The organism is Streptomyces sp. NBC_00631 (genome assembly GCF_045206895.1).
Taxonomy (GTDB): Bacteria; Actinomycetota; Actinomycetes; order Streptomycetales; family Streptomycetaceae; genus Streptomyces.
Genome location: NZ_CP107734.1, coordinates 8,440,312 through 8,555,139, shown reverse-complemented (window position 1 = coordinate 8,555,139; position 114,828 = coordinate 8,440,312). Strand labels below are relative to the sequence as shown.

Annotated in this window: 98 protein-coding genes and 4 pseudogenes (1 of these 102 only partly in view); 46 read left to right on the top strand and 56 right to left on the bottom strand. The window is 71.8% G+C overall.

Annotation, left to right across the window (positions count from 1 at the left end; all coding sequences use genetic code 11):
• Positions 1-68: the 5' portion of a DUF1152 domain-containing protein gene (locus tag OHB00_RS39110; RefSeq protein WP_406442146.1), read on the bottom strand. The gene continues 898 nt to the left of window position 1, outside the view; only the first 68 of its 966 coding nucleotides appear in the window; its start codon is at positions 66-68; its stop codon lies beyond the left edge, outside the window.
• A gap of 95 nt (positions 69-163) precedes the next feature.
• Here OHB00_RS39110 and OHB00_RS39105 point away from each other — a divergent pair, with 95 nt between their 5' ends.
• Positions 164-997 carry a hypothetical protein gene (locus OHB00_RS39105; RefSeq protein ID WP_406442144.1) on the top strand — a complete coding sequence of 278 codons (834 nt, stop codon included), beginning with the start codon at positions 164-166 and terminating at the stop codon, positions 995-997.
• 132 nt (positions 998-1,129) lie between these two features.
• Here the strand turns inward: OHB00_RS39105 and OHB00_RS39100 are convergent, their stop codons facing one another.
• From OHB00_RS39100 to OHB00_RS39090, 3 genes and pseudogenes are all read right to left on the bottom strand, one after another.
• Positions 1,130-2,053, bottom strand: coding sequence for an aminoglycoside phosphotransferase family protein (locus OHB00_RS39100; RefSeq protein ID WP_406442142.1), 924 nt, complete (start codon positions 2,051-2,053; stop codon positions 1,130-1,132).
• An 83-nt stretch (positions 2,054-2,136) separates the two neighbouring features.
• Positions 2,137-2,632, bottom strand: a pseudogene (locus OHB00_RS39095) (DUF5937 family protein); the annotation flags it as partial.
• 460 nt (positions 2,633-3,092) lie between these two features.
• Positions 3,093-3,608, bottom strand: a complete 516-nt coding sequence (locus OHB00_RS39090) for a hypothetical protein (protein ID WP_406442140.1) — start codon at positions 3,606-3,608, stop codon at positions 3,093-3,095.
• 1 nt (position 3,609) lies between these two features.
• Here OHB00_RS39090 and OHB00_RS39085 point away from each other — a divergent pair, with 1 nt between their 5' ends.
• The 5 genes from OHB00_RS39085 (at position 3,610) to OHB00_RS39065 (ending at position 7,081) form a co-directional block, all read left to right on the top strand.
• Positions 3,610-3,966 carry a CAP domain-containing protein gene (locus OHB00_RS39085; RefSeq protein WP_406442138.1) on the top strand — a complete coding sequence of 119 codons (357 nt, stop codon included), beginning with the start codon at positions 3,610-3,612 and terminating at the stop codon, positions 3,964-3,966.
• A gap of 150 nt (positions 3,967-4,116) precedes the next feature.
• Positions 4,117-4,782 (top strand): phosphate signaling complex protein PhoU, encoded by a 666-nt coding sequence (gene phoU, locus OHB00_RS39080; protein ID WP_406442136.1) that lies wholly within the window; start codon positions 4,117-4,119, stop codon positions 4,780-4,782.
• A 374-nt stretch (positions 4,783-5,156) separates the two neighbouring features.
• Positions 5,157-5,579, top strand: coding sequence for a cupin domain-containing protein (locus OHB00_RS39075; RefSeq protein WP_406442134.1), 423 nt, complete (start codon positions 5,157-5,159; stop codon positions 5,577-5,579).
• A gap of 174 nt (positions 5,580-5,753) precedes the next feature.
• On the top strand, positions 5,754-6,020 hold the full coding sequence (locus tag OHB00_RS39070) for a WhiB family transcriptional regulator (RefSeq protein WP_406442132.1): 267 nt from the start codon (positions 5,754-5,756) through the stop codon (positions 6,018-6,020).
• A gap of 503 nt (positions 6,021-6,523) precedes the next feature.
• A complete protein-coding gene (locus OHB00_RS39065) occupies positions 6,524-7,081 on the top strand; it encodes a hypothetical protein (RefSeq protein ID WP_406442130.1) in 558 nt (185 codons plus the stop codon).
• Between the two features lie 23 nt (positions 7,082-7,104).
• Here the strand turns inward: OHB00_RS39065 and OHB00_RS39060 are convergent, their stop codons facing one another.
• Positions 7,105-8,292 carry an acyltransferase family protein gene (locus OHB00_RS39060; protein ID WP_406442128.1) on the bottom strand — a complete coding sequence of 396 codons (1,188 nt, stop codon included), beginning with the start codon at positions 8,290-8,292 and terminating at the stop codon, positions 7,105-7,107.
• 180 nt (positions 8,293-8,472) lie between these two features.
• On the opposite strand from OHB00_RS39060, the gene OHB00_RS39055 reads away from it, so the two are divergent.
• The 4 genes from OHB00_RS39055 to OHB00_RS39040 all read left to right on the top strand — a co-directional run bounded on the left by OHB00_RS39055 (position 8,473) and on the right by OHB00_RS39040 (position 12,139).
• Positions 8,473-9,243: a maleylpyruvate isomerase N-terminal domain-containing protein gene (locus tag OHB00_RS39055; RefSeq protein ID WP_406442126.1), complete on the top strand. Its 771-nt coding sequence runs from the start codon at positions 8,473-8,475 to the stop codon at positions 9,241-9,243.
• Between the two features lie 112 nt (positions 9,244-9,355).
• Complete coding sequence (locus OHB00_RS39050) at positions 9,356-10,357, top strand: NAD-dependent epimerase/dehydratase family protein (RefSeq protein ID WP_406442124.1); 1,002 nt, start codon at positions 9,356-9,358, stop codon at positions 10,355-10,357.
• A 200-nt stretch (positions 10,358-10,557) separates the two neighbouring features.
• Complete coding sequence (locus OHB00_RS39045) at positions 10,558-11,283, top strand: glycosyltransferase family 2 protein (protein ID WP_406442123.1); 726 nt, start codon at positions 10,558-10,560, stop codon at positions 11,281-11,283.
• A gap of 229 nt (positions 11,284-11,512) precedes the next feature.
• Entirely contained in the window at positions 11,513-12,139 is a 627-nt protein-coding gene (locus OHB00_RS39040) for a DUF2064 domain-containing protein (RefSeq protein ID WP_406442122.1), read from the top strand.
• Positions 12,140-12,195: 56 nt separating this feature from the next.
• On the opposite strand, the pseudogene OHB00_RS39035 reads toward OHB00_RS39040, so the two are convergent.
• Positions 12,196-12,730, bottom strand: a pseudogene (locus OHB00_RS39035) (hypothetical protein); the annotation flags it as partial.
• 133 nt (positions 12,731-12,863) lie between these two features.
• Between OHB00_RS39035 and OHB00_RS39030 the strand changes: the two are divergent.
• Positions 12,864-14,219 carry a hypothetical protein gene (locus OHB00_RS39030; RefSeq protein ID WP_406442120.1) on the top strand — a complete coding sequence of 452 codons (1,356 nt, stop codon included), beginning with the start codon at positions 12,864-12,866 and terminating at the stop codon, positions 14,217-14,219.
• On the opposite strand, the gene OHB00_RS39025 is transcribed toward OHB00_RS39030, so the two are convergent.
• Positions 14,206-14,706: a MarR family winged helix-turn-helix transcriptional regulator gene (locus tag OHB00_RS39025; RefSeq protein ID WP_406442118.1), complete on the bottom strand. Its 501-nt coding sequence runs from the start codon at positions 14,704-14,706 to the stop codon at positions 14,206-14,208. The genes OHB00_RS39030 and OHB00_RS39025 overlap by 14 nt on opposite strands.
• Positions 14,707-14,817: 111 nt before the next feature.
• Here OHB00_RS39025 and OHB00_RS39020 point away from each other — a divergent pair, with 111 nt between their 5' ends.
• Together OHB00_RS39020 and OHB00_RS39015 are read left to right on the top strand one after the other, a co-directional pair.
• Complete coding sequence (locus tag OHB00_RS39020; RefSeq protein ID WP_406442117.1) at positions 14,818-15,891, top strand: substrate-binding domain-containing protein; 1,074 nt, start codon at positions 14,818-14,820, stop codon at positions 15,889-15,891.
• 136 nt (positions 15,892-16,027) lie between these two features.
• Positions 16,028-17,731, top strand: a complete 1,704-nt coding sequence (locus tag OHB00_RS39015; protein WP_406442115.1) for a hypothetical protein — start codon at positions 16,028-16,030, stop codon at positions 17,729-17,731.
• Positions 17,732-17,746: 15 nt separating this feature from the next.
• On the opposite strand, the gene OHB00_RS39010 is transcribed toward OHB00_RS39015, so the two are convergent.
• The 6 genes and pseudogenes from OHB00_RS39010 to OHB00_RS38985 form a co-directional block, all read right to left on the bottom strand.
• Positions 17,747-18,895 (bottom strand): NAD(+)/NADH kinase, encoded by a 1,149-nt coding sequence (locus OHB00_RS39010; RefSeq protein ID WP_406442113.1) that lies wholly within the window; start codon positions 18,893-18,895, stop codon positions 17,747-17,749.
• Between the two features lie 222 nt (positions 18,896-19,117).
• Positions 19,118-19,309 (bottom strand): annotated as a pseudogene (locus OHB00_RS39005) (serine/threonine protein kinase); the annotation flags it as partial.
• A 47-nt stretch (positions 19,310-19,356) separates the two neighbouring features.
• Positions 19,357-19,779 (bottom strand): TIGR03668 family PPOX class F420-dependent oxidoreductase, encoded by a 423-nt coding sequence (locus OHB00_RS39000; RefSeq protein ID WP_406442111.1) that lies wholly within the window; start codon positions 19,777-19,779, stop codon positions 19,357-19,359.
• 23 nt (positions 19,780-19,802) lie between these two features.
• Complete coding sequence (locus tag OHB00_RS38995) at positions 19,803-20,444, bottom strand: phosphoribosyltransferase (protein WP_406442109.1); 642 nt, start codon at positions 20,442-20,444, stop codon at positions 19,803-19,805.
• Between the two features lie 211 nt (positions 20,445-20,655).
• Entirely contained in the window at positions 20,656-21,852 is a 1,197-nt protein-coding gene (locus OHB00_RS38990; RefSeq protein ID WP_406442107.1) for a cytochrome P450, read from the bottom strand.
• 131 nt (positions 21,853-21,983) lie between these two features.
• On the bottom strand, positions 21,984-23,006 hold the full coding sequence (locus OHB00_RS38985) for a DUF2278 family protein (RefSeq protein ID WP_406446167.1): 1,023 nt from the start codon (positions 23,004-23,006) through the stop codon (positions 21,984-21,986).
• A 157-nt stretch (positions 23,007-23,163) separates the two neighbouring features.
• On the opposite strand from OHB00_RS38985, the gene OHB00_RS38980 reads away from it, so the two are divergent.
• Positions 23,164-23,604 carry an SRPBCC family protein gene (locus OHB00_RS38980; RefSeq protein ID WP_406442105.1) on the top strand — a complete coding sequence of 147 codons (441 nt, stop codon included), beginning with the start codon at positions 23,164-23,166 and terminating at the stop codon, positions 23,602-23,604.
• A gap of 38 nt (positions 23,605-23,642) precedes the next feature.
• Here the strand turns inward: OHB00_RS38980 and OHB00_RS38975 are convergent, their stop codons facing one another.
• The 5 genes from OHB00_RS38975 to OHB00_RS38955 all read right to left on the bottom strand — a co-directional run bounded on the left by OHB00_RS38975 (position 23,643) and on the right by OHB00_RS38955 (position 30,487).
• Positions 23,643-24,800 carry an XdhC family protein gene (locus OHB00_RS38975; RefSeq protein WP_406442103.1) on the bottom strand — a complete coding sequence of 386 codons (1,158 nt, stop codon included), beginning with the start codon at positions 24,798-24,800 and terminating at the stop codon, positions 23,643-23,645.
• 123 nt (positions 24,801-24,923) lie between these two features.
• A complete protein-coding gene (locus OHB00_RS38970; RefSeq protein ID WP_406442101.1) occupies positions 24,924-26,384 on the bottom strand; it encodes an NCS2 family permease in 1,461 nt (486 codons plus the stop codon).
• 223 nt (positions 26,385-26,607) lie between these two features.
• Positions 26,608-29,004 carry a xanthine dehydrogenase family protein molybdopterin-binding subunit gene (locus tag OHB00_RS38965; protein ID WP_406442099.1) on the bottom strand — a complete coding sequence of 799 codons (2,397 nt, stop codon included), beginning with the start codon at positions 29,002-29,004 and terminating at the stop codon, positions 26,608-26,610.
• A 5-nt stretch (positions 29,005-29,009) separates the two neighbouring features.
• Positions 29,010-29,597 (bottom strand): (2Fe-2S)-binding protein, encoded by a 588-nt coding sequence (locus OHB00_RS38960; RefSeq protein WP_406442097.1) that lies wholly within the window; start codon positions 29,595-29,597, stop codon positions 29,010-29,012.
• Entirely contained in the window at positions 29,597-30,487 is an 891-nt protein-coding gene (locus tag OHB00_RS38955; RefSeq protein ID WP_406442096.1) for an FAD binding domain-containing protein, read from the bottom strand. Before OHB00_RS38955 ends, OHB00_RS38960 begins: the two co-directional genes overlap by 1 nt.
• A gap of 375 nt (positions 30,488-30,862) precedes the next feature.
• Here OHB00_RS38955 and OHB00_RS38950 point away from each other — a divergent pair, with 375 nt between their 5' ends.
• Together OHB00_RS38950 and OHB00_RS38945 are read left to right on the top strand one after the other, a co-directional pair.
• Positions 30,863-32,533, top strand: a complete 1,671-nt coding sequence (locus OHB00_RS38950) for a PucR family transcriptional regulator (RefSeq protein WP_406442094.1) — start codon at positions 30,863-30,865, stop codon at positions 32,531-32,533.
• Between the two features lie 168 nt (positions 32,534-32,701).
• Positions 32,702-33,469, top strand: a complete 768-nt coding sequence (locus tag OHB00_RS38945) for a hypothetical protein (RefSeq protein ID WP_406442092.1) — start codon at positions 32,702-32,704, stop codon at positions 33,467-33,469.
• A gap of 206 nt (positions 33,470-33,675) precedes the next feature.
• Here OHB00_RS38945 and OHB00_RS38940 read toward each other — a convergent pair whose 3' ends face one another.
• Positions 33,676-34,443 (bottom strand): GntR family transcriptional regulator, encoded by a 768-nt coding sequence (locus OHB00_RS38940; protein WP_406442090.1) that lies wholly within the window; start codon positions 34,441-34,443, stop codon positions 33,676-33,678.
• Positions 34,444-34,611: 168 nt separating this feature from the next.
• On the opposite strand from OHB00_RS38940, the gene OHB00_RS38935 reads away from it, so the two are divergent.
• Together OHB00_RS38935 and OHB00_RS38930 are read left to right on the top strand one after the other, a co-directional pair.
• Positions 34,612-35,436 carry a (2Fe-2S)-binding protein gene (locus tag OHB00_RS38935; RefSeq protein ID WP_406442088.1) on the top strand — a complete coding sequence of 275 codons (825 nt, stop codon included), beginning with the start codon at positions 34,612-34,614 and terminating at the stop codon, positions 35,434-35,436.
• Between the two features lie 330 nt (positions 35,437-35,766).
• Positions 35,767-36,798, top strand: a complete 1,032-nt coding sequence (locus tag OHB00_RS38930; protein WP_406442087.1) for a DUF2637 domain-containing protein — start codon at positions 35,767-35,769, stop codon at positions 36,796-36,798.
• An 88-nt stretch (positions 36,799-36,886) separates the two neighbouring features.
• On the opposite strand, the gene OHB00_RS38925 is transcribed toward OHB00_RS38930, so the two are convergent.
• The 3 genes from OHB00_RS38925 to OHB00_RS38915 form a co-directional block, all read right to left on the bottom strand.
• Positions 36,887-37,336: an ATP-binding protein gene (locus OHB00_RS38925; protein WP_406442085.1), complete on the bottom strand. Its 450-nt coding sequence runs from the start codon at positions 37,334-37,336 to the stop codon at positions 36,887-36,889.
• Between the two features lie 307 nt (positions 37,337-37,643).
• On the bottom strand, positions 37,644-38,105 hold the full coding sequence (locus OHB00_RS38920) for a hypothetical protein (RefSeq protein WP_406442084.1): 462 nt from the start codon (positions 38,103-38,105) through the stop codon (positions 37,644-37,646).
• 112 nt (positions 38,106-38,217) lie between these two features.
• Positions 38,218-38,838: a hypothetical protein gene (locus tag OHB00_RS38915; RefSeq protein ID WP_406442082.1), complete on the bottom strand. Its 621-nt coding sequence runs from the start codon at positions 38,836-38,838 to the stop codon at positions 38,218-38,220.
• A 177-nt stretch (positions 38,839-39,015) separates the two neighbouring features.
• Here OHB00_RS38915 and OHB00_RS38910 point away from each other — a divergent pair, with 177 nt between their 5' ends.
• Positions 39,016-40,461: a helix-turn-helix domain-containing protein gene (locus OHB00_RS38910; RefSeq protein WP_406442081.1), complete on the top strand. Its 1,446-nt coding sequence runs from the start codon at positions 39,016-39,018 to the stop codon at positions 40,459-40,461.
• Positions 40,462-40,474: 13 nt separating this feature from the next.
• Here OHB00_RS38910 and OHB00_RS38905 read toward each other — a convergent pair whose 3' ends face one another.
• Complete coding sequence (locus tag OHB00_RS38905; protein ID WP_406442080.1) at positions 40,475-42,217, bottom strand: pyruvate dehydrogenase; 1,743 nt, start codon at positions 42,215-42,217, stop codon at positions 40,475-40,477.
• A gap of 80 nt (positions 42,218-42,297) precedes the next feature.
• Positions 42,298-43,734, bottom strand: a complete 1,437-nt coding sequence (locus OHB00_RS38900; protein ID WP_406442078.1) for a protein phosphatase 2C domain-containing protein — start codon at positions 43,732-43,734, stop codon at positions 42,298-42,300.
• Between the two features lie 401 nt (positions 43,735-44,135).
• Here OHB00_RS38900 and OHB00_RS38895 point away from each other — a divergent pair, with 401 nt between their 5' ends.
• Positions 44,136-44,294 carry a hypothetical protein gene (locus tag OHB00_RS38895; protein ID WP_406442076.1) on the top strand — a complete coding sequence of 53 codons (159 nt, stop codon included), beginning with the start codon at positions 44,136-44,138 and terminating at the stop codon, positions 44,292-44,294.
• 14 nt (positions 44,295-44,308) lie between these two features.
• Here OHB00_RS38895 and OHB00_RS38890 read toward each other — a convergent pair whose 3' ends face one another.
• The 6 genes from OHB00_RS38890 to OHB00_RS38865 all read right to left on the bottom strand — a co-directional run bounded on the left by OHB00_RS38890 (position 44,309) and on the right by OHB00_RS38865 (position 51,249).
• The gene (locus OHB00_RS38890; protein WP_406442074.1) at positions 44,309-45,490 is read right to left on the bottom strand and encodes an SGNH/GDSL hydrolase family protein; all 1,182 of its coding nucleotides are present in this window, start codon (positions 45,488-45,490) and stop codon (positions 44,309-44,311) included.
• 468 nt (positions 45,491-45,958) lie between these two features.
• A complete protein-coding gene (locus tag OHB00_RS38885) occupies positions 45,959-46,447 on the bottom strand; it encodes a methylated-DNA--[protein]-cysteine S-methyltransferase (protein ID WP_406442072.1) in 489 nt (162 codons plus the stop codon).
• Positions 46,447-47,859, bottom strand: coding sequence for a DNA-3-methyladenine glycosylase 2 family protein (locus OHB00_RS38880; RefSeq protein ID WP_406446165.1), 1,413 nt, complete (start codon positions 47,857-47,859; stop codon positions 46,447-46,449). Before OHB00_RS38880 ends, OHB00_RS38885 begins: the two co-directional genes overlap by 1 nt.
• 106 nt (positions 47,860-47,965) lie before the next feature.
• On the bottom strand, positions 47,966-49,126 hold the full coding sequence (rsgA, locus tag OHB00_RS38875) for a ribosome small subunit-dependent GTPase A (RefSeq protein WP_406442070.1): 1,161 nt from the start codon (positions 49,124-49,126) through the stop codon (positions 47,966-47,968).
• 772 nt (positions 49,127-49,898) lie between these two features.
• Positions 49,899-50,438, bottom strand: a complete 540-nt coding sequence (locus tag OHB00_RS38870; protein WP_406442068.1) for a SigE family RNA polymerase sigma factor — start codon at positions 50,436-50,438, stop codon at positions 49,899-49,901.
• Positions 50,439-51,006: 568 nt separating this feature from the next.
• Positions 51,007-51,249: a hypothetical protein gene (locus tag OHB00_RS38865; RefSeq protein WP_406442066.1), complete on the bottom strand. Its 243-nt coding sequence runs from the start codon at positions 51,247-51,249 to the stop codon at positions 51,007-51,009.
• 526 nt (positions 51,250-51,775) lie between these two features.
• On the opposite strand from OHB00_RS38865, the gene OHB00_RS38860 reads away from it, so the two are divergent.
• Positions 51,776-55,642, top strand: coding sequence for a hypothetical protein (locus OHB00_RS38860; protein ID WP_406442064.1), 3,867 nt, complete (start codon positions 51,776-51,778; stop codon positions 55,640-55,642).
• 293 nt (positions 55,643-55,935) lie between these two features.
• Here OHB00_RS38860 and rsgA (OHB00_RS38855) read toward each other — a convergent pair.
• Positions 55,936-56,283 (bottom strand): annotated as a pseudogene (rsgA, locus tag OHB00_RS38855) (GTPase RsgA); the annotation flags it as partial.
• A gap of 361 nt (positions 56,284-56,644) precedes the next feature.
• Between rsgA (OHB00_RS38855) and OHB00_RS38850 the strand changes: the two are divergent.
• The 3 genes from OHB00_RS38850 to OHB00_RS38840 all read left to right on the top strand — a co-directional run bounded on the left by OHB00_RS38850 (position 56,645) and on the right by OHB00_RS38840 (position 60,264).
• The gene (locus tag OHB00_RS38850; RefSeq protein ID WP_406442062.1) at positions 56,645-57,985 is read left to right on the top strand and encodes an acyltransferase; all 1,341 of its coding nucleotides are present in this window, start codon (positions 56,645-56,647) and stop codon (positions 57,983-57,985) included.
• A gap of 140 nt (positions 57,986-58,125) precedes the next feature.
• Entirely contained in the window at positions 58,126-58,329 is a 204-nt protein-coding gene (locus OHB00_RS38845) for a cold-shock protein (RefSeq protein ID WP_016578941.1), read from the top strand.
• A gap of 87 nt (positions 58,330-58,416) precedes the next feature.
• On the top strand, positions 58,417-60,264 hold the full coding sequence (locus OHB00_RS38840) for a DEAD/DEAH box helicase (protein WP_406442060.1): 1,848 nt from the start codon (positions 58,417-58,419) through the stop codon (positions 60,262-60,264).
• Positions 60,265-60,529: 265 nt separating this feature from the next.
• Here OHB00_RS38840 and OHB00_RS38835 read toward each other — a convergent pair whose 3' ends face one another.
• The gene (locus tag OHB00_RS38835; RefSeq protein WP_406442058.1) at positions 60,530-61,540 is read right to left on the bottom strand and encodes a LacI family DNA-binding transcriptional regulator; all 1,011 of its coding nucleotides are present in this window, start codon (positions 61,538-61,540) and stop codon (positions 60,530-60,532) included.
• A gap of 200 nt (positions 61,541-61,740) precedes the next feature.
• On the opposite strand from OHB00_RS38835, the gene OHB00_RS38830 reads away from it, so the two are divergent.
• The 3 genes from OHB00_RS38830 (at position 61,741) to OHB00_RS38820 (ending at position 64,651) form a co-directional block, all read left to right on the top strand.
• Entirely contained in the window at positions 61,741-62,535 is a 795-nt protein-coding gene (locus OHB00_RS38830) for an ATP-binding cassette domain-containing protein (RefSeq protein ID WP_406442056.1), read from the top strand.
• On the top strand, positions 62,532-63,566 hold the full coding sequence (locus OHB00_RS38825; RefSeq protein ID WP_406442054.1) for an ABC transporter permease: 1,035 nt from the start codon (positions 62,532-62,534) through the stop codon (positions 63,564-63,566). The genes OHB00_RS38830 and OHB00_RS38825 overlap by 4 nt, the downstream gene beginning before the upstream one ends.
• Before the next feature lie 80 nt (positions 63,567-63,646).
• Entirely contained in the window at positions 63,647-64,651 is a 1,005-nt protein-coding gene (locus tag OHB00_RS38820) for an ABC transporter substrate-binding protein (RefSeq protein WP_406442052.1), read from the top strand.
• Between the two features lie 97 nt (positions 64,652-64,748).
• Here the strand turns inward: OHB00_RS38820 and OHB00_RS38815 are convergent, their stop codons facing one another.
• The 6 genes from OHB00_RS38815 to OHB00_RS38790 form a co-directional block, all read right to left on the bottom strand.
• Positions 64,749-66,257 (bottom strand): cellulose-binding domain-containing protein, encoded by a 1,509-nt coding sequence (locus OHB00_RS38815; protein ID WP_406442050.1) that lies wholly within the window; start codon positions 66,255-66,257, stop codon positions 64,749-64,751.
• 180 nt (positions 66,258-66,437) lie between these two features.
• Positions 66,438-66,584, bottom strand: a complete 147-nt coding sequence (locus OHB00_RS38810) for a hypothetical protein (RefSeq protein WP_406442048.1) — start codon at positions 66,582-66,584, stop codon at positions 66,438-66,440.
• Between the two features lie 85 nt (positions 66,585-66,669).
• A complete protein-coding gene (locus OHB00_RS38805) occupies positions 66,670-67,989 on the bottom strand; it encodes a radical SAM protein (protein ID WP_406442046.1) in 1,320 nt (439 codons plus the stop codon).
• Between the two features lie 26 nt (positions 67,990-68,015).
• Positions 68,016-68,555 carry a DUF1877 family protein gene (locus OHB00_RS38800; RefSeq protein WP_406442044.1) on the bottom strand — a complete coding sequence of 180 codons (540 nt, stop codon included), beginning with the start codon at positions 68,553-68,555 and terminating at the stop codon, positions 68,016-68,018.
• A 160-nt stretch (positions 68,556-68,715) separates the two neighbouring features.
• Entirely contained in the window at positions 68,716-69,786 is a 1,071-nt protein-coding gene (locus tag OHB00_RS38795) for a LacI family DNA-binding transcriptional regulator (RefSeq protein WP_406442042.1), read from the bottom strand.
• Between the two features lie 71 nt (positions 69,787-69,857).
• Complete coding sequence (locus OHB00_RS38790) at positions 69,858-70,865, bottom strand: hydroxyacid dehydrogenase (protein ID WP_406442040.1); 1,008 nt, start codon at positions 70,863-70,865, stop codon at positions 69,858-69,860.
• A 120-nt stretch (positions 70,866-70,985) separates the two neighbouring features.
• Between OHB00_RS38790 and OHB00_RS38785 the strand changes: the two genes are divergently transcribed.
• From OHB00_RS38785 to OHB00_RS38765, 5 genes are all read left to right on the top strand, one after another.
• Positions 70,986-72,239 carry an FAD-binding protein gene (locus tag OHB00_RS38785; protein ID WP_406442038.1) on the top strand — a complete coding sequence of 418 codons (1,254 nt, stop codon included), beginning with the start codon at positions 70,986-70,988 and terminating at the stop codon, positions 72,237-72,239.
• 68 nt (positions 72,240-72,307) lie between these two features.
• On the top strand, positions 72,308-73,543 hold the full coding sequence (locus tag OHB00_RS38780; RefSeq protein WP_406442036.1) for an ROK family transcriptional regulator: 1,236 nt from the start codon (positions 72,308-72,310) through the stop codon (positions 73,541-73,543).
• Positions 73,544-73,745: 202 nt separating this feature from the next.
• Entirely contained in the window at positions 73,746-74,747 is a 1,002-nt protein-coding gene (locus OHB00_RS38775; RefSeq protein WP_406442034.1) for an ATP-binding cassette domain-containing protein, read from the top strand.
• Position 74,748: 1 nt separating this feature from the next.
• Entirely contained in the window at positions 74,749-75,552 is an 804-nt protein-coding gene (locus tag OHB00_RS38770) for an ABC transporter permease (RefSeq protein ID WP_406442032.1), read from the top strand.
• 5 nt (positions 75,553-75,557) lie between these two features.
• Positions 75,558-76,358, top strand: coding sequence for an ABC transporter permease (locus OHB00_RS38765; protein ID WP_406442030.1), 801 nt, complete (start codon positions 75,558-75,560; stop codon positions 76,356-76,358).
• A 15-nt stretch (positions 76,359-76,373) separates the two neighbouring features.
• Here the strand turns inward: OHB00_RS38765 and OHB00_RS38760 are convergent, their stop codons facing one another.
• On the bottom strand, positions 76,374-77,636 hold the full coding sequence (locus OHB00_RS38760; RefSeq protein WP_406442028.1) for an MFS transporter: 1,263 nt from the start codon (positions 77,634-77,636) through the stop codon (positions 76,374-76,376).
• Positions 77,637-77,751: 115 nt separating this feature from the next.
• Here OHB00_RS38760 and OHB00_RS38755 point away from each other — a divergent pair, with 115 nt between their 5' ends.
• From OHB00_RS38755 to OHB00_RS38745, 3 genes are all read left to right on the top strand, one after another.
• The gene (locus tag OHB00_RS38755) at positions 77,752-78,342 is read left to right on the top strand and encodes a TetR/AcrR family transcriptional regulator (RefSeq protein WP_406442026.1); all 591 of its coding nucleotides are present in this window, start codon (positions 77,752-77,754) and stop codon (positions 78,340-78,342) included.
• Complete coding sequence (locus tag OHB00_RS38750; protein WP_406442024.1) at positions 78,335-79,021, top strand: alpha/beta fold hydrolase; 687 nt, start codon at positions 78,335-78,337, stop codon at positions 79,019-79,021. The genes OHB00_RS38755 and OHB00_RS38750 overlap by 8 nt, the downstream gene beginning before the upstream one ends.
• A gap of 114 nt (positions 79,022-79,135) precedes the next feature.
• Positions 79,136-80,518 carry a hypothetical protein gene (locus OHB00_RS38745; RefSeq protein WP_406442022.1) on the top strand — a complete coding sequence of 461 codons (1,383 nt, stop codon included), beginning with the start codon at positions 79,136-79,138 and terminating at the stop codon, positions 80,516-80,518.
• A 32-nt stretch (positions 80,519-80,550) separates the two neighbouring features.
• Here the strand turns inward: OHB00_RS38745 and OHB00_RS38740 are convergent, their stop codons facing one another.
• Positions 80,551-82,248 (bottom strand): DUF2264 domain-containing protein, encoded by a 1,698-nt coding sequence (locus OHB00_RS38740; RefSeq protein WP_406442021.1) that lies wholly within the window; start codon positions 82,246-82,248, stop codon positions 80,551-80,553.
• Positions 82,249-82,341: 93 nt separating this feature from the next.
• The gene (locus OHB00_RS38735) at positions 82,342-83,397 is read right to left on the bottom strand and encodes a rhamnogalacturonan acetylesterase (RefSeq protein WP_406442019.1); all 1,056 of its coding nucleotides are present in this window, start codon (positions 83,395-83,397) and stop codon (positions 82,342-82,344) included.
• Positions 83,398-83,585: 188 nt separating this feature from the next.
• Between OHB00_RS38735 and OHB00_RS38730 the strand changes: the two genes are divergently transcribed.
• Complete coding sequence (locus OHB00_RS38730; protein ID WP_406442018.1) at positions 83,586-85,265, top strand: rhamnogalacturonan lyase B N-terminal domain-containing protein; 1,680 nt, start codon at positions 83,586-83,588, stop codon at positions 85,263-85,265.
• 12 nt (positions 85,266-85,277) lie between these two features.
• Here OHB00_RS38730 and OHB00_RS38725 read toward each other — a convergent pair whose 3' ends face one another.
• Complete coding sequence (locus tag OHB00_RS38725; protein ID WP_406442016.1) at positions 85,278-86,687, bottom strand: RICIN domain-containing protein; 1,410 nt, start codon at positions 86,685-86,687, stop codon at positions 85,278-85,280.
• A 186-nt stretch (positions 86,688-86,873) separates the two neighbouring features.
• Between OHB00_RS38725 and OHB00_RS38720 the strand changes: the two genes are divergently transcribed.
• Complete coding sequence (locus tag OHB00_RS38720) at positions 86,874-88,970, top strand: autotransporter-associated beta strand repeat-containing protein (RefSeq protein WP_406442014.1); 2,097 nt, start codon at positions 86,874-86,876, stop codon at positions 88,968-88,970.
• Positions 88,971-88,974: 4 nt separating this feature from the next.
• Here the strand turns inward: OHB00_RS38720 and OHB00_RS38715 are convergent, their stop codons facing one another.
• Positions 88,975-89,853, bottom strand: coding sequence for a PhzF family phenazine biosynthesis protein (locus tag OHB00_RS38715; RefSeq protein ID WP_406442012.1), 879 nt, complete (start codon positions 89,851-89,853; stop codon positions 88,975-88,977).
• 26 nt (positions 89,854-89,879) lie between these two features.
• The gene (locus tag OHB00_RS38710; protein WP_406442010.1) at positions 89,880-91,247 is read right to left on the bottom strand and encodes an amino acid permease; all 1,368 of its coding nucleotides are present in this window, start codon (positions 91,245-91,247) and stop codon (positions 89,880-89,882) included.
• A 152-nt stretch (positions 91,248-91,399) separates the two neighbouring features.
• Here OHB00_RS38710 and mmuM point away from each other — a divergent pair, with 152 nt between their 5' ends.
• Positions 91,400-92,317 carry a homocysteine S-methyltransferase gene (gene mmuM / locus OHB00_RS38705; protein WP_406442008.1) on the top strand — a complete coding sequence of 306 codons (918 nt, stop codon included), beginning with the start codon at positions 91,400-91,402 and terminating at the stop codon, positions 92,315-92,317.
• Positions 92,318-92,479: 162 nt separating this feature from the next.
• The gene (locus OHB00_RS38700) at positions 92,480-93,538 is read left to right on the top strand and encodes a LacI family DNA-binding transcriptional regulator (RefSeq protein WP_406442006.1); all 1,059 of its coding nucleotides are present in this window, start codon (positions 92,480-92,482) and stop codon (positions 93,536-93,538) included.
• Here the strand turns inward: OHB00_RS38700 and OHB00_RS38695 are convergent.
• From OHB00_RS38695 to OHB00_RS38665, 7 genes are all read right to left on the bottom strand, one after another.
• Entirely contained in the window at positions 93,512-95,071 is a 1,560-nt protein-coding gene (locus tag OHB00_RS38695; RefSeq protein WP_406442004.1) for a carboxylesterase/lipase family protein, read from the bottom strand. The genes OHB00_RS38700 and OHB00_RS38695 overlap by 27 nt on opposite strands.
• Positions 95,072-95,179: 108 nt before the next feature.
• Positions 95,180-96,418: an alginate lyase family protein gene (locus OHB00_RS38690; protein ID WP_406442002.1), complete on the bottom strand. Its 1,239-nt coding sequence runs from the start codon at positions 96,416-96,418 to the stop codon at positions 95,180-95,182.
• A gap of 29 nt (positions 96,419-96,447) precedes the next feature.
• Positions 96,448-99,561, bottom strand: a complete 3,114-nt coding sequence (locus OHB00_RS38685; protein WP_406442000.1) for an alginate lyase family protein — start codon at positions 99,559-99,561, stop codon at positions 96,448-96,450.
• Positions 99,558-101,084 carry a glycosyl hydrolase family 28 protein gene (locus OHB00_RS38680; RefSeq protein ID WP_406441998.1) on the bottom strand — a complete coding sequence of 509 codons (1,527 nt, stop codon included), beginning with the start codon at positions 101,082-101,084 and terminating at the stop codon, positions 99,558-99,560. The genes OHB00_RS38685 and OHB00_RS38680 overlap by 4 nt, the downstream gene beginning before the upstream one ends.
• A gap of 37 nt (positions 101,085-101,121) precedes the next feature.
• On the bottom strand, positions 101,122-101,985 hold the full coding sequence (locus OHB00_RS38675; protein ID WP_406441996.1) for a carbohydrate ABC transporter permease: 864 nt from the start codon (positions 101,983-101,985) through the stop codon (positions 101,122-101,124).
• A complete protein-coding gene (locus OHB00_RS38670; RefSeq protein ID WP_406441994.1) occupies positions 101,982-102,980 on the bottom strand; it encodes a carbohydrate ABC transporter permease in 999 nt (332 codons plus the stop codon). Before OHB00_RS38670 ends, OHB00_RS38675 begins: the two co-directional genes overlap by 4 nt.
• Complete coding sequence (locus OHB00_RS38665; RefSeq protein WP_406441992.1) at positions 102,977-104,326, bottom strand: extracellular solute-binding protein; 1,350 nt, start codon at positions 104,324-104,326, stop codon at positions 102,977-102,979. Before OHB00_RS38665 ends, OHB00_RS38670 begins: the two co-directional genes overlap by 4 nt.
• A gap of 330 nt (positions 104,327-104,656) precedes the next feature.
• Between OHB00_RS38665 and OHB00_RS38660 the strand changes: the two genes are divergently transcribed.
• From OHB00_RS38660 to OHB00_RS38635, 6 genes are all read left to right on the top strand, one after another.
• Positions 104,657-105,985: an ABC transporter substrate-binding protein gene (locus tag OHB00_RS38660; protein ID WP_406441990.1), complete on the top strand. Its 1,329-nt coding sequence runs from the start codon at positions 104,657-104,659 to the stop codon at positions 105,983-105,985.
• Between the two features lie 13 nt (positions 105,986-105,998).
• The gene (locus OHB00_RS38655) at positions 105,999-106,883 is read left to right on the top strand and encodes a carbohydrate ABC transporter permease (protein WP_406441988.1); all 885 of its coding nucleotides are present in this window, start codon (positions 105,999-106,001) and stop codon (positions 106,881-106,883) included.
• Positions 106,883-107,788: a carbohydrate ABC transporter permease gene (locus OHB00_RS38650; protein ID WP_406441986.1), complete on the top strand. Its 906-nt coding sequence runs from the start codon at positions 106,883-106,885 to the stop codon at positions 107,786-107,788. Before OHB00_RS38655 ends, OHB00_RS38650 begins: the two co-directional genes overlap by 1 nt.
• The gene (locus OHB00_RS38645) at positions 107,785-109,425 is read left to right on the top strand and encodes a glycoside hydrolase family 43 protein (protein WP_406441984.1); all 1,641 of its coding nucleotides are present in this window, start codon (positions 107,785-107,787) and stop codon (positions 109,423-109,425) included. The genes OHB00_RS38650 and OHB00_RS38645 overlap by 4 nt, the downstream gene beginning before the upstream one ends.
• Positions 109,426-109,626: 201 nt before the next feature.
• Positions 109,627-110,691, top strand: a complete 1,065-nt coding sequence (locus OHB00_RS38640; RefSeq protein ID WP_406441982.1) for a LacI family DNA-binding transcriptional regulator — start codon at positions 109,627-109,629, stop codon at positions 110,689-110,691.
• Positions 110,692-110,721: 30 nt separating this feature from the next.
• Positions 110,722-110,925, top strand: a complete 204-nt coding sequence (locus OHB00_RS38635) for a hypothetical protein (protein WP_406441980.1) — start codon at positions 110,722-110,724, stop codon at positions 110,923-110,925.
• Positions 110,926-110,997: 72 nt separating this feature from the next.
• Here OHB00_RS38635 and OHB00_RS38630 read toward each other — a convergent pair whose 3' ends face one another.
• The 4 genes from OHB00_RS38630 to OHB00_RS38615 form a co-directional block, all read right to left on the bottom strand.
• A complete protein-coding gene (locus OHB00_RS38630) occupies positions 110,998-111,240 on the bottom strand; it encodes a hypothetical protein (RefSeq protein ID WP_406441978.1) in 243 nt (80 codons plus the stop codon).
• Positions 111,237-112,109 (bottom strand): oxaloacetate decarboxylase, encoded by an 873-nt coding sequence (locus OHB00_RS38625; protein WP_406441976.1) that lies wholly within the window; start codon positions 112,107-112,109, stop codon positions 111,237-111,239. Before OHB00_RS38625 ends, OHB00_RS38630 begins: the two co-directional genes overlap by 4 nt.
• A 160-nt stretch (positions 112,110-112,269) precedes the next feature.
• Positions 112,270-112,920, bottom strand: coding sequence for a ThuA domain-containing protein (locus OHB00_RS38620; RefSeq protein ID WP_406441974.1), 651 nt, complete (start codon positions 112,918-112,920; stop codon positions 112,270-112,272).
• 31 nt (positions 112,921-112,951) lie between these two features.
• Entirely contained in the window at positions 112,952-113,509 is a 558-nt protein-coding gene (locus tag OHB00_RS38615) for a membrane lipoprotein (protein WP_406441972.1), read from the bottom strand.
• 145 nt (positions 113,510-113,654) lie between these two features.
• On the opposite strand from OHB00_RS38615, the gene OHB00_RS38610 reads away from it, so the two are divergent.
• Complete coding sequence (locus tag OHB00_RS38610) at positions 113,655-114,053, top strand: VOC family protein (protein WP_406441970.1); 399 nt, start codon at positions 113,655-113,657, stop codon at positions 114,051-114,053.
• Here the strand turns inward: OHB00_RS38610 and OHB00_RS38605 are convergent.
• Entirely contained in the window at positions 114,039-114,713 is a 675-nt protein-coding gene (locus tag OHB00_RS38605) for a helix-turn-helix domain-containing protein (RefSeq protein WP_406441968.1), read from the bottom strand. The genes OHB00_RS38610 and OHB00_RS38605 overlap by 15 nt on opposite strands.
• Positions 114,714-114,828 lie beyond the last annotated feature (115 nt).

Here is a 114,828-nt window from a genome sequence, read left to right as displayed (position 1 = left end):
CCGGCGATGAGCACCCGTCGCGCGTCGCGCAGGCGGGTGAAGAACGCGGGTTCCCCCAGAGAGATCACCGCAGGACGCTAACAGGACACTGTGTCGCCGGGCAGGACCGCTGGTGCCGAGGGCCACGGCCGACCGCTGCACGCCGCCCGCTAGCATCCCTCGCATGACGAGGCGGGGGTGGCGACTGGGTGTCGTGGCGGTGCTGGCCGCGATCTGCGTCTCCGGTCCCGAGCCTGCGGACATCATCCGCACGGCGTCCGACCTCGGCCCCCTGCCGGCCGACCGCTACGACTACACGCCGCAGGACTACCAGCGATCGCAGCGGGCGTCGGCGTTGCTGGTCCGGCAGTGCATGGCGGAGCGCGGCCACCGGGACTTCCCGCTCGACCCCCGCTACCCCAGCGATCCCATCGTCGCCACCGCGGTCAGCACCGACTACGGCGCCCTGGACCTCGCCACCGCCCGTCGCTGGGGCTACGGCTGGGACCCGGCCAAGTCCCCGACCCTTCGCCCGAAGGGCCGTCGGATGACCAACGCCGAGTATGCGGACTTCCCCTCCTGCAACGCCGAGGCGAGCCGGCGGCTGCTGCGCGGCATCGACCTCAAGCGGGACTGGCTCTACGCAGGTACACGGGCGGTCGAGGTCGACAAGGCGGTCAAGCGGGACCCGCGCCTCCGCGCGGCTTGGGACGTGTGGTCCCGCTGTGTGGCGGACCAAGGGTTCACGCGCTATCCCGACCCCGTCGCGGCGTACACGGACCCCGCCTGGCAGCGGGGCAGTGACGGCAACACCCGGCATACACGGCGGGAGCGGGCCACCGCCGTCGCCGACGTCACCTGCAAACGCCGCCACCGTACGGCCGAACTCTGGCACGCGGCACGGGCGCGGCAGCAGGCCGTGGACATCGCACGGCACCGCGACCGCTACGCCGCCGGGCTGCGGGCGCTGCGGACCTACCGGGCCACCATCGCCGAGGTGCTGCGGAAGCTCGGCTAGCGGGGCACCGACGCATCACCACGAGTCGCCGGTTTCCCGGATGTACGGCCTTGCGTCCTTCGCGTTCCTGAGAATCCGCATCCTCACACGGCCCTGAACTCGGTGCGCCTCGCGCCGAGGTGGCAGCGGGGTCTATGGGCGAGCGGGCCGGTTCAGGCTGGACGTGACACGGTCGAGCGCCGCCCGGCCCGCGGGTCCCCATGTCGGCTTGCCGCCAGGAAGACCTAGCTCCCCGTTCTGGCCCATGAGGATGAGGAAGAGGCTCTTCATGGCGGCCAGCCCTCGGGCGCGCCGGACCGTCGCCTCGTCCGCCTGCGCGTACGCCGCGAAGAACCGTGGGCCCGCGCCCGCGGGAAGGAGCACCCACGCGGCCGCGAGGTCCCACGCCGGGTCGCCGGCGAACATGGCGTCGAAATCAATCACGCCCGAGAGTGTCCCGTCCGAGACGACGACGTTCGCGGGATGGAGGTCGCCGTGCAGCCATACCGGCGGGCCCTCCCACTCGGGGGCCGCGACAGCGTCGTCCCAGACGGCCCGGACGGCCCGGAGCTCGACGGCGATGCCGCCGGGGGCGATGGCGTGCAAGAACCTCTCGAAGCCGTCGGTGCACTTCTTGGGGTGAGCGCCGCGGTCCGAACTGGCCGGCGCCTCAGCGGGCGCCTCCACATGGAGTGCCCTGAGGAAGTCCGCCAGAGTGTCGGCCGCGTGGTCGCCGCGACTGATCGAGGTGTGGTCCAGTGGCTCGCCGCGGACCCACGTCATGATGCTCCAGGGCTTCGGAAAGCGCACGGACGGTTCACCGATCCGCACCGGAGTCGGAACCGGGAGCGGAAGACGCGGGGCCAGGACAGGCAGCCACCGGCACTCCTTGCGCAGGAGGTCCGGGGCACCGTCCATGCGCGGCATGCGCACGGCCAACTCGTCCCCGAGACGCCACATCTGGTTGCCCCAGCCGCCCGCCACCTCCCGGACGGGCAGCCCCGCAAGGTCCGGATGCTGGTCCTTGAGAAGGTCGCGCACCAGCTCTGCGGTGATCTCGGTCTCGGAGTCGGTCATGCGAAGCCACAGTACGGGAGACAGGCAGAGCGGCCACTCACTCTCCGGAATGCCCGGAGTCGGTTGCCGCAGACCGGAGTTGCTCAGCGCAGCACGGCCGCCAGCAGGTCGGCCACCAGGGCCGTCAGGTCGGGCAGACTGACGGTGTAACGAACGTAGCGGCCCTGCCGCGGGGCCGTGAGCAGGCCCGCGCGGCACAGGACAGCCAGGGGCGGGAGACTTCCGGTGGCGAGAGTTCCCAGGCGTGGGCCGGCTCACCGGTGGTGCGCGGGCCGCGGGCCAGGGTGCGCACCAGCCGCGGCCGTACCGGATGGGCGAGTGCCTCCAGTCGTAGCCTGACCGTTTCCAGCGACACCGGCCCGATGGACTCGGCTCGGCGACGGGGTACTGCACCACCGGCTGCCCCCCGGGCGCGTGGACGGCCACCAGGTGCGGGCGGCCGAAGACGCTCGGGAGGAACGTGACCCCCGTGCCGTGGGCGGCGGTCGCATGGTCCTGCAGCTTGTCCACGAGGCTGCAGATGCCGTCCGGCGCCAGGGTGACGGCGCCGGAAATCGACGCGAGTGCCGCCCCGCTGCCAGGGCCGCCTCCTACCCGACGAGCTTCGCCCACTCCGCGCTCCGACCCGCGGCATCCACGTCGGACCAGAACCGGAACACATGGTTCCGTGACATCCGCCACAACGGATCCCTGACCTATGCGTGCCCGATAGTAGAAGCCGCTCTGGCGACATATGGGATTTGTCCGGCTTGGCGCGCGCGTGCGCCGCGGCCGGATTCACGGCTTTCCGCGCACGGGCCACCTTCGTCCGTTCCGCGCGCACACACGGATTCTGACGGGACGACAGAATTTCGCAGCAACCCCGGAGACAAGACCGGCGCTCCCCACTCCCGCGACCAGGGCCGCCCGAGCCTACGAAGCGCGTTAGTACCAAGGCCCTTTGCGCTCCTTGTGAAGGCGCCCTAAGAATGACGACCCGCAGGACGCCGCCGCAGCTCAGGAGCCGGTTACTCATGGGTCGACATCGTAAGAACGCGCATTACCGGCGGATAGTCATCGCTGCCGTCGCCGTGGGCACCGTGGGCATACCGTCCGCCGCCATGGCCTGTACCAGCTGGCCCGACAGCGGCGGACACCGCTCCGACAGCGCCAAGAACACCGCGGCGAAGGACTCGTGGAACACGAAGGACTGGTGGAACGACGCGAACTGGGCCCGCCCCTGGAACGCCGACCAGGCCGGCGAGCCCTCGGGAACGGCATCGGCGGCGCCGAGCGCCACGACGACTCCGAGCGCCTCCGCGCGTGCCAGGACGACTCCGCACGTCTCCGCGAGTGCCAGGCCGACTACGCACGTCTCCGCGAGTGCCAGGAAGACCATCAGGCCGAGGCCGAAGGCCACAGCGCCTTGGCACCCCGCACGGACCACCGCTCCCAAGCCCAGCGCCACCACCGCGTCCCCCAGCACCCGGAACACCACCGCCGCCGCTTCCACGGCCCCCAAGCCGTCGAGCAGCCCGACGGCCACCGCCACGGCGTCCGGAGTCGTCGCTCGCATCGTGGAACTCGTCAATGCCGAGCGCAGCAAGGTGGGCTGTTCGGCCCTGACCCTGAACACGACCCTGTCCAAGGTCGCACAGGCACACAGTGAGGACATGGCGCTCCACCAGAACATGTCGCACTCCGGGTCCGACGGCTCCTCCCCCGGAGACCGGCTCACCCGTGCCGGGTACACCTGGAGCGCGTACGGCGAGAACGTGGCCTACGGTTACGCCTCTCCCGAGCAGGTCATGGCGGCCTGGATGGCCAGCCCGGGCCACAAGGCCAACATCCTCAACTGCACGTTCAAGGAGATCGGCGTCGGTCTCGCACAGCCCAACAGCTACTGGACCCAGGACTTCGGCACCGCCCGTTGAGCGGGCGCGGCCTGCCGTCGCCGCATCGGGCGCGCCGCCGGACGGCCGCATGGCCCCCTTGCGCGGCGGACCACTGAAGTTCCTGCTCAGGACGGGTGTGGGATTCTGGCAGAGACGCGAACGGGGCATGCAAAGAGGAGTGGGGCTCGTATGCGCGAGGCGTACCACGATGAGCTGGCCTCGATCGGCGAGGCCCTGGTGGACATGGCGAACCGGGTCGGTTCGGCCCTGGGCCGGGCGACCAGCGCACTGCTGGATGCCGATCTCCAGCTGGCGGAAAGCGTGATCTCCGCCCACGCCAAGGTCGATGACCTGCAACGCGATCTGGATGACCGGGCGATCGCGGTGCTGGCGCGCCAGCAGCCGGTCGCCACCGATCTGCGGGTGGTGGTCACCTCGCTGCGCATGAGCGCGGACCTGGAACGCTGCTCGGTCCTGGCCCAGCATGTGGCCAAGCTGGCCCGGCTGCGCTACCCCGGGCAGGCCGTGCCGCAGGACCTGCGCCGCACCGTCCTGGAGATGAGCCAGCTCGCCCAGCGTCTGATGGCGCAGGCCGCCGACGTCCTCGTCACCCGCGAACTGGACGCCGCCCTCCAGATGGAGCAGGACGACGACCGGATCGACGAACTGCACCGCTCGATATTCCAGCACCTCATGGACGACCGCTGGCACCACGGGGTGGAGACCGCCGTCGACGTCACCCTGCTCGGCCGCTACTACGAACGGTTCGCCGACCACGCCGTCTCCGTCGCCCGCCGCGTGGTCTTCCTGGTCACCGGTGAACACGCTGACGGACTGGCGGCGACACATCCATGACCACACGCGCGTCTGCTTCCTGACCGCGCACGGCGACCGCATGAGCGGTGCTCCTGCCCCGTCTGCTGCGGCTTGGCGTCTGGCTGGCTCCCGCGGACAGGGTCCGGTGCGGCGGGCCGGTCGAGGTCGGTCGAGCCGCTCTTCACCCGCCACAGCGCGCATCCGGCCCGGCTGGGCGGCCAGTAGCAGACCTCGACCGCCTTCGGCGAGTGGCAGACGGTGAGTCGGCCTTCGTCCCCGTTCGGCTGCCGGTCCCCGTGTCACATATGCGGGGCATGCCCTGTCTCCCCTAGGAAGCGCGTTGCGTGCGTCTGGACATGATCGTGTGTTCCGGGCCTGGTTACGGAGGTGGGCACGTGTGGGAGAAGGACTCAGTGGACGGAGCCGACGGGCACGTGAGCCTGGACGGGGTGGGGCCCAGGACGCTGGCGCACTTCAAGCCGCCGTTCATCCCGGAGGGCTCTTCGGGGACGACCGTCGTGGTCGAATGGCCTCCCGGGCACCCCGGAACCCCGCCGCACCGGCGGTCGGGGCCGTGTTTCGGCTACGTGATCGAGGGTGCGGTGCGGTTCGAGCTCGAAGGCGAGCCGGAGCGTGTGATCAAGGCCGGTGAACCGTTGTACGAGCCCGGCGGCGACGTGATCCATTACCAGAACGGCAACGCGCTGTCGGACGGGCCGACCAGTTTCGTGGTGACCATCCTGTGCGCACCGGGCCGGCCGATGCTGACGCTGGTCGACGAGGAGGAGCTGGAGCAGCGGGCGCATCTGCGTGCCCCGCGGCCTTCGGCCGACTGAGCCACGAGCGGGACGGGGAGCGGGTCAGCCGAGCCGGGGCGTGGGTCCGGATGCGGGCCTCGTCCAGGTGCGCCGGGAGCGGACGACCGGCTCCGCCCGCGTTGCGGCCCGGACGTCGCCGCTCGGGCACCTCCCCGCCCCCCCTGCCGGATTCGCGAACGAGGTGACCATGCCATGGACTGGCGCGAGCGGGCGGAATGCCTGCGCGTAGATCCCGACCTGTTCTTCCCCATATCCGACAGCGGTTTGACGCTTCGGCAGATCGCCGAGGCCAAGGCCGTCTGCGGCCGTTGTCCTGTCATGAAGCAGTGCCTCGACTGGGCCGTGCGGGCGGGACAGGTGGAGGGGATCTGGGGCGGGACCACAGACGGTGAACGGCGGGCCGCACGAGAGCGCGCGGCACCGCGCTCCGGATGTGGTCACAACCGTCGGGGGCCCTAGCGTCCAGCTCCACCGGATCCGCCCCGGCACACGCCGTCGGCGCAAGGGTTCCCTCGCTGAGAGGACCGCCCGGCACAGCCCGCCTTCCGGCCCGCACTCACCAGTGCTCGACGAACTCGCGAGGGTCCCCCACCCAGGCAGATCACTTCCGGACCGGGCCGCGGAGGGCCGGAACCCAGCGGAGCCGGCCGGGGCGCGGGATTCGCGGCAGCGGGGGTGTGTCGGCGGGGAGGAGGGCCGTGGTGGTGCGCATGGGCACCTCGTCCACCGGGCCGGGCTCGGGCTCGGGTTCAACCCATGGAGACCGGTCCACAACCTGAGATTCCTGAAAGGCGCAGCGCGGCCGGGTCGCTGACGCCGGATCATGGCCTCGGGAATCCGCGCCGTCGGCCGGCACGGCGATGGTCAAGAGTGCGTCACATGGCCTCGGCGGCTGAGCGGGCGGGAGCCGGCCGACGTACTGAAGGGGCAGGTAGACGCGACTTCCGACGAAGGGCACCTCCTTGATTCCGCGACGCATCGGCCTGAGCCTCGCCGCAGGGCTCGCCTCCGCTTTCCTGCTGGGAGCCTGCGGCTCCTCGAACGGCACCGGATCCAGCGCCGCCGCCCCGGCCGCCCCCGCCACGTCGGCCACACCGGATCCGGCGACCTCCGCGCCTGCCGCCGTCAGCAGCAGTCCCGTGAGCGGGCAGCCGGCCACGACCGCCGTGGTGACGGCCAGGACGGCCCAGGGCCTGGGCAGCATCGTCACCGACGACAAGGGGCTGACCCTCTACCGCTACGACAAGGACCAGCCGAACCCCTCGAAGTGGACGTGCTCGGGCGCGTGCACGAAGACATGGCTGCCCGTGATCGTGCCGGAGTCCGTGCAGACCTCAGGGGTGGAGAAAAGCCTCCTCGGCACGGTCCACCGGAACGGCATGACACAGCTCACCCTCGCCGGCTGGCCGCTCTACCGGTACATAGGCGACACGGCGGCCGGACAGACGAACGGCCAGGGGAAGGACGGCGAGTGGTACGCCGTCACGCCCGCCGGCCAGAAGTCCCAGGTGACCGGCTGACAACCGGGGCCGCCTGCTTACCCTCACTTGCCCGAACGGGCCACGACAATTGATTTCCAGGACCTGTTCCGCTTGAACGGCATTTCGAAGATCTTGGAAAAAAGCCACGCCCCGAGTATCGAAACCGGCAGGCCAACAGCGAGCGTGAACCAGAACGTGGGCAGTCCGGGCGCCACGAAATGCGGAGCGACGCGGCGGATCACGGCCAGGACGATCGGAAGATGGATCAGGTACAGGCTGTAGGAGAATCCGCCGAGGCCGTGGATCGGGCGTGCCGTCAGGAGCCGTACCAGGACGGCGGGTTTTCCGGTGGCGACGGCGGCCAGCAGCATCGTCATGGCGGGAGCGATGGCGAGATCGATCCAGAAATAGTGGTTCACCGTCCAGACGGAGCCCCGGACGGCGCCAAGAGCCAGGACCGGCAGGGCGGCCAGGACGGCGAACCATCCCCAGGGCAGGCGCCGCACCCTGTCCGGCGCGGCGACGACTCCCGCGCCCAGCACGCCCGCGGCGAACACCGGGGCGAGGTGGGGAGCGAGCCAGTTGTCGCCCTCCACGGGGTTCGCGCCGGCCGCCGTCAGACCCCAGGCGATCACCGGGAGTGTCACGCACGCGGCCGACATCACGGCGCCCCAGCGCCGGCGGACGAACAGGAGCAGGGGGAAGAGGAGATAGAGCTCGGCCTCCACGCCTATCGACCAGAACGCGCCGTTCGGCGTCGGGGCGGTGACCACGTCCTGGGCGACCAGGCCGTACACCAGGACCGTCGCGCCGGTGGGCGGCCCGAAGTGCGAGGCCGGTACGACGAACCACGAGACCAACAGGCTCATGGCCAGTGCCGCCCAGTAGGGGGGAAGGATGCGCCAGGCGCGCCGCCGCAGGAACTCGCCGATGCCCGCCGGCCGCCAGCCGTGGCTGGCCGGGGAGATCGCCAGGGAGAACCCGGACAGCACCAGGAAGAAGACGACGGCCAGGCGCCCGAACATCAGCCCGCCCAGCCAGGAGGGCGCCGAACTGCGGGGATAGCCCGGGAAGGTGTACAACCAGCAGTGGAACAGGACCACATACAGAGCCGCCAGGCCACGGAGCCCGTCCAGGCCCTGCACCTGCCGGCGGCTCCCCGCTCCGGCGCCGTTCCCGCTCCCGCTCTCCTCCGGACGCACGGGGGCGGCCAGGTCGAGGGCGCTGCCGGCCGGGCGACTCGAATCCACTGAAATCGTTCAACCCTTTCTCCGGGCACCGACTGCCGTGCGTCATCGATGCCTTCGGGCGGCACGGCGCCGCCCCACAGCGACAGGTACGTGACCCCCGGGCGGGCCGTTCAACTGCAGCGGGCGGCGGTCGCCGCCACCGGGCGTTTGGGCGGCGACGGGGGCGGCTACCCATGGCGCATGATTCCCTCTCGGGTCGAGGAGACCCTGCCGGAGCTGGCCCCCTTCGTGCACGCCGTTCAGGGGCGGCGGCCCGACGACGGTACGTGGTGCGAGGCGTGGACCGTACGGGACGTCCTGGCCCACCAGACCGGCAACGCCGAGGAACTGGCCCGGGTGCTGCAGGCGTTCCTCGCCGGTGCGCCGGTGGCGACCAGGGGCTTCGAGCGGGAGGAGCCCTACCGGCGGATGTCCGACACCGAGCTGTGGTCGGCGTTCCTGAGCCGTTGCGAGAAGCTCACCGAGGTCGCCGCGGCCGCCGCCCGGGACCTGTCCCCGGACACGGAGGTGATGTGGACCGGCCGGACGGTGAAGGTGCCCTTCTTCGCGGAGCACATGCGGGAGGAGCTGATCCTGCACCGCTGGGACCTGACCGGCGACGACCGTACGGCGGTGCAGGCGCTCAACGAGCCGTGGATGACGGAGCACACCGTGACGTCCGTGGGCCGGCCGCTGCTGGAGCGCGGCCGCACCGGTCTCGACCTGGGGCCCGAGGGGCGGATCGAGGGCCGGCTGCGTACGCCCGGCATGGACGACGTCGTGGTGAGCGCCGACGCGGACGGTGCCGGCATCCGGCTCGCCGCGCCCGAGGGCCCCGCGACGATCGAGAGCGACGCGGCGGTACGCGTACTGCTGCTGTGGGGCCGCCGTCCCGCCGACCCGACCCGCTGGCACAGCGCCGCGGGCCCGGAGTCCCTGCGCAGGGTGCGCGCGCTGCTGAGCGGCTACTGAGTCGGGGCCGGGATCGGGTCAGGCCCACCAGGGGCGGCTTCGCGTCTTACGGAGTCGTGACGTGCGGGCGTGGGCGCGTGGTGCGGGGGCCGCGCGAGCCTAGCGTGGCCGCATGCGTGTACTGGTCACCGGCGGTGCCGGGTTCATCGGGTCCCATGTCGTCGAGGCGCTGGCGGCGCGCGGGCACGAGGCGGTCGTGTTCGACGTCCGCGACGATCCGGGCGCCGACGTGCGCAGCCCGGTGGCGGTCGAGCGGGCCCTGGCGGGTGTGGACGCGGTCTGCCACCAGGCCGCGATGGTCGGACTCGGCGTCGGGTTCGGTGACGCGGCGGAGTACGTCTCGCGCAACGACCTCGGTACGGCCGTGCTGCTCTCCGCGATGGCCGAGGCGGGGGTACGGCACCTCGTGCTGGCCGGGTCGATGGTCGTGTACGGGGAGGGACGGTACGAGTGCCCGCGCCACGGCGTCGTACGGCCCGGCCCGCGCGCGGTCGCCGATCTGGACGCCGGGCGGTTCGAACCGCACTGCCCGGTGTGCGGTGCCGAGCTGACGCCCGGGCTCGTCGGTGAGGACGCGCCGGTCGATCCGCGCAACGTGTACGCCACGACCAAACTGGCCCAGGAGCATCTGGCCGCCGCCTGGGCGCGGTCGACGGGCGCCTCGGCGGTGTCGCTGCGCTACCACAACGTGTACGGGCCCCGGATGCCCCGCGACACCCCCTACGCGGGGGTCGCCTCCTTCTTCCGTTCCGCGCTCGCCCGGGGTGAGGCGCCCCGGGTGTACGAGGACGGGCGGCAGCGCCGGGACTTCGTGCACGTCCGGGACGTGGCCGCCGCCAACGCGGTGGCGCTGGAGGCGGAGCCGGTCCCGGGTGTGCTGACCGCGTACAACACCGGAAGCGGCGAGCCGCACACCGTGGGCGAGATGGCCCACGCGCTGGCCGGGGCGCACGGCGGACCGCCGCCGGTGGTCACCGGGGAGTACCGGCTGGGCGACGTACGGCACATCACGGCCGACTCCTCGCGGCTCCGGGCCGAACTGGGCTGGAAGCCCGAGGTCGGGTTCGCGGACGGCATGGCGGAGTTCGCGCGGGCCGGCATGCGGGGCGCGTAGGCCCCGGACGGACCGGTGGTGCTGCCCACGATCAAGAAGCGGTGGTGGGCAGCATCACCCTCGGTGAGCTCGTACGGCTGCTGCATGCCTCCTCCCTCGCACCGGGCCGCCGCGGGCGTCGCGAGCGAGCGTGGCTCGGGGCGCGACGCCCGCGTTTCGTGAACAGTCGGGGCCCGATATGCCCGGTTCGCGTTCGTAGGGTGAGAGCCGTGACCACCTCACCCTCTTCCCCTCCCCCTTCCGCGGTGCCGGACGTGGACGTCGTCCTGCCCTGTCTGAACGAGGCGGCGGCCCTGCCCTGGGTGCTCGGCCGGATTCCGGCGGGCTGGCGCGCCCTCGTGGTGGACAACGGCTCCACCGACGGCTCGGCGGACATCGCCCTGGCGCACGGGGCGACCGTCGTCCACGAGGCGCGGCGCGGGTTCGGTGCGGCGTGCCATGCGGGGCTGACCGCCGCGACCGCAGGCATCGTCTGCTTCTGCGACTGCGACGCCTCGCTGGATCCGGGACTCCTGGTGCCGTTCGTGCGGGAAGTCCTCGACGGCGACGCCGACTTGGTGCTCGGCCGGCGACGTCCGCAGGGGCGGGGCGCGTGGCCCGCGCATGCCCGCGCGGGGAATCTGGCGCTGGCGCGGATACTGCGGCGCCGCACGGGGCTGCGCCTGCACGACCTCGGTCCGCTGCGCGCGGCCCGCCGCGAGGCGCTGCTCGGGCTGGACCTCGACGACCGGCGGAGCGGCTATCCCTTGCAGATGGTCGTCCGCGCCTCCGACGCGGGGTGGCGGATCACCGAGCACGATGTGGCGTACCTGCCGCGCGCCGGGACGTCCAAGGTGACGGGGACCTGGCGCGGCACGTGGCAGGCGGTGCGGGACATGAGCCGGGCGCTGCGGGAGCGACCCCGGGTGCAGGCCGGTGGGGGCTGAGCACGCCCAAGCGGCGGAGCCGCAAATCGATACCGCCCCGCGCCCCTGACGGGACGCCGCGCCCACCGCATCTCCACAGCCGCGGGCAGTCGTGCCTCCCCCAGTGCCTTGCCGCCCTGGGAGGTGCCCCCAGGGCGGCACGGGTGGCGCTGGGGCCCCCTGTGGGGGAGGCACCCGGCAAGCGTCCCACCCCTGGCCCCCACCGACCCGCACCATCCAAGGACCCCCCATGACCACCCTCCTCGTCATCGCCAAAGAACCCCGCCCCGGCAAGGTCAAGACCCGGCTCACCCCGCCCTTCTCCCCCGAGCAGGCCGCCGCTCTCGCCGAGGCCGCCCTCGCCGACACCCTGGACGCCGTCGCAGCGGCCCCGGCCGGCCGCCGCGTCCTGGTCCTCGACGGCGACCCCGGCCCCTGGCTGCCCCCCGGCTTCGACGTCGTGCCGCAGCGCCCCGGCGGCCTGGACGAGCGGCTCGCCGACGCCTTCGCGCACTGCTCCGGCCCCGCCCTCCTCATCGGCATGGACACCCCCCAGGTCACCCCGGCCCTCCTCACCGTGGACTTCGCGGAGTGCGACGCGTACTTCGGTCCCGCCGAGGACGGCGGGTTCTGGGCGCTGGGGCTGGCCGACCCGGACCCGGCGCTGCTGCGCGGGGTGCCGATGTCCACCCCGGAGACCGGCGCCGTGCAGCGGCAGCGCCTCCTCGCCGCCGGGCTGCGCGTCTGCGACCTGACCCGGCTGCGGGACGTGGACACCGCGGCCGACGCGACCGCCGTCGCCGCCCTCGTCCCGCACGGCCGTTTCGCCGCCCAGCTGGCCCGGTGCACGACGCACAGCGGAACGGGCCGCCGATGACCGCCTCGCCGGCCGTCCCCGGGACCGGCGCCGGCCCCTACGCCGCCGCTCCGCGCGCCGGACACGAACCACAGCGCCCCGCGCCGCGAGACGGTGGGCGCGTCCGGCCGGGGTGACGCCAACTCCGCTTCGTCCCGGCGCCGGCCCCGAACGGCCCGGAGCGCCGTCGGTGTCTTGAGCGCCGCATGTGCCAGGAACGCGGCGAAGAACACCCAGGCGCCGTAGAAGCGCAGGGGGTAGAAGGAACCGGGCGGGCGAGCGGGCCGGGGGCAGCGTGAACAGCTTCGGCACCACCGACCAGAGCTTGGCGGGCAGCACCGGGATCAGGGCGATGCCGAGGGTGACGTGCAGGCCCTGGGTGACCCGGTAGAGCCAGTGCGGGTTCGTCGGCCAGGCGAAGCGGTAGAAGCCGAGGAGGCCCTTGTCCGGGGTCTGGTCGTTCACCGGGGCCAGGTCCGGGTTGTACGCGGCGTACGACAGCAGTCCCGTCACGAACAGCACGGTGATGCCGGCGAGCAGCACCAGGCCGAGCACCGAGGTGAACCGGGTGCCGCGCAGCGGGCTGCGCCAGAAGCCGGGTGAGGTGGGCAGCCCTGGTCGTCGTGTCGCATGGTCCGACCGTAGGCCGGGGCACCCCCGGAAAGGGGTGCACGACCCATGACGAAAGTCTGATGTCAGCCGCCTGATCCACCTTTCGGCGCGACCGCCGACCTAGCGTTCCGGTGTGACCCGCGCTCCGCTCCGTGACCGGTACGCCGATCTGTCCGCCGATCTGATCGCCGTGCTCGCCGCCGCCCTGCTCGTGCTCGCCGCCGTACTGGTCGGTCGGCACCTCCAGGACACCTACCGCGTCCTGTTCGTGCACTGGCCGCCGCTGTTCGCCGACTGGGACCCGCACGTGGGCCCGGGCACCCCGGCCGCCGTGCTGGTCGCGGCCGCCGTGGCGGCGTACGGGCCGGGCCTCGCCGTCCGGCTGCCCTGGCGCGGGCTGCTGGGCGCGGCCTGGGCGGCCTGCATGGCCTGGACGTGGTCGCTGGCGCTGGTCGACGGCTGGCAGCGGGGCGTGGCGGGCCGGCTCACCAGCCCCAACGAGTACCTCACGGTCATCGGCCGCTTCCACGACATCCCGGCGGCCCTGCGCGACTTCACCCACCACATCGTCGGCGGCTCCCCGGCCCCCTGGCCTGCCCACATCGCCGGGCACCCTCCGGCGGCCACGCTCACCTTCGTCCTCCTGGACCGGGCCGGGCTGCACGGCGGCGGGTGGGCGGGCGCCTGGTGCGTCACGGTCGGCTCCTCGGCCTGTGTCGCCGTGCTGGTCGCGGTGCGGGCGCTGGCCGGCGAGCGGCTCGCCCGGCGGGCCGCGCCCTTCCTGGTCATGGCCCCGGCCGCGGTGTGGGTGGGCGCCTCGGCGGACGGGTACTTCGCGGCGGTCGCCGCCTGGGCGGTGGCCCTGCTGGCGCTCGCGGTCACCGGCCGGTCCGTGGCCTGGGCGGCGGGTGCCGGGCTGCTGTACGGGCTGACCTGCTATCTGTCGTACGGTCTGACGCTCTTCGCGCTGATCGGGGCGGCCGTGCTGGTGCTCGCCCGGCGCCGGGTGCGCGCCCGCCCGGTCGTCCTCGCCCTGCTGGTGGCGGGGGCGGCGGCCGTCCCGCTCGTGTTCACCCTTGCGGGGTTCGACTGGTGGCAGGGGTACCGGCTGCTGGTCACCCGCTACTACCAGGGCATCGGCGGGACCCGGCCGTACGGCTACTGGGTGTGGGCCAACCTGGCGTGCACGGTGGTCATCACGGGCCCGGCCACGGTGGCCGGGCTGCGCAGGGCGGGTGCCGTGCTGATCCACCGCCGTACCGCGCCCGCCGGGCAGAGGGCTCTCGCCTTCCTCGCGGGCGCCGCGCTCGTCGCCCTGCTGATCGCCGACCTGTCCGGGATGAGCAAGGCGGAGACGGAGCGCATCTGGCTGCCGTTCGCGATGTGGCTGCTGCCGGCCTGTGCGTTCCTGCCCCGGCCGCGCGCCTGGCTCGCGGCGCAGGCACTGCTTGCGCTGCTGCTGAACCATCTGCTGTTCACGGGCTGGTGACCCGGGTGGCGGCGGCCGGGTGCCGGGGGTCGTCGTCGCTCGCCGGGAGCGGGGCCCCGGCCGCCACCGAGGCCGCCGTCGTGAGGCGCAGCAGCAGGTGCGCCAGCGCTGCGCCGTCGCCGGTCTCGTCGAGCAGGCGGGTCTGGTCCGCGCGGACGCGGGGGGCGGTGCGCCGGTGGAGGTCCTCGCCGCGCGGGGTGAGGTGGAGCAGGACGCGGCGGCGGTCGTGGGGGTCGGGGCGGCGGTGGACCAGGTTGTCGGCGACCATGCGGTCGACGAGCTTGGTCAGGCTGGGCGCCGGCATCAGGGCGTGGTCGGCGATCTCGGACATCGGGTGCCCTCGGCCGTCCCCGACGAGCGACAGGACGCGCCACTCCTCGACCGTGCAGTCCTCCTCGGCCAGCACCGCGGCCAGCCGCCGCACGACCCGCCGCTCGGCATGGCTGAGGAGGTGGGCGAGGTCCGGTGAGGAGGGTACGGACGGCATTGCCGGTGTCCTTCCGGTAGGTCTACTGTGCGCGCAGAATACGAGTCTTGGCGACGGCGCCGGGGCCCGGGACCGGAATCCGCGTTCCCCATGCCCGCACGGAGGTGGCCGATGCGTCCGGCTCCGCCGAGCGATGCGCGCGGCACGCTGCTCCTCGCCCTGGTCGTGCCGTTGCAGGGGCCGGCGGGTGTCCTCGGGCCGTCGTGCGAGTCGGCCGCGCGGCTGGCCGTGGAGGAACTGAACGCCGCGGGCGGGGTGTTGGGCCGGGAGGTCCGGCTGGTCACGGTGGACGGCGGGGCGCCGCCGGCGCGGGTCGCGGCCGAGGTCGGGGCGCTGGTCTCGCTCGGCGCCGTGGACGGCGTGGTGGGCTGGCACACCTCGGCGGTACGGCAGGCGCTGCTGCCCCGGATCGCGGGGAGGGTGCCGTACGTGTACACCGCGCAGTACGAGGGCGGCGAGCGGACTCCCGGCGTCTTCCTGACCGGTGAGACCGATGTCGCCCAACTGCTGCCCGCGATGCGGCTGCTGGCGGAGACCGCCGGGGTGCGGCGCTGGTGCACGGTGGGCAACGACTACGTGTGGCCCCGGGTGACCGCCCGCACGGCACGGGCGTACGCGCGGGAGTGCGGCGGGCGGGTGCGGGACGAGGTGTTCGTGCCGCTGGGGTCGGAGGAGTTCGGGCCGGTGCTGCGCCGGATCGAGCGGTGCGAGGCGGACGCGGTGCTGATGCTGCTGGTGGGAGCGGACGCGGCCCGCTTCAACCGGGCGTTCGCCGCGTACGGGCTGCACCAGCGGTGCCTGCGGCTCAGCACGCACATGGACGAGAACATCCTGCTGGCCACCGGTGCGGACGGCACCGACGGGCTCTGGGCGGCGGCCGGTTTCTTCGAGACCCTCGCGACCGCGGAGAGCCTCGACTTCGGTGCCCGCTACACGGCCCGGTTCGGGACGCACGCCCCGGTGGTCGGGAGCCTCGGAGAGTCGTGCTTCGAGGGGGTACGGCTGCTGGCGGCCCTGGCCGAGCGGGCCAGGTCGCTGGAGGTGCGGGCGATGTGCGCGGTCGGGGACACGGTGTCGTACGAGGGTCCGCGGGGCGTCGTGCGGCTGCGCGGCAACCATCTCGCCCAACGGCTGTACCTGGCACGGGCGGACGCGTTCGACTTCCACGTCGTCACCCAGCTCTGAGCTCAACCCACGCACAAAGGCCGATACTTCCCATGGAAAGTATCAAGCTTTGTCTTTTAAAGCAGGTGAAACGTTCGGGAAACAGCGCGCCGCGACTCTTCCGTGCAAACGACCGGGGACGAGAGAGGGCAGAGTCGTGACGGAGATCGTCGGGAAAGAGGCGCCGCCGGCCGTGGCGGACGGCGCGCGGGCGGACGGCAAACGGACGTACAACGACTGGGCGCAGAACGACACGCTGGAGGACTACTCGCTGCGGTACGCGCCGAAGTCCTTCCGCCGCTGGACCCCCTACGTGGTCGCCACCACCGCGCTGGGCGGCATCGCCTATCTCGCGGACTTCGCCATCGGCGGTTCGATCGCCATCTCCAACGGCTTCTCCAGCGCGATGGTGGCGATCCTGACCGCGGCCGTGGTCATCTTCCTCACCGGCATCCCGATCTCGTACTACTCGGCCAAGTACTCCATCGACATGGACCTGTTGACCCGGGGCGCGGGCTTCGGCTACCTCGGCTCGACGCTCACGTCGGTCATCTACGCGAGCTTCACCTTCATCTTCTTCGCCCTCGAAGGCTCGATCATGGCGCAGGCCCTGGAGTTGGGCCTGCACATCCCGCTGGCCGTCGGGTACCTGATCTGCTCCCTCATCATCCTGCCGCTGGTGATCTACGGAATGACCGCGCTGTCGAAGATGCAGGTGTGGACGCAGCCGGTCTGGCTGGTGCTGATGGTCGCCCCGTTCGTGTCCATAGCGATCCAGGAGCCCGGCAAGTTCTCGGAGTTCACGCACTTCGCGGGCAACTCGCCGACCGGGTCGAGCATCAGCATGCTCGGGGTGGGCGCGGGCGCCGGTGTGGCGCTGTCGCTGATCGCGCAGATCGGTGAGCAGGTCGACTATCTGCGGTTCATGCCGGACAAGACGCCCGAGAACAGCAGGAAGTGGTGGGGTGCGGTGCTCTCCGCCGGTCCGGGATGGGTGGTGCTCGGAGCCGCCAAGCAGATCGGCGGCGCCTTCCTCGCCTTCTACATCGCCGGCAGCGTGGGGCTGGCCAAGGCCAACGAGCCGATCCAGCAGTACGTGTCCGGGTTCAAGACCTTCGCGGCGCCCGTCGCGCTCGGCCTGGCCACGTTCTTCGTGATCCTCTCCCAGATAAAGATCAACTCGACGAACGCGTACTCCGGCTCGCTGTCCTGGTCCAACTTCTTCTCCCGGCTGACACACCGTCATCCCGGGCGCGTGGTCTACATCTTCCTCAACGTCGGCATCGCGCTGGCCCTGATGGAGGGCGGCGTCTTCGGCTTCCTCAACACCGTGCTGGGCTTCTACTCCAACGTGGCGATCGCCTGGATCGGCGCGGTCGTCGCCGACCTGGTCATCAACAAGCCGCTGAAGCTGAGCCCCTCGTACATCGAGTACAAGCGCGCCCACCTGCACAACTTCAACCCGGTCGGCTTCGGTTCGATGCTGATCGCGTCGGCGGTCTCGATCGCCGCCTACTTCGACGCCTTCGGGGCGTACGGCAAGGCGTACTCGCCGTTCATCGCGCTGTTCCTGGCGATGGCGCTCTCGCCGCTGTTCGCGGTGCTGACCAAGGGGAAGTACTACATCGCCCGCGTCGACGACCTCGAAGAGCCGCTGCTCGGCCCGGACGGGCTGCCGTCGGCGGCCACGCTGACCTGCACGGTGTGCGCGACCGACTTCGAGCGGCCGGACGTGGCCGGCTGCCCCTTCCACTCGGGCGCGATCTGCTCGCTGTGCTGCAGCCTGGAGAAGGACTGCCACGACTCCTGCAAGACCGGCCCGGTCGCGCTCGCCATGCCGACGGTGCGGTCCGCGGACTGACCGGCCCTCACCCCCCTACTGCTCCGGCTCGCGCCCTGCCGCGCGGGCCGGAGCTTCGGTGTGCAGACCGTCCTCCCCGTCGGCGCACGCCTCCTCCGCCTGGCCGCGCTGCTCGGCGAGGAGCGGGAAGGAGATGTGGTCGAGGTCGGCCGGCGGGGGTGCGGTCAGCGACCACAGCGGGGGTGGCGTGCCGTCGGCGACCGCGGCCGGGGCGTCGGTCAGGTTCATCCGCTCGCGCAGCCGGCCGTAGAAGTCCATCGCCGCGAGCCGGACCACGCGCAGCCGGCTCGGGGCGGCGTACACGCCGATCCAGTCGCCCGGCTCCACGACGCCCCGCACCTGACCGTCGACGCTGACCGCGGCGGGTCCGGAACGCTCCAGGACGCGCAGGCCGACGGCCTCGTCGGGGGCGGTGACGACCGAGCGGTCGAAGGCCATGTGCGGGGCGACCGGGGTGAAGACCAGCGCCTCCGCGCAGGGCGAGACGACGGGTCCGCCGGCGGCGAAGCTGTAGGCGGTCGAACCGGTGGGCGTCGCCACCAGCAGCGCGTCCGCGGAGTAGGAGGCGAGCAGCCGCCCGGAGATGTACACGCCCACCGACACCTGGCGGTCCCGGGACAGCTTCTCAAGGACGACGTCGTTGACCGCGGTGACGTGCAGCGGGACGCCCCAGTCGGGATCCTGCTCGCAGTCCGTGCGCACCTGGGGCGGCGGCAGCATCGGCCCTCGGCCGTACTGCATCAGCTGCCCCATGTCGGCCGGCACCTCCAGGCGCCGGGAGGCCCGCATGGTCAGCAGCAGCCTGTTGTCGACGGTGTAGCGGTCCTCGCGGATCGCGTCCAGTGCCTCCCGGACCGAGCAGACCGGCACCTCGGTCAGGAAACCGACCCGGCCCAGGTCGACACCGAGGACCAGCGCCTCGTTGCGGGCGGCGAGCCGGGCGCCGCGCAGGAAGGTGCCGTCGCCGCCGAGGGTGACGATCAGGTCGGGGTCGCCCGCGGCGGCGACCTCCTCCCCGGAGTGGTGCCGTCCGCCGTCGTGCCACACGTCGATGTCGGTGCACCGCACGTCGTGCTCCGCCGCCCACGCCCGTACGGCACAGGCCGCGTCCACCGCCTCCGCGCGCCCGCCGTGCACCACCAGTCCGAGCCCGTTCACCGTCATCTCCGCCTCCAGGACACCACCGTGCTCAGCCGCTGCTCCTACGCTGTCACGGGCGGGCCGGATCTGTCGGCCGGAGCGGGATCACAGACCGAGGGAGATGGCCGGCCGGGTGAGCTCGGCGGTGGTGGTGATGTCGAGCTTGGCGCGGACACGGCGCTGGTAGGCGTCGACCGTGTGCTTGGCGAGCCCCGTCTGCCGGGCCGCCTGGAGGCAGGTGCAGCCGGCGACGATGTGCTTGAGCTGGGTGAAACGGCGCCGGAAGGTGTCGTTGCGGGCCATCTCGGGAGCCGGCAGTTTCAGGGCGACGGTCCGGTCCAGCCGCAGGTCCGTGACACGGTGGACGACGGCCATGCCGCCGCGCCCGATCTCTCCCTGGACCTCGTAGCCCGCGATGCGCGTCGCCGTCACCCACATCGTATCCAGTGGGTTCGTGGCCCGCGAGCAGATCGCGTTCGGGCAGGTCAAGGGGGCGCCGCCGCCTGCCAGCCGGTCCAGCGCGTCACCGTCACGAGGATGACCGGGCCGGCCGGGGGGTGTTCCCGGTACTGCGGGTACTTCGCGCTCAGCGGGCCGACGAGCGCCGCGTCGGCGGGCACCACCCGCGCCTCGCCGTCCGCCCGGACCCACCACAGACGGTCCCAGTCGTCGTCGTACACGTCCACGAGCAGGCTCACCGCCGACCGCGCGGTGATGTTGCGCAGCCGCTTGAGGCGGGGTGTGGTCTTGGGCTTGTGGTCCACGGCGGTGACGATCCCGTCGGCGCCGTACCGGGCGAAGACGACGGGTACCAGATGGGGGCTGCCGTGCTCGTCCACGGTCGCGAGCCGTGCCACCCGGGCGTCGGCGAACCGGCGTCGCGCCTCGCTCCCGGCCAGCTCCGGCACCGTGTCCCCCGTCCCCGCACCGATCAGGCCCGGCGCAGCGCGTCGAGCACGTCGGTGTCCGTCAGCTGCCCGAAGTCGTCGTACCACTGACCCACCGCGCTGAACAGCACCGGCCGGCAGGGGCAGACGACGAGGTCGGCCTCGGCGGCGAGCGCGTCCAGGGAGTCGGGCGCGCCGACCGGGACGGCCAGCACGGTCCGCGCCGGACCCCGGCCCCGTACGTGGCGCAGGGCCGCGCGGGCGGTGGAGCCGGTGGCGAGGCCGTCGTCGACGAGGATCACCGTACGGCCGCGCAGTTCGGGCGGCGGGCGGCCCTCACGGTAGCGGCGTTCGCGGCGGCGAAGTTCCTGCCGCTCCCGCTCCACCACGGGGGCCAGGGACTCCTCGCTCAGGTCCAGGTGGGCCAGGGTCGCCGGGTCGAGCAGCGGCGGGTCGTCACCGGCGATCGCGCCGACGCCGAACTCCTCGTGGTGCGGGGCGCCGATCTTGCGTACGACGAGCACGTCGAGCGGGGCCGCCAGCTCCCGTGCCACCTCGGCGGCCACGGCCACCCCGCCCCGGGGCAGCGCCAGCACGATCGGGTCGGGCAGCGCGCCCTTGTCCCGCAACTCGCCCAGCACGGCGGCCAGTTCACGGCCGCCGTGGGCGCGGTCCCGGTAGCGCATGGGTCGTCCTCTCCGGCCGAGGTCGGTCCCTTTCCTCCATGCTCACACCCGAGGGCGCCGAGGGCCGAGTCGATCCCGAGAATTCGCACACGCATTCTATTCTGACCCTGGCGTGCTGCGCGCGGGTCGACACGGCCTCCCAGGCCGACGCACGCGGCCGCGCCACGGGCACGAGCCAGGCCCGGCTCGGAACCGCCGACCGCCGTCGGCCCTAGACCGTCCGCCAGGTGAGGTGCAGCTCCTGTGGTGAGCGGTGGATCAGGGTCGGGCGCATGGTGACCGGACGGTCCTGTGCGAGTTGCGGATCCGGCAGCCTGCGCGTCAGCTCCGTCACCGTGACCCGGAGTTGCTCGCGAGCGAGTGGGGCGCCGACGCAGGCGTGGGCGCCGTAGCCGAAGGCGAGGTGGCGGGCGGGGGCGGCGCGGGTGATGTCGAACGCGTCGGGGCCGGGGTGCCGCGAGGCATCACGGTTGGCCGCGCCGAAGGCGACGAACAGCTCCGCCCCGGCCGGGAGTTCGGTACCGGCGAGGGTGGCCGGGCGGGTGGTCACCCGCCGGAAGCCCTGGAGCGCCCCGTCGTAGCGGGCCGCCTCCTCCACGGCCGCCGGGATCAGGTCCGGTCGCTCACACAGCAGTTCCCACTGACGCGGGTGGCCGAGCAGGTGCAGGACGGTGGTGCCGATCAGCGCGGTGGTGGTCAGATGCCCGGCGATCAGCAGGTTCTGGAGATGGGCGACAGCCTCGTGGCGCTGTTCCAGGGAGAGTTCGGCGTGGCCGGGTTCGGCCACGGAGGCGACGATCTCCGTGGCCAGGTCCTCGCGGGGATGCGTGTACCGGTCGCGGGCGCAGCGGTCGAGGACGTGCTGCATGGCGACGACGTCCTCCGCGGCGGCGATCTGCCCGGCCTCCGGCAGCGGCCGGAACAGCAACTCCTCGGCGCGTCGCCCGCCGTGCACGACGAGGGGCACGTCGGCGGGGTCGAGCCCGACGATCCGGCCGATGACCTCGCCGGGCAGCCGGGTGGCGTAGGCCGACATCAGCTCCACCCGGCCGTCCGCCACGAACCCGTCGACGAGGGCGGCGGCGCGCTCCCGGACGTACGGCAGGGCCGCCGCGATCCGGGCCGGTGACAGCGCGCGCAGCAGCGGGGCGCGCAGTCGCTGGTGCCGTTCGCCGTCCGAGGTGACCACGACCGGACGGCCGCCGAAACCGCCGCCCAGCACGGCGAGCGCGGCGGGCGCGGGCATGACGTCCGGCCGTAACGCGTTCGCCGACGAGAACTCCTCGGTCCGGCGCAGCACTTCGCGGACGTCGGCGTCCCGGGCCACCAGCCAGGCGTCCAGTTCGGGCACCCGCACCAGGCCCTCAGCGCCCCGCGCCCGTGCGTAGAGCGGGTAGGGGTCGCGCATCAATTCGTCAAGTCTGTCGTGCCTGTCGTGCAGTTCGTGTTCCACGAGACGCCCCCCGGGACGACGACGACGACGGCGGTACGGACCGGGCTCATGGTGCCGTACCGCCGCACGCTCCCGACAGAGCCGGGTCAGAAGACGACCCACCACCCTTCGCGAGCCGCCTGCTCGGCCGTGTACGACACGCCGTGCGCCTTGAGCCCGGTGGCGTCGAGGAGGGTGATCTCACCGCCGTGGTTGCCCAGTTGGGCACCGTCGGACAGCGGCACGGCCAGGGTGGCGCCGGCGGCCAGCGGACCGGCCGGTACCGGGGAGGCCTGGCCGATGCGGTTGAGCAGACGCCAGCCGGTGAGGTCGACCGGGGCGGGCGAGGCGTTGAGGAGGGTGACGGTCTCCGCCTCGGGGGCGCGGCCGGGCGGGTTGACGAGCGCGGCGACGACCCGGACCGGCTGGTCGCCGGGGGCGGGCCGGGAGGTGTCGACGTCGGGGAGGGTGTGGCCGGTGACGTCGTCGGTGTGCCAGGCCTGGCTCTGGAAGGCGAGGAAGATCCCGACCCAGCGCTCCTCGTTCCCGCCGTCGCCCGGCAGGCGGATGAGGAGACCGCCGTCCTGCCACACCCCGTCGTCGCTGGTGAAGCGGCCGCTGTTGCCCTGGTTCATGTGGATGTCGTGCACGCCGTTGCCGGGCAGGAAGCCGAACACCTTGTCCTTGACGCCGGTTTCGGGACCCCAGCGCTCGCCGAAGAGGTACAGCAGGACACGGGGGTCGCCGACGGCCCGCTGGACGTAGTGGTCGAGCAGGTCGGCCAGGTCGTTGTCGGGGCCGGGACGGTCCGCCGGCAGGACGCGCAGCTTCGCCGGGTCGAAGAGGTTGCCGCGCACGAAGTCGAGGTTGGGTCCGCCGGGTCCCGGCGGCAGCGTGTTCCAGCCGCTCGTCAGGCCCGTCAGGCGGGCGGTGAGCGGGTGCTTGAAGTCGTCGTCGACGAGGTAGAGGAGGTCGGCGGGCTGCTGCTGGGACAGCACGTTGACGGCGGCGCGGTAGTGGACGCCGGCGTCGTCGGTGAGGTGGATCTGGTAGTGCGGGGTCTCGGCGGCGCCTTCGCGCCGCACGCCGACAGCCCGCGTGATCAGTACGCCATAGGTCTTCAACGGCATGATGACCAACTCCCCGTAAAAGAAGGCGGTTTGACCGCCCATGGCGGAAATCGTACGAGCCCGGAGCCGGTCGCGGCCCCGCTTGGGCGAATCTGCCGGTCCTGTGAACACGCCGTGTGGGACCCGCGAACGGTGACCGGTTCCCTACGATCGTGCCGTGGTCAACTTCCTCCTTCAGCGGACGGCTCCGCTGCCGATCGACGAGGCGTGGCGCCGGCTCACGAAGTGGTCCCGGCACGCCGACGCGGTTCCGCTGACCCGGATCACCGTGCTCACCGATCCCCCGACCCACGAGGGCACGGTCTTCGTGGCGCGCTCCGGTCTCGGACCGCTGTCCTTCGAGGATCCCATGGAGGTGACCGTCTGGCATCCTCCCGAGGACGGCGGCCCCGGCCGGTGCCGGCTCGTCAAGCGCGGCCGGGTCGTGCTCGGCTGGGCCGAACTGGAGGTGCACCCCGGCCCCGGCGGCCGTACCCGGGTGGTCTGGCACGAGGAGCTGCGGATCCGGGGGCTGCCGTCGGCCTTCGACCCGCTGGTGCGCAAGGCCTCCGAGGCGGTGTTCGGGCGGGCCGTCAACTCGCTGCTCCGACGGTCCTGACCGCGGCTCCGGACATGCTCCTGGGTGTGTTGCGCGCCCTAGGCAACCGACCCGATCCGCCGCGCCGGGAGCGGCGAGGACGCCGCGTCGTGGTGGATCGGGGTGTGCGCGCCGGTCAGGGAGATCCCGCTGCCGCCTCTGCGGTTCGCGACGATCTCGGCCGCGATCGACAGCGCGGTCTCCTCGGGCGTACGGGCGCCGAGGTCGAGGCCGATGGGTGACCGGAGGCGGGCCAGTTCCAGCTCGGTGACGCCGACCTCGCGCAGGCGCTCGGTCCGGTCCAGGTGGGTGCGGCGGGAGCCCATCGCGCCGACGTAGGCCACCGGGAGGCGGAGGGCGAGCCGGAGCAGCGGGACGTCGAACTTGGCGTCGTGGGTGAGGACGCACAGGACGGTACGGCCGTCGACCTGTGTGCGGTCCAGGTACCTGTGGGGCCACTCGCCGACGATCTCGTCGGCCTCCGGGAAGCGGGTCGTGGTTGCGAAGACGGGGCGCGCGTCGCACACCGTCACGTGGTAGTTCAGGAACTTGCCGACGCGGACCAGCGCGGACGCGAAGTCGATCGCGCCGAAGACGATCATCCGGGGCGGGGGGACGGACGACTCGACCAGCACCGTGAGCGGTGCTCCGCACCGGGAGCCCCGCTCTCCGATCTCCAGGGTGCCGGTGCGGCCCGCGTCCAGGAAGGCGGCCGCCTCGGCGGCGACCGTACGGTCCAGTTCGGGGTGGGCGCCGAAGCCGCCCTCGTGGGAACCGCCGGCGTCCACCAGAAGGGCACGGCCCAGCAGCTCCGGCGGCCCGGCGACGATCCGTGCGAGGGCCGCCGCCGCCCCGCGCGCGGCGGCGGCCAGCGCGGCCGCGACCACCGGCCGGGCGGGATCGGCCGCCCGTACCGGGGTGACGAGGATGTCGATGACGCCGCCACAGGTCAGGCCGACGGCGAAGGCGTCCTCGTCGCTGTACCCGAAGCGCTCCAGGACGGTCTCCCCGTCCTCCAGCGCCTGCCGGCACAGCTCGTACACGGCGCCCTCCACGCAGCCGCCGGAGACCGAGCCGAGGGCGGCGCCCTCGGCGTCCACCGCCAGCGCGGCGCCGGGCTGCCGCGGGGCACTGCCGCCGACCGCCACCACCGTGGCCACGGCGAAGTCCCGGCCGTCGGCGACCCACCGCTCCAACTCCCCAGCAATGTCGAGCATGTCTCGGTCTCCTTGAAACGAGGTCAGGCACAGGCGCCCCCGAAGGGGCGCGGGGAACGGCGCGACCAGCCACAGCGAACCCGCGCCCGACCGCCGTCCCGTCGGCTCTCCCGGCGGAGCGGCCTAGCGGACGCCCAGCCAGCTCTCAATGGGATGGAGGGCGAAATAGACCAGGAAGATCCCTGTCAGGCCCCACATGAATGCCCCGACTTCCCGCGCCCTGCCCTGAGCTGCCTTGATGGCGGCGTAGGAAATGACACCTGCGGCCACTCCGGTGGTGATGGTGTAGGTGAAGGGCATCAGGACGACCGTCAGGAACACCGGAATGGCGGTGCCCCGGTCGGCCCAGTCCACGTGCCGGGCGTTCATCAGCATCATCGCGCCGATGACCACGAGGGCGGCCGAGGCGACCTCCTGCGGGACGATCGCGGTGATCGGGGTGAAGAACAGGCAGGCCGCGAAGAACAGGCCGGTGACGACGGAGGCGAGCCCGGTACGGGCGCCCTCGCCGACCCCGGTCGCCGACTCGATGAAGACGGTCTGCCCCGAGCCGCCCGCGACCCCGCCGATCGCGCCGCCCGCGCCGTCGATGAACAGCGCCTTGGACAGGCCCGGCATACGGCCCTTGTGGTCGGCCAGCCCCGCCTCGGTGCCGACGCCGATGATGGTCGCCATCGCGTCGAAGAACCCGGCGAGCACGAGGGTGAAGACGATCAACGCCACCGTCATCGCGCCGACCTTGCCCCAGCCGCCGAACTCGACATGCCCGAAGAGCGAGAAGTCCGGCATGGAGACGGCGGAGCCGTGCAGTTCGGGGGCGGCACCGTTCGCCCACTGCCCGGGGGCGATGACCCCGAGGCCGTTCAGCGCGGCTGCCACCACCGTGCCGCTGATGATGCCGATCAGGATCGCGCCGGGGACGTTCCGGGCCTGGAGCATGAAGATCAGCAGCAGGGTGCCGGCGAAGAGCAGTACCGGCCAGCCGGCCAGTTCGCCGGCCGGGCCGAGGGTGACCGGGGTGGCCTTGCCCTGGTGCACGAAGCCGGCCTTGTAGAAGCCGATGAGGGCGATGAACAGGCCGATGCCCATGGTGATGCCGTGCTTGAGCGCCAGCGGGATGGCGCTCATGATCATCTCGCGTAGGCCGGTGACGACCAGGAGCATGATGACCACGCCGTACATCACGCACATGCCCATCGCCTGCGGCCAGGTCATCTGCGGGGCGACCTGCGAGGAGAGCACGCCGGAGACGGAGAGGCCGGCGGCGAGCGCGAGCGGCACCCTGCCGACGAAGCCCATCAGCAGCGTGGTGAAGGCCGCCGCGAACGCCGTCGCGGTGATCAGCGCCTTCTGGCCGAGTGTGTCCCCGGCCGCGTCCCTGCCGGACAGGATCAGGGGGTTGAGCAGGAGGATGTACGCCATCGCCATGAAGGTCGTGACGCCGCCGCGCACTTCACGTGCGACGCTCGATCCTCGCTGGGATATGTGAAAGTACCGGTCGAGCCAGGACCGTCCGGCCGGGACGCGGGTGCCTTCTCCCGCGTCTTCGGCGGTGGCCCTGGGTTCGAGTGACTGCTGGGTCATGGTGCCGTCTCCCAAGGTTCACAGGGGCCCCCGTCTCGCCGCCTCGGGCGGTGGACGGGATTTGGGAAGTGCATGACCCGGGGGACGGCCCGGTGGTGCACGCTTGTGGGGTTCTGCGCCGGGGAGCCGAGCGGTTCACCGGCGCCGGGGTGCCGTTGCGCCCACCCGTGCCGCCCTGGGGCACGACTGCCCGCAACGGCATGCGGCGTCATCAGATCACCGTTTATGCGGTGCCCGTCAGGTGCTCCGGGCGTACCGGCGTCCGGTTCAGCTCCAGGCCCGTCGCGTTGCGGATCGCCGCGAGGACCGCCGGAGTCGACGACAACGTCGGTGCTTCGCCGATGCCGCGGAGCCCGTACGGCGCGTGGTCGTCGGCGAGTTCGAGGACGTCGACCGGGATGGTCGGCGTGTCGAGGATGGTCGGGATCAGGTAGTCCGTGAAGGACGGGTTCCTGACCTTCGCGGTCTTCGGGTCGACGATGATCTCCTCCATCACCGCGATGCCCAGGCCCTGGGTCGTACCGCCCTGGATCTGGCCGACGACGGAGAGCGGGTTGAGCGCCTTGCCGACGTCCTGGGCGCAGGCCAGCTCGATCACCTTGACCAGGCCCAGCTCGGTGTCCACTTCGACGACCGCGCGGTGGGCGGCGAAGCTGTACTGGACGTGGCCGTTGCCCTGCCCGGTGTGCGGGTCGAACGGCACGGTCGGCCGGTGCCGCCACTCCGCCTCGATCTCCACGGCCTCGTCGCCGAGGACGTCCACCAGGTCGGCGAGCACCTCGCCGCCGTCGGTGACGACCTTGCCGCCCTCCAGGAGCAGTTCGGCGGTGGCCCAGGCGGGGTGGTAGGTACCGAACTTGCGGCGGCCCAGGTCCAGGACCTTCTCCCGGACCAGCTCGCAGGAGTTCTTCACCGCGCCGCCGGTGACGTACGTCTGCCGGGAGGCCGAGGTCGAACCCGCCGAGCCCACCCGGGTGTTCGCCGGATGGATGGTCACCTGCGCCACGCCGAGCTCGGTGCGCGCGATCTGCGCGTGGACGGTCACCCCGCCCTGCCCGACCTCCGCCATCGCGGTGTGCACGACGGCGACGGGCTCGCCGCCGACGACCTCCATGCGCACCCGCGCGGTCGAGTAGTCGTCGAAGCCCTCGGAGAACCCGACGTTCTTGATGCCGACCGCGTAGCCGATGCCGCGTACGACACCCTCGCCGTGGGAGGTGTTGGACAGACCGCCGGGCAGCTGACGTACGTCCGCGCCCTCGCTGCTCTCCCACTGGCGCTCGGGCGGGAGGGGCATCGCCTTGACGCGGCGCAGGAGTTCGGCGACGGGTGCCGGGGAGTCGACCGGTTGCCCTGTCGGCATGACGGTGCCCTGCTCCATGGCGTTCAGCTTCCTGAACTCCACCGGGTCCATGCCGAGTTGCCTGGCCACCTTGTCCATCTGCGCCTCGTAGGCGAAGCACGCCTGGACCGCGCCGAAGCCGCGCATCGCGCCGCAGGGCGGGTTGTTGGTGTACAGGGCGATGGCCTCGATCTCGACGTCGTCGACGACGTACGGTCCGATGCCGAGCGAGGAGGCGTTGCCGACGACCGCCGGGGAGGCGGAGGCGTACGCACCGCCGTCGAGCACGATCCGGCACTTGACGTGCGTCAGCTTGCCCTCGCGGGTGGCCCCGTGCTCGTAGTAGAGGCGGGCCGGGTGGCGGTGGACGTGCCCGAAGAAGGACTCGAAGCGGTTGTAGACGATCTTCACCGGTTTGCCGGTGCGCAGGGCCAGCAGGCAGGCGTGGATCTGCATCGACAGGTCCTCGCGGCCGCCGAACGCGCCGCCGACGCCGGCCAGCGTCATCCGCACCTTGTCCTCGGGCAGGCCGAGCACCGGGGCGATCTGGCGCAGGTCGCTGTGCAGCCACTGGGTGGCGATGTAGAGGTGGACGCCGCCGTCCTCCTCGGGTACCGCGAGGCCGGACTCGGGGCCGAGGAAGGCCTGGTCCTGCATGCCGAAGTAGTACTCGCCCTTGACGATGACATCGGCCCTCCTGGCCGCCTCGTCCGCGTCGCCGCGGATGATCGGCTGGCGGTGCACGATGTTCGGGTGCGGGACGTGGCCGATGTGGTGGTCGTCGCGGCCCTCGTGGACGAGGACCGCGTCGGGCGCGGTGGCCGAGGCCTCGTCGGTGATGACGGGCAGCTCGCGGTACTCGACCTTGATCTTGGCGGCCGCGCGGCGGGCGGTCTCCGGGTGGTCGGCGGCGACGATCGCGACCGGCTCGCCGTGGTGGCGCACCTTGCCGTGCGCGAGGACCGGGGTGTCCTGGATCTCCAGGCCGTAGTTCCTCACCTCGGTGGGCAGGTCGTCGTACGTCATGACGGCGTACACGCCGGGCAGGGCGAGGGCCTCGCCGGTGTCGATCGACACGATCTCGGCGTGCGCGACCGTGGAGCGGAGGATCTGGCCCCAGAGCATGTCCTCGTGCCACAGGTCGGACGAGTACGCGAACTCGCCGGTGACCTTGAGGGTGCCGTCCGGGCGGAGCGTGGACTCGCCGATGCCGCCCTTGGTCCGGGACCCCTGGGTGACCTTGGTGGGCGTGCCGAGGGGGGCGCTGTTGCTGGGCATCCGGCTCAGACCGCCTCTCCCTGCCGGGCGGCCGCGAGGCGGACCGCGTCCATGATCTTCTCGTAGCCGGTGCAGCGGCACAGGTTGCCCGAGAGCGCCTCGCGGATGTCCGCGTCGGTCGGGTTCGGGTTGCGCTCCAGCATCTCGTCGGCGGCGACCAGCAGACCAGGGGTGCAGAAACCGCACTGGACGGCGCCGGCGTCGATGAACGCCTGCTGGATCGGGGAGAGCGCCGCGTGCGGGAGTGGGCCGGCGGCTTCGCCGGTCCGGGAGTCCTGGCCCTTGGCGGCCCACGCCTTCGCCTCGTCCAGCGAGGTCCCGCAGGAATCACCGCAGGCCCGCTGCCTGGCGTAGTCCGCGAGTCCTTCGACCGTGACCACCTCGCGGCCCTCGACCTGTCCGGCCGCGACCAGACACGAACACACGGGCACCCCGTCCAGCCGGACGGTGCAGGACCCGCACTCCCCCTGCTCGCAGGCGTTCTTGGAGCCGGGCAGGCCCAGGCGCTCCCTCAGGACGTACAGCAGGGACTCGCCCTCCCAGACGTCGTCGGCTTCCTGCGGGCGTCCGTTGACGGTGAAGTTGACGCGCATCAGGCGACACTCCCCTTCTGCTGAGTGGTGCCGCGGTACGACTCCCAGGTCCACGTGAGCGTCCGGCGGGCCATCACGCCGACCGCGTGGCGGCGGTAGCTCGCGGTGCCCCGGACGTCGTCGATCGGGTTGCAGGCGGCGGCGCACAGGTCCGCGAACTGCTTGGCGACCGACGGTGTGATGATCTTCCCGTTGTCCCAGAAGCCGCCCTCGTCGAGCGCCGCGTTCAGGAAGTCCTCGGCGGTCCTGGCGCGCACCGGCGTCGGGGCGGCCGAACCGATCCCGGTCCGCACGGTCCGCGTCGCGGGGTGCAGGGCGAGCCCGAAGGCGCACACGGCGATCACCATCGCGTTGCGGGTGCCGACCTTCGAGTACTGCTGCGGGCCGTCGGCCTTCTTCACATGGACCGCGCGGATCAGTTCGTCGGGCGCGAGGGCGTTGCGCTTCACACCGGTGTAGAAGTCGTCGATGGGGATGAGCCGGGTGCCGCGCACCGACTCGGCCTCGACCTCGGCGCCCGCCGCGAGGAGCGCGGGGTGGGCGTCGCCGGCCGGGGAGGCGGTGCCGAGGTTGCCGCCGACGCCGCCGCGGTTGCGGATCTGCGGGGAGGCGACGGTGTGCGAGGCGAGGGCCAGGCCGGGCAGCTCGGCGCGCAGGTGCTCCATGATCCGGGTGTACGGGACGGAAGCGCCGAGCCGTACGCTCTCCCCGCCGGCCTCCCATTCGTAGAGATCACCAATGCGGTTCAGGTCGAGAAGGTACTCGGGCCGGCGGTGGTCGAAGTTGATCTCGACCATCACATCGGTGCCACCCGCGATCGGCACTGCGGTGGGGTGCTCGGCCTTCGCGGCGAGCGCCTCCTCCCAGCTGGCGGGGCGAAGGAAGTCCATGACCGGCTCTCTTCTCCGTCTCGTTACGTCTCGTGAGTCGTTCGGATTGAGCCAATCCGTGTGCGGCGGGCCCGGCTCGTTCATGTCCTGTTGACGCGGAACGAGGCCAGTACACCGCCCCTTGCTCCAGCGGGGTCAGTCACCGAAACCATGAAGGAGTTGGCTGGCCAGCACGGCCATCTTGTAGATTCGTATGAACGGGGGTCATCAGTAACCTCCTGGTTTTCCCGTGGAAACGCGGGAAACACCCTGGCAGCCATCGGTTGCGGTCCGGCAGCCCATGGTGACGGCCCGCGGGCCCGCCGGTCGGGGCGCCTCACCCATGACCCTGCAAGATTCATCGTAGATTTCGAGACACAGAACGGCGGCGACGAGATGCGGCTGCGCGCACTGCTGGACACCGATGCGCTGGGCCTGCGGCTGCTCGGCGGCGAGGACGAGCTGGACCGCACCGTGCGCGGGGTCATGACGACCGACCTGCGCGACCCCAGCCGCTACCTGGCCGGCGGTGAGCTGGTGCTGACGGGCCTGGCCTGGCGCCGGGACGCGGCGGACTCCGAGCCGTTCGTACGACTCCTGGTGCAGGCCGGGGTGGTCGCGCTGGCGGCCGGTGAGGCGGAGCTGGGCGACGTGCCGGAGGACCTGGTCGTGGCCTGTGCGCGGCACCGGCTCCCGCTCTTCGCGGTCCATGAGTCGGTGGCCTTCGCGACGATCACCGAGCATGTCGTACGGCAGGTCAGCGGCGAGCGCGCCGGGGACCTGGCGGCCGTCGTGGACCGGCACCGGCGGATGATGACCTCGGGCCCGGCGGGCGGCGGCCCGGACGTCGTCCTCGACCTGCTCGGTTCCGATCTCGACCTGCGCGCCTGGGTGCTGTCCCCGGCCGGCCGGCTGATCGCGGGCTCCAAGGTGTCGGGACCGGCGCTGCCCGCGGACGCCTGTGCCGCCCTGGCCGCCGAGCACCTCGCCGCCACCCGCACCGGCCGCCGCGGCCCGCACCGCGTGCTGCTCGGCGCCACCACGTACTCGCTCTTCCCGGTCCGGTCCGGGCGCTCCCCGCAGGGCGCGCGGGACGTGCGGACCACGGTGCTGTCGGACTGGCTGCTGGCGGTCGAGGCGGACGCCGGTGACTGGCCCGAGGAGCGGCTCGACCTGCTCCAGGGCGTCACCCAGCTGATCGCCGTGGAGCGCGACCGCCGCGACGCGGCCCGCACGGTGCGGCGCAGACTCGCCCAGGAGGTCCTTGAGCTGGTCCAGACGGGCGCGGCACCGGCCGAGATCGCCGCCCGGCTGCGGGTGGCCGCGCCGGTCCTGCTGCCCGGCCTCGGCGCGGCCCCGCACTGGCAGGTGGTCGTCGCCCGCGTCGAGTGGGACGGCGGGGAGGTGGAGGGCGGCCCGGTCGCCCAGTCCCTCCTTGAGGAGATCCTGGTCGACCCGCTCGCGACCGGCCCGGAGCCCTCGGACCGCATAGCGGTCGCCCACACCGGCGACGAGGCGATCGCCCTGGTCCCGCTGCCCGCCGTCACCGCCGAGCACGACGGCTCCGAGGCCGGCATCCACGCCGACGCCCTCCAGGCGGCGGTACGGGAACCGCTGTCGGCGGGGCTGGACGACGACGGCCGGGTCACTGTGGGCGTCAGCGCGGCCGTGCACTCGGCGGAGGGGCTGCGCGGTGCCCTGGAGGAGGCCCGGCACGCCCGCCGGGTGGCCGCCGCCCGCCCCGGCCGGGTCTGCGCGGCCGGCCACCAGGAGCTGGCCTCGCACGTCCTGCTGCTCCCCTTCGTCCCCGACGACGTCCGCCGCGCCTTCACCGCCCGGCTGCTGGATCCGCTCCGCGACTACGACCGCCGCCACCGCGCCGAACTGATCCCCACCCTTGAGGCGTTCCTCGACTGCGACGGCTCCTGGACGCGCTGCGCCACCCGTCTCCACCTGCACGTCAACACACTGCGCTACCGCGTGGGGAGGATCGAGCAGTTGACGGGCCGGGACCTGTCCCGGCTGGAGGACAAGCTCGATTTCTTCTTGGCGTTGCGGATGAGCTGAGGTCACGCGGGCGTGCGACCGGCTCGTGCCGAGGGCCGCCGCCGTCCCACGACTTTGTGAAATTATTCACCCACCCTCTTGGCCCCGCGCGGCGATCGGTGCTGGAATGCGGCCACCACTTCACTGCTCGACGGCGCGCTAGGGGAGGGCAACGTGGCGTATTCCGCCATGTCTGGGAACGGAACGACCGCTGATGACGATCCGCTCCAGACCGCGGTGTGGCGGCTGCGCTCGCGGGCCTGCTGGGCCGACGCGGCGGCTCTGCTGCCGTCGGACACCCCGGCGTACACCCTGCAACGGGCGGGGCTGATGGTCGAGCGGTGCCTGTACACCGAGCGGGGCTGGGAGGAGGCCGAGGACGCGCTGCGGACGGCGGAGGCGGTGGCCCGGTCCGACGAGGAGCGGGGGGCGGCGGCCTGCGAGCGCGGCCAACTCGCCTACGCGGCCACGCTGCACGGCGTCCGCGACCGGGCCGACGAGGCGCGGGCGGCGCTCGGCAGGGCGGCGGCGCTGATCCCTCCGGGGGCGCCGGGGCGGGCGTTGCTCGACTTCCGGCGGGGTCTGCTGGCGGAGAACCTCACCCGTTCCCCGCAGGCCGCCCGGGCCGCCTACCGCCGTGCCCACGCCGGCGCCACGGCCCACGCCGACCCCCTCCTCCTCTCCTTCACCTGGCGCCACCTGGCCGGACTGGCGCTGCGCGACGGCGAGTTGAGCGAGGCACGGCACGGTTTCGCCGAGTCGCTGCGGATCCGGGAGGAACTGGGTTACCTGGTGGGCACGGCCCCCGCCCTCGCCTCTCTGGCCGACACGGAGTCCGAGCCGGAGGCGTCGCGGCTGCGGGAGGAGGCGGGCCGCCTGTTCCGCCTCCTCGGCGGCGTGCCGACGTGGCTGGCCAGGCAGTTGACCCCACCGTCCCCCGGCGCGGCAACGGCGTGACAGCTGGGGGCGGGGTCTCACTTGCCGGCGTTGGCAGGATGCCGCCGCGCCCACCCGTGCCCCCCCTGGGGGCACCTCCCAGGCCCTTGAGGCTCCGGGGGAGGTTCAGGGGCGCGGGGAACTCCGCGACCAGCCACGACGAACGCGCACCCGGCAGACGGCCGCACCCCCGACGGCGAACCGCCGCCGCACACCCGCCCCGCCCCTCACCCCGCGCCGGCGAAATGCCCGGCCACCAGTCTCCGCACCGCGTCCAACTCCCCCGCGACCAAGGCATCCAGCAGCGCCGCATGCTCCCCGGCGTCCGACATCAGGTCGGCCCGGCCCCCGCGCAGCGGAACCGCACGGCGGTGCAGGTCCTCCGCGATCTGCACCAGCTGCTCGTTGCCCGCCAGGGCCAGCACCGCCCGGTGGAACGCCCGGTCGGCCTCCGCGTACGTCGCCCGGCACCCCGACGCCGCCGCCCGCACCGACTCCTCGGCGAGCGGCCGCAACGCGGCCCACCGCTCGGCCGGCACGCTGCGTGCCAGCCGCAGCATCACCGGCACCTCGATCAGCGCCCGCACCTCGGCCAGTTCCGCGAGCTCGCGAGCGCCCCGCTCGACGACCCGGAACCCGCGGTTGGGCACGACCTCGACCGCTCCCTCCAGGGCCAGCTGCTGCATCGCCTCGCGCACCGGCGTCGCCGAGACCCCGAACCGCTCCCCCAGCGCCGGCGCCGAGTACACCTCGCCGGGCGCCAGGTCTCCGCTGACCAGTGCGGTACGCAGCGCGTCGAGGATCTGCCCGCGTACGGACGCCCGCTGCACGGCGGGCCTCGGCTGCCGGATCGGCCGCTCGCCGTGCGTGTGCTCGCCTCGCGCGGCCGCCGGCTCGGCGGGGAAACCGGGCGCCTCCCGTGCCGACTCCTCGGACCGCGACTGCGCCGGCACCCTGGCCGTCTCGGCGGGAGCCGCGTGCGCGCGCTGGTTCACGGGTCTCCTCAGGTCGTCGGCACTTGGGTCATTAACGGCGGGTTGTTACTTGTCCGTCAAGCACCTTAGGCGCACAAGGCGCTGGTTCAAACTCCCGTACGACTGGGTAAGGTAAGGCTTACTTATCTGGCAGTCCGCCCGCAGCCCGCACCCGATCGGTGGTAGTCCATGCCCTCCCTCGTCTCCGCCGCCTACGCGCGCCTCACCGAGGCCTGCCCCGGCCTGGTGGTCACGGAGCTGGGTCCGGGCGACGCGGCACCCCGGGGCGACGGCTGGGTGGGCGCCGCCGAGCTGGCGGCGGGCGGTGCCGGGCTGGACGCCTTCCTGGCCTGGGACGCCGACCAGATCCTGCGGGACGAGGGCAGGCCGGCCCGCCCCGACGTGGTCGCGAGCTTCGGCCTGCACCGCTACGGCTGGGCCGCCTGCCTCCTGATCACCCTCCCCTGGTTCCTGGACCGCCGGGTCCCCCGCCTCCCCGCGACCGAGGTGTCGTACGACCGGACGGCGGGCCGGATGGCCGTGCACGTCACCTCCTTCGCCTGCCTCCCGGGCGACCCGGCGGCGGCGCTGCCCGGCGCGGTCGTCGTGGCCGGCGAGGAGGCGCTGCGGGCCGAGGTGCGGGCGGCCGTCGCCGAGCACCTGGAACCGGTCCTCGGCGGCTTCGGACCCCGGATGCGGCGGCGCGGGCGCGCCCTGTGGGGCATGGCGACGGACGAGGTCGTCGAGGGGCTCTGGTACGTCGCCGGACTGCTCGGCGACGAGGCGCGGGCCGTACGCGAGCTCGAACAGCTGCTGCCGGGCGCGACCAAGCCGTACGTCGGCTCGGCGGCCTTCCGGGTGCTGACCGGCCCGGCGGGGGAGCCGCTGCCCACCCGGGACCGGGCGAGCTGCTGCATGTACTACACCCTGCGCCCCGAGGACACCTGCGCCACCTGCCCGCGCACCTGCGACGACGTGCGGATCGCCAAACTCACGGCGGCCACTGCGGCCTGAGGCCCCCTCACCCTGTCCTGCGGCACCCACCCCGGTGACACGGCACCCCGCGGCATCCACTAAGATCGCCGCTGGCAAGATCGCTCCTGCGGGGACAGGGAATTCACAACTTCCTCACTTGCCGCAGGAACTTTCCGAGGAACCACCCGTATGGGTAGTCTTACTCGAACTCAACTCCCGCCCCTCATGCGGCAGTTCGAGCAGAATGCCGCCCTGGGGCATCCCCTTGCACTTCCTTGGCGGCCTCTTGCCCCGAAACCCCCTGAGGGCCAGTGGGATTGGGCCACTATGGCGGGCGATACGCCCTATCCCAATGCAAGGGACCCCTAGATGAGACTGACCGACATATCGCTGAACTGGCTGCTTCCCGGCGCCGTACTGCTCCTGGGCATGCTGGTCGCGGTGGCGGTGCTCGCGCGCTCCAAGCGGTCCGGCGGGGAGCACGCGAAGGACGACTCGTGGGAGCGCAGCGAGGAGCGCCGCCGGCGCAAGGAGGCCATATACGGCACCGTCTCCTACGCGCTCCTGTTCGCCTCCGCGTCGGTGGCCGCGGCTCTCTCGTTCCGCGGCCTGGTCGGCTTCGGCCAGCAGAACCTCGGCCTCTCCGACGGCTGGGAGTACCTCGTGCCGTTCGGTCTGGACGGCGCGGCGATGTTCTCCTCCGTCCTCGCGGTGCGCGAGGCGAGCCACGGTGACGCCGCTCTCGGCTCCCGGATACTCGTGTGGACGTTCGCGGGCGCCGCGGCCTGGTTCAACTGGGTGCACGCGCCCCGGGGTGTCGACCACGCGGGTGCTCCCCAGTTCTTCGCCGGCATGTCGCTCTCCGCGGCCGTCCTCTTCGACCGCGCGCTGAAGCAGACCCGCAAGGCCGCCCTGCGGGAGCAGGGCCTCGTGCCGCGCCCGCTGCCGCAGATCCGTATCGTCCGCTGGCTGCGCGCCCCGCGCGAGACCTACAGGGCCTGGTCGCTGATGCTCCTGGAGGGCGTGCGCAGCCTGGACGAGGCGGTCGACGAGGTGCGCGAGGACAAGCGGCAGAAGGAGACCAACCGGCTGCGCCGCCGCGAGCAGGACCGTCTGGAGCGGGCCCAGCTCAAGGCCATCAGCCGGGGCCACCGCGGTTTCGCCGGACGCGGCCGGCAGGACGAGGTCCATCAGGTCGAGCGTGCCTCCCAGCCCACTGCGGAGCCTGCCATATCGGCGCCGGAGCAGTTGCCCGTACGCCAGCGGCCCTCCCTTCAGCCCGTCCGCAAAGGGTCTGACCCGATCACCGTCGACCTGACCGCGGAGGACGACACAATGGCCCTGCCGCGTCTCGACTCCCTGGAGCGCAAGCTCAAGGACCTTGAGCAGCAGTTCGGCTGATTCGGCTGCTGCCGTACGGCATCTCGGGACGGGGGCGTGACCTGGCAGGTCACGCCCCCGTCCCGTCGCGGATGCGGCCCTGGCCCCGCTAGGCGGCCTCGGCGTCCAGTTCGAACCACACCGACTTCCCGACCTCGTGCGCCTGGACGCCCCACGCGTCGGCGAAGGCGTCGACCAGTACCAGGCCCCGGCCGTGCGTGCCGTCGCCGGTGTCCGGGGCGCACACACGCGGCCTGCGGCCCACGAAGTCCCGCACCTCCACGCGCAGTTGGCTCGGCTCCACGACCGCTGTCAGCACCGCCTCGCGGTCCGTGTGGACAAGGGCGTTGGTGACGAGTTCGCTGGTGAGCAGTTCCGCGATCTCGGAGCGGCCGGGCCGCCCCCAGTGCCGCAGCAGTTCCCGCAGTTCCCTGCGCGCCTCGGGCACCGCCCGCAGATCCGACCGCCCCAACCGGCGCCTGAGCTGCGCCGGGTGGCCCCGTTCCGTCGTGTCGGTCTCTTCCCCCGCCGCCTGCGCCGAGGAGGCCCCGATGGCCACGGGACCGCCCCCTCGTGCCTGACTGTTCATGGCCCCCGCCCGCACGCTGTTGCCGGATCCCCTCCTGATCGAACACGTTCACGGGGATCCATGCCCGCTCGGGCACGGGCCAGTCATGTCACGTCGATGACGACCGGGTGTTCGGCCAAGTCCCGGATCCGCCCCCGCGGGTACGCCGCCGCCCGGACCGTCCCGTACGCGCCAAGGGTGCCGTGGACCCGGCGTGAACCAGCCCCTCGGGCAACCCCCCGAGCTGATTCCCCCGGTCCACGGCACCGGCGAACCTGGCCGAAACCTGTCCTTCCGGCTACTTGCTCCCGAGTCCCTTGGTGCCGATGTTGACGATCTTGTGGGTGTCCCGGGTCATGTCGACGACCAGCTGTGTGGTGGTGTTGCGGCTCCAGGTGAGCGTGACGACGGCCTCCGTGTACTTTCCGGTGCCGTGGTCCGTGACCTTCCACTTGAGCGGGGTGTTCTGGGCGCGCAGCACCCCGTCCGCGTGCTCGCGGTTCTCCCAGGCCTTCAGCTTCTTCAGGTAGGTCGGGGCGATGTAGTAGGCACGCAGCGCGGTGGGCAGGTTGCCGCTGCCGTCCGGGTCGCTCTCCGCGTCGATGTAGGCGCCGTAGAAGTCGGCGATCCGGCTGATGTTGTCGGCCGGGCTGCCACTGACGGCGCGCGGTGCGCCGGCCGAGGCCTGGGCGGTGGCGCCGAGCCCGAGGGCCACGGCGAGGACGCCGGCGGTGAGGACGGCGCGGGTCTTGCTGCTCATGTCTGTTCCCCGTTTTTCTGTGTCTTCGTGTCTTCGTGTCTTGCCTATTGCGTCTGGGGCCGCCCTCCCCTCCCCCGAGGGAGAGGGCGGCCCCGGTCCCGGTGACCGTGCGTCAGTGGAGCTTGTGCACGGCCGTGGTGGTGGTCTTCTTGAAGGCCTTCACGGGCGCGTCCGCGAAGTCGCCGAGCTGCCCCCAGTCCACGACCGTGACGGTGCGTCCCTCCCGGCCGAGGGAGAGCAGCCGGATGTCACTGGCGCCCCACGCGGTCACGGTGTGCAAGGCGTAGACATGGGCGCCGTCCCCGACCGGGAGGGTGCCGTGGTCCTGGAACGCGGCCTGGGTCTGCGGGTCGTCCATCTCGATCCGGTCCGCGCAGGACACGATGTCCTCGTCGAGCTTCGCGAACCGGCCCTTCGCCACGCGGACGCTGGGCAGCTCGGCGCTGATCTGACGGGCACTCGTGTCGAGGTCGGTCCGGAACTCCCGGTACCAGGAGTCCTGGCCGCCGCCGAGGGCGACGCCCACGCAGATGTCCTGCCGGACCTCGTCCGGTAGGCCGGCGGTGACTTTGCCGGCCGTCCAGGACGAGCCGGCCCGCGGCGGCAGGTCGGCCGCCGTGAGGAAGCCGGGCGCCTTGGGTGCGGCCGCCGCGGGAGCGGCGAGCGCGGTACCGACGGCGAGTGCGGCGCCGGCGAGTGCGGTGAGCGCGCCTGCTCGGGTGCGCTTGGGCATGGGTGTTCCCCCGTGGGTCGGTGCATGGGTGTGGGCTGCCGCCGATGCGGCCGGCTGGTCGGTCCGGCCCTGCTCGGTGCGACACCAGGAGCATCGGCCGTCACCGGCGTGGACCGCAACGGTGACCGCCCGTTTCCCCGCCCTGGAACCATCCCAGCCCTGTTGACGTGCAGGTATATGAGTGCCTGGGATGGCGACGACCGGGGGAGGGTGCCCGTGCGCGACGATGTCGAGGAGTTCGCGGCGCTGCTGCGGCAGTTGAAGGACCGTACGGACCGGAGCTACGGCTCCCTGGCCCGTCGGCTGAACATGAACACCTCCACCCTGCATCGCTACTGCGCGGGCGAGGCGGTGCCGCTGGACTTCGCCCCGGTGGAGCGGTTGGCGGCGTTCTGCGGAGCGACACCGCAGGAACGGCTCGAACTCCACGAGCGCTGGCTGGGAGCGGTGGCTGCCAGACAGCGACCGCGCGGAACGGACAACGAACAGCCACCCACGGCACCCACACCGGAAGCACGACCGGAGCACGCGGCGGAGCCCGGGCCGCAGGCCGTACCCGCACGCGCGGCGGGGCCCCACAACGAGCCCGCGGCGCAGGGCGGCGCGGAGGCCGGGGCGGAGTCGGTGGTCGGTGAGGACGTCGAGGAGGCGTCCGCGGCGGTGTTACCGGTGGTGCCCGCGGGCTCGCGCCGTTGGTACCGGCGGCGTCGCACGCTGGTCGCGGCGGCCGTGGCCACCGTCCTGCTGTCGACTTTGGGCACGCTGGCCGCGCTCCCGGGCGACCGGCCGCCCGCCGACAGCGCCGCCACCCTGCACCCCGGCTCCGCCGCCCCCACGACCGCGGCCGGTGACAGCAGGCACCACGAGGCCGCCGCGGCCACCGGTCCGGCCACGGCCCCCGCCTCCGCGGATCCGTCGCCGTCCCCCTCGTCGCGCGGTGCGCGGCCCTCCCCGTCCCGCTCCGGCGCGGCCACCCCCACCGCCCAGGGCACCACCGCCGTCCCCCTCACCTGGACCGCGAACTCCCAGCTGTGGGAGCTGGGCTGCGACCACGACTACGTCATCGACAAGCAGCCGGCCCAGGTCCCGCCGCCGCCCGCCCCGCAGGACGCCGGCACCTGGGCGGCCACCCAGGGCGCGGTGCACGGCGGCAACACGATCGTGGACGTCTCCGTGCAGGGCCGCTCGTCCACCGCCGTCGTCCTGGAGGACCTGCGGGTGCGCGTCGTCGGCCGTACGGCTCCCGCGCCCGGCATCGCGTACTCGATGGCCGACGGCTGCGGCGGCGGGCTCACCCCGCGGTACTTCGACGTGAACCTGGACAAGGACCGCCCCATCGCCCGCCCGGTGGCCGGTGAGGGTCCCGACGGGAAGACCGTCTCGACCATGCACCTGCCCTACCGGGTCTCCGCCACGGACCCCGAGGTGCTGCGCGTCAAGGCGAGCACCGTGGGCTGCGACTGCCGCTGGTACCTCGAACTCGACTGGTCGTCACAGGGCCGCAGCGGCACGGTCCGGATCGACGACCACGGCCGGCCGTTCCGCACCAGCTCCATCAAGGGCCTGCCGCACTACTGGTACGGCTTCGTCGACGGCGTACGCAAGTGGGTGCCCACCGACTGAGTCACGGACCGAGTCACGGCCGGGGCACGTTGCGCAGGTTGGAGCGGGCCATCTGGAGCATCCGGCCCACGCCGCCGTCGAGGACCATCTTGGACGCGGAGAGCGCGAACCCGGTGACCATCTCCGCCTTGATCTTCGGCGGGATGGACAGCGCGTTGGGGTCGGTGACCACGTCGACCAGGGCCGGGCCCTTGTGCCTGAAGGCGTCCTTCAGCGCGCCGGCCAGCTGCCGCGGCTTCTCCACCCGCACCCCGTAGGCGCCGCAGGCCTGGGCGACGGCGGCGAAGTCGGGGTTGGTGTTGGCGGTGCCGTACGCGGGCAGCCCCCCGACCAGCATCTCCAACTCGACCATGCTCAACGCCGAGTTGTTGAACAGGACCACCTTCACCGGCAGGTCGTACTGGACGAGGGTCAGGAAGTCGCCCATCAGCATGGCGAATCCGCCGTCCCCCGACATCGACACGACCTGCCGCCGCCGGTCGGTGAACTGGGCGCCGATCGCCATCGGCAGCGCGTTGGCCATCGAGCCGTGCGAGAACGAACCGATCACACGGCGGCGGCCGTTGGGCGAGACGTACCGGGCCGCCCATACGTTGCACATGCCGGTGTCGACGGTGAACACAGCGTCGTCGTCGGCGAGTTCGTCGAGGACCGAGGCCACGTACTCCGGGTGGATCGGGACGTGCTTCTCGACCTTCCTCGTGTACGCCTTCACCACCCCTTCCAGCGCGTCCGCGTGCTTCTTGAGCATGCGGTCGAGGAACCGCCGGTTCTCCTTGGCCCGCACGCGCGGAACGAGACAGCGCAGGGTCTCGCGCACATCGCCCCACACCGCGAGGTCCAGGCGGGAGCGGCGGCCCAGCACCTCGGGGCGGACGTCGACCTGGACGATCTGCACGTCGTCGGGGAGGAAGGCGTTGTACGGGAAGTCGGTGCCGAGCAGGATCAGCAGGTCGCACTCGTGGGTGGCCTCGTAGGCGGCGCCGTAGCCGAGCAGCCCGCTCATGCCGACGTCGTACGGGTTGTCGTACTGGATCCACTCCTTGCCGCGCAGTGCGTGCCCGACCGGGGACTTGATCTTCTCCGCCAGCTCCATGACCTCCGCGTGGGCGCCCGCCGTGCCGCTGCCGCAGAACAGGGTCACCTTGTCCGCCGCGTCGATCATCGCGACCAGTCTGTCGAGTTCCTCGTCCCCGGGGCGGACCGTGGGCCGGGAGGTGACGATGGCGGCCGAGGCGGACTGCTCGGGGGCGGGCTGGTCGGCGATGTCACCGGGCAGGCTCACCACGCTCACCCCGCTGCGGCCGACCGCGTGCTGGATGGCGGTCTGGAGCAGCCGGGGCATCTGCTGCGGGCTGGAGATCAACTCGCTGTAGTGGCTGCACTCCTGGAAGAGCCGGTCGGGGTGGGTCTCCTGGAAGTAGCCGAGGCCGATCTCGCTGGAGGGGATGTGGGAGGCGAGGGCGAGCACCGGGGCCATCGAGCGGTGGGCGTCGTACAGGCCGTTGATGAGGTGCAGGTTGCCCGGGCCGCAGGAACCGGCACAGGCCGCCAGCGTGCCGGTGATCTGGGCCTCGGCGCCGGCCGCGAAGGCGGCGGTCTCCTCGTGGCGGACGTGGATCCAGTCGATGGCGGAGTTGCGGCGGACGGCGTCCACGACCGGGTTGAGGCTGTCGCCGACGACGCCGTAGAGGCGGCGCACACCGGCGCGGACGAGGATGTCGACGAACTGCTCGGCGACGTTCTGCTTGGCCATGGCGGTCGGGCACCCTTCGGCTGCGCGGATCTCCGGCTTTCCCCCCGCGATGCCCTTCCATGTATCCACACAGGCCGCGCTCACGCCTCCCAGACGGCGGCCGCCGTACGGTCGTCCGCGTACCCCTTGACCCGTACCTGGGCGTCCGCGAGGAACGCGGCGAGGCCCGGCGGGGTCCGGCCGGACCAGCGTCGGGCCAGGTAGGCGCAGAGGGCGGGCTCGCCGCGCAGCGGGTCGGCGAGCCCGCCCGTGCACATCACCAGCGCATCACCCGGGCGGGCTACCGAGGCCCGGAACAGGAACGGGTCGCGGGGTGGCTCGGGGGCCGGTTCGTAGGGGCTCGGCGGGGTCGGGATGCCGAGGTCCATGGTGAGCCGGTCGCCCTCCGGCGTCTCGGCGGGCAGCGAGCCGAAACCGAGCACGGGCTCGCCGGCGGCGTCGGTGTCGACGCGCGGTTCGATGTCCTGCCACTCGCCGCCCCGGAGCCGGAACAGCCCGCCCTCGCCGACCCCGAAGAAGACGCGGGTACGGCACTGGGGATGGGCGGGGATGAGGAGGCAGCGCAGGCTGGCCGCGTACTCCTCGGGGGCGATGCCCTGTTCGGCGGCGCTGGCGCGGAGCTTGCCGAGGCTGCGGTCGGTGAGCCGGTGCAGCCCGGACTTCAGGTCGCCGCGCCGGGCGGCCTGGATGTCCTCGGTGAGCCGCTGGTGGCTGCGGCCGACGGCCCGGGCGATCCACTCGCACACCTCGGCGGCGGCCCGGTGCGCATCGGGGGTGGCCCGCGCGCCGGTGGCCATCGCGACCAGCACCAGGGCCTGCTCGCCGGACCCGAACCGGGCGGTGAGCAGGGCGTCGCGGCGCGGTTCGCCCCGGTACCGGGCGGAGTCCCCGCGCTGCGAGACGGCCCGCAGGGTGCAGGAGCCGTACCGGGCTCCGTCCAGGACGGTGTCGGGGACCAGGTCGTCGAGTTCGTCGGGGTCGGCGGCGGGCAGGGCGGTGGGCTCGGCGTCGTAGGTGGGCGGGCCGGATCCGACGTAGTCCACGGAGGAGGCCGAGGGGGCTTCCGGGACTTGCGGGACTTCGAAGGCTCGCGGGACTTCGGGGGCGTGTGGAGTTTGTGGGGCCTCCGGGACCTCCGGGACTTCCGGGACCTCCGGGACCTCCGGGACGGCACGCGGGGACAGGGCGGTCAGGTCGGGCCGGGTCGCGGGGTGGGGAGCGGCCGCCGGGGCGTCGTCGTCCGCCTCCAGCAGTTCCTGGTCCTCCTCGTCCCACGGCCACGCCTTCGGCGCGGGGGCGGTGGGCGTCCGCTGGGCCGGTACGGTCGGCGGCGCCTGCTCGTCACCCGGTTGCGCGGTGCCGCCCCGCCGTCCTGCCACCGTCTTCTTCGCGGAGTCGAAGCGGTCGTCCAGGGAATCGGGTGCGGCGGTGGGTCCGGTGTCCTCGGTGGAGTCGTCGTACAACTCCCCCCACCAGTCGTCCTCATGACGGGCGGGCCTACCCCCTGGCTGGCTCATGCCCCTAATTGTCCACCGCGCGGGCCCGATGAAAACGGGGCATCCGGAAAATCCCGCACCCGACCTCCTCTCGAACGGCGCGTCGAGGGACATCCTGAACACCCGTACGAGGAAAGGGGATCGATGACACGCGCGGGACCGACGGCATTGACGACACGGACGAGGCGCGGCCGGCAGGGGCCGACCGGAGTGCCGAGGGAGCCCGGAGCGCCGGGGACTGACACGTGTGAGTCGCCGGGTGGTCCCACCCCCCACGGGAGAACCACCCGGCGACACCGGCGTGACCCGGCCCCAGATCCCCTCCGCGTGCGCGTCCTGGGGGCGGGTCACCGTTCGCACGGCGGGACGCCACCGCGTCGGCCGGAAGGCCAGATTGTGACGGGTCTTCCTGGCGGTCAGCTGTGAATGGCGGGACGGTTTCCCGTGCGAAGGCGCCGGGGGCGGAGCCGGCGGCGGAGCTGCGGCGCCGGGTCGAGCGGCTGATGGAGCCGGCCGGGGCCGCCACCCGGCCGCAGCTGGGCCGGCACGCGTACGAGCGGGGCTGGGTGACCCGGAACTGACCTGCGCCGAGTCCTCAGAGGAGGTCGGCGAGCGGGACGGCGTCGGCCAGGGCGCGCGTGCCGGCGTCGTTGAAGTGCAGGTGGTCACCGGGGTCGTAGGCGGGCAGGATACGGCCGGGCCGCTGCGGATCGCGCACGACGGCGTCGAAGTCGACGTACGCGTCGAACACGTGCTGGGTGCGGATCAGGGCGTTCACGGCCTGCCGTACGGCCTCCCGGGCGTCGGTGTACCCGCTGTACCCGGCGTACGGCGTGAGAGTCGCGCCGATCACCCGGATCCCTCGCGCGTGGGCGCGGGCCACGATGGTCCGGTAGGCCCGCACGAAGTCGGCGGGGTCCGTGGCCTCCGGGGTGCCCTTGATGTCGTTGATGCCTTCGAGGACGACCAGGGTCCGCACGCCGCTCCGGTCGAGCCCGTCGGCGTCCAGGCGCCTGAGGGCCGCCGGTCCGCCGGTGCTGTCGAGCATGAGCCGGTTGCCGGAGATACCGGCGTTGAGGACGCCGACCCGCAGGGGCCGCAGCCGGTCCGCGAGGCGGTCGGGCCAGCGGTGGTTGGCGTCCATGCTGGAGCCGTTGCCGTCGGTGAGGGAGTCGCCGAAGGCGACCACACTGCCGCGGGCCACGGTCTGCACGTCGACGCCGGTGACGTAGTACCAGTGGCCGGTGGTCCGGGTGTAGGCGCCTGCGTCCTCGTCGGCGGCCCGCCCGGCGCCGTCCTCGGCGAGGTAGCTGGTCTGGAGCGCGACCCGGTGGAAGGTGGCGGGCCCCAGGGCGCCGGGGGTCTCGACGGTGACCAGCAGATCGGCGGCGGCCGGGACGGCGAGCGGCACCGGGTCACTGACCAGGTCCTGCCCGACGGGCACGACGGCGGTGCCGGCGCCGGCGAAGGTGGCGGCGCGCATCGAGCCGGGCACGGCGGCCGGGCCGGCGCCCTGCCGCAGGGCGACGGTGACGGCTCCGAGCCGGAGCGGGGCGCTGCCGAGCCGGTTGCTGACCCGCACGCGCACCGCGCTGCCTCCGATGCTCAGGTGAACGACGTTGCGGAACGCGGCGCCGGGCACGGCCGGGTCGGTACCGGAGGGCGCGGCCTCCCAACTCCCGGCCCACAGCGGGGGCCCCGCATCGGCACCGGCTCGCCCGGTCACCCCCATCACCAGCAACAACGCCGTCGCGAGCACCCGCCCGACCTTGCCCATCCACACCTGCCCTTCCGAAGGCCCACTGGAGGGGAAGGTGACACACGGGCGTCGACCCGAACAGCAACCCGACCACGAGACCACCCGGGTGGCGGAGCGCGGAGGCGACCGGAGGGGCAGGGGCGATGCTTCTTGGCTCGGCTGCGGATGGGAGAAGCGGTGGGGTCGGGTGGGGTGGGGACGGTGGTTGGGTGGGGACGGTGGTTGGGTGGCGGCGGGTGCGTGGGTGGCGGCGGGTGCGTGGGGGCTGGTCGCGCCCGCGCGGCGGAGCCGCACATCGATACGGCCCCGCGCCCCTTACGGGGCGCTGCAGCCGCCGCTTCTTTTCAGCTCAGCCGCGGACAGTCGTGCCTCCCCCAGTGCCTTGAGGGCCCGGGATGTGCCCCAGGGCGGCACGGGTGGGCGCTGGGGGTCCCCCCTCTGGGGGAGGCACCCGGTCAGCGCCGGTAAGGGTCCCCACCCCCGGCCCTACCCCACCGCTCCCTCCAGCGTCAGTAGCCGTACCTTCCGCTCAAGTCCCCCCGCGTACCCGGTCATCGTCCCGTCCGCCCCGATCACCCGGTGACAAGGCCGCACGATCAGCAGCGGGTTGGCCCCGATCGCCCCGCCGACCGCCCGAACCGCCATCCGGGACGCCCCGATCCGCGCGGCGATCTCCCCGTACGTCGTCGTCGCCCCGTAGGGAACGTCGTCGAGCGCATCCCACACCCGCTCCCTGAACTCGGTGCCGTGTGCGGCCAACTCCAGCCGGAACTCCTTGAGTTCACCGGCGAAGTACGCGGCGAGCTGGTCCTCGACCGCCCGGAACGGGCCGGGATCGGGCAGCCATCCCGCCTCGACGCTCCGGCCGCCCTTCTGTCCGGGGACGGACAGCGAGGTCAGCGCCCCGTCGTCATCCGCGGTGAGGAGCAACTCCCCCACGGGCGAAGCGATCCGCGTCCAGTAGGTGACATCCATCAGTCCCTCGTCTCTCCTTCCACCAGCAGATGCCGGACGGCGTACGACCGCCAGGGCCGCCACTCGTCCGGTACGTCCGGCCCGGGCAGCCCGGGCAGGGCCACGTCGGGGTCGGCGAGGGCTCGGACGCGCACGGTGGCGACGACCGCCGGGTCCATCCCCGGCAGCGCCCGCAGCGCCGCCTCCGCCTCGTCCCGGTCGGCGCCCGGATCCAGCCGTACTCTCCCGTCGGCGAGCGCCGCGGCGAGCTCGCCCAGGCTGCCGTCGCGTTCCGCTCCGGCGAGCACCGCGGGCTCGGGGAAGAGGTGGGTGAGGCCGCCGGACGGGGCGTCCAGCGCCGTACCGTACCGCCGCACCAGCCGCTCGGCGCCCGCGGTGCCGACGAGAGCCCGCACGGCGGCCTCGGCGGGGTCCGCGGCGCCGGGCGAGCGCAGCCCCGGCCGGGCCGCGACCAGCGCGGCGAGCCGCGGGTCGGCGGCGAGCCGCTCGTCGACGGCGTACGGATCGGCGTCGAGGTCGAACAGCCGGCGCAGCCGCTGTACGGCGGTGGTCAGGTCGCGCAGGTCGCTGAGGCGCAGCCGGGCGTCGAGCCAGCCGCCGGGATGGGCGCCGAGACCCGTACCGGTCGCGCGAGTCGTACCCGTCCGCTCCTCGACGGCGACCACGGCGTGGCCGTACGGGAGCCGCAGGGTACGGCGGTAGGTGCGCCCGCCGGGGGTGCCGGTGACCTCCTCCACCCCGGGCACGGATTCCCGCTCCAGCAGGTCGAAGACGGGGCCGGCCTGGTACGGGCCACGGTGCGCGAGCCGCAGCGGGATCCCGGCGGCAGGGGATCCGCGCCGTGCGCCCCGGCCGCCGGGCGCGGCCTCGCGCAGCCCGCTCGGGGTGGTGGCGTACACGGCGCGGACGGTGTCGTTGAACTGCCGCACACTGGCGAAGCCGCTCGCGAACGCGATCTCGGTGATCGGCAGCTCGGTGGTCTGGAGCAGCGTGCGCGCGGTGTGCGCCCGCTGGGCCCGGGCGAGCGCGACGGGGCCGGCGCCGAGCTCGGCGGTGAGCTGCCGTTGCACCTGGCGCGCGCTGTAGCCGAGCCGGTCGGCGAGCCCGGCGACGCCCTCCCGGTCCACGACGCCGTCGCCGATCAGCCGTACCGCCCGGCCGACGACGTCGGCGCGGACGTTCCACTCGGCGGAGCCGGGGACCGCGTCCGGGCGGCACCGCCGGCAGGCCCGGAAACCGGAGCCCTGGGCGGCGGCCGCGGTGGGGAAGAAGCGGACGTTGCGGCGCTTCGGGGTGACGGCGGGGCAGCTGGGGCGGCAGTAGATGCCGGTGGTCTCGACGGCGAAGAAGAACGCGCCGTCGAACCGGCCGTCCCGGCTGCGGACCGCCTCGTACCTGGTGTCTTCGTCCATCACCCTTCAAGTGTGGGTGACGGCCGGGGGCGGGGCTGGCGGGAATCGGACGTGACGTCCCCAGCCCTCACCCCAGGCCCCGCCGCCTCCACCCGCGGTCAGACGGCTACCGCCACCGCCCCCGCTTCGCTTCCATCGCCGCCTTTCCCTCGGCGCCCTTCCTCTTCCAGTCCTTCTTGATCTCGGCCCTGAGCCGGGCATCGGTCTTCGCGACGATCCACTGGTTCTCCCGCATCAGCTTGCGGTAGCTCTCCAGCCGGCGCACGGGCAGCTCCCCGGTCTCCACGGCGAGGCACACCGCGCACCCCGGCTCGCTGTCGTGCCCGCAGTCGGAGAACCGGCAGCGCTCCGCCAGTTCCTCGATCTCGGCGAACACCTGCCCGACGCCGGTCTCGGCGTCGAACAGCCCCACGCCCCGAAGTCCGGGCGTGTCGATCAGCACGCCGCCGCCCGGGAGCGCGAGGAGGTTGCGGGTGGTGGTGGTGTGCCGGCCCTTGCCGTCGACGTCCCGGGCGGCCCGGACGTCCATCACGTCCTCCCCGAGGAGCGCGTTGGCGAGGGTGGACTTGCCGGCGCCGGACTGACCCAGCAGCACCGACGTGCCCGAGCCGACGAGGGCGACCAGCATGTCCAGGCCGTCGCCCGCGTGCGCGCTGACCGTCAGGACCGGCACGCCCGGGGCCGTCGTCTCGACGTCCTGGACGAGGTGCGCGAGGGTCGCCGGGTCCGGGACCAGGTCGGCCTTGGTGAGGACCACGACCGGCTGCGCCCCGGACTCCCAGGAGAGTGCCGACTTGCGCAGCAGGGCCTCACCACTCGAACAGGACATGGCCAGCGCCAGAAACCGCTCGATCCGCCCAAGGTCGAATTCGACCGCGAGCGACACACAGATGACGACGTGATCGATGTTAGTGGCCAGCACCTGGCCCTCGGAACGCTTCGACGACGTGGACCGTACGAAGGCGGTGCGGCGGGGCAGGAGCGTCCGCACGTACAGCGGGTCGCTGCCCTCGGGATCGACAGCGACCCAGTCCCCCGTGCACACGACCTTCATCGGGTCGCGGGGGACGACGAACTCTGTGTCGGCACGGACAGCACCGACGGGGGTGACGACATCGCACTGGCCGCGGTCGACCCGCACGACACGGCCGGGCAGGAGACCCTGCTCGGCATACGGAGCGAACTCGGCCTCCCAGCCCTCGTCCCACCCATAGGGGACCAGAGGATGCGACGAAGCAGAAGAAGCCGAAAGAGAAGAGAGATTCAAGGGAAACCCTTCACAGGGCGGCCCCGGCTGCGCGCACTCACGGGTGCGAAGAAGCAGGAAAGGTCAGCCGGAGACCACGGGGGTGGAGTGGATGTACTTCTGGTTGCGGGCAGCGCCCATCACAGAGACAGCCATCGGTCACACCTCCCGTTCTTCACTCGGCAGACAGCAGCGGCCAACGGCCACTGCCAGATGTGAGGCTCACCCTAGACGGGCTCCTCCCCGGCGACCACCGAATATTCCTCGCTCCACGCAAGATCGCGCGGGGCTCACTGCAGGGCCACTTCGCGGGGCGTGGCGAGGACGACCGTCACCCGGCCGCTCGTGCTTCCGACGCTCGCCGCAGGCGTCTGCGGCTCCGGCATCGGACTGGCCTCAGCCTCGATGTCCGGTCGCCGGCAGCATGTCGCGACCGGACCGGCGCCGTGACCACGATCGTCCCCTGCGCGCTCGCCCCGGTGGACGGGCGGCAGGCGACACCAGATGCACCTCCGCATCCGCATCCGCATCCGCATCCGCTCCCGCCTCCGCAAGCACCCCCATGACCAACGCGCCCTCGGGCGAGGGCTTTTCGCCGTCCTTGTACTTCTCCATGAGCCCGTCGCGCCAATAACCGGGTTCGCACAAGCAAGATTTGATCATCGATTGTTCCCTCGCGCCAAGCCGCAAGCTGGCCGGGCCTCGGGAAGGAGATCGTGAGGGGCGGCAGAAGTGCGGGCGGGCCGGAGGAGGGAGACACGACCTTTTCGGGCAGCTTGGCCCCGACGCATCGTCACCCCTGGCGGCCGGCCGACGCCGCAACGGATTCGAGGTGGCGGGCTTCCAGCTCCTCGCGGAGCCGGATGAGTGCCCGGTGCAGTGTGCTCTTGACGGTGCCGGCCGACATACCGAGGGCGGCGGCCGTCTCCTGGATGGACATCTGCTCCCAGTGCCGCAGCACGACGACCGCGCGCTGCTTGGGCGCCAGCACCTTCAGGACGTCCATCAGCAGGGCCCGGTCAGCATGCTGCTCGGTGGAGTCCTCCACCGACACGTCCGGAAGCTGCCCGGTGGGCAGCTCCTTGAGCTTCCTGGCCCTCCACCACTCCGTACGCGTGTTGATCATGACGCGGCGCAGATAGGCGTCCGCAAGCCGCTTGTCCGCTATGCCGTTCCAGTGCTCGTACGTCCGCGCGAGCGCGGTCTGCATCAGGTCCTGAGCGTCGAGCGGGTCGGCAACCAGGCGCCGGGCGCTGCGCAGCAGCGCTTTCTGCCGCGCACGGACGTACTCCTCGAATTCCAACACCTCATTGACGGGCTCGTGAGCATCCACTGTCGGACTCCTTTGCTGTGGGTGTGAGCAGCCGCGTCGCGCCGTCAGGGGGGCGACGCGGGACGGCACTGGACGGCTCGTTGCCCGACTGCCGACGCCGTGGGGCAAATGGACTGATCAAGCCGAGGCCGGCACGGCACCTGAACCGGTGGTCCGCGCCCAGGCGGCAGCCGCAGTGGCACACGGCCCTGGGATCCGCCTAGGGATCCCAGGGCCTCGACAGCCGGGGAAGCCCCGTGCCCGGCGATCCGGCCCGAAGCGCCGTCACGTGGGCCCGGTACGTCCGCCGGTGTGCCGCTGCTCCCATCCGTCGACAGGCCAGTCAGGCACTCTCCACCGGTATCCAACCCGTCATCCGTGTCCCAAGCCTGGGCTGCCGGCCAGTCCCCTCGCGCCGGCCGACGGCCCAGGCGGAAAGCCACCAGCGTCCCGGGCCGAGGACGACTGACCGAGACGGGCCGCCGGCGCCGCAGAGGCGGCCGCGGAGATCAGTCGCGGTAGAGAGCCGCACGTCGGCCCACTGGAACCCCGAACTGGTGTGGAGATTCAAGCGGTGGCTGTCCCTGATTCAGTACGCCACCTTGCACGTGTCGGATCCCCAGTCGTCGACACACACGCGGAAGATCAGGTCCCTGATGGGCAGATGCCAATTCTTGATGTAGGAGTCCCAGCTCGCATAGCCACCGTGGCATCCGAGGTTGTTGTAGTGCTTGGTGTTCAGCCAGACGTACCCCTGCGGGTAGGTCCCGTCCTCGACTCCGGCCTGGATGTAGACGGGGTGGCCGTCACACTTGTTGTCCTTGACCGACATGCTGACGGGATCGTAGGAATTGCTGCTCGTCCTCTTGTAGGTAGCGCTGCCGCAGGCCCCGTTGAAGCAGGCGTCAACGCGTTGTGTGGCTGCCGACTGCCGCGCGGGGGCTGCGACTGCGCCGGCAGCCGGTCCCGAGGCAATTGCGGCCCCGCACATCACGGCAGCGATGGTGAGCGCGGAGCGACTGCGGATGCTCATGGTGAGTGTTCCTTCCACCCGGTTGGAGTGACCGAGGCCTGGACGCCGAAGGCGCGCCGTGCCGGCCCGGCCTGTGTCTGAAACCGAGTTCAGCGGTCTTGGGATTGAATGGGCAGCCGGTTTTGTCACCCTGATCAAAGGCCGCTCAGCAGGTCAGGGGCAGGGGGTTGCCACGTGACCAAAGTCAACGGCTCTGGTTTGCCGTCCTGTTGCGGGCTGCGTAACGTGCGAGCCCTGGGATGCATCCGTGGGAGAGCCAGGCGGTGGGGGTGAGCTGTCGATGGCAGGGCGTCCTGAAAGTCAACTGGATCCGAGTGGCGGGCCGGTGGCGTGGTTCGCGGCCGAGTTGCGCAAACTCCGTGCGGAGGCAGGCAGTCCGACCTACCGGGTCATGGCGAAGCGCACCGGTCAGGGGGCGAGCACGCTGTCGCAGGCTGCCGGCGGTGAGCGGCTGCCGACCCTGCCGGTGGTCCTGGCTTACGTGAAAGCCTGCGGCGGTGCCCCAGACGAGTGGGAGGTGCGATGGCGTGAGGTGGCCGGGGAAGCAGCAGCCGAGCCCCGTGCCCAGGACGACGACTCCGAACCGCCGTACCGGGGCCTGGCACGCTTCGAACCCACCGACGCCGACCTGTTCTTCGGCCGGGACCAGCTCACAGACCGGCTGCTCGAACTCGCGCACTCCAACCACTTCACCGCCGTCTTCGGCCCATCAGGCAGCGGCAAGTCCTCCCTGCTGCGCGCCGGCCTCGTCCCCCGCCTGCGTAATCCCGGCACCACCGTGCCACGACCGGCCGCCCTGCGCGTGCTTACCCCTGGCAAGCACCCCCTGCGCACCCACGAGCAGCGCCTGATACCTAACGACGCCGACGGCGACACGTGGCTGATTGTGGACCAGTTCGAAGAGCTCTACACCCTGTGCACCGACCCGGGCGAACGCGATCAGTTCATCGACCGGCTCATTGCCGCCGCCCTAGCAAGCCGACTGCGGGTGGTCATCGCCGTACGGGCCGACTTCCTCGGCCATTGTGCCCGGCATCCGCGGCTGACGGCCGTGCTGCAGGATGCCACCGTGCTGGTCGGTCCGATGAGCCGCGACGAGTTACGCGAGGCCATCGTCAAACCCGCCCAGAGCGCCGGTCTCATCGTCGAACGCCCCCTGACCGCCCGCATCCTCGACGAGGTGGAGGGCGAACCAGGCGCCCTGCCGTTGATGTCCCACGCCCTGCTGGAGACCTGGCGCCGCCGCAAGGGGCGAGCCCTGACCGGGGATGCGTACGAGGCGGCAGGCGGTCTGCACGGCGCGATCACCCGCACTGCCGAAGACCTCTACTCACGCTTGACCCCCGCCCAGGCCGAATTGGCGCGGCGTCTCCTACTGCGCCTGATCACCCCCGGTGACGGCACCCCCGACACCCGTCGACCGACACCCCGCACCGAACTCGACTTCGCCGACCCCGCCGACACCAGCACCGTACTGGAACGCCTGGCCGGCGCCCGGCTGATCACCGTGGACGACGCCACCGTCGACCTCGCCCATGAAGCCCTGATCACTGCCTGGCCGCGGCTGCGGGCCTGGATCGACGCCGAACGGGACCGGTTGCGCCTCCACCGCCAACTCACCGACGCCGCCCATGCCTGGCAGAGTCTCGGCCGCGACCCGGGAGCCCTGTATCGCGGCGTGCGGCTCGCAGAGGCCGAGGAAGCATTCGAGGTGAGCGGTTACCGTGCCGCCCTCACCACGCGGGAAGCGGAATTCCTCACCGCCAGCCTTGAGATGCGCCGTCGAGAACAGCGGGCGGCCGCCCGCGCGACCCGAAGGCTGCGCATGCTGATCGCAGTGTTGTCCGTCTTGAGCCTGGTCACGTCCGTGACCGCTGCCATCGCCCTGCAACAGCGGTCCAGCGCGCGCACCGAGCGCAACACCGCCATTTCCAACAGGATCATCACCGAAGCCGACCAGTTGCGCGGCACCGGCATGTCCGGCATGTCACCGCAGACCCAAGACGTCTCGCTCGCAGCCCGGCTCGATATCGTCGCCTACCGTCTACGGCACTCTCCGCAGGCTTATACGAACCTGCTCTCAGCCACGACCGCCGTGCTGTCCACAACCCTCACCAGTGAGCCGGACTCAGTCAGCCACGTGGCGTTCAGTCCGCGCGCGCAGGTCCTGGCCGCCGTGGAGGCAGATGGTTCCGGTCCGGCTCAGGTGCAGTTGTGGAGCAGCGCTGCAGCCACGCATCCCCAGCGGTTCGGGCACTTTCCCGACGACCGCCGCATCGAAGTCACCGCGGTGGCGTTCAGCCCCGACGGACGCACCCTGGCCGCCGCCACCGCCCCCAGCCGGAGCAGCGATACGGACACCGGCACTCCGGCAAGACTCCAGTTGTGGGACGTAACCCGCCCAACACATCCATCCCTGCTCGGCACCAGTGCTTCCACCCCCGACAGGATCGACACGATGGACTTCAGCCCTGACGGGCGGACCCTGGCCACCACGGGCGACAGCGGCAGGATCCGGCTGTGGGACGTCACCGATCCGGTATCTCCCCGACTCCTCAAACCCCTTCTGCGTGGCTCGCGCAACGGCTTCGGAGCCGTTGCCTTCGCCCCGTGGGGTCACCTGCTGGCCGCGGTGGAAGAAGACCGGGGTGACGCGGTGGGCTTGTGGGACGTCGCCGACCCCGCGCACCCCCGCCGTGCGGGCAGCCTGCCGTCCCAGCACGTCATCGGACTGGCGTTCGCCCAGCGTGGTCACCTCCTGGCCACCACGAGCGGCGGAAACGAGGCCGCGGTGCAGATGTGGGACACCGCCGACTCCGCACACCCACGACGCCTCGGTGATCCGATCACCGCTGATTCCGCCGTGGTCGACGCCGCCCAGCTCAGCCCGGACGGTTACACCCTGGCCGCTGTCGAGGACGGCTCGGTGCGTCTGTGGAACGTCAGCGATCCCTCCAACCCAATGCCCTGGGACAGACCTCTCGCGGTATCCACCACTTCCGTGGCGTTCAGCCCCGACGGGCGCACCATCGCCACCAGCGGCGACGGCGTTCGCCTATGGAGCCTGCCGGGCACAGTTCTGCGCGGCTACCCAGGTCCCGTCCACCAGGCAGCGTTCGACCTCACCGGCCACCTGCTGGCCACCGTCGGCGACACCACCGGGGATCAAGACAACCCCGACATGGAAAGTGCCATCTGGCTGTGGGACACCACAAACCCCGCAAACCCCCGACGTCTGAGCATCAGTCCCTCCCACTCGGTCCATGCCATGGCGCTCAGTCCCGACGGACATCTCCTGGCAACCTCGACTGCGGAGGTGGACGGCAGCGCGGTCCGGCTGTGGGACACCACCGATCCGGCCCGGCCCAGAGTCGTCGGTCACCTGCTGGACCGCCCTGGCACCGAGACCATCGCGGTGGCGTTCGGCGCCGACGGACACACCCTGGCCACCGCGAGCACCGATCAGAACGGTGACCACGTCCGGCTGTGGGACACCGGCGACCCGGCCCACCCCGGACAACTGAGCACGATCCCGTCCCCCGGAATCCTGAGCATGGCGCTCAGCCCCGAGAAGGACCTCCTCGCCGTCGCGACCAGTGGCAACGACGGCCACAGCCAGGTACAGCTGTGGGACACCGCCGACCCAGCACACCCGACACGCTCGGATCGCCTGTCGACCGGACACCGCCCCACCGGGGATTTCACTCCCGTGCTGGCGTTCAGTCCCGATGGTCAGCTGCTGGCCGCAGCAGGCAGCGGTACGAACCTCACCGACGTGCAACTCTGGGACACCAGCGATCCGGCCCACGCCGAACGTTCTGGTCACCTGCAGGCCGGTGGCAGAGATGATCTCGGGCTCGTGCTGGCGTTCAGCCCTGACCGGCGTGTCCTGGCCGCTGGGGGCGCCGGCGAGGACGGAGCCAGGGTGCAGTTGTGGGACACGGCCGACCCGGCACATCCCACGCGTCTGGGGCACCCCCTCTCGGGCCACACGGACACCGTCAACGCAATGGCCTTCAGCCGCCACGGACACACCCTCGCCACCTCCGGCAACGACGGCACGGTCCGACTGTGGGCAACAGACGCCGACCAAGCCATCGCACAGATCTGCGCCGCCACCAGGAACACCCTGACCACCCAACAGTGGAATCAGTACGTCGGAACCCTCCCCTACCGATCGCCCTGCCCGTAGACCGCCTCCGTCGGGCGACTCCGACGCCCCTCGATTGCACGGCCCGCGCCGACGGCTCCAGCAACGTGGTCGCACGGGTCCTACCCGAGCAGAAACAGGAGGTCATCACCGGTGCCCGCGAGCCCGTCCGGCGTGCCCGTCACCATCGAGGCTCCCCAGCCGACGACACCGGCGCCGTCCCCCGGACCGTAAGATCGGCATCAAGCCCGGCAGGCGGTCACGCCGCCGAAACGGCCGCGGAGCCGGGGCAGCGGGAGCTGCCGCCTGCAGTGGCTGACCGCTTCCCAGGTCCTGCCGGACTCCCACGCCAGCGCCAGGAACCGTTCGACGCGGCCGAGGTCGAGTTCGACGGCGAGGGAGACCGCGACGATCGCGTGGTCGACGTTGGCGGCGAGGATCTGCCCCTCGGACCGCTTGGAGGAGGTGGAGCGCACGAAGGCGGTACGGCGTGGCAGATACGCGCGTACGTAACGGGGGTTGCCGCCGGGTTCCACGGCGACCCAGTCGCCGGTGCAGACGACGCGCAGCGGATCGGGCGGGGTGACGAGCGCGGTGTCGGCGCGCAGCGGGCCGCCGGCGGTGATGACGTCGCACCGCCCGCGGTCGACCCGGACGACACGTCCGGCCAGCAGCCCTTCGGCGGCGCCATCGAATTACCCCGCGGCCCGAGCCGGACAGCATTCCGGCCACCACCGACCGGAGTGGCCCAGCCGGCGACATTCGGGCGCTCCAGGGCGACTTCCGGGAGGCGCGCGGCGGTGACCGGGCCGGCCCGGACGGCCGAGCGGTCGTGGACCGCGGTCCGGCATGGTGCGGACGCCGGAACCCCGGACGCCGACGGGCGAGAGCAACGGCGCCAGAGCGCCCAGGTCGCTCGGGTGTGAGCGAACTCGGCGGCATGTGTGGGCAGTTCACAGCCGGACGATGTCGTGCCGGGCACGGAACGGTTGCGGCATGGGCTTGGTCCCGCCGTGGCGTCCGAGCTGCGGGAGCATGGCGGCCATGAGCAGAGACCGCTACGTCGACTTCCTGCGCGCTTGGGCGATCGTGCTGGTGGTGCTCGGGCACTGGCTGATCACCGCCCTGGTCCGGGAGCCCGATGGGCGGATCACCGCCCCGGAGCTGCTGGCTGCCGTTCCCTGGACCCAGTGGCTGACCCTGGGTTTCCAGATCATGCCGCTGTTCTTCCTGGCCGGGGGCCATGCCGCGGGCGGTTCCTGGGCGCGGGCCCGGGCGGCCGGGGACACGCCCGCGGGGTGGCTGGGGCGGCGGGCGCTGCGGCTGCTTCTTCCGGTGGGCGTCTACAGCGGTGCGGTGCTGCTGGCCGTCGGTGTCTGCACGGCAGCCGGTGTGGACGCGGACACGCTGGCGCTGGTGGGCTGGGCGATGGGCATGCAGTTCTGGTTCCTTCCGGTGTATCTGCTGCTCAGCGCAGTGACGCCGCCGCTGTACGCGGCACACCTGCGCTGGGGGCCGCGCGTCCCGGCGGCGCTGGGGGCGGTCGCCCTGGTGGCCGACACGCTCGTGGTGACGTGGCACGCCCCCTATGTCGGACTGCTCGACTACGTGCTCGTGTGGGGTGTCGCCTACCAACTGGGCTTCTGCTGGCGGGACGGTCTGCTGAACGGTCGCCGGGCCGTGCCGCTCGCGATGGCGGCGGGCGGCGGGCTGGCCTTCGCCGCGCTCGTGGCCCTCGGGCCCTTCCCGGTCAGCCTGATCCTGGTGACCGGGCAGAGCCCCAGCAACACCGATCCGCCGTCGGCCGCGATGCTGGCGTGGGCGGTCGCCCAGGTCGGCCTCTGCCTCCTCGTCGCGCCGCCGCTGCGGCGGCTGCTGGACCGCGAGCGGGTGTGGCGCGTCGTGCGCCCCGTGGGCTCGGCGAGCATGACCCTGTATCTGTGGCACATGCTGCCGGTGCTGGTCGTCGCCGCCGCGTTCTACCTGACCGGCCTCGCGCCCGAACCGACGCTGGGGTCCGCGGCGTGGTGGGCGCTGCGTGTGCCGTGGCTGCTGGTGCTCGGTGCGGTCCTGGCCTGCGTCGTGTCGGCGCTGAAGCCGTTGGACCGCGGGCTGGGCGTGCTGTACGCGCGGACCGCCCCGGACCGGAACGTGCCGGACGCCGGTGTGCGCCGTGCCTGGCCGCTGTGGCTCGGCCTGGCCATGAATGTCGCCGCGCTGGGCCGGCTGGCCGTGCAGGGCTTCGCGCCGGGCGGCCGGTTCCCGGTGCTGCCCGCGCTGGGCCTGGCCCTGGGCATCGCGCTGGTGGTCCTTCCCCGGTGGACGGGGGCGGACCGGCTTGCGCGGCCCGAGGCCACGCGCGCCGCGGACCCGGACCGGGCGTGAGCCTGTGCTACAGTTAAGAGAGTTGCAGTTGTGGTACCCATGAACCCATGTGCGCCTGACGGGAATGTTTCTCCTTCAGGCGCATTAGTTGTTTTACCGGCATCTCCGGATGGGGCCTCTGCCTACAGAAGGAGAAGGTCATGGCACAGGGAACCGTGAAGTGGTTCAACGCCGAAAAGGGTTTCGGCTTCATCCAGCAGGACGGCGGCGGCCCCGACGTCTTTGCTCACTACTCGAACATCCAGTCCCAGGGTTTCCGTGAGCTCCAGGAGGGCCAGCGGGTCTCCTTCGACGTGACGCAGGGCCAGAAGGGCCCGCAGGCGGAGAACATCGTCCCCGCCTGATCGCCGGACGCGTATCCGCTCACCGGGGTCCGCACCGTCTTGGTGCGGACCCCGGTTTGTGCTGTTTCCAGGAAGGCAGATCACCGCATGTCCCGCAGGCCCCAGAAGCCGAACAGGCGCACCTCGTCGGCCCCGCCGGCCCCGCCGTCCGGCTCGGCACCGCGTGAGTTCCGGTTGCCGGAAACCACGACCCCCGCGCTTCCCGCCGTCGACGACTTCGCCGCCCTGGACATGCCCGCGGCGCTGCTGAAGACCCTGACCGCGCAGGGCGTGACCACCCCGTTCCCGATCCAGGCCGCCACGCTGCCCAACTCGCTGGCCGGCCGGGACCTGCTGGGACGCGGACGCACCGGCTCCGGCAAGACCCTCGCGTTCGGGCTCGCGCTGCTGGCCCGTACGGCCGGGCTGCGCGCCGAACCCAGGGCGCCCCTCGCTCTCGTGCTGGTGCCCACCCGTGAGCTCGCCCAGCAGGTGACGGACGCGCTGACCCCGTACGCGACGGCGGTGAACCTGCGGCTGGCCACCGTGGTCGGCGGGCTGTCGATCACCAAGCAGGCGGCCGCCCTCCGGCGTGGCGCCGAGGTGGTCGTGGCGAGTCCCGGCAGGCTCAACGACCTCGTGGAACGCGGGGACTGCGTGCTCGGCGACGTACGCGTCACGGTGCTGGACGAAGCCGACCAGATGACGGACATGGGCTTCCTGCCGCAGATCACCAAGCTGATCGAGAAGGTACGGCCCGACGGACAGCGCCTGCTCTTCTCGGCCACCCTCGACCGCAACATCGACCGTCTGGTGCAGCGGTTCCTGACCGACCCCGTGGTGCACTCCGTGGACCCGTCGGCCGGGGCGGTCACCACCATGGAGCACCACGTGCTCCACGTCCAGGACGAGACCGACAAGAAGGCCGTCACCACGCGCATCGCGGCCCGTGACGGCCGGGTCATCCTCTTCCTCGACACCAAACGGTCCGCCGACCGGCTCGCCAAGCGGCTCCTGGCCGTCGGCGTCCGCGCGGCGGCACTGCACGGCGGCCGCTCCCAGCCGCAGCGCAATCGCACCCTGGAGCAGTTCAAGAACGGCCAGGTCACCGCGCTGGTGGCGACGAACGTCGCGGCCCGGGGCATACACATCGACGACCTCGACCTCGTCGTGAACGTCGATCCCCCCACCGACCACAAGGACTACGTCCACCGGGGCGGCCGCACGGCCCGCGCCGGCGGCTCCGGCAGCGTGGTCACGCTGGTCCTGCCCGACCAGAAACGGGACGTCACCCAGCTCATGTCGGACGCCGGCATCCGCCCCCGCACGGCCCGCGTCTCATCGGCCGACGCGGAACTGACCACCATCACCGGTGCCCGCGAGCCGTCCGGTGTGCCCGTCGTCATCGAACTCCCCCAGCCGGCGACGACCACGGCGACCCGTCCGGGCCGGCAGACCGACCCCAGGCCCGGCGGGCGGTCCGGCCGCCGACGCCGGAGCAGCGGCGCCGGAACGGCGACAGGTACGGCCACCGCAACGGCCCGCGGCTCGGGCCGCCGGGCCGCCCCGGCCGCGCCCGCCAATGCCGCGGCGGGCGGCCGAGCCGGCACGTCCGCGGCGGACGGCCGCTCCGCCCGCCGCAAGGGAACCGCGGCAGCCACGGATGCCGCCGGAGCGGGTGGCCGGGGTGCCGCCGGCACGGGTGGCCGCAGTTCCGTGGACGCGGGCAGCCGTCGTGGCGACCGCCGGGCCGCATCCGGTGGGGCTGCCGGCGCCGCGGCCGGCCGCAGTTCCGACCGCCGGGCCTCGGCCGGTACCACCACCGGCACCGCATCCGGCAAGGACGACCGCGGCTCCCGGCGGCGCGCGCCGTCCGGCGGGGCCGCCGCCAGCGCCACCGGCACGGGCGGTCGCGGCTCCGGCCGCCGAGACGGCCGCCGCACCACAGCCACCTGAGCGCTCCGCTGGAAGCGTCGCGACCTGCCGTCTGCCGACCGCGGCACCGTCGTGGCTGGTCGCGCCCACGCGGCGGAGCCGCAAATGAATACAGCCCCGCGCCCTGAAGGGGCGCGGGGAACTGCGCGACCAGCCCCCACCGGCCCGCACCCGAAATCGGACGGACACGGACCGCTGGGCGTAGCTGAAGCACACCGAGGTGATACGCCCCGTGCGCCATCACCGAACCGTCACCCTCGTGTCGGCCGCCCCACCCCACGCGCCGCTACGCCGCGAACGGCCCGGGTATCTCCCCCGACCCGCGCCGGATCAGCCGGGTCGGCATGACCACGGTGCGCGGTGGGGAGACGTCGCCGTGGATCCGGGCGAACAACAGGTGGGCCGCGCTGGTCGCGAGGGCCACCGGATCCTGGGCGATCACCGTGACGGGCGGGGTCAGCCGGGCGGCGAGCGCGAAGTCGTCGAAGGCGACGAAGGCGAGGTCGCGGGGGGCCGCGGTGAGGGCGCCGAAGGCGAGCAGTTCGTTGCCGGCGAGGAGAGCCGTCGGCGGGTCGGGCAGCGCCAGCATCCCGGCGACGGCCGCGGCCGCCTCCGGTCCGGTGCGCACGCCGTCCCTGACCAGCGCCGGGTCGGCGGCGACGCCCGCGGCCTCCAGCGCCGCCAGATAGCCGCGCCGCCGTTCGCCGAACGTCCAGATCTTCGGCGTGTCGCCGAGGTAGCCGATCCTGCGGTGCCCGCGTGCCACCAACAGCCGCACGGCCTCGCGCACCGCGCCGAAGTTGTCGACCACCACGGCGTCCACGTCCAGGCCGGGGGCCGCCCGGTCCACGCAGACGATCTTCGTGCCCTGCGCCTGGGCGGGGCGCAGGAAGCGGTGACTGCCGGCGGCCGGGGTGAGGATCAGGCCGTCGACGCGGCGGGCGGTGAACGCGGCGATCACCTCGCGTTCGCGGCGCAGGTCGGCGCGGCTGGAGCCAATGAGCATGATGCTGCCACGCTGCCGGGCGACGTCCTCGGCGGCGGAGGCGACCGCGGCCATGAAGGGATCGGTCACGTCGTCGACCAACAGGCCGATGATCTGGCTCAGTTCATGGGTGCGGCGCAACTGGCGTGCCACGTCGTCGCGTTGGTAGCCGAGCTTGCGGACCGCCGCCTCCACCCGCGCCGCGGTCCGCGGGGCGACGGCCGAATCACCGTTGACGACCCGGGACACCGTCATCGTGCTGACGCCCGCTTCCGCGGCAACGTCCTTCATGGTCGGCCGGGTGGCTGCCACGCCACGTCCTCCAGCTGCGTCACGTTTGAGCGTCGACTCGTTAACGTTACCAACCACGTGCGTATCAACAGCCTTGCAAACAACGGGAGATGAGGGCTCGACCAGCGTGCTCGGCGACCCGCTGCACCACCCTTGACACCCCGCTGTGGGCGCCCCAAGAATCAGCCAAGCTGTTAACGATACCAACCAGAAGGCACAACATGGCCTCTGCAAGGGAACCACTGCTCACCGCACATGGAGTGGTCAAACGTTTCGGCCACGTCCAGGCGCTCTCGGGCGCCGATTTCACGGCATACCCCGGCGAGGTCGTCGCCCTCATCGGTGACAACGGTGCCGGCAAGTCCACCCTGGTGAACGTCCTGTCGGGCGTGCTCGCCCCCGACGCCGGCGAGGTCCGCCTGGACGGCGCGCCGGTGCGGTTCTCCGGTCCGATGGACGCGCAGCGGCACGGTGTGGAGACCGTGTACCAGGACCTGTCGCTCGCCCCCGACCTGGACGCGGCGGCCAACCTCTACCTCGGCCGGGAGATGGTGCGCGGAGGGCTGCTCGGGCGCCTCGGCGTCCTCGACCGGCCCGCGATGCGCCGGGAGGCGGTCAAGGCCTTCGCCGAACTCGGCGTGGAACTGAAGGATGTGACGGCCGCTGTGACAACGTTGTCCGGCGGGCAGCGGCAGTCCGTCGCGGTGGCCCGTGCCGTCGCCTTCGCCCACAAGGTCATCTTCATGGACGAGCCGACCGCCGCACTGGGCGTCGTCCAGCGCGCCCGGGTCCTGGAGACCGTCCGCAGGGTCGCCGACCGGGGCATCTGCGTCGTACTGATCAGCCACAACATGCCCGAGGTGCTGTCGGTCGCGGACCGGGTGGAGGTGCTGCGGCTGGGGCGGCGCGTCGCGTCGTACACCGCCGCCGACACGACGATCGAGGAGCTGGTCGGGGCGATGACCGGCTCGCTGGACGGGCCGGACCGGACCGGGGAAGCGGAGGGCGCACGATGACGGCGCAGAGCGAGAAGGCCGCGGCGGCCGTGGGCGGCCGGGCCGCGGTGCCCGACTGGGTGCGCCGTGCGGCAACCCTCAACGAGCTGTGGACCTTCGTCATCCTGGTGGCACTGGTCCTGTTCTTCACCATCGCGGCGCCGGGCAAGTTCTTCACGACGTACGACATCACCCAGATCGCGGTGAACGCGGCCATCTATCTGGTGCTCGGCGTGGGCATGACCTTCGTGATCATCACGGCGGGCATCGACCTGTCGATCGGCTCGGTGCTGGTGCTGGCGGCGGTGGCGGCGGGTGAGTACAACATCCATCACGGCGGGGCTACTTCGGGCTGGGGCACGGTGGCGTTCTGTGTCGTCATCGCGCTGGCGGTGGGCACGGCGTGGGGCGCCTTGCAGGGCGCGGTGGTGGCGACCGGCAAGGTGCCGCCGCTGATCGTGACGCTGGGCGGGCTCGGCGCGGCGCTGGGGATCGCCGAACTCGCCACCGGCGGCCAGGACCCGGCCGGGGCGGCCTCCACGCATCTGCAGAACAGCCTCGGTTTCGGCAAAGTGCTCGGCATCCCCTGGATGGTGATCCTGGCGGCCGTGGTGACCGCGATCTTCGGCGCGGTGCTGGGCGCCACCCGGTTCGGCGAGCACACCCTCGCGATCGGGTCGAACCCGACTGCCGTACGGCGGGCCGGTATTCCGGTGGGCCGGCAACTGGTGAAGGTGTACGGACTGATGGGGCTGCTGGCCGGGCTGGGCGCGGTGATGTGGCTGGCCTCGTACGGCACTACGTCGATCGCCGGGCACTCCACCGACAACCTCAAGGTGATCACCGCGGTGGTGCTCGGCGGTACCAGCCTGTTCGGCGGGCGGGGTTCGGTGCTGGGCACGGTGATCGGTGTGTTCATCCCGGCGGTGCTGACCACCGGGCTGATCGTGATCGGCGTCCAGCAGTACTGGCAGGACGTGGCGGTGGGTGTGGTGCTGGTCGTCGCCGTCTACATCGACCAGCTGCGCAGGAAGACCAGGGAACGCGCATGACCGGATCGCGCATGACCAAATCGCTCGTGACCGGATCGCTCATGACTACTGAATCGCTCGGGACGAAGGAGGACTCTGTGATGAGGAGCATTCGCAGCAGGCGCCGGTTGCTGGTCGCGGTGGGCACGGTCCTGGCCCTCGGCGCGGGGGCCTCGGCGTGCGGATCGTCGAACGACAGTGGCGGCTCGGGGAGTTCGGGCAGTGCCAAGGGCAAGAAGGTCCGGCTGATCACCGGGGTGAAGAGCGACCCCTTCTACATCACCATGACCTGTGCCGCGCAGCAGGAGGCCAAGGCCAAGGGGATGGACTTCACGGCCGACGGTTCCGCGCAGTGGGACGTCTCCGTGCAGCGGCCACTGCTCGACTCGGTGGCCGCCTCCCGGCCCGACGGGCTGCTGATCTCGCCGGTCGACACCAGCGCGCTGACGCCGTCGCTCAAGCAGATCCAGTCGTCCGGCACCAAGGTGGCGCTGGTGGACACGACGGTGACGGACACGTCGATCGGCATCACCCGGATATCGTCGGACAACGAGAAGGGCGGCCGGGTCGCCGCCGACGCGCTGGCCAAGCTGATGAAGGAGAAGGGCTCGGTCATCGTCATCAGCGTCAAGCCGGGTGTCTCGACGACCGACGCGCGGATCAAGGGCTTCACCGAGGAGATGGCCAAGTACCCGAACATCAAGGTGCTTCCCACCCTCTACGACAACGACCTGCCGGCCACCGCGGCCTCGCAGATCCAGTCGACGCTCGCCGCCCACCCGGACCTCGGCGGGGTGTTCGCGGGCAACACCAACACCGGTCAGGGCATCGCCACCGGGCTGAAGCAGGCCGGCAAGCAGGGCGCGGTGAAGGTGGCCGCGTTCGACGCGGAGCCGGACGAGGTCGCCTCGCTGAAGTCGGGCACCCTTCAGGTGCTGGTCGCCCAGGACCCCGCGGCGATCGGCCGGCAGGCGGTGGACCAGCTGGCCGACGCTTTCGAGGGCAAGTCGGTCAGCAAGTCGATCGGCACCAACATGGTGGCGATCACCAAGGACAACATGAACGACCCGTCGGTCAGCAAGTACTTCTACAAGTCGCAGTGCTGAGCGGGGCTTCACATCAGCGGCCGGGCGGACCCACCCTCTTGGGTCCGCCCGGCCGCCGGTCGTACGGGCGGCCGGGCTCGGCTCAGCTCGGCTCAGTTCAGCTCAGCGAGCAGGAGTCGCCGTTCAGCGTGAAGGCGTACGGCTCCGAGTTCCGGCCGCTCCAGGTACCGAGGAAGCCGAAGGACAGGGTGCCGTTCGCGGTGACCGACTGGTTGTAGTCGGCGGCGTCGGCGGTGACCTGGCCGCCGTCCTGACTGACGGTCGCGTCCCACATCTGGGTGACCTTCTGGCCGTCCCGGAAGGACCACTGGACCCGCCAGCCGGACAGGGCCTGGCTGGTGGTGACGGTGACGGTGGACTGGAAGCCGTCGGTCCACTGGTTGACCAGGTCGTAGGAGACCTGGCAGGTGACCGCCCCGGGGGCGGTGGGGCTCGCCGAGGCGGTGGCGTGGTGGCCGCCGGTGCTCGCCGTCGCCGAGGAGGTGCCCTGGGGCTCCGGGTCGGAGTTCTTGTGGGCCGGCTTCCCGGCGGTGGCCGAGGAGGAGGGGGCCGCGGAGGCGGAGGCGGATTGCTTGCCGGTCGGGTCGGCCGACGGGACGGCGGCGGTGGGGTCGGCGACCGGCTGACGGTCGTCGTGGGAGGCGGTGGCCGTGTCGTCGCCGGTGCCGCCGCCCATCGGCATCATCGACACGCCGAGCGCCACCAGCGAGATCAGCACCGCCGCGCCGAGCAGACCGTGCCGCAGCACCTTGCCCCGGCCGCCGCCCTCCTTGACCTCGGCGCCATCGTTGTCCGCGATGGCCGGGCGGGCCGTGCCGAGCCGTACCTCGGCGGCGCGGCGGCGGCGCTCCAGGTAGGCGAGGCCGCCCCAGCCGATGACCCCGCCGGCGAGCGCCGCGGGCAGTCCGCCGCCGTGCAGCCGCAGACAGGCGGCGGCCTCGGCGCACTGCACACAGGTGGCGAGGTGCCGGGAGAGGTCCTCGGGCGTGTCGGCCGCCGAGGAGCGGGTGACCGCGTCGAGCAGCCGGGCGTAGCTGCGGCACTCGGCGGCCATCGGCGTGTCGAGGTGGGCGCGGTGGCAGCGGTCCCGGAAGAGCGCGCGCACCTGCTCCAGCTCCTGGGCGGCGACGGCCGGGTCGAGGCCGAGCCGGCGCGCCACGGAGGACAGCGGCAGCGCCTCCACCTCGGCCAGCCACAGCAGCGAGGCGTCCGCGTCCTGCATGTCGCGCAGGCCGCGCAGCGCGACGGGCCGCTGCAACGGCGGGCCCGTATAGCGCGCGGCCTTCTCGGAGTTGAGCCACAGCCGGAGGTCCGGGTCGAGCTTGTGCCCGAGCCCTGCGGCCTCCCAGGCGGCGGCCGTGTTGCGCACCGCGGTGAGCAGCAGCGGGATCATCGGCAGCCGGGCGGCGCGCCGTCCTGAGCTGCGGACGGGCGTGAAGTCGGCGTCACGGGCCTCGCGCATACCGAGCGTGAAAGCCTCGGTGGCCAGTTGGTTGGCCGTCAGAGAGCCGGACGTGCACAGGTCGGCGTAGGAGAGCACCGCGTCCCAGCATTCGGAGAACAGCGCTGCCTCGGCGGCGTCCTGAGGGGTCGGCAGGTCGGGCATGGGTCTCCTGCATCCAAAGCGAGGTCAACTCACCGTATCGGCAACGGAGTTGGGGGGAACCTCACGGCAGGCCCGAGCTTTTCACGTACCCTGCACAACTGACAAGCGGCATATTCAATACCGGTTACCGGTGGTCGGGCCACGGATTCTCCCCGTCACCCATACCACCGGTCCCCGGTGTCACGTCAACCGCAGCGCCCAGCTGTCCGGCCGCTCCCCGACCGCCGTCCGCCCCCGCGCGTCGAGCGTCCGCACCGGGACGCTGACGGCCGAAGCGGACACCTGACCGTGGATCGCGGTCCGGCCGGAGAACGCCCTCGTGTCCACCGTGTCCCACAACTCCGGCCTCTAGTACGGACAGCGACCTCGTTTCGACTCACCGTTCCCGTAAGTGTCTCGCGGCTGCCGGAGATCACACCTCCGTCGGCTCCGCCGCCGGCAGGCTGTCCATGAAGGAGCTGACCGAGAAGACGGCACGGCCGGGTCCGGGCGGCCCGTAGCCGGGCGGGGAGGAGAGCCCGAAGTCCTCCATCGTCTGACGGTAGGCCTGCAGCAGCCGGATGTGGTACTCCAGCGGGGCGCCGTGCGGGTTGGCCTTGCCGAGCGGGGTGGTCGGCTCCGGGCACCAGGTGGTGAAGCGGGGCGTGATGCCGTGCGACATGAAGAAGCGCAGCCCCTCGGTGGTCGACTCGATCGCCTCGTCGACGGTCTTGAACCCGAACGGCTCGGCCATCTCCACGCCGGCCACGAAGTTGGGGATCACGTTCCGGGCGCCGAAGATCTCGGCCGAGTCCAGGATCCGCTTGTGCCACTCGTCCCGGCCGACGTACCGCTCCTTGCCCGGGCAGTACATCTTGAAGAGGTACTCGTCCCACACCTCGTAGTTGGGATGGTAGATCTGCACCCCGTAGTCCTTGAACCGCTGCACGTCGTCCTTCGGCAGCGCCTGCGCGACGACCTTGCCGATCCACCGCCCGGGGAAGCGCTCCTCGATGGCCTTGGCGTAGTGCCCGTAGAAGTCCGCTTCATCCCGGCCGGCGACGGTCTTGGTGATCGCGCCGCCGGTCAGCGTGTAGGCGGTGGACGCCTTCGCGGTGTCGTACCGGTCGATGATCTCAAGGGCCTCCAGCACCTCCTCGACGTCCTTCACGCCCGTGTACGGCCGCCCGGCCGCCTTGTGCTGGCGCCAGTTGTGGTTGATGTCGCAGTACTGGCACTCCTCCTTGGCGCCGAAGTACTGGCAGACCCGGAAGACGGTGAGGTAGATCAGGTAGCCCCACTGGATGGTCGGGGCGACCTCCATCACGGACTTCCCGCTGGCGAGCTTGTGCCGGTAGTACTCCGGCATCGGCGGCACCCCGACGTCGGCGATCCGCTTCCCGTCGAGGTAGAGCCCGAGCACGCCCTCGTCGTCGGCGGCCACCCGGTACGGCGAGGCCGGGTTCACCCGCACGGAGACCACGGTCCGCCGCAGGTCGTACGGCCCGCCGGTGAGGATGATCTCCTCCGGGGGCCGGCGCAGCGCGGCCTCGCCCAGCTCGGGCAGGGTGCCGTGGTCGAAGGAGAAGATGAAGTACGACTTCGGCTTGACCTCGCCGCCCTCGTTGTCGCTCAGCGCGGACGGGTCGAAGGCCACACCGCCCCGCAGCAGGTCCTCCTTGAAGACGGCTTCCCGTGGTACATGCGGAAACCTCTCCATCAGATCCTCGACCAGCGCGGTACGGCTGCCCATCCCGTGTCTCCTCCCGGCTCAGGCGTTCAGCTCCTCACGGTATGCCCCTTCGTCGGCGGAGGTGGGAGCGGGGGTCCGGGTGTGGCGCGGATCGGAGTCAGCCGAGCCAGACCGTCATGGCGTCGCCGGCCGCCGCGGCCGCGCCGTAGAAGTCGCGGAGGCGGCGGAAGGACGAGACGTAGTCCTCCGGTTCTCTGGACGGCCGGCCGGCCGTCCGGTCCGGAACCGTACGCCCCGGTGAAGTCCAGGACCTCGTGGCGCCGCCGGAGCTCCGGCTCGTCGAACGCGGCGAGCGCCGCGGACAGGCCGGCCACCTCGGACACGGAGAACATCCGGGTCCCGCCGTAGTCCGCGTCCTCCTCACCGGGCAGCTGCCGCCCCCCGACGATCGCGGCGCCGGGACCGGGCGCCGCCCGGTCCCCGTCGGCCAGGATCATCGCCAGGATCTCCCAGCGCTTGGCGACCTGCCCGCTCTCGGCCACGTACCGGTGGAAGCGGAGGTCGCCCCCCATGAGGCTGTCGTAGGCCTGGGCAGAGATGCGCCGCATCGTGAACTCGATGCTCATCGGGCGGTCTGCTGCGCGGACGGCACGGACTCGGTGAACAAAAGGATCATCGCCTCTCCACGTGGTCGACACCACTGCCCGTCCGCACCGGCCCGGACCGCCTCGGCCGGCTACCCGTCCGGGCAGCACCGCTCCCCCGTCCGGCGCCACGGCAACCGGATCAGCCGGCCGGCGGCGGTCGTCGCGTCGACTCCCGCAGCACCACATGTGTGCCCAGTACCAGATGCTGCCCGTCCGGCAGGTCGTCGCGGTGCAGGGCGAGGCGGACGGCGGCGCGGCCCAGTTCCTCCTGGGGTACGTGGACCGTGGTGAGCGTCGGGTGGACGTCCCGGGCGACCGGGATGTCGTCGTAGCCGGCCACGGCGATGTCGTCGGGGATGCGGCGGCCGGACTCCCGCAGGGCCTGGATCACGCCCGTGGCGATCATGTCGGTGGCGGCGAAGATCGCGGTGAACTCTCGCCCGGAGGCGATGAGTTCACGGGTCGCCCGGTAGCCGTAGGAGCGGGAGAAGACGCCGTCGAGGACGAGGCCGGGGTCCGGGGCGAGGCCGAGGAGTTCGTGGGCGCGGGTGAAGCCGGCGATGCGCTGGGCGCTGGTGGACAGGCCGGGGACGCGGCCGAGATAGGCGATGCGGCGGTGACCGCCGGAGAGCAGGTGGCCGGTGAGGGCGAAGGCGCCGCCCTCGTTGTCGTAGTCGACGACCGTGGCCGGGACGCCGGGGCCGAGCGGTGGGCGGCCGACGAGGACCAGCCGAGAGCCGGACCGGTCCAGGGCGTGCGCGAAGTGGGTCATGCGGTCGTGGTAGGCCTTGTCCTCCAGGGCGCCGCCCACCACGATCACCGCGTCCGCCCGCTGCTCCCGCATGGTCTCCACGACGGCGAGGACGCGCCGCGGGTCGCCGTGCGTGGTGCAGAGCATGCACAGCCGGCCCTCCTCGGAGGCCTGCTCCTCGACCCCGCGCGCGATGTGCGCGTAGAAGGGGCCGGTGACGTCGTCCACCACGAAGGCGACGGTCTTGTTGGTGGCGCCGCCGAGCGCGCGGGCGTGCGCGTTGACCACGTAGTCCAGTTCGCGCATGGCTTTCAGGACCTTGGCCCGGGTGGCGGCGGCCACCGGGTAGGTGCCGCCGAGTACCCGGGAGACGGTCGAAGCCGAGACCCCGGCCCGCGCGGCCACGTCCCGTACCGTCGAGGCGTCCCCGTTCGGCGCCGGCTGCGTCCGCTTCGCCACCGCTCGGCTCCCCTTCGTCATGTGTTCAGGTCACCCTACGAGACGGCCGGGGCACCCGGGCCGACGGCCTGTCACGCGGCCCGCTCAAGGGCCGAGTGGTCGATGGCGTGCAGGAGACCGTCGCCGGTCAGCAGCCGGGCGGCTTCCTCCACGACGGTGAGGCCGAGCCTTGCCACCTCGTTGCCCTGCGAGCCGGCCAGGTGCGGGGTGAGGAAGGCGTTGGGGAGGTCGAAGAGGGGTGAGCCGGCGGGCAGCGGCTCGGGGTCGGTGACGTCGAGGACGGCGGTCAGGCGGCCGGTGCGCAGCTCCTCGATCAGGGCGTCGTGGTCGAGGAGGGAGCCGCGCGCGGTGTTGATCAGTACCGATCCGGTCGGCATCAGGGCGAGTTCGCGGGCGCCGAGGAGATGCCGGGTCTCGGGGGTCTCGGGTGCGTGCACGGTGACGATGTCCGAGGTGCGCAGCAGTTCGTCCAGCGGCAGCAGGGGGACGCCGAGCCGGGTGGCCTCCGCCGCGTCCACGTAGGGGTCGGCGAGGGCGACCGACAGGTCGTGGGGGCGCAGGAGCTCCAGGAGCCGGCGGCCGATGCGGGAGGCGCCGACGATGCCGACCCGGCGGCGGAAGTTGCCGATGGCGGGGACGATGTCGCCGTAGGGGAAGGTGCGGCGGGTACGCAGCAGGTCGCGGAAGGCGAAGACGTCCTTCCCGGCGAGCAGGATCATCGCCAGGGTGTACTCGGCGACCGGCAGCGCGTTGGCGGCGGCGGCCGAGGAGACGACGATGCCGCGGCGCCAGACCTCGGGCGTGGTGAAGCCCTTGACCGAGCCGGCCGCGTGCAGCACCGCCCGCAGTTTCGGCGCCGCGTCCAGGGCGGCCGTGTCCAGGACCGGGCAGCCCCAGCCGGTGACCAGGACCTCGGTGCGGGCGAGCGTCTCCCGTACCCGGGGGTCGGTGAAGTCGTGTGCCACCAGAGTGGGATCGATTTCTACGTACTCGCGCAGTCGCGCGAGCACCTCCGGCGGAAAGACGTGCGGCACGTTCTGGGCTGTCATGGCGAACAATGCCTGAGGACGCTCGGGCAAGGAAGTGACCTTCCGGCTCGGTGACGCGCGGATAGCAACCGGTCTCTACCGTAGGTCTCGGCGAATGAGAGGGTCAATGGACAGGCACTCCCCGAAGAACGACAGGGATGGACGGCAGAGATGACGGATCCGGTGCAGACGGTCACCAACTGGGCGCGCAACATCACGTACACCGCCAAGGAGTTCCACCGCCCGCACTCGCTCGACGCGCTCCGGTCGCTGGTGGCCGGCAGTGCGCGGGTACGGGTGCTGGGCAGCGGGCACTCCTTCAACCGCATCGCCGACCCCGGCCCGGAGGGCGTCCTGGTCTCGATCGCCGAACTGCCGTCGGTCATCGAGGTGGACACCGCGGCCCGTACGGTCCGGGTCGCGGGCGGCGTCCGGTACGCCGAACTCGCCCGCGCGGTCCACGCGCACGGCCTGGCGCTGCCCAACATGGCCTCGCTGCCGCACATCTCGGTGGCCGGTTCGGTCGCCACCGGCACCCATGGCTCGGGGGTGGCCAACGGGTCGCTCGCGGCGCCCGTCCGGGAGGTTGAGCTGGTCCTCGCAGACGGCTCTGCGGTGACGGTCGCGCGCGGTGACGCGGGCTTCGACGGGGCGGTGACCTCGCTGGGCGCGCTGGGTGCCGTCACCGCGCTCACCCTGGACCTGGAGGCGGCCTACGACATGACGCAGACGGTGTACACCGAACTACCGCTGGAGGGACTGGACTTCGCCGCCGTGTCCGGCGCCGCGTACAGCGTGAGCCTGTTCACCGACTGGCGGGAGCCGGGCTTCAGGCAGGTGTGGGTGAAGCGGCGCACCGACCGGCCGGCCGTGGACTTCGGGTGGGCCGCGCCCGCGACCGAGGCGATGCACCCGGTGCCGGGCATGCCGGCGGGCAACTGCACACAGCAGTTCGGGGTGCCGGGGCCCTGGCACGAGCGGCTGCCGCACTTCCGGGCGGAGTTCACGCCGAGCAGCGGGGACGAGCTCCAGTCGGAGTACCTGCTGCCGAGGTCGGCGGCCGTGGACGCGCTGCACGCGGTCGACGGCATCCGGCGGACGGTCGCCCCCGTCCTGCAGACCTGCGAGGTGCGGACGATCGCCGCCGACCCGCAGTGGCTCAGCCCCGCCCACGGCCGTGACTCGGTGGCGCTGCACTTCACCTGGGTGGACGACCTGACGGCCGTACTCCCGGTGGTGCGCCGGCTGGAGGAGGTGCTGGAGCCGTTCGATCCGCGGCCGCACTGGGGCAAGGTCTTCGCCGTTCCGGCGGCCGAGGTCCGCCGGCGGTACCCGCGCCTCGGGGACTTCCGTGCCCTGGTCCGGGACCTCGATCCGGACGGGAAGTTCACGAACCCCTTCGTGGCAGATGTCCTGCACGGCTGACGGACTTAATCCAACCCTTAAGGTAATGGCTTGTCGAAAGCGCTTCCCAGGCCATAGCGTTGTACGGCGTGAAGCACACATCACGTGACATCCGCACCGCCAACCGCTACGAGGTGCTGCGGCACATCATCGCCGAGTCTCCCACCTCCCGGCAGGAGCTGGCAGCCGTCACCGGGCTGAGCCTGGCCACGGTCGCCACCCTCGTCGGGGAGCTCCTGGAGCTGCGGATGATCACGGAGGTCGGCTTCGAGGACTCCGCGGGCGGCCGCCCCCGGGGCCTCGTCGCCGTCAACGCCTCGGGCGGCGCGCTGATCGGCGTCGACATCGCGGAGACGTACGTCCACGTCGAGCTGTTCGACCTCGCGCTGACCGTGCTGGCCCGCGCCGAGGAGGACGTGCGTCCCGGCGAGAACCGGCCGGAGCAGGTGGTGGGCCAGGTGGCCGCGGCGGTCGGCGCGGTGGTGGCGCAGGCCGGGATCGAGGGCGCGCGGGTGCTGGGGGTCGGGGTGAGCGTGCCGGGGCAGGTGGACCGGGCCACCGGCATCGCCGAGTACGCGCCCAACTGGGACTGGCACGACGTGCCGCTCCTCGACCTGCTCTCCGCCCACATCGCCTACCCGCTCCACCTGGACAACCCGCTGCGGGCCTGCGCGGTGGCCGAGCAGTGGTTCGGGGCGGCGCGCGGGCGCGGGGACACCGTGGTGGTGAACCTCGGCACCGGCGTCGGCGCCGGGCTCGCGCTGGGCGGCAGGCTGCACCGGGGGGTGAGCAACAGCGCCGGCGAATGGGGCCACACGACGCTCGTGCTGGACGGGCGGCTGTGCCACTGCGGCAACCACGGCTGCGTCGAGACGTACGTGGGTGCCCCGGGGATCATGCTGAATCTGCGGGAGTTGAGCCCGCAGAGCCCGCTGCTGCACCCGGAGGACCAGACGGCCACCGTGGACGCGCTGGCCCGCGGCGTGGCGGACGGTGATCCCGTCGCGGTCAAGGTCGTACGGGACACGGCCCGTTACATCGGTGCCGGTATCGCCAACCTGGTCAACCTGCTCAACCCCGAACTGGTCGTGCTCAGCAGCTGGGTGGCCCGCCAGCTCGGCGAACCGCTGCTCGACGAAGTGCGCGAGGCCGTCCGGAGGCACGCGCTCGGGCGGCCGTTCGCCGCCACCGAGATCGTCCTCTCCCCCATCCCCACCGACCCGGTCTGCCTGGGCGCGGCCACGTTCGCGCTGGAGGGCGCCCTGCGGTCGGTGGGCCTGCGCAACGGCGTCCGCACCGGCCGCACCGCGCCCGCCTCGCGGTGACCGACACGGTCTGCCCGGCCGCCGACGGCGCCTTTCCGGCCGCGGCCGCGGCCTTCCCGGTGATCGAACAGTCCAAATCGCGGCTCGATTAATCCATTGCCGGGCTCCTCGGCGTTCTGCGACCGTCGTGGCGTATCCGCGGCCGGTCGGCCTCTCAAGCCGACCGGCCGTACTTCGTGCACGGAATGAGGGAGTACCCAGCGTGGCCGGAAACATCGAGGTCCGCGGTCTGTCCCGCACCTTCCACACCACTGTCCGGCGCCCGGGCTTCGCGGGCGCCCTGCGATCCCTGGTCAACCCCGAGCGCGTCGAGAAGCACGCGGTCTCCGACATCTCCTTCGACGTCGCCCAGGGTGAGCTCCTCGCCCTGCTGGGCCCGAACGGCGCGGGCAAGTCGACGACCATCAAGATCCTCACCGGCATCCTCACGCCGACCTCCGGCGAGGCCCGGGTCGCGGGCGTGGTGCCGTACCGGGAACGGGAGCGCAACGCCCGCAACATCGGCGCGGTGTTCGGGCAGCGGACGCAGCTGTGGTGGGACCTGCCGGTGCGGGAGTCGTTCGCGATCCTGCGGGACATCTACGAGGTGCCGAAGGCCGAACACGCGGCGCGCCTGCAAGAGTTCGACGACCTTCTCGAACTCTCCGCCTTCTGGGACACCCGGGTCAGGCACCTCTCGCTCGGCCAGCGCGTCCGCTGCGACCTGGCCGCGGCCCTGCTCCACGACCCACCGGTCGTCTTCCTGGACGAGCCGACCATCGGCATGGACGTGGTGGTGAAGGAGCAGGTCCGCGAGTTCCTGCGGTACCAGGTGGCCGAGCGCGGCCGTACCGTGCTGCTCACCACGCACGACATGACCGAGGTCGAGCGGCTCGCCGAGCGGGTCGTGCTGGTCAACCACGGGCAGCTGGTGCTCGACGGCTCGCTGGACGAGATGCGGCGCCGGTTCGGCTCGACCTGGCAGGTACGGGCCACGCTCGCCGACGCGCACACCCCGGTCGGCCCGCTGCCCGGCATCACCCTGGTGCGCCGGGAGGGGCCGCAGGCGGTGTTCGGCCCGGACGGTCCGGCCGCGCCCACGGTCCACGAGGCGCTGAAGCTGGTCATCGAGCGGTACGAGGTGACGGGCGTGGCGGTGGACGAGGCGGACCTGGAGGACGTCATGCGGGCGGCCTACGCGCAGGCGAACGCCGAGGCGGTCTGAGATGGCCCTCCCGTACGCCTGGCGCGCCGCCCGGGTCACCCCGCTCGGCGAGCTGTACACCCCGCCCCGGATGACCGGGGTCCTGCTGCGGCTGACCGTGCAGGTGGTGCTGGTCGCCTCGCTGTGGCGGGGCCTGTACGCCCAGTCGGGTACGACCGCGGGTCTGGACCGCGGCCAGGCCGTCACCTACGCGGTGCTGGCCGTGCTCGCCTCCCGGCTGCGGGAGCTGGACCAGTACGCGGGCCGCGACTCCGTGATGCAGCACATGCACTTCGGCACGATCGTCTACTGGTATCTGCGCCCGCTGCCGCCCCAGCGCTACCACGCGCTGCGCGCGGTCGGCGAGCAACTGTACGGGCTGACCTGGGCGTTGGCGGGATACGCGGTCTGTCTCGCCGCCGGGGTGGTGGATCCGCCGCGGTCGGCCGCGGTGGCGGCGGTGTTCGCGCTCAGCCTGCTGCTCGGCCAGCTGGTCCTCTACTACGTCATGCTCCTCATCGACCAGTTCTGCTTCTGGACGCTGCGCAACACCGCGGCGATGCTGATCCTGGTCTTCGCGCAGAACCTGCTGTCCGGGGTGTACGCGCCGCTGTGGTTCTTCCCGCACTGGTTCGTCGTACTCAGCTCCTTCCTGCCCTTCCAGGCGACCCTGAGCGTGCCGCTGTCGCTGTACGTGGGCCGGATCCCGCTGTCGGACGCCGGTTTCCAGCTCGGTGTCCAGGCCGGCTGGGTCGTGGCGCTGCATCTCTTCACCCGTTTCGTGTGGCGGCGGGCCGCCCGCCGTGTCATCTCCCAGGGAGGCTGAGGCCGTTGAACGCCGTCCGGATCGCCTGGCGCATCACGCGCCTCAACTTCCGTGCGCAGCTGGAGTACCGCACCGAGTTCCTGATGATGATCGCGATCGGCGCGGTCTGGCAGGTGTCGGTGATCGTGTTCGCGACCGTGCTGCTGACCCGGTTCACCGGGATGGGCGGCTGGGACAGCTCGGACGTCCTGCTCATCCCGGCGACGCGGATGCTGGCGCACGGTCTGTTCGTACTGATCCTGGGCCGGGTGCACGGTGTGGGCCGGTTCATCCAGGAAGGCAGGATCGACGCCTACCTGCTGCGTCCGCTGCCCGTGCACCGGCAGGTGCAGCTGGAGTACTTCCCGACCAACGCGATCGGTGACCTGACGGTGGCCGCCGGCCTGATGGTGGGCGCGCTCGGCCGCAGCCACCTCGACTGGACGGCGGGCCGGGTCTCGTACCTGATCGCGGCGGTGCTCGGCGGGATGCTGCTGGAGGCGGCCCTGTTCACGGTCGTGGCCGGCGCCTCGCTGCGCTACCCGGCCGCCGACTACTGGAGCCGCTGGCTGGAGGAACTCCTCGGCACCTTCGGCAGCTACCCGCTGAACGTGCTGCCCCGGGCGGTCGGCGGGCTGCTCACCTACGGCCTTCCGCTCGCCTTCGTCGCCTACCTTCCGGCCGCGGTCCTCACCGGCCACGGCCACTCCACCGTCGTCCCCTACTGGCTGGCGGCGGGCTCGCCCCTCGTCGGCCTGCTCGCCTACCTGGCCGCGCGGGGCCTGTGGCGATGGGCGCTGGGGCACTACACGGGGGTGAACGGCTGACGTTCCCCCGGTCCCTCAGGTGCGTCCCGCGCCGCGGATCGGGGTGCCCAGGGCCGTCAGGGCGATCAGGGTGCAGCAGGCTCCGGCGGCGGCGGCCACGGGCGCGGTGCCGTAGCGCTCGGCCGCCCAGGTGAGGACGGCCGCGCCGACCGGGGCCATCGAGTACTGCAGGGTCCAGTGGGCGGAGGTGACCCGGCCGAGGAGGGGCTCGGGAGTGATCTCCTGGCGCAGTGACATGGAGCAGGTGCCCGCCATGCCCACGCAGGCCAGGTAGACCGCACTCAGGGCGGCCACGGCGGGTACGGTGCGCACCCAGCCGAGCCCGGCGAAGGCGAGTCCGCACAGGGCGGTGGTGCCGATCCAGGTCGGCCCGAAGCCGAGCCGCCTGCGCAGCCGGGCGACCAGCAGCGCCCCGGTGATCGTGCCGACCGCGCCGACCGCCAGCACGGTGCCGACGGTGCCGTCGTCGTGGCCGAGGTCGTGCTTGAGGTGATAGATCACCAGGTCGTTGATGCCGAGGGTGAGGAAGCTGAAGAGGCAGAGAAGCCCGGTGAGCGAGCGCAGGACGGGATGGCGGACGAGGTACGAGATCCCGGTGCGCAGGTCGCGCCCGAGGCCCGTGTCCTTGGGCGCCCGGTCGTCCGCGGCGCGCTCCCCGAGCCGTACCAGGAGCAGGCAGCTCGCCGACACCGCATAGCTGACCGCGTCCACGGCCACGGCGTCGGCCGGTCCCGTCCAGGCGGCGACCAGGCCCGCGCCCAGCGGTCCCAGGACACCGGCCGCGGCCGCCGTGGCGTTCAACCGGCCGTTGGCCTCGGTGAGCCGGCCGGTACCGACCAGCCCGCGGACGACGGTGACGTACCCGACGGCGAAGAGCATCCCGACGGCCTCGCACAGGGGCAGGACCACGTACAGGAGCCAGAGGTGCGGCCCGGTGAGCCAGACGACCGGGACCAGGCCGTAGAGGACCATACGGACCAGGTCGCAGGCGATGAGGAGCCTGCGCCGGTCGACCCGGTCCACGACCACGCCGGCGAAGACCGCCGCCAGCACCATCGCGGCCCCGCCGACTCCGGTGAGCAGGCCCATCCGGGCCACCGAGCCGGTCGCCTGGAGCACCAGCAGGGGCAGGGCGATCAGGCTGAACGAGTCACCGAGGACGGACAGGGTCTGGGCGAGCCAGAAGAACCCGAAGTCCCGCTGCCTCCAGAGCGGTCGACCAGCAGCCGTACCCCTCCGCGATGCCGCCCGCGCCACCCGCCGCGCCCCGTACGCCACGGCTCCCCCTTCCGTCTCTCCGCAACCTTATGCGCCGGGCAGGCGCGATAATCGCTTGAGCGCGGAAGCTAGACCCCCTAGGTTTTTACCTGGAGACCCCAGAGGGAGGCGTCACATGGCACGTGCCGGGATCACCGCCGACCGGCTGGTCGCGGCGGCGGCCGAACTGGCCGACGAGGCCGGCTTCGAGCAGGTCTCGCTGTCCGCGCTGGCCCGCCGCTTCGGCGTGCGCGACGCGAGCCTCTACTCGCACGTCCGCAACCTCCAGGACCTGCGCCACCGGCTCGCGCTGCTCGCGGGCGGCGAGATGATCGACCGGATCGCCGTCGCCGTGGCCGGACGGTCCGGACGGGACGCGCTGGCCGCCTACGCGGACGCCTACCGGGCCTACGCCCTCGCCCACCCCGGCCGTTACGCGGCCACCCAGATCCGCATCGACCCGACGCTCGCCGACCCCGAGGCCCCCGCCATGCGCCGCACGGTGGAGATCACCTACGGCATGCTGCGCGGCTACGGCCTGACCGAGCCCGATCTCACCGACGCGGTACGCCTGTTGCGCGCCACCTTCCACGGCTACTGCGCGCTGGAGGCCTGCGGCGGCTTCAACGCCCCGCGCGAGGTCCGCGCGTCCTGGGACCGGGCGATCGACGCCCTGCACATCGCACTGGAGAACTGGCCCCGCGAGGAGACCGACCACCATGTCTGACCTGCACTACGACGTCACCGGCAGCGGCCCCGTGCTGCTCGTGCTCCCCGGCGGAGCCGGGCACCCGATGGGCCTGGGCCCGCTCACGGAACGGCTCGCCCCGCACTTCACGGTCGTGACCTACGACCCGCTGGGCCTCGCCCACGGCCACCTCGGGGGCCCGGTCGCCGACCAGACCGTACGGGGCTGGAGCGAGGGCGCGCACCGGGTGCTGGCGGAGGTGGCGGCCGAGGACGAGCGGGCGTACGTCTTCGGCACCAGCTCGGGCGGTATCACCGCTCTCGACCTGCTCGCCCGCCACCCGGACCGGCTCCGGCACGTCATCGCGCACGAGCCGCCGTGCGTCACCCTGCTGCCGGACGGCGAGCGCCTGCGGGCGGAACTGATCGAGCAACTCGACGGCGGACACCGGGTCTCCGGCGGACCGACCCCGTTCTCGATCTTCCTCGCCCACGTCCTGCCCTCGTTCACCACCTACCGGCCGCCGGGCGGCCTGCCCCGCCTCACCCTGGCCGCCGGTCTCGACTCGCGCGGCCAGCTCCTGCACCGCACAGCAGAGTTCACCGCCGAGTACACCGGCGCCGCCTTCGCCGAGTTCCCGGGCGGCCATCTGGGCACCCTTGAGCACGCCGCCGTGTTCGCGGACCGGCTCACGGAGACCCTGCTCGCGGCCGGGTGAGCCCCGCCTCCCCCATCCGCGACGCGACTCGTCCCCATCCAGGGCAGGTGAGGCGAGGAAAGAAAACACGGCACCACGGGGCAACCTTCCGGGGCCCGCCGGCGACCACAGTGCATGACAACCGCACCATGCACCACAAGACACCGCCGGGTCCACGCCTTCCGCAAGCCCGCGATCGGTGTCCTCGCCGCCGCCGGTCTGCTGGCCGGCGCCTGGTACGCCACCGCAGGCGCGGCCACCACCACGGACCTCAAGGTCACCTCCACGGCGGTGAGTCTCGGCGCCAAGTACCCCTACCTCTCGGCTGGTTACAACAACACCCGGGAGTGGAACCGCACCGCCACCGCGGTCGCCCCCGACGGCACCATCCGGGTCGCCTGGCCCGCCGCCGACGGCGTCCACGTCACCCCGCTCAGCGCGGCCGGCAAGCGGTCCGGCGCCGACACCGTCGTCAAGGGCGCCAAGGAGGTCGGCGGTCTGGTCGCCCACAACAACGGCTTCGCGCTGCTCACCCGGGTCGCCGACACCAACAAGTGGAAGGAGACGGCGGCCGCGATCATCCGCTACACCGGCGGGAAGAGGGCCTGGACGACCAAGCTCACCGGTACCGCCACGCACGACACCTCCCCCACCCTTGACGGCCGGCTCACCTGGAACGGCTCAAAGTACGGCGCGTACTTCGTGGTGCACGGCGCGGGCGGCTTCGCCGACGGGCACTACGGCGACAAGCTGTCGTACGTCAGCGCCGCCGGCAAGAAGCTGAGCGGCGGCTGGAGTTGGGGATGCAGCCACAACGAGGGCATCGCCCTGCACGCCGAGACCTCCGGCGCGTTCACCTCCCTCTGCTTCGACGACTGGCGCTCGGGCCTGTTCGTCTCCACCGGCATCGGCGCCCCGGACGTGGCCCCGGTCGTCCAGCGGGAGCAGTGCTGGGCGGGGTACTGCGGTGGTACCTTCCCCAGCCGCACCGGTGACCTGGTGAAGTCGTCCACCGGGAGGTACGCGACCGCGTTCGCCTCCCGGGGCGCCGCCTCCGCCAAGAAGAACCCGGACGACAGCAGCGGCCGCGGCTGGACGGTCACCCCGAAGACCGCCACCCACCAGGTCGCCATCGCGTTCCTGAAGAACCGCAACTCCGGTCCCGGCAAGGCGATCTACCTCACCAGTGCCAGGACCGTCGAGAACGTCGACGTGCACCTCGCGCCGTACGGCAAGGACAAGCTCCTGCTCTCCTGGGAGTCCCTGAAGAACGCCAAGTGCTCGGCGGGCACCTGCACCGGCACCTTCACGGGCACGCATCTGCGGCTGGTCAACTGGAGCGGCACCTTCGTCAGCGCCGACAAGGTGGTGAACGCGCGGTTCACCGGTGACATCGCGGTCCTCAAGGACGGCTCCCTCACCTGGGCCTACGCCCCCGTCACCCCGACCTACAGCAGCCCGCTCAGCGGGGCGTCGCCGACCACGACGACCCTGCGGATCGCCCGCCTGACGCCGTGACCGCCTTCCCGGCCCACGGATCCGCCACCGGCTCAGTCCCGCGCGGTGTGCTCCACATCCACGCCGGAGTCCTGCCACCGGACGCGGAGTCCGGGGCCGCCGCTCCACAGGACCGTCAGCTCCCGCTCCCCTTCCGCGCGTACGGTCACCGTCTCCCCCAGTGGCGCGGCATCCGCCGCCCCGGTGAGACGGCTCACTGCGACGAACAGGGTCGCGTCCCGCGTCGTGACCCCCGTCAGCATGTCGTCGAGGCCCACAGCGGGCAGCAGTTCGGACCGCAGCCCGTCCGCTGCGGCCCACCCGGTCACCCGCACCGGTGTCCCGGGCTCCGCTCCCGTCACCCGGAAGGCCCGCACCTCCACGGCCCCGTGCACGAGCACGGCACTCGTCACCCGGGCGCCCGCACCGGCCGAGTGCCGCGACGCCGCCCAGCCGTCCCCCACGCCCAGCGGCTCGATACCCGTGCGGCTCGGATCGTCACCGACGATCACGCTGTTGTCGTACGACGCCGAGGGCTCGGTCACGGTCGAGTAGCCGAGCCTGGTGTAGTACGGGTCGTAACGGACGTCCTCGCTGCCGTGGTTGTGGAGGCGTACCACGCCGTCCGAACGCGTGGACTGGAGCAGCCAGTTGGCCGGCGCGATCGGAGCGACCGCGTCGGCGCGCTCCACCGGGGCGGGTTCCTCCGGTGCCGTCCACACCTCGTGGTCGGGCGGGAGCAGCAGGCCGAGGAAGCCCTTGCTCGCCCAGTAGGGGGACGCCGGGCCCGAATAACCCTGCAGAACCGCCTCGTCGGGGCCGTGCCAGCCGAGGGTGAGCAGTCCGCGGGCGTCCACCGCGCCTCGGTCCAGGAAGTACTTCAGCGCTCCGGAGGCCAGTCGGCGGGTCTCCCCGGGGGACAGCGACGTACGACCGGTGAGCGCGCCCAGCCACAGCGGGGCCGTGGTCGCGAAGCGGTACGTGAGGGAGCGGCCCTGGTGCATCGGGGCGCCGTCGCCGCCGAACAGGCGGGCGTAGTCGAGGAGATGGCGTTCCAGGCGGCCGCCGTACAGGTCGAGGAGCTCCTCGTCGTCGGCGAGCCAGGCGTGCAGCACCGGGTAGAGGTGCATCGCCCAGCCGTTGTAGTAGTCGAACTTGCGGCCGTCGCCGTCGGTGTACCAGCCGTCGCCGACGTACCAGTCCTCGATACGGGCCAGGCCGCGGTCGATCGCCTTGTGCGCGGCCGCGGTCTCGTGGCCGATCTCCGCGAGGAAGCCGCCGACCGTCACCGGGAACAACTCCCAGTTGCAGGGCCAGGGTTCGGCGGTCAGCGCGTCGGCGAGCCAGGCCGCGGCGCGCTGTCGTACGGCGTCGTCGAGCCGGTCCCACAGCAGTGGCCGGGTCAGGCGCAGGGCGAGGGCGACGGAGGCGGCCTCGACGAGCGGCTGGCTGCGGTCCTCGATGCGCGGCCAGACGCCCGACACGCCGGCCGCGAGTCCGTCCGCGTACCGCTGGAGCGCGGTCTCGTCACGGCGGAAGGCGGCGAGGAGCAGGGTACGGGCGTAGCCCTCCAGGCCGTCGGAGAGCTGCCCCGACCAGCTCTGGCGGTCGCCGGGGAGGTGGTAGAGGGCGCGGTCCGGGGTGGCGTACGGCTCCACGGCGGCGAGCAGCGCGTCGGCCGCGGCCTCCCAGTGGGCGCGGGTGTAGCCGGTGCGCGGGCTGGGGCCGCGGTCCTCGGGAGGCAGCTGCATCGGTGCTCTTTCTCGCTCGTACCGGACCTCGTACCGGCCCTCGTGCCGTTCGAACCTGGGGCGCCCCGGTTCCGGTCGGGGCGCCCCAGGGGCTCATCCCACCCGCACGGTGCCGCGGGGCACCAGGTGCTGGGCGAGAAGCTCGTCGCGCACCAGGCCCGCGTAGACGGTGGCGCCGTGGGCGGAGGTGTGCGTGTTGTCCTTCTTCTCGTTGTACAGGTACAGCGCCTTGGAGCCCTCCACGCCGAGGGACTCCACCAGCGCCTTGGTCTTCGCCGTGAGGTCGATCAGCGGAACGTCCTCGGCGGCGGCGACCGAGCGGATCACCTCAGGATGATTGACGCCGAGCCCGTTGACCAGAAGCGCGATGTCGTTGTTCAGCGTGCCGTCGGCATTGAACCAGCGGCGCACGATCGGTGTGACCAGGACCGGCTTGCCGCCTTTCTCCCGTGCGCCGGCCACCAGGGTCTCAAGGTTCGCGCGGTAGGTCGCCTCGTCGGTCGTCTTGTCGTTGTGTGCCAGCTGGATCAGGACCAGGTCGCCCGGACGGATCAACGGCTGGACGGTACCCCAGAGTTGGGGGTTCTGGAGGTAGGTCACCGTACTTTCACCGGAGTCGGCGTAGTTGGCCACGGCGACACCTTTGCGCAGGAACTGCGGGAGCTGCTGGCCCCAGCCGGTGTAGGGGTCGGCGGGCTGGTCGCAGACGGTGGAGTCGCCGACCAGGAAGACCTGCCGGGTGTGGCGCGCAGGGGTGACGCGGATACCGGCGAGCGCGGGGGCCGAGCCGCCGATGGTGAGGTCCAGCCCCGGAGTTCCGTCGGGCCCCGTCGGCTCGCCCTCGGGGGTGCGGACGTTCACCGTGAAACCGCGGGTGACGCGCCGCCCCGCGGCGGCGGCCGTCTCGGGGAGGAGCGAGCGCCGGGTCTCCCCGGCGATGCTCGTGCTGGACGCGGCCGTGCCGCCGAGCCGCACCGTCACGTCGTAGTCACCCGGCGGGACGTCGAAGTGGCAGGCGGTCGCGGTGCAGTTCTCCATGCCCAGGGGCGGCTGCCGGTCGTGTGCCTGCGCGGCGGGGACGGCCGTCAGGCAGGCGCCGAGGACGACCGCCGCGAGCGCGGCGACACGAACACCGTTGAAACGTCTCACCCGGAACTCCTCCGTCGTGGCGAATGGCCTGGCGCGGACCGTACCGCCAATCGACAAGCGCTTTCTAGTCCATGGACCGTTTTCGACAAACTGCCAACCCCAAGACGGCGAAAGCCCTTTCGCGAAATCGATTCAACTGTCACTCTCACACTCACCCGCACCCTCGCCCCACCGAAGGAGGCACCCCCATGTCCGGATCCACCGGGAGACCGCTCGGACGCCGCACCTTCGTCCTCGGCAGCGCGGCCGCCGCAGGGACCGCCGCCCTCACCGGACCGCTGGCCGGCACCGCGTCGGCGGCGAGCTTCGGCTGGTCGGACGACGGCTCCAACTACGTCGTGGACACCGGCGCCAACCTGGTCTTCAAGGTCAGCAAGACCAACGGCGACCTGACCTCACTGGTCTACAAGGGCACCGAGTACCAGGGCTACGGCGGCAAGAACTCGCACGTCGAGTCGGGCCTGGGCACCTCCACGGTGACCATCGCCCAGTCCGGCACCACGATCCTGATCTCGGTGACCTACGGCACGCTGAAGCACTACTACGCGGCCCGCAGCGGCGAGAACAACGTCTACCTGTGGACCAACAAGGCCGACTCGTCCGTCACCGCCACCCGCTACATCGTGCGCGTGAAGGCCGGCCTGTTCCTCAACGACGAGCCGGATTCCTACACCTACGCGCCCACCGTCATCGAGTCCGCGGACATCTTCGAGAAGTCCGACGGCCAGACCCGCGCCAAGCACTACTCCAGGCTGCGGGTGATGGACTACGACTACATCGGCTGGACCACCGGCAGCGTCGGCCTGTGGATCGTGCGCAGCAACCACGAGAAGGCGTCCGGCGGCCCGTTCTACCGCTCACTGCTGCGCCACCAGAGCGCCGACGGCGGCGGCCTCTACGAGATCCTGTACTACGGCGAGAACCAGACCGAGTCGGAGCGCTACGGCCTCCAGGGCCCGTACGTCATCGCCTTCACGGACGGCGGCGCGCCCTCGTCCTCCCTGTACCCCGGCACCCTCACCACGTCGTGGGCGGACTCGCTCGGCATCTCCGGGTACGTGGCGGCGGGCGGGCGCGGGCGGGTGGCCGGCGTGGGCATCTCGGGGCGGGACACGACCTACGCGTACACCGTGGGTCTCGCCAACTCGGCCGCGCAGTACTGGGGTCCGGCGCGTTCGTCGGACGGCTACTTCTCGATCGCGGGCGTGCTGCCCGGGACGTACACCCTCACCGTGTTCAAGGGTGAACTGGCCGTCTACACCGGCTCGGTGAGCGTCTCAGCGGGTGCGACCACCACCCTGAACAGCATCGCCGTCCCCTCCTCCAACGACCCCGGCAACGCCACCGCCATCTGGCGGATCAACAACTGGGACGGCACGCCGAGCGGCTTCAAGAACGCCGACCTGATGACGTACATGCACCCGTCGGACGTCCGGGCCGCGTCCTGGACCGGGAACGTGGTCATCGGCAGCGGCACGGAGACCTCGGCCTTCCCCTGCTACCTGTGGAAGGACGTCAACAGCGGGATCGTCGTCTACTTCAGGCTGACGGCCGCCCAGGCCGCCGCCGCGCACACCCTGAGGATCGGCGTGACGACGGCCTACGCGAACGGCCGGCCGCAGGTAGTCGTCAACGACACCTGGACCTCCGCCGTCCCCGCCGCGCCCACCCAGCCGAGCACCCGGTCGCTGACCGTGGGCTCGTACCGGGGCAACAACCACACGTTCACCTACAGCGTTCCGGCCTCCGCCTGGCTGACGGACACCAGCGCCTACAACACGCTGAAGATCTACGTGGCGAGCGGCTCGGGGACGACGTCCTACCTCAGCGCCGGCACCGCGATCGACGCGATCGACCTGCTGGCCTGACCTGAGGGTTCATCATGTTCCGCGGGTCCACTGCTGGTTGGTGCCGCCGTTGCACGTGTACGTGATGATGGCGGCCGAGTTGGCGGTGGACGCGCCGGACACGTCCAGGCACTCACCCGTGGTGCGGGCCTTGATGTTCACGTACGACCCCGAGGTGACGACCGACCACTGCTGGGCGGTGGCGCCGGTGCAGTCCTCCTGGGTGACGCTGGTCGAGTTCTCCTGGAGGCAGAGCGAGCTGCCGCGGCCCATCAGTTCGTAGTAGCCGGTGCCCAGGTCCTTGAACCACCACTTCTGGTTGGTGCCGCTGTTGCAGGTGTACTGGCTGATCGCGACGGCCTCCCAGAGGGACTGGTCGGGCACGTCGGCGCACTTGCTGCTGTGCCGCGCGATCAGGGTGTTGTAGGTGGCACTGGTGCCGCTGACCGTGCCGGCGGCCGTGTCGACGGAGACCTCGGGGTACCAGGACATCGACATCGAGGTGGCGGTCGGGAAGGTCAACGGCAGCCAGACGTACCGGGAGTCGTTGACCGTGCCGCCGAAGGAGTTGCCCCAGCGGTCGCCCATGTAGAGGTACGAGGTGCCCGAAGTGCCGCTGATCGGGAGGACGTACGCGGTCTGGGAACCGTACGCCGTGGAGTCTCCGACGTTGGTCCAGGAGGTCCAGGGCCCGGAGAGGGAGGTGGCGGTGGCGTACTTCTGCTGGTTGGGGCTCCAGCCGGTGGCTGCCGAGGTCAGCATGAAGTAGACGCCGCCCCGCTTGAAGAGGGCCGGGGCCTCGCGGCTGGCGCCGGCCCAGGGGTTCGCGACCAGGCTGTCGATGGCGGTGTAGTCGGCGGTGAGCTTGTAGATGTGCAGGTCGGCGTTCTCGTTGGCGGCCGAGACCATGTAGGCCGTGCCGTCCGTGTCGACGAAGGTGGTGAGGTCGCGGGACATGTACTGGCCGAGCGGCTGGAAGCTGCCCTGGTAGGTGTAGGTCCCGTCGACGGTGTCGGAGACGGCGACGGCGGCGCGGGCCTCGCTGTAGTCGACGCCGTTCTCCTTGTGCATCCACATCACGAACTTGCCGGTGGACGCGTTGTAGATGACCTTCGGGCGCTCGATGTAGGCGGTGCCGAGTTCGGAGGCGGAGGACTGGGTGAGGACGTGGTTGCGGAACTCCCAGGTCTTCAGGTCGGTGGAGCGGTAGGCGTCCACGTACTTGAAGGTGTTGTCGGAGTTGCGATCCTCGCCGAACCAGTAATAGTAGCTGCCGACCTTGATGACCCCGCCGCCGTGGGCATGGACGGTGTTCCCCGAAGTGTCGGTGAACCGGGTGCCGTTGGTGACGGTCTGGGAGGCGGCCGCGGCCGGTCCCGCGGTGGCCAGGGCGCCGATCACCGCCAGACAGAGGGACAGCAGGATCGCGTACGCACGTCTCATCTCACACACGCTCCTTGAGTGTTCCTGGTGAGTTCTGGGGGGTTCTGAGATCGCCGAAAAGGTAAGGGCGCGTTACGAGAAGGTCAACGGGTCTGACAAGACAAGGCAGAAAGCGATTTCCAGCTGATCCACTTCCGGAACTCGAATTTCTGTTATCCGCGGTCGCCCGCCCCCGTCTCCGATCATGTGCGCACCCTTCTCCACACCACCGCAGCAGCCGCCGGCGCCCTGGCCGCCGTGCTGGCCTCCGCCCCTCCCGTCCTCGCCGCCGGCGTCCGGGACGTCACCGCCGACGTGCTCGCCGACCGGGACGTGACCCTCACCGGCGACACGGTCGTCACCGTGCCCGCCGGGACCACCACGTACGACGGCGTCGTGCACGGCGAGGGCACCCTCACCGTGCGCGGCGGCGGCACGCTGATCCTCACCAGGGACAGCGACTTCACCCTGCCGAAGTCACGGCAACGCCAGGTCGTGCGCACCCAGGGCGGCAACCATCCGTACACGACGGTCACCCACCCCGACCCGCCCGCGATCACCGTCGAGCGCGGTACGACCCTCCAGTACGGCACGGGCGGCGGCACCGGCCTGATCGGGCACTTTCCCTACAACACCCCCGGCTACCAGCTGAACCAGCTCAACATCCGCGTGGACGGGACCCTCCGGCTCTCCCTGACCCGCACCTTCAACATCGGCACCATCAGCGGCTCGGGCCTGGTCACCCAGCCCCGCAACATGTGGGGCACGCTGGACCTGGCCGGCACCCACCCCTTCTCCGGCGTCATCGACAACGGCACCGGCATGGCCGTCGGCCGCCCCGAGTACCCCGTGGCCCTCCCCGACGCCCGGGCGATCCTCAATCAGGGCTCCTGGATCATCGACACCCCGCTGTACCAGACGATCACCCTGCGCCAGGACTTCTACCAGCGGGAGTACGGCAGTGACGTCAACGTCCACTCGCGGCCGGGCAGCAAGGTGGTCCTCACCGGCCAGTACAGCTACAGCGACCGGGGCGGCGACACCGACCCGTCCCTGAGCGACCCGTCCCTCAACTGGAAGCTGCTCCCCCACCGGACGAACAAGCGCGGCACCAACATCGAGGGTGCCGACGTGCACTGGGGCGACGGGACGACCCACCGCATCTTCATGCCGGGGACGAAGGACACCGTCTACATCAACCTGCACGAGGCGAGCGGCCGCCGCTCGACGCTCACCTTCGACTACGACGGTCCCGTGACGCTGGGTGCCCCGATCGGCGGCGGCCGCTACCACGACACACTGGCCGCGCCCGGCGCCGGGGACATCGTGATCGCGGGCACCCCCGGCAACGACGTGACCTTCGCGGCCGCCCAGGACTACGACGGCTCGACGACGATCCGGAACGGCGCGGTGCTGCGGCTCGGTTCGGGCGCGAAGGGCGGCGACGGCTCGCTCCTGACCGGCACGGCACGCCGGCGCGTCGACAACGACGGCACCCTGATCGTCCGCAACACCTCGACCCCGATCCGCCTGGCACACGTCGGCGGCTCCGGGTCCCTGGTCCAGTCGGGGGCGGCCACCACCACGCTCACCGGCGACGCGGTGACGTACACCGGGACGACCACCGTCAGCCAGGGCACCCTCGCCCTGCGCGCCGGGGCGACGCTCGCACACAGCCAGGCCGTCCGGCTCACCTCGGCCGGGGCCCGTCTGGACCCCGGCCCGGCGGGCCTGCGGGTGCTGACCACGCTCTCCGGGAAGGGCACCGTGCTGGGGTCCGTCACCAACGACAGCCTGGTGACCAGCGGGCTCACGGTGAAGGGCGACTACGCCCAGCACAAGCGGGGTGAACTGGTGCTGCGGGACCGGCCGTTGAAGGTGACGGGCCGTGTCAGCCTGGCCGGTGCCCTCGACATGTCCGCCGCGGGCACCGCCCCGGGCCGCCACATCATGTTGATCGACCACACCGGCGACGCCCCGACCACCGGTGCCTTCGACGGCCTCGCCGAAGGCACCGAGGTCAAGCTCGCCGGCACGGTCTACCGGCTCACCTACCGGGGCGGCGACGGCAACGACGTGGTCCTCGACGCCGAGACTGCGAAGGCCTCCGCCAAGGCCGACACCACCGACACCGCGCCCACCGCTCCCCCGACGGTGACCACCCGCACGACCGCCGAATCGGCGCAGGCCTTCGGCTGGTGGCCCTATGCCCTCGCCCTCGGCCTCCTCGGCGGCCTGATGATCCCGGCAGGCCTGCGCACCCGGCGCAAGGGCGGCCGCAGGGGCGGCCGGCACGCCGGCTGACGGGCTACGGCTGCCGTCCGCTCGGCGGCGGAAGGCCAGGCTGCCTGGCCCAAGGCTGTGCGCGGGTGATCCGCGCCGCCCCGCCGACGAGGATCCGCGGGCCGTCCGCCGCGTGGCCGGCGACGGTCCTGATGGTCGCCGGAGCGCCGAGTGCGTCGCCCATGTCGGCGGTGAGGCTCCGCAGGCCCGCGCCGGTGAGGTGGGTGGCCAGGCAGGCTGTGCTGTTGGCGTTGGCGATGTCTTCGGGGACACCGATCGACGGGGCGAACATGCGGGCCGCCACTCGGCCGGCCGGGGTCGGGGCGGAGTACACGTAGCAGCCCAGCAGGGCCGGCCGGTCGCAGGCGGTGCGGAGGCGGTCCAGGTCCGGGGTCAGGGCCCGGACGGCGGACCGGGTGGGCAGCGGGACGAGGAGTCGCGGCCGTCCAAGGGTGGCGACGACGCAGCCGGGCGTGGTCCTGGCGAGGCCCAGCGCGGTGAGGACGTCCTCGTGTTCGCCGTCCTCGGGGGCGCGCAGACCGACGGGGCCCGGCGTGAACCAGCCCTCCAGGCCGCCGGTCCCGTCATGCCGGATCGCCCGGCCGGCCAGGGTGCCGCCCCGCGTTCGCAGGGTGACCTCATGGGTGCCGGTGCGCTCGGCGAGGACGGCAAGCGCCGCGATCGTGCCGTGGCCGCAGCCGGGGAGTTCGCCCTCGGCGGTGAAGAAGCGCAGTGAGGTCACACCGGCCGGCCGGTCGGCCGAGAGGAACACGGCGTGCGAGGCACCGGCCCGGGCGGGTACCTCGCGGCGCTCGTCGTCGGTGAGCGGCGCGTCGTCCAGGACCGCGGTGGGGCTGCCTCCGCGGCCGTCGCGCAGGCAGGCCCGAACGAGGGTGACGTTCACGGCGGTGAGCGTACCGGGCCCCGCCGTCACGCCGTCACGTCCTCCCGCTGCCGGCCCCGCAGCCACACGTACACCGGGATCCCCGCGAAGAGGAAGAGCACACCCTGGTAGACGGCCGCGTAGCCGGCGCCCGCGATCAGCCAGAAGGAGAAGGCGAAGGAAAGGGCGGCCACGATCAGGTCGCGGATCAGCGCCGGGGGGCGGACCCGGTCCCGGGTGCCCTGGGCCAGCCAGTAGAGCTGGGCGGCCGCCGAGAGCAGGTACGGGACGCAACCGGTGAACGTGGTGATCAGGACCAGGACGCGGAACGTGGTGTCCGGGCCCGCCGAGTAGTTGAGGGCGATGAGGAGGGTGCCGAGGACGGCGACCGCCCAGACACCGAAGCCGGGCACCCCGCCCTTGCCGGCCTTCGCGAACGGCTTGGGGAAGAGTCCGTCGCGGGCGGCGGCGTAGGGCATCTGCGCGGCCATCAGGATCCAGCCGTTGAGGCAGCCGACGATCGAGGCGACGGCGACCAGCGCGATCGCCGTGCCGCCCCAGCCGCCGCCGGTGATCGCGTTCACCGCGTCGGCGAACGGCGCGCCGGAGTTCACCAGCTTGTCGTGCGGGACGAGGCCGAAGACGGCGACGGTGCCGAGGAGGTAGACGAGCGCGGAGCCCACCGTGCCGAGGACGCTCGCGCGGCCGACCGTGCGCCCGGGGTTCTCGACCTCGCCCGCGCTGACCGCGGCCGACTCGACGCCGAGGAAGCTGTACAGGAGCAGGGCCGCGGCGGCGGCAAGGGCGCCGGGGGTGCTGTCGCCGGACGCGTTGAACGGGCCGAAGTTGTCCGTGTCGACGAAGAACAGGCCGACGGTGGCGACGACGAGGAGCGGGACGAACTTCAGGACCGTCGAGACGATCTGGACCGCGCCGACCCAGCGGGTGCCGGCGAAGTTCGCGGCGGCCGGCAGCCAGAGCGCGGCGAGCGCGACGGCGCCTTCGAGGACGTGGCTGCCGTGCAGGGGGATCAGCACGTCGACGTATCCGACGACCGCGACCGCCAGTGCCGCGATGCTGACCCAGCACATCGTCCAGTACGACCACGCGGAGAGGAATCCGGCGAACGGGCCGAACGCGTCCCGCGGGTAGACGTACAGACCGCCGGTGACCGGGCTGCGGCGGGCCAGCCTGCCGAAGAGCAGGGCGAGCAGGACGGCGGCGACGGACAGGACGGCGAAGGCGAGCAGGCTGACCGTGCCGTAGGGCGCGACGGCGGCCGGCAGGGCGAAGATGCCGCCGCCGATGATGTTGCCCATGACCAGGGCGGTCGCGGTGGCCAGACCGAAGGTGCGGCGGGGAGCGGACGGGGCCTGGGCGGGATTTGTGGCCTCGGTGGGGGTGGGGGCTGTCATGGCGCTTCCGTGAACGTGCGGGCGTGCGAGTGGGCGAGTGGGCGAGGGGCAGGGAGTCGGGTGATGGTAACCCGAGTGTCCACATGCTGGTCCGTCTGTTCATACCGTGGACACAGTCGGTCGTTCGGAGCCGGGTCGACTAGCGTCGGGGCATGACCAGCGACACCTCCCCCAGCCTCGCCGACGCCCTCGCCGCCGGGACGGTCGTGCTCGACGGCGGCATGTCCAACCAGCTGGCGTCCGCCGGGCACGATTTGAGCGACGAGCTGTGGTCGGCACGGCTGCTGGCCGACCGGCCCGACGCGGTGAGCGACGCGCACCTCGCGTACTTCAGGGCGGGCGCCGATGTCGCGATCACCGCCAGCTACCAGGCCACGTTCGAGGGCTTCGCCAAGCGCGGGATCCCGCACGAGGAGGCGGCCCGGCTGCTCACGCTGAGCGTGGAGCTGGGGCGCGACGCGGTACGGCGGGCGCGGGCCGAGGGGATCGTACGGCCGCTGTGGGTGGCCGCCTCGGTCGGGCCGTACGGGGCGATGCTCGCGGACGGCTCCGAGTACCGCGGGCGGTACGGGCTGAGCGTCGACGAGCTGGAGCGGTTCCACCGGCCGCGGCTTGAGGTGCTGGCCGGGGCGGGACCGGATGTGCTGGCGCTGGAGACCGTGCCGGACGCGGACGAGGCGGCGGCGCTGCTGCGGGCGGTGCGGGGGCTGGGGGTGCCGGCCTGGCTGTCGTTCAGCGTGGCGGGCGGGCGGACCCGGGCGGGGCAGCCGCTGGAGGAGGCGTTCGGCCTGGCCGCCGACGTGGACGAGGTGATCGCCGTGGGGGTGAACTGCTGTCTCCCGGAGGATGTGCCGGACGCGGTGGAGGTGGCCGCGCGGGTGACCGGGAAGCCGGTGGTCGTGTACCCCAACAGCGGGGAGGTGTGGGACGCCGAGGCCCGGGCCTGGACGGGGCGTTCGACGTTCGCCGCGCAGGAGGTCGCCGGGTGGCGGGAGGCGGGGGCCCGGCTGATCGGCGGGTGCTGCCGGGTGGGGCCGGAGGCGATCGCCGGGATCGCTCGGGTGGTCTGAGGTCGCGCCGGCACCGCAAGGGTCCTGTGGGTGGGCGACCGACCGTCGTGTGGGGCTGGTCGCGCAGCTCCCCGCGCCCTCACGGGGCGCTGCAGTCACGTTCCCTGTATCCGGCACGGGACGCTAAGGTCCCGTTGGGGAAGCGGTTGCTGGGGGGTGGGGTTGACCAGGAAGAACGAAGAGGCCGGGCGTAGCACCATTCGGGATGTCGCCGCCCGCGCCGGGGTGTCCGCGTCCACCGTGTCGCGGGTGCTCGCCGGTGACTATCCCGTCAGTGCCGCCACCCGTACGCGCGTGCTGCGTGCCGTCCGGGAGCTCGACTATGTCGCCGACGCTCGCGCCAAGGCGGTCGCCGGGGCCGGTACGCCCACGCTCGCCTTCGTACTGGAGGACATCACCGGGCCGTCGTTCGCGCACATGGCGCACGGGGTGGAGCGGGAGGCGGCCCGGCTCGGGCATCTGAGTCTGGTGTGCAGCACCGACGGTGACGTGCGGCGCGAGCTGGAGTTCATCGAGATGATGCGGGCCCAGCGGGCCGCCGCCGTGATTCTCGTCGGCGGAGCGGCGGACACGGCCGAGTACCGGGAGCGGACCCGCCGGACCGCCGACTCGCTCGCCTCGGCCGGCTCCCGGCTCGTGCTGTGCGGGCGTCCGCCGCTCGGGCCCGGCGCGCCGGTGACGGTCATCGAGTACGACAACGAGGGCGGCGCCTACGCCCTGGTCGCCCACGTTCTCGCGCAGGGCCATCGGCGGGTGCTGTTCCTGGGCGGGAAGCCGGACCACACGACGGCGATGGGCCGGGAGCGGGGATACCTGGCCGCCCACCGGGCCCGGGGTCTGGACCCCGACCCCGCTCTTCTCCTCCACGGCGACTTCACCCGGGACTCCGGGCACCGGCTGATGCGCCAGGCCCTCGCACGGCGGCTGGAGTTCAGCGCGGTCGTCGCCGCAACCGACATGGTGGCGGCGGGCGCGCTGACCGCGCTGCACGAGGCGGATCTCGCGGTGCCGGGGGACGTGTCGCTGGCCGGGTACGACGACATACCGTTCGCCCGCGATCTGCACCCGGCCCTGACCACCGTGCACGTGCCCTACGAGGAGCTGGGGCGGCTCGCCGTGCGGACCGCGCTCGGGCACGGCGGCGAGTCGGCCGGTGAGCACCTGCTCCTCGGCACGCATGTGGTCGTACGGGACTCAGTGGCGGCGTACGGCGGCCACTGAGCGGCGCAGCCGGCGTACCGCCAGGGTCAGTTCGGCCGATCGTTCGGGGCGGGTCGGCGGCGCCTCCCGGGTCCAGAGGGCGAACTCCGCGTCCCGAGGGCCGGACACCGTGTGGGGTTCACCGTCGCCGAGGACGCGGACCGGGTGGGTGTGGTCCCAGGGCTGCCAGCCGGGGTCGCCGCTGGTGGCGAAGCGCACCCAGGCGCCGTGCGTGGCGTCGGCGAGCTCCTGCGGGGCGCCCTCGCCGGCCAGCCGGGCCGAGTCGGGGTCCTTCCCGGTGTCGAAGACGAAGCCCAGTTCCAGGGCGTGGCAGGAGCCGAGGCCTGGGCGGTTGGAGGGCCAGGCGAACTCGTAGAGGTAGGAGGAGCCGGGGCGGGCCTCGGCCAGCCGGTGCAGCGGGAGGCGGAGCAGGTGGTCGGTGACCATCTGGCCGACGATCTCGGCAGGGCCGGCCCCGGGATGCAGGGCGCGGTAGCCGCGCGGCACCTCGTGGCCGGCGCGGCAGCGGGCCATGGCACCGGCGAAGGCCACCGGGCCGAGCCGCTCGACGTGGTCGACGAGGCCGCCGGGGACCAGCCAGAGCCGGTACTCGTCGCGGGTCCAGCCCATCAGCAGGTCGACGCCCGTGGCCGCCTCGCCGTCGAGGAGGGCCTGGAGGGGGTCGCGGGGGACGAGGTCGCCGTCGACGACGATTCCGAAGGCGGGGCCGCCGAGGACGGGGCTGCTGAGCCGGCCCACCTCGGCCTGGGTGCGCAGCAGCAGTCCGCGGTCGACCTCGGCGAAGGCCTGGGCGGTCGCGGGGATCCGCAGGCGGCCGGCCATCCGGCGGACCATGCGCCGTACCTTGTCCCGCTCCGCGGCCTCGGGTGGGCCGCTCTGCAGGACGGCTCGGCGGATCAGGCCCTGGGTCTGCGGCGCGGCGAGCAGGGCGCCGGCGCTGATGGCTCCGGCGGACTGGCCGCAGAGGGTGATACGGGCCGGGTCGCCGCCGAAGGCCGCGATGGTGTCGTGGACCCAGCGCAGGGCGGCGAGTTGGTCGCGCAGGCCCGGGTTGGGCGGGCTGTCCGGGAACAGGCCGTAGCCCTCCACCCCCAGCCGGTAGTTCACCGAGACGAAGACGACTCCGTCCCGGGCGAACGCGTGTCCGTCGTACACCGGTACGGCCGAGGATCCCCTGGTCAGGGCGCCGCCGTGCAGCCAGACGAGGACCGGGAGCCGGGCGCCTGGGCCCGGCTCCGGGGTCCACACGTTGAGGTTGAGGCAGTCGTCGCCAGGGATCACCGGGTCGGACAGATACTGCGCGAACGCCTCCGAGTACGGCGGCTTGGGCGCCGTCGGCCCGAAGGCGCCCGCGTCCCGGACGCCGTCCCAGGGCTCTGGCGGTACGGGCGGACGGAACCGGTGTTCCCCGAAGGGCGGGGCGGCGTACGGGACACCGCGGAACACGGCGACCCCGTGCTCCCACCTGCCGCGTACCGCTCCGCAGGGGGTGTCCGCCACCGGGCCCTTCGATCCGGTCCCGTCTGCCGTCATCGGCCCACCAGCTCCTCCCGCCGCGTGTCCCGGTACGCCGGTACAGAAAGAGCACCACACTCGCTCCCGGTATTCCGGCTCACACGGCGGCCGGACGGATACGGGCGGCTACTTGGCGTACATCAGGGTGCCGAAGCCGAGCTGGTCGTAGCCGCCGCTGGTGGAGCCGTAGTCCCCGCCACCGCCCTCGGGGGCGACGAGGTCGTAGTACATGGCCGAGATGTACTTGTCGTCGAGGTAGAGGCGCCGGTTGTAGTGGAAGTGGAGCATCGCCCACACGGGGCGGAGCTGGCCGCGGGAGCCGTCGGAGATCACCGTCTGGGAGGACTGGGCGCAGCTCTGCCCGGTACCCCAGGTGTAGGTGGTGTACGGCACGTCCTGGCCGAGGTTGTACTTGGCGACGTACTGGGCGGCCTGCATGAAGCGCCGGCTGTCGTACGAGTAGAGGTCGTCGCCCTGGTTCCAGGCCATCTCGCAGATCGCGCCCATCTGGCCCATGCCCATGACGGTGTGGCCCTGGTCGCGGCCGGACTCCTGCCACTGGCCGAGGCCGTAGCCGTCGGAGTCGGTGTAGAGGTACGGCACGGCGTGCGCGATGGAGCCGTTGCCCGCGCCGGACTTGAAGTAGTCGACGGCCTGGTCGTACTTGGCCGCGTCGTCGGTGAGGATCCCGATGGCCATGACCGAGGCCATGTTGCACAGGTCCCAGTTGGCCCAGTAGTTGGTGATGCAGGCGTCGTTGTGGTTGGTCAGGAAGCTGTTGTTGAGCGGGTAGAAGACGTTGACCATCATCTCCTGGAAGGCGGCGAGGTCGAACCCGGCGTAGTCACGCATGAGTTCGGCCGCCTGGCAGAACTCCCATCCGTAGATGCCCGCGGCGAGGAACCGGTCGGCGTTTCCGGTGACGGTGGTCAGCGTGGACGACCAGGCGTTGAGGATCTTCACGGCGGTGTCGCCGTTGGCGGCCGTACCGCCGACCTTCCAGCGCAGCGCGTTCTGGTAGGCGGCGGCGATGTCGTTGTAGAGGATGCCGTAGTTCTCGCCGGTTCCTCCGCGGATGACGGTGGCCTGGGGGTTGGGCGTCCAGGTCGACGCGGAGTGGGAGTTGGCGGTCAGCTTGTTCCAGCCGGACAGCCAGGGGTCGGTGCCGGCGGCGACCCGCACCTTGGCGCGGTTGATGTCACCCGCGTTGTGCAGCATGCCGGGGTGGGTGAAGGCGGCCGGTGCCGCGTCGGCCACCCTGGGGGCGGTGACCGAGGCGGCGACGGCGAGCGCGGCGGCGGACTTCAGGACGTTACGGCGGCTCAACCGGTCCGTCGTGGTGGGTGGTTGTTCGCGGCGGCTCATCGCGAAGCTTCTCCTTCGGTGGGGGGAGTTCAGGTGAGTGCGACACTCACCTCTTCGAACTGCGCGGTGCCGAGGGCCTGCGGGGTGCGGGAGCACACCACAAGGCCCACGTGGTAGGGGGCGTCACCGAAGGTGGGGATCGTGCCCGTGGCGAGCGCGGTCCAGGTGACGCCGTCATCGGCGGACACGGCGGCGGCGAAGGCGGTCCCGGTGCGCTTCAGCCGCAGCAGCAGGGGCAGTCGGACGGCGGTGGTGCCGGTGAAGGCGGAGGCGCCGGCGACGGTCGGGCGCAGCATGAGCTGGGCGGTGGTGCCGCCGGTGACGATCACGCCGGCCGCCTGGTCGAAGGGCGAGAGCGACTTGGTCAGCAGCAGCCCGACCCGGTCCGCGGTGGCCCCGGAGCGGCCGACGAGGCGGGCGGTGAGCTGGCAGTCGCCGGTGACCTGCTGTCGTACGAACTGACCCGTCATACCCTGCGAGTTGACGTTGAGATCGACGCCCGCGCCGCGGACGGTGAAGGTGCCGTCGGCGTGGGCCGCGTCGCCCGGGGTGAGGACCGCGACGACTCCGAGGGTGCCGTAGGCGCGCCGGTCGAGGACCACGTCGCCGAGATCGCCACTGGTCCAGGGGGTGGGCAGGGCCGAGGCGGTGATCGTCGTCGGTGCCACGGTCGTGGCCGTGACGGTGGGCATCACCGCGCTCACCGCCGCCGAACGCGGGCCCGACCCCGCGCAGTTGGTCTTCGCCACGGCGTAGTGGTACGTCGTCCCGGACGCACCGCTCCCGTCGGTGTACCGGATCCGGGTGCCGAAGCCGACCGCGCCGATGTCCCGGGCGAGGGTCCGGTAGGGGCCGTCGGCGGCGAGGGCGCGCAGCACGGTGTAGCGGGCCGCGGGGTCCGGGTCCGTCCAGGTCAGCTCGGTTCCGTCGGAGCCGGCGGCGGCGAGCAGGTCGGCGGCTGCGCGGACCGGGCGGGGCACGCGCCAGCCGTTGCCGCCGGACCGGGAGACCACGCTGACGTTGTCGAAGGCGCCGGTGCCGGTCTCCGCGTAGTCCTCGTCGACGCCGAGGCAGGACGTGAGGACGAGTCCGGCGTATGTGACGCGTGACATATCACATACCGTCGACCCCACCTCGGTCCACCGGACCCCGTCCGCCGAGATCGCCCCGCTGAACCGCTCCCCCTCCCGGGTCACCCGCACCCAGTACGGCGCCCGCAGCCGGTACCCGTCCCCGGCGCCCTCGACGTACGGAGTTGCCAGCGGCGTCGCCGACGCGGGCAGCGCGCCCAGGTCGGAGATCGGGAAGCCGGCGCCGGAGGTGATCGTCTGCTGCTGGCTGGGCGGCACCGGCGTGCTTCCGGTGGCGGAGATCTCGGCCCCGGCCGTCGGCCGCACGCTCCACACCCCGCTCCAGGTGTGCAGCGGCAGCCCCTGGATCAGCATCGAGGCGTGCGCGTCGGACGGGTCGAGCGAGGACCTGAGGGTGACGCCGATCTTGGCGTACTGCGAGCTGAGCGGCCAGACGATCCGGGCGGTGACGCTGCCGTCGCCGTGCAGCGGGAGGTGCACGAGACGGTAGGTGTCGGCGGTGCCGCTCGCCTCCAGCACGAACCGCTCACCGTCGAAGCGTGCCGAACCCGGGGTGTGCACGGCACCCAGGTCCTCGGTCCGCCAGCGGCCCGGGAGCCCCGCGGTCGCCGAGGCGACGGCCGAAGGCCCGCTCTCGCCCAGGGAGTTGGCGGAGACGACCGAGTAGTAGTACGTGCGGCCGGGACGTACGCGTCCGTCGGTGTACGACGGCGACCCGACGCCCTCGGCCAGCGGCTCGTAGGGGCCATCGGGTTGCTCGGCGCGCCGCACCGCGTAGTCCGTCGCACCCACCGACGGCAGCCAGGACACCGTCACGGCACGTTCGTCGCCGTCGGCGGTGACGCCCGCCGGAGGGGTCGGCACGCCCGGGGCGGGGGCCGTACCGCCGGCGTAGGCGAAGGTGCCCCAGCTCGGCAGGTCGTCGTTGCTGCCCTCGACGGCCCGGGTGCCCCCCGTACCCCGGAACACGGCGGCCTTCGTGTACGGCGCGTCGAGGCCTCGCACGCCCGCGTAGTGGGCGTAGTACATCTCGTAGATCGGGGGCAGGGTGCCGCGGGAGATCGCCGACACCGCCGTCTTGAGGTACTTGCCGGTGCGGTCCAGGTCCGGGGTGAAGGGGACGTCGCCGCCGAGGTTGTAGCGGGCGGCGTACTCGGCGCCCGCGAGGATGCGGTTGCCGTCGTAGCCCCACAGGTCGACGCCCTGGTTCCAGGCGACCTGGGCGGCGTCGCCCATCAGGCCCACGGCGAGCTGTTCGTGGCCCTGGTCGCGGCCGGACTCCTGGCCCTGGCCGGCGTCGGTGACGACGCGGTGGCGGACGCTGCCGTTGCCCGCACCGGCGGCGGCGAAGCGCAGGGCGTCATCGAAGAGGGTGCGTTCCTCGCAGAACACGCCGATGGCCAGGATGGTCTGGAGAGCCGTCAGGTCCCAGTTGCCGTTGGCGTACAGCATGTAGCCGGAGACGGCCGGATACCAGACGTCGAGGAAGGACGTCTCGCAGCGCGCGATGTCGGCGTCCGTCCAGCCGTCGTAGCCGGTGTGGCGCAGGAGTTCGGCCGCGTTGGCGAACTTGAAGCCCTGCAGGCCGGCGCCGAGCGGGCCGTCGGCGCCGGTGACGACGGTGAGTGAGGCGGACCAGGCGTCGAGGATGTCGCGGGCCTTGTCGGCGTGGGCACGGTCGCCGGTGACGGCCCACAGGAGGGCGTTCTGGTAGGCGGCGGCCGAGTCCGCGACGGCCTGGTTCTGGAAGTTCGTGGGGCCGCGGCCCCAGGAGGTGATCTGGCCGGTGTTCTGGACGCTGTACGAGGACTGGGAGCGGGCGTGGGCAGCGAGAGCGAGGTAGCCGTCGTACACGGGCGACTGCCTGCCGTCGACCGCGGTTCGCATCCGGGCCAGGTCGTCGGCGGTGTGCAGGATCCCCGGGTGGGTGAAGGCGAAGTCCTGAAGGTGGCTGTCCGCCCGGGCCGCGGGCACGAACAGGGTGTTCGTGCCCGCGGCGAGCAGCAGCGCGCCGGAGGACTTCAGCAGGCCGCGGCGGCTGAGCGGAGTCACTGGGCGGCCGCCTCCGCCTCGGCGGTCGTGATGAACCTCAGGTTCGTCACGTGCTCGTTGTAGAACCACTGGATCTCGTCGGTGGTGTAGTACCAGCTCGGCTTCTTCATCGAGTCGGCGATGACGACGCCGTTGATCACCAGGTTCTCGAAGGTGACGTTGTTGATGCCGTGCTCGGCGTCGTAGCCGAGGAAGAGCGACGGGTTGGCGTGGGTGCCGGTGTAGCTGAGGTTCTTGACGTAGACGTCCTCGATGCCGCGGCCGACCGAGGTGTTGTACTTCGGGTTGAACATCACCTTCATGTAGATGACCTGGCCCCAGCGGAAGTCCTCGATCCGTACGTCCTCGATCCGCACGTTCTTGATGAGGTTGGAGTCGCCGGGGTTGAGGGCGATGCAGCCCTGGTAGTTCATCTGGGGTTCGCGGTGGTCGAGGACGTCGATGTTCCGGATGACCAGGTTCTCGATCGTCTCCGGGGCGTCCGTGTTGCCGTGCGTGCCGATGTTGATCGGGTGGGCGACGTCGGCCCACAGGGAGCAGTTCTGCACGGTGATGTCGCGGGTGTCGCCGTAGTAGTCCCAGCGGTGGGCGTAGATGGCGACGCAGTCGTCGGAGTTGCGCAGGAAGCAGCCGTCGAGGACGACGTCGCTGGAGGAGAAGATGTCGATGCCGTCGCCGTTGCCGCGGGAGCTGAAGCCGCGCACCTTCTTGATGCGGACGTTCTGGGCCTCGCCGAGGGTGGTGATGTAGCCGCCCGGGTTCATGATGATGACGTCCTCGACCCGGATGTTCTTGCTCCCCTCGCAGAGCACGCCCCCGCCCGGACCGGCCCAGATCATGCCGTGCCCCTTGAGGGCGGCCTTCTCCACGTCCTTGAAGTAGACGGTCGCCTTGAGGACGGCACCGCCGGCGAGATAGACCGTCTTGCCGCTGGGGACGGTGAGGGTGCCGCCGGTCACGGTCTGCACGCCGGGGCCGAAGTAGATGACGTCGGGGTCGTCGGCGGCGGGCGGGTGGTGGTCGACGTGGTTGGTGACGACGTGCAGGCAGTCGAAGATCTCGTCGTTGATCTGGACGACCAGGTCCTTCGGCTCGTCGAGGGTGAACCGCAGGGTGTCGCCGAGGAGTTCGGGCTTGATGCCGTACGAGTCCGGTCTCACCCGGGCCTTGGTGGTGCCGCCCTTGAGGTACGTCACCTCGATCTCCACGGAGCACTGGAAGTCGAAGTACACCAGGGAGGAGCTGTAGACCTTGCCCGAGCCGGTGGCCGGGTTGATCTCCTCGAACTGCGGCCGGTAGACGTCCAGGGTCTGCCAGTCGCCGTCGGGGGCGGTACGGACCCGCACCTGGAAGCTGGTGTTGGTCGGCACGGCGGACGGGCGGGGGTAGGTGACCAGCTTGGGCGCGGGACCGCGGTCCTCCGCGTGAGCGGCGGTCGCGGTCAGCCCGCCGGACAGGCCGGCGGCGAGCGCGGTGGCCCCCGCGGCCCGCAGTGCGGTACGGCGGGAGAAGGGCGCGTTCATCTCATACTCCTAGCGGTGAACAGGTCTGCAGACGGCGTTACTTGAGACCGGACGTCGACATGCCGGCGACGAAGCCGCGCTGGGCGACGAGGAAGACCAGCAGGATGGGGACGACGTACATGACGGAGGCGGCCGCCTGGAGGTCGGCTACGGGGGTGCCGGCCGAGTTGACGTATCTGGTCATCACGGCGACCGCGAGGGTGGACCGGTCGGTGGACAGCAGGAGCTGGGGTGCGATGTAGTCGCCCCAGGTCCAGGTGAAGGCGATGACGAAGCTCGCGGAGAGCACCGGCCAGGACTGCGGCAGGAAGATCCGCCAGAACATCCCGGCGTATCCGCAGCCGTCGACGATGGCCGCCTCCTCCAGCTCGCGGGGCAGGCCGGCGAAGAACTGCCGGAAGAGGAAGACCAGGTAGGGGGCGGAGGACAGGCCCCACAGCACCCACGGCCAGTAGGTGTCGACCATGCCCAGCTTGGCGAAGATCAGGTAGGTCGGCAGCAGGGTGATCATCTGGGGCAGCATCATCGAGCCGATGAGGATGCCGAACAGGGTCTTCCTGCCGGGCGCGGTCAGCCGGGCGAAGCCGAAGCCGACCCAGGCGGAGCTGAGGGTGACGAGGGTCGCGTAGATCGTGGCGATGATCAGGGAGTTGCGGGCGTAGCCGAGGAAGTCGACGAGCTGGTAGGCGTCGGCGAAGTTGTGCCACTCGAAGTGGGCGGGCAGCCAGTGGACAGGGGCGGCGGCGAGTTCGCTCTGGTCCTTCAGGCCGGTGAGGACCAGCCAGCCGAACGGTCCGAGGAACAGACCGGTGACGGCCACGAGGGCCGTGTAGAGGACGAGGCGGTTGACGCGTATCCGCACCCGCCCCTGGGAGGTGGGTTCGAGGCCGGCGGTGGTCACGGGTTCGCCTCCGGATCGACGTTGTAGAACACCACGCCGGACGTGAACCTGAAGATGAGTCCGGTCGCGACGAGGATCAGGACGAAGAGCACCCACAGCAGCGCGGAGGCGTATCCGTAGCGGCCGAGCGCGAAGTACTCCGAGAACACGTGGATCATGTAGGTGTAGTCGGACTGCGGAATCGTGGTGAGGCCGCTGGTGCCGGGGACCGGGGCCAGCAGCATCGGCATGATGGTCTGCACCGAGGCGATCACCCCGGTCACGGTCTGGAAGAGCAGTACCGGCGACAGCAGCGGCACGGTGATGCTGCGGAAGGTCCGCCAGGCGCTCGCCCCGTCGAGGCGGGCGGCCTCGTGGAGTTCGCGGGGTACGTCCTGGAGTCCCGCCAGCGAGATGATCATGACGTTGCCGGCGGCCCAGAGCACGGTCATGACGAGGACGTAGCGGGCGTAGGGGTCGGCCAGCCAGCCGATCGCGTCGAAGCCGAAGAACGTCCAGACGCCGTTGACCGCGCCGGAGTTCTGGTCGAAGAGGTTCTTGAAGGCGATGCCCGCGCCCACCGGCGGCACCACGGCGGGGAGGTAGAGCAGGGTGCGGAACAGCCCACGCCCCTTGATCGGCCGGTTGACCAGGACGGCGAGCGCCAGTCCGGCGACGATCGACAGCGGTACGGACACCACCGCGAACAGGCCGGCGCGGCCGAGGGCGTTCCAGGTCTGCGAGTCCCCGGCCAGCTCCCGGTAGTTGCCGAGGCCGACATAGTGCCAGTGCGGGGAGATGCCGTCGTAGGTGGTGAAGCTCAGCCACAGCGCGAACGCCATGGGCGCGATGGTCAGCAGCGTGAACCCGATGATCCACGGTGAGGTGAACATGTAGAACGCGCGGTGCCTGCGCGCGGCCATCGTGGTGCGGGGGCGCTCGGCCGATCGGGTCCGGCCGGTGTCCGCGGCCGGGCCGGGCCGGTCCGCCAGGGAGGGAAGCTGATGTGTCGTCATCCGACCTGCTCCTTCCCGCGCTTGAGCTGCCTGTTGATGACGGAGTTCAGGTGTCCGGCGAGAGTGTCGACGGACATCGCGCCGTTCATGGCAGGCGTGGCGACCTGGTTGAAGAGGGATTCGAAGGCGTCCACCGAGATGTAGGGGCTGACGGCGATCACCGAGAAGTGCCTGAGCTCGTTCTCCTGCGCCTTCAAGGTGCGTTTCTGGTACTCCTCCTTGGCCGGCATCAGCGGCCGCAGGGACTTCAGAGAGGGGATGCCCCAGCCGCTGGTGGCGCGTGCCCTGGCCGGTGCCTCCCCGAAGAACCACTCGAAGATCCGCCAGGCGGCGTCCTTGTGGTGTGCCTTGCGGGGCATCCACAGCCCGGTACCGCCCTGGCAGGCACTGACCCGCGGACCGCCCGCGAAGACGGGGGCGGGGGCGAGCCGGGACACCTTGGCCAGCTTCGCGTCGGTGCCGATCAGGCCGCCCATCCAGTAGCCGTTGTTCGACATGGCCATGCGTCCGGCCTGGTAGGTCGGGCCGTCCCAGCCGTTGGGGTCGGGCAGGACGGGGCTGGGCCCGACCTTGGCCTTGCAGTAGTCGAGGTACCAGGCCAGGGCCCTGCGGGCCTCGGGCGTGGTGAAGTCGACCTCGGCGAAGTCGTCGCTGAACAGGCTGCCGCCGGCGGAGGCGGTCATGGTCGCCATGAGGGTGAGTTTGACGAGGCCGTTGTAACTGCCGCCGAAGACGGTCGTCTGCCCCTTGGACCGCTGGGCGAGCCGCCGGGCGTTGTCCAGCCACTCGTCGAAGGTGATGGGTTCGGTCTCGGACGGGTAGCCGACGCCCTTCTTGTCGAAGGCGGCGGTGTCGAACCAGAACATGGAGTCCTGGGAGAAGTCCTTCGCCATGCCGTAGCGGGGCCCCTTGCCCTGGGACCTGCCGTCGTAGCGCCACAGGTCGTTGACGGGGTCCAGGTCGTCGAGCCGCAGGACGCTGCTCCCGGCGAAGTAGGTGTCCAGTTCCTGCATCACGTCCCGGGCCGCGAAGTACGCCGCGTCCACGGCGCCGACACCGCGCACCAGGTCCGGCGGGTTGCCGCTGGTGAGCATCGCGATCAGCTTGGTGATGTCGTAGTCGACCTGCTTGATCGTGATGCCGGTTTCCTTCTTGGCCTGCGCGACCAGGTCGGGCGTGATGTCGCCGGCCTTGACCATCACGGTGACGGTCTCGCCCGAGCCGCTGACCCCGGTGGACACCTGGAGCGCACAGCCACCGAGCGACGCCGCGCCGGCCGCCGCACCCGCCGCCGACAGGGCGAGGAAGCGGCGCCGGCTCACCGGGGCACGGGCGTGCGTCTGCATGGACTACCCACTCTCTGCGTTGAGATGACGGAGTACCCGATCGTTGGCAACCGGTTGCTATGAGCGGTGAGGGGAGCTTCAACCCGTAGAAGAGCGTCGTCAAGAGGCGCGACGAACTTTCGAAAACCCTTCGGCGGCAACCGGTTGCTCTTGCGTACCGGTTGCTGCTCACGGACCGTTCGACCGACCGCACGTCGAAAGATTCCGACTCATACCCCTTGCTGGGAGCGGCCGGGCCGTCCTACTGTCCCGTGGAAACCGGTTTCTAAGGCACTGCCGAGCCGCCGCCCTCTTCTCCGAGAGCGCCAACCTCCGAAGGAACACGGTCTGATGAACTCCACCAGGTTGGTCCGCGCCGCGATCGCGGGCCTCACGCTGACAGGTCTGCTCTCCGCCTGCGGCGGATCGGGCTCCGGCTCCGGCGGTTCCGACTCGGCCTCCGGTCCGGTCACCCTGCCCTTCTGGGGCTGGGCGAACGGCCAGGAGGCCGTGGTGAAGGCGTTCAACGCCTCACACAAGGACGTCAAGCTGAAGTACACGAAGGTCACCGACCAGCTGACCATGCAGAAGCAGCTCACCAACGCGGTGAAGGCGGGCAACGCGCCCTGCCTGGTCCAGAACACCGCCGAGTACGTGACGAGCTGGGTCGCCCAGGGCGCCCTCGCCGACATCACGAAGTACGTCAGCGCCGACAAGGACAAGTTCAACTCGGGTTCCTGGTCGGCCGCGCAGGTGCAGGGCAAGCTCTACGGCGTTCCCACCAGCTCCTCGCCGAACTTCACCATCTACCGCACCGACATCTTCCAGAAGTACGGCCTCAAGGCCCCCACCACCTGGGACGAGTTCATCGCGGCGGGCAAGGTGCTCAAGAAGCACGGCGTCAAGATCACCAACTATGCCGGTGAGGACCCCAGCACCCTCGAAGTGCTCGCCATGCAGGCGGGCGCCCACTGGTACTCGATCGACGGCGACTCCTGGAAGGTGGACTTCCAGGACGCGGGCAGCCTGAAGGCCGCCGACGTGATCCAGCAGATCATCGACAACGACCTCGACTCCAAGCTGTCGTTCGCCGACTACGCCGCCGTGCAGCGCAACTACGACAACGGCGGTACCGCGACCCGGCAGATCTCCACCTGGCAGATGGCCGGCATGGTGCAGAACTTCACCAAGTCCTTCGGCAAGTGGGCCCTCGCCCCCTGGCCGGCCTTCACCGGCGAGGCCGCCAAGACCCCGGCGGGCACCAACCTCACCGGCAGCGTCACCCTCGTCACCAAGCAGTGCTCCCACCAGCAGCAGGCCGCCGAGGCCGCGTTGTGGATGTCGACCGACTCCGGCGCGGTGAAGACGATGGCGAGCCCGACCACCGGCAACGGCGTGATGCCCGCGCTCGCCGACAGCAGCGCCTACGTCGACGAGGCGATCTCCCAGAAGCTTCTCGGGTCCGACTACGACCCGGCGAAGAAGGTCGTCACCGACAGCCTGAACACGGTCACCACCGACTGGACCTTCGGCCCCGACTGGACGGCCATGTTCACGGAGCTGCAGAACGGCTGGGCGAAGGTGGTCAGCAAGCAGCAGAAGGTCACCGACCTCCTCGCCCACATGCAGCAGTGGACGGTCAACGACCTGAAGTCCCGCGGCATCAGCGTCAAGGGCTGAGGCGGGCACCCGGATGGTCCGCTCCCAGCGCTGGAAGGGCGCCGCCTTCACGGTGCCCTTCCAGCTCGGTTTCGTCTTCCTCTACCTGATCCCGATCGGGTACGCCGTCTACGAGTCGCTGTACCGCTCCCAGTCCTCCGGTCTGGGCCTCGGCGGCAGCACGGACAGGTTCTCGGGTCTGGCCAACTACCACCAGGGCCTGACCGACCCGGCGTTCCTCGACTCCGTACTGCGCGTGCTCCTGTTCGCCTGCGTCCAGATCCCCGCCATGCTCCTGATCAGCCTGCTCCTGGCCCTCTTCCTGGACGCGCTGACGTCCCGGGCGGCGGGCCGCTTCCGGGTGCTGCTGCTGGTGCCGTACATGATCCCCGGCGTGGTCGCGGCGATCGTCTGGATCAACCTCTACAGCCCGGACGTCGGCCCCCTCACCCCGCTGGCCAGAGCATTCGGCCTCGACTGGAACTTCTTCGCCCCGTCGATGGTGTGGCCGTCCATCGGCAACCTGCTCACCTGGCACGGCATCGGCTACAACATGGTGATCATCTACTCGGCGCTGCAAGGCGTCCCGCGCGAACTGTTCGAGGCGGCACGGCTGGACGGCGCCTCGGAGCGCCGCATCGCCCTGAGCATCAAGATCCCCTACGTGCGCGGTGCGCTGGTCCTCACCGGCATGCTGTCGATCATCCAGATGCTCCAGATCTTCAACGAGCCGGCCCTGTTCCGGAACGTCACACCCCAGACGGTGAGCGACAGCTTCACCCCGATCATGGTCATCTACAACCAGGCGTTCAACGCGGGCAACTACCACTACGCGGCCGCCCTTTCGGTGCTGCTGGCCCTGATCCTCGGCGTCGCCTCCTTCCTCTTCTACCGGCTGACCTCGAAGGAGGCCGACTGATGGCACTCACCGAGGAGCGCACGAGGACGCACGCCGTCCGCCGCATCGCCAGGCCCGACCCGGCCGCCCGTTCCCGCGGCGGACAGCGTTTCCTCCTGGTCGGCCTGGTCCTGGCCGGCGCGTACAGCCTCTTCCCGGTCTGGTGGCTGCTGGTCGCCGCGACGAAGGACCGCACCGCTCTCTACCAGAGCAACGGCCTCTGGTTCTCCGGCTGGCACCTCTGGGACAACCTGCACCAGCTGTTCACCTACGAGAACGGCATCTTCCTGCGCTGGACCGCCAACTCCTTCCTCTACGCCGGAGTCGGCTCCCTCGGCGGCACCCTGATCGCCCTCGCCACCGGCTACGGCCTGGCCCGCTTCGAGTTCCCGGGCCGCAGCCTGGTCTTCGCCTGCGTGGTCGGTTCCTTCCTGGTCCCGATCGCCCTGCTCACTCTTCCGCTGTATCTGCTGTTCTCGAAGATCGGCCTGGTGGACACCCCCTGGGCGATGCTGATCCCCTGCCTGATCAATCCGTTCAGCGTCTACCTGGCGAAGGTCTACACCGAGGCCACCGTCCCCTACGAACTCCTCGAAGCCGCCCGCATAGACGGCGCCGGCGAAGTACGGATCTTCTTCTCGATCGTCCTGCGCATGATGACGACCGGCGGCGCGACGGTCTTCCTGCTGGCCTTCGTCAACACCTGGAACGCCTTCTTCCTCCCCCTCACGGTCCTGCGCGGCGAGGAGAACTGGACCCTCAACCTGGGCCTGTACAACTGGTCCGGCAAACGCCTGGAGTCGGGCGTGGACCTGACCAGCCTGGTCCTCACGGGCGCGCTCCTGTCCATCGTCCCGATGGCGATCATGATGATCGCGATGCGCCGCTACTGGCGTACCGGCGTCACCCTGGGAGCCCTCAAGTGACCGAGCTCCACAACCCGGTGGTCCGCGGCTTCGCCCCGGATCCCTCCCTGGTCCGCGCCGGCGACTGGTACTACCTGGCGAACAGTTCCTTCGAGTGGTTCCCGACGATCCCGATCCACCGTTCGCGCGACCTGGCCCACTGGGAGTACGCGGGCCATGTCGAGGGTGCGGCCCCCGGTGACACCCTGGCCGGCGTCCCCGACTCGGGCGGCATCTGGGCCCCGTCCCTGAGCTGGGACGGGGGGCGCTTCTGGGTGGTCTACTCGATCGTCCGCTCGGTGGGAACGCCCTACTTCGACGCGGACACGTACGTCAGTACGGCCACGGAGGTATCCGGCCCCTGGAGTCCCCCGCGCCGCATCCCGAGCCACGGATTCGACCCCGCGCTCTTCCACGAGGGCGGCCACATCTGGCTCCTCAACCTCCAGAACGACCACCGCCCGGGCGGCCGGCGCTTCGCCGGGATCGTCGCCACAGAACTGGACCGGGAGACGCTCGCCCCCGTCGGCACCACGCACCTCCTCCTCCAGCACGACCGGTTGATCGAGGGCCCCAAGCTGCTGAAGCGGGACGGCTGGTACGTACTGGTGCTCGCGGAGGGCGGCACCGGGTTCGAGCACGGAGTGCGCGTGGCCCGCAGCCGCGACCTCACCGGCCCGTACGAACTCGACGAACGCCCCCTGCTGACGGCACGGGACGATCCGGAGTGGCCACTGCAGAAGGCGGGGCACGCGGAGCTGGTGGAGACACCGGAGGGCGAGTGGTACCTGAGCCACCTGACGGCACGCCCGCTGAAGACACCGGAGGGCCCAAGATGCCCCCTCGGCCGGGAAACGGCGATCCAGGCGGTGACGTGGGACGCGGAGGGCTGGCCGAGACTCCGGCACGGGGATCCCCGTCCGGCGCTCACAGTCGAGATACCTACGGTGAGGCGCCCCGACAGGGGCGCGGGGCTGCATTCGCTATGCGGCTACCGCCGGGTGGGCGCGACCACCCCCCACCGGCCCGCACCCGACACCACACCCCTCTACTACACCCTCCGCTCCCCGACAGCCCCCTCCACAGTCGACCCCACCCCCCGCCCCGGCCGGCTGCGCCTCCGCGGTCACCACGGCCCCGACTCCCTCTGGTCCCACAACCTCCTCGCCCGCCGCATCACCGAACACCACACCGAGGCCCAGGTAACCCTCCAGGCCACCCCCACCACCTTCACCCAGTCCGCGGGCCTGCTCCTCTGGTACAACACCGAGGCCTACTACGCCCTCGACCTCACCTGGGCGGAACCGGAAGGCGAAGGCCAACTCGGCCAGCAGTGGCGGCACACCGGCCGAACCGTCCTCGCCCTGACCACCCGTGACGGGAACGAAACCCGACGACGGGCCGTCGTGGAGGTACAGGCCGGCACCCCAGTCACCCTCGGCGTCACAGTCCACCGCACCGAGGCCCGGTTCTGGCACCTCCACAAAAACGCCCGCTCCCCCATCGGCCCGCCCCTCGACTTCACCCGCCTCTCCGACGACCACGGCTCCCGCCTCCGCTTCACCGGCGCGATGGCGGCGATCCACGCCGTGGACCTCGTGGACGCGGCTTTCACCGCGGACTTCACGGACTTTCGAGTCATCTGCACACCCGTGTAGCTCCGACCCGCCCTGTTCGAAGTTTCGAAAGTGCCGCCGCCGAGGATCCCGCGATTTCCCAGGTCTTCACGCCGTGTTGACGTGCACCTATCGTAGGAAGCGCTTACTGCACGGCTTGCACGCAGACCGCGGAAGCAGCGTTGGTCGCAACTTTCGTTACTTTCGTTGGCCCAAGGGCGGGCCGGAGAGGCGGGTTTCCCCATGGTCCGTGCCGGAGGTACGAGCGTGGCGGCGGCCGGTCCGACGCTGGCGGTGGTGGCCCGCGAGGCGGGCGTCTCCGTGCCGACCGCCTCGAAGGTGGTGAACGGCCGTGACGACGTGGCACCCGAGACCCGCCGCCGGGTCACCGAGGCCCTCGAACGGCTCGGCTACGTCCGTCGGCCGCGGTTCGACGCGACGAAGGCACCCACCCTGATCGACCTGGTCGTGCACGCACTGGACAGCTCGTGGTCGGGCGCGGTGCTGCACGGGGCCGAGGAGGCGGCGCACGAGGCGGGTCTGGAGATCGTCGTGTCGGCGGGGCTGGCCCGCAACCGGGCCGGGCGCCCGGAGCACGGCTGGCTGGACAAGCTCACCGCGCGCGGTTCCTCCGGGGTGCTGTTCAACCTGGCCGAGCTGACCCAGGCGCAGTACGCCTGGCTGGACCACCACCGCATCCCGTACGTGCTGATCGACCCCGTCCATGAGCCGCCGGCCGGCGTGGTCTCGGTCGGGGCGGCGAACTGGCAGGGCGGGGTCACCGCGACCGAGCACCTGCTCGCGCTCGGCCATGAGCGGATCGCGGTGATCGCCGGCAACCGGCGCCGGATGTGCAGTGGCGCCCGGGTGGCCGGCTACCGCTCGGCGCTCGCCTCGGCGGGACTGCGCCATCGGGCCGAGTACGTCCGGCACGCGGGATTCGACCAGGACACGGCCCGGCATCGTATGCACGAGCTGCTCGACCTGCCGGAGCCGCCGACCGCCGTGTTCGTCTGCTCGGACCGGATGGCGCTCGGGGTCTGCGCGGCACTGGCCGAGCGCGGGCTGCGGGTGCCGGAGGACGTCAGCGTGGTCGGTTTCGACGATCTGCCCGAGGCACGCTGGGGGACCCCGGCGCTGACCACGGTCCGCCAGCCCCTGTCGGAGATGGCGGCGACGGCGCTGCGGCTGCTGGTGCGGCTGATGCACGGGGAACGTCCGGAGGGCACCCGGACGGAGCTGTCGACCAGGCTGGTGGAGCGGGCGAGCACGGCGGCTCCGCCTGCCCGTTCGGCCGTACGGCGGTGACCGCGCCCTCGTCAAGATCGTTTCCCGGGCATGAAACCCACCCTGCGCACCGCGGCGGCCTGTGCCCTGGCCGCCGCCGCCATGACGACGGCTCTGGGCACCGCCTGGGCCACGCCCCTGACCCTCGCCCCGGCCCGGCACCACACCACGGTGGCCGTCCTGGCCGACGAGCACGACCCGAAGGAGGACGTGGAGCTGGACGAGAACGGCCGCCCGGACCTGGGCGAGGACTGAAGCGCCCCACAGGGGCGCGGGGAACTGCGCGACCAGCCACAACGGTCCCGCAGTTCCCCGCCGACCACTCGGTCAGTCGTCGTCCTGCCTAGGCTCACCCAGCAACGCCTGGATCGCGTCCACGGCGCTGCCGTCGTGATCGCTGCCGGCCGTGCCCCGCCCGGCCTGGACGTTCGCCGTGCGGTCCACCTCCAGGATGGAGTCCGCGTTGGAGTTGTCGATCACCGTGATCAGACCGCCGGCCGCGTGCACGGGGGCCGTGGCCACTCCGAGCAGTGCCGCCGCGACGGCCGCGGCGGTCCCCAACCGCGTCACACGCCCACACCCTCGGGCTCGGGCTCGTCGAGTCGTTCCCGGGCGATGTTGCGCTCCAGCAGGGTGGTGGACGCCTTGACGCCGACACCGCCGGCCGGGTCGACCGACGGCAGCCGGCCGTCCGCGGCCTTCAACTCGCTCAGCGCCGAGTCCATCGCCTGGTGCGCGGCGAACAGACAGGGAGTGGAGTAGATCGCCACGTCGACACCGAGGCCGTCCAGCTCGCTGAGCGAGAGGCGGGGCGACTTGCCGCCGGCGATCTGGTTGAAGAGCAGCGGTTTGTCGCCGACGACCTTGCGGATGCGGCGGATCCACTCCTCGCTGCGCACCCCGTCGACGAGGATCACGTCGGCGTCGGTGGCGGCGAGCCGCTCCGCGCGGTGCAGGATGTCGTGCTCGTCGGTGGCGTCCGTGCGGGCCACGACGACCAGGTCCTGGCGGGTCTCCAGGACCTTCTCCAGCTTGTCCAGGTACTCCTCCAGCGGCAGCACCTGCTTGCCGTCGGCGTGTCCGCAGCGGCGCGGCCGCTTCTGGTCCTCCAGGATCACCCCGGAGGCACCGATCCGCTCCAGCCCCTCCACGACATGGCAGGCGACCTCCGGGTCGACGTACCCATCGTCGATGTCGACGAGGAGATGGTGGTGCGGGAACGCGCCCCGCAGCCGCTGGACGAAGGCCACCATGTCGGGCCAGGCGATGAACCCGATGTCCGGCAGGCCGTAGTACGAGGCGGCGAAGCCGAAGCCCGATACGAACATCCCGTCGTAGTGTTTGGCCGCGATCGACGCCGAGTACATGTCGTACACGCCGATCAGCGGGGTGGTCCCCGGCCCGGCGATCTGCTCGCGCAGCTTCTTCCCGTAAGTCAAGGTCCGGCTCCTCCTGTGGGTGGGTGGCGCGGCGGCACGACCGACCGCCGCGTCTCTACAGCCCTTTGCCAAGACAAGAGCATCTCTAGATACACACGTGACTATCTCCGTGCGCGACCTTTACTCACCCCAATGGCGGATCGGTTTCACCGGAGAAACGTCACTGGTCGAGCTGTGCGGCCCAGGCGAGGCCCCCGTGCACATGGGCCAGGAAGGCCGGATCCCGGTAGGCCTCCCGGGCGTGCCCGAGGGCCGTGTAGAACACCCGTCCGGCCCCCTGCGCACGGCACCAGGCCAGCGGATGGTCGTCCCCCATCCGGCCCCCGTCGTACGACGTCTCGTCGGCACGCAGGAGCACCCGCACCCGGCCGCGCGGGTTGTCGCGGAAGTCGTACCACTCGTCGGCGAAGTCCCAGACGGCGGGCAGGTGCCGGGTCGCGGGGTGGTCGTGGTCCTCGACGAGCGCCCGGCCCGGCTGGTAGTCCGGGTGGCGGTCGAAGCGGGCGCCGAGGAGTTCGCCGTAGTGCGGCCAGTCGTACTCGGTGCAGGCCGCCGCGTGCACCCCGGCGAAGCCGCCGCCGACCTCCACGTAGGCGGCGAGCCGCGCACGCCCTGCCGGTGTCAGGATCTCCCCGCTGGTGGAGAGGAAGACGACGGCCGCGTATCCGTCCAGGGGCTGTTCGAGGGCGGCCGGGTCCTCCGTGGCGTCGACGTCGAAACCGGTGAACTCCCGTACGGCGGCGACGGCGTCGGGGATGGACTCGTGGCGGTAGCCGGTGGTGCGGGTGTGGACGAGCAGTCGACGGGCCATGTCGGCATGATCGCCCACGGATGGGGACGGCTCAAAGGCCCGGCGTCGGCACGCTGTTGTCGGGCGGGCCGCCGTCGCCGTTGGTCGGCAGGTCGCCGCGCTGCACCGGCTGGTCGTCGGTGAAGGCCGGGTCGGGTGTGGGCAGCAGGGTGTCGAGTTCACCGGCGGTGGGACGGTGGACGGCGCGCACCGCCTTGCTCAGCACCGCGCCGGAGACCCCGCCCTCGCCCTCCAGCCACACCACGCAGTCCTTCTTGTCCACCTCGTACCTGTGGTGCCCGGCGTTGCCCGGCCGGTCGGTGTAGAGGTGGATGACGGCGCCGGTCCGGTCGGTGTACGCGGCGGAGAAGCCGTCGTCTCCCTGCACGCCGACGGACTGCTGGGCGAGGGTGAAACCCGGCGCGTCGGTGACGTAGACCAGCTCCGGGGCCATTCCCAACGCCGCTGCCTTGGAGGCCAGTTCGGCCGGGTCGGCGGGAGCGCCGGTGTCGGCACCGGAGTCCCCGGATCCCGCCTTCTCGGTGCCGCAGCCAGTGAGCAGGGCGGTGGCGAGCAGCAGGGGCGGCAGGACGCGCACGGCACGGATCATGCACCCATCGTGCCGCACAGGTGCTCCACAGGGGAGCGGTTTTTCTCGCACCCCCAGACCCCGGCGCCCCACCGGGAACGGGTAGCCCTGGCAGGGTGTCCGATTCCTTCAAGACCGGCGACCGGCCGCCGCCTACGGTGACGGTATGACTCCACGATTCGCCGTGCTCGGTCTCGTCACCTCCGACCTGACCGCCTCCCTCGCCTTCTACCGCCGTCTCGGCCTGGAATTCCCGCCGGGCGCCGAGGAACAGCCCCACGTCGAGGCCGAGTTGCCCGGCGGGCTCACCCTCGCCCTGGACACCGAGGAGACGATCCGCTCCTTCCACCCGACCTGGCGCCCGCCGGCCGACGGCGGCCGGGTGTCACTCGCCTTCCGCTGCGACTCACCCGCGGAGGTCGACGCGCTCTACGACGACCTGGTCGCCGCCGGCCACCACGGCGAGCTCAAGCCGTGGGACGCGTTCTGGGGCCAGCGCTACGCCACGGTGCACGACCCCGACGGCAACGGCGTCGACCTGTTCGCCCCGCTACCCGCCGAGTAGCCCGGTCAGCGGCAGACCGGCCAGCTCCCGTACCTCCCGGGAGAGATGAGGCTGATCCGCGTACCCGGCCCGGACGGCCGTCTCCGCGAGCGGAACCCCGGCCCGGGCGAGCGCGAGCGCCCGCCGCATCCGCAGCACCCGGGCGAGCGTCTTGGGCCCGTAGCCGAAGGCGGCACGACAGCGCCGGTGCAACTGGCGGGCACCGAGACCCAGTTCGTCGGCGGCGGCCGCCACGGGCCGCCCGGCGTCCAGGGCTTCGACAAGCCGCCGCAGCGAGGGGTCGGGGGGCAGAGCCCGTTCCAGGGCGATCTCCTCCAGCGCCGCGGCGGGATCGACAGCCCCTCCGACGCGGTCCCGTAGCCGCCGCACGTCGGCGGCCGGCCACAGGTCACCCAGTTCGACCCGCTGATCAAGCAGCGCGTACGCCGGCACGCCGAGCAGGGCGGGCGCGGTACCCGGGTAGAAGCGCAGGCCCACCCACACACCCGGGACGCCCTCAGTGACGTACGCACGCGTGTCAGGCCCGGCGACCAGCAGCCGCCCTTCGTGCCAGAGCAGGTCCATGCACCCGTCGGGCAGCACCCGCCCGGTGCCGCCCGCGTCGGGCTTGTTCACCCAGACAACGGCTCCGGTGAGCCGAGATACCCGCTCCGTGTACACAGAGCCAGACTAGACAGGCCGCGTCCGATCGCCCCGAAGGGGCGCGGGGCTTTATCAATGTGCGGCTCCGCCGCGTGGGCGCGACCAGCCACGACGAACCCGCACCCTGCCCCCC

Coding starts and splice junctions, on each gene's coding strand:
- OHB00_RS38880 (WP_406446165.1), bottom strand. CDS start 47,859: ATGGACGAAGACACCAGGTACGAGGCGGTCCGCAGCCGGGACGGCCGG.
- OHB00_RS38730 (WP_406442018.1), top strand. CDS start 83,586: ATGTCCGGATCCACCGGGAGACCGCTCGGACGCCGCACCTTCGTCCTC.
- OHB00_RS38975 (WP_406442103.1), bottom strand. CDS start 24,800: ATGCTCGACATTGCTGGGGAGTTGGAGCGGTGGGTCGCCGACGGCCGG.
- OHB00_RS38690 (WP_406442002.1), bottom strand. CDS start 96,418: ATGAGCCGCCGCGAACAACCACCCACCACGACGGACCGGTTGAGCCGC.
- OHB00_RS39070 (WP_406442132.1), top strand. CDS start 5,754: ATGGACTGGCGCGAGCGGGCGGAATGCCTGCGCGTAGATCCCGACCTG.
- OHB00_RS38750 (WP_406442024.1), top strand. CDS start 78,335: ATGTCTGACCTGCACTACGACGTCACCGGCAGCGGCCCCGTGCTGCTC.
- OHB00_RS38740 (WP_406442021.1), bottom strand. CDS start 82,248: ATGCAGCTGCCTCCCGAGGACCGCGGCCCCAGCCCGCGCACCGGCTAC.
- OHB00_RS38665 (WP_406441992.1), bottom strand. CDS start 104,326: ATGCAGACGCACGCCCGTGCCCCGGTGAGCCGGCGCCGCTTCCTCGCC.
- OHB00_RS39020 (WP_406442117.1), top strand. CDS start 14,818: ATGCGTCCGGCTCCGCCGAGCGATGCGCGCGGCACGCTGCTCCTCGCC.
- OHB00_RS39090 (WP_406442140.1), bottom strand. CDS start 3,608: ATGCGAGCGACGACTCCGGACGCCGTGGCGGTGGCCGTCGGGCTGCTC.
- OHB00_RS38890 (WP_406442074.1), bottom strand. CDS start 45,490: ATGGGCAAGGTCGGGCGGGTGCTCGCGACGGCGTTGTTGCTGGTGATG.
- OHB00_RS38680 (WP_406441998.1), bottom strand. CDS start 101,084: ATGAACGCGCCCTTCTCCCGCCGTACCGCACTGCGGGCCGCGGGGGCC.
- OHB00_RS38620 (WP_406441974.1), bottom strand. CDS start 112,920: ATGGCCCGTCGACTGCTCGTCCACACCCGCACCACCGGCTACCGCCAC.
- OHB00_RS38995 (WP_406442109.1), bottom strand. CDS start 20,444: ATGCGCTACCGGGACCGCGCCCACGGCGGCCGTGAACTGGCCGCCGTG.
- OHB00_RS38845 (WP_016578941.1), top strand. CDS start 58,126: ATGGCACAGGGAACCGTGAAGTGGTTCAACGCCGAAAAGGGTTTCGGC.
- OHB00_RS38955 (WP_406442096.1), bottom strand. CDS start 30,487: ATGGACTTCCTTCGCCCCGCCAGCTGGGAGGAGGCGCTCGCCGCGAAG.
- OHB00_RS39055 (WP_406442126.1), top strand. CDS start 8,473: ATGATTCCCTCTCGGGTCGAGGAGACCCTGCCGGAGCTGGCCCCCTTC.
- OHB00_RS38615 (WP_406441972.1), bottom strand. CDS start 113,509: ATGATCCGTGCCGTGCGCGTCCTGCCGCCCCTGCTGCTCGCCACCGCC.
- OHB00_RS39040 (WP_406442122.1), top strand. CDS start 11,513: ATGACCACCCTCCTCGTCATCGCCAAAGAACCCCGCCCCGGCAAGGTC.
- OHB00_RS38830 (WP_406442056.1), top strand. CDS start 61,741: ATGGCCTCTGCAAGGGAACCACTGCTCACCGCACATGGAGTGGTCAAA.
- OHB00_RS38915 (WP_406442082.1), bottom strand. CDS start 38,838: ATGCCCAAGCGCACCCGAGCAGGCGCGCTCACCGCACTCGCCGGCGCC.
- OHB00_RS38970 (WP_406442101.1), bottom strand. CDS start 26,384: ATGACCCAGCAGTCACTCGAACCCAGGGCCACCGCCGAAGACGCGGGA.
- OHB00_RS38865 (WP_406442066.1), bottom strand. CDS start 51,249: ATGTCGGTCAAGGACAACAAGTGTGACGGCCACCCCGTCTACATCCAG.
- OHB00_RS38920 (WP_406442084.1), bottom strand. CDS start 38,105: ATGAGCAGCAAGACCCGCGCCGTCCTCACCGCCGGCGTCCTCGCCGTG.
- OHB00_RS38635 (WP_406441980.1), top strand. CDS start 110,722: ATGAAACCCACCCTGCGCACCGCGGCGGCCTGTGCCCTGGCCGCCGCC.
- OHB00_RS38655 (WP_406441988.1), top strand. CDS start 105,999: ATGGTCCGCTCCCAGCGCTGGAAGGGCGCCGCCTTCACGGTGCCCTTC.
- OHB00_RS38755 (WP_406442026.1), top strand. CDS start 77,752: ATGGCACGTGCCGGGATCACCGCCGACCGGCTGGTCGCGGCGGCGGCC.
- OHB00_RS38985 (WP_406446167.1), bottom strand. CDS start 23,006: ATGCCGTTGAAGACCTATGGCGTACTGATCACGCGGGCTGTCGGCGTG.
- OHB00_RS39050 (WP_406442124.1), top strand. CDS start 9,356: ATGCGTGTACTGGTCACCGGCGGTGCCGGGTTCATCGGGTCCCATGTC.
- OHB00_RS38670 (WP_406441994.1), bottom strand. CDS start 102,980: ATGACGACACATCAGCTTCCCTCCCTGGCGGACCGGCCCGGCCCGGCC.
- OHB00_RS38825 (WP_406442054.1), top strand. CDS start 62,532: ATGACGGCGCAGAGCGAGAAGGCCGCGGCGGCCGTGGGCGGCCGGGCC.
- phoU (WP_406442136.1), top strand. CDS start 4,117: ATGCGCGAGGCGTACCACGATGAGCTGGCCTCGATCGGCGAGGCCCTG.
- OHB00_RS39010 (WP_406442113.1), bottom strand. CDS start 18,895: ATGACGGTGAACGGGCTCGGACTGGTGGTGCACGGCGGGCGCGCGGAG.
- OHB00_RS38820 (WP_406442052.1), top strand. CDS start 63,647: ATGAGGAGCATTCGCAGCAGGCGCCGGTTGCTGGTCGCGGTGGGCACG.
- OHB00_RS38945 (WP_406442092.1), top strand. CDS start 32,702: ATGTCTGGGAACGGAACGACCGCTGATGACGATCCGCTCCAGACCGCG.
- OHB00_RS38935 (WP_406442088.1), top strand. CDS start 34,612: ATGCCCTCCCTCGTCTCCGCCGCCTACGCGCGCCTCACCGAGGCCTGC.
- OHB00_RS38650 (WP_406441986.1), top strand. CDS start 106,883: ATGGCACTCACCGAGGAGCGCACGAGGACGCACGCCGTCCGCCGCATC.
- OHB00_RS38800 (WP_406442044.1), bottom strand. CDS start 68,555: ATGAGCATCGAGTTCACGATGCGGCGCATCTCTGCCCAGGCCTACGAC.
- OHB00_RS38660 (WP_406441990.1), top strand. CDS start 104,657: ATGAACTCCACCAGGTTGGTCCGCGCCGCGATCGCGGGCCTCACGCTG.
- OHB00_RS38950 (WP_406442094.1), top strand. CDS start 30,863: ATGCGGCTGCGCGCACTGCTGGACACCGATGCGCTGGGCCTGCGGCTG.
- OHB00_RS38850 (WP_406442062.1), top strand. CDS start 56,645: ATGAGCAGAGACCGCTACGTCGACTTCCTGCGCGCTTGGGCGATCGTG.
- OHB00_RS38990 (WP_406442107.1), bottom strand. CDS start 21,852: ATGCGCGACCCCTACCCGCTCTACGCACGGGCGCGGGGCGCTGAGGGC.
- OHB00_RS38910 (WP_406442081.1), top strand. CDS start 39,016: ATGAGTGCCTGGGATGGCGACGACCGGGGGAGGGTGCCCGTGCGCGAC.
- OHB00_RS38695 (WP_406442004.1), bottom strand. CDS start 95,071: ATGACGGCAGACGGGACCGGATCGAAGGGCCCGGTGGCGGACACCCCC.
- OHB00_RS38840 (WP_406442060.1), top strand. CDS start 58,417: ATGTCCCGCAGGCCCCAGAAGCCGAACAGGCGCACCTCGTCGGCCCCG.
- OHB00_RS38930 (WP_406442087.1), top strand. CDS start 35,767: ATGAGACTGACCGACATATCGCTGAACTGGCTGCTTCCCGGCGCCGTA.
- OHB00_RS38965 (WP_406442099.1), bottom strand. CDS start 29,004: ATGCCCAGCAACAGCGCCCCCCTCGGCACGCCCACCAAGGTCACCCAG.
- OHB00_RS38805 (WP_406442046.1), bottom strand. CDS start 67,989: ATGGGCAGCCGTACCGCGCTGGTCGAGGATCTGATGGAGAGGTTTCCG.
- mmuM (WP_406442008.1), top strand. CDS start 91,400: ATGACCAGCGACACCTCCCCCAGCCTCGCCGACGCCCTCGCCGCCGGG.
- OHB00_RS38745 (WP_406442022.1), top strand. CDS start 79,136: ATGACAACCGCACCATGCACCACAAGACACCGCCGGGTCCACGCCTTC.
- OHB00_RS38710 (WP_406442010.1), bottom strand. CDS start 91,247: ATGACAGCCCCCACCCCCACCGAGGCCACAAATCCCGCCCAGGCCCCG.
- OHB00_RS38815 (WP_406442050.1), bottom strand. CDS start 66,257: ATGCCCGACCTGCCGACCCCTCAGGACGCCGCCGAGGCAGCGCTGTTC.
- OHB00_RS39025 (WP_406442118.1), bottom strand. CDS start 14,706: ATGCCGTCCGTACCCTCCTCACCGGACCTCGCCCACCTCCTCAGCCAT.
- OHB00_RS38960 (WP_406442097.1), bottom strand. CDS start 29,597: ATGCGCGTCAACTTCACCGTCAACGGACGCCCGCAGGAAGCCGACGAC.
- OHB00_RS38885 (WP_406442072.1), bottom strand. CDS start 46,447: ATGGATGTCACCTACTGGACGCGGATCGCTTCGCCCGTGGGGGAGTTG.
- OHB00_RS38770 (WP_406442032.1), top strand. CDS start 74,749: ATGGCCCTCCCGTACGCCTGGCGCGCCGCCCGGGTCACCCCGCTCGGC.
- OHB00_RS38785 (WP_406442038.1), top strand. CDS start 70,986: ATGACGGATCCGGTGCAGACGGTCACCAACTGGGCGCGCAACATCACG.
- OHB00_RS38640 (WP_406441982.1), top strand. CDS start 109,627: ATGGTCCGTGCCGGAGGTACGAGCGTGGCGGCGGCCGGTCCGACGCTG.
- OHB00_RS38725 (WP_406442016.1), bottom strand. CDS start 86,687: ATGAGACGTGCGTACGCGATCCTGCTGTCCCTCTGTCTGGCGGTGATC.
- OHB00_RS38900 (WP_406442078.1), bottom strand. CDS start 43,734: ATGAGCCAGCCAGGGGGTAGGCCCGCCCGTCATGAGGACGACTGGTGG.
- OHB00_RS38905 (WP_406442080.1), bottom strand. CDS start 42,217: ATGGCCAAGCAGAACGTCGCCGAGCAGTTCGTCGACATCCTCGTCCGC.
- OHB00_RS39100 (WP_406442142.1), bottom strand. CDS start 2,053: ATGACCGACTCCGAGACCGAGATCACCGCAGAGCTGGTGCGCGACCTT.
- OHB00_RS38610 (WP_406441970.1), top strand. CDS start 113,655: ATGACTCCACGATTCGCCGTGCTCGGTCTCGTCACCTCCGACCTGACC.
- OHB00_RS39105 (WP_406442144.1), top strand. CDS start 164: ATGACGAGGCGGGGGTGGCGACTGGGTGTCGTGGCGGTGCTGGCCGCG.